Below are 109,580 nucleotides of genomic sequence, written 5' to 3'. Positions count from 1 at the left end.
AAGGAATATGCCGGCGCGGTGCTGATGATCACCCACGATCGCTACTTCCTCGATAACGTGGTGGAATGGATTCTCGAGCTCGATCGCGGCTCCTACTATCCCTACGAGGGCAATTACTCGACCTACCTCGAGAAGAAGGCCAAGCGCCTCGAGCAGGAGAGCCGCGAGGAATCGGGTCGCCAGAAATCATTGAGCCGCGAGCTCGAATGGATCCGGCAGACGCCCAGCGCGCGCCAGACCAAGTCGAAGGCGCGTATCCGCAAGTTCGAGGAACTGCAGGAAAGCCAGAAGGACAGGAAGCCCGGCAAGGCGCAGATCGTCATCCAGGTGCCCGAGCGGCTCGGCGGCAAGGTCATCGAGGCCAAGAACATCTCCAAGGCCTACGGCGACAAGCTCCTGTTCGAAAACCTTTCCTTCATGCTTCCGCCGGGCGGAATCGTCGGCGTGATCGGACCCAACGGCGCGGGCAAGTCCACGCTGTTCCGGATGATCACCGGGCAGGAAACGCCCGACAGCGGTACGATCGAGATCGGCGAGACAGTCCACCTCGGTTATGTCGACCAGAGCCGCGACGACCTGACGCCGACCAATAACGTCTGGGAAGAAATCTCCGACGGGCTCGACTACATGCAGGTCAACGGCCACGACACCAGCACGCGCGCCTACGTCGGTGCGTTCAACTTCAAGGGTGCCGACCAGCAGAAGAACGTCGGCAAGCTGTCGGGCGGTGAACGTAACCGCGTCCACATGGCCAAGATGCTCAAGACCGGCGGCAACGTGCTGCTGCTGGACGAGCCGACCAACGACCTCGACGTGGAAACGCTCGGCGCGCTCGAAGAGGCGATCGAGAATTTCGCTGGCTGCGCCGTGGTCATCTCGCACGACCGCTTCTTCCTCGACCGGCTGGCGACGCACATCCTAGCCTTCGAGGGCAACAGCCACGTCGAATGGTTCGAAGGCAATTTCGAAGCCTATGAAGAAGACAAGCGCCGCCGCCTCGGCGACGCGGCGGATCGTCCGACGCGCCTCGCCTACAAGAAACTGACGCGGTAACGATTTGAAAAGCGATGGTCTTTACAGGACCCTCGCATGATCAAGCTCGACAAAGGCGAACTGCTCGCATTGATGCGTGCAGAAGCGCTCGCTGCGGGCAAGACCCGCGGTGGTGGGGGCAGCGGGTTTCTGAGCGAAAGCGGCGCAGGAAAGGTAGTGCTCACCGGGCGCGACGAAATCACGGTTGCCGAAGCCCGTGAATTTGCTTCGCGTGTCATGCGCGTAGCGCCCGGACAGTTCGATCTCGCCGAGTTGTACTGATCCTTGCGATCAGGTGAGTGCGCTCCGACGACAAGACCGCCCTAACCCTTCGGCAGTCGACCCGGCTTTCCTTTGAACGGACCGCGTTTGCCGGGCTTGCCCGCCTTGTCGGACCTGCCGAAACCGCCTGTACCCTTGCCGCCCGGACCTTTGCCGCCCGGACCTTTGCCGTAAGGCTTGGCGCTGACGTTGGGACCGCCGCGCTTGCGATTCTCGCGGGCTTCCACGCGCGGGCCTTCGGGTGATTCCTCGATCAGGATCGCGTCCTGTTCGTCGTCGGTCGACGCCGTTCGGGCGACCGCATCCGCAACCTTGGGCGCAATCGGACGCGGAACCTGGAACCAGAGTTCGTTCTGACCGATGCGGATCGCGCCGATCTCGTTACGGGTGATGTGGCCGCGACGGCAGATCAGGGGCAGGATCCAACGCGGTTCGGCATTCTGGCGACGCCCGATTCCCATCTTGAACCACACGATGTCCTCGAAGCCGGGACGATGCCGGTCGCCCTTGCTCTTCTCCCGGGCTTCGGGCGTGTTGGCGAGCAGTTCTTCGGGCTGCGGCATCTTGGCCCGGTGCGCTTGCACCAGCGCGGCCGCGATGTCCTCCGGCGTCATGCGCGCCATCAGCTCGCTCGCGACTGCGCGATCGGCCTCGTCGTATTCCGTCGGCTCGGTCAGCTTTTCCATCAGGCGGACATGGTCCTGCTTGCGGATGGCTTCGGCGGAGGGCGCATCCATCCATTCTGCGGCAATCTTCGCGCCGCGCAACATGCTCTCGACCCGCTTGCGTCGGTTGTAGGGCACGATGATCGCGGCCGTGCCCTTCTTTCCGGCACGCCCGGTGCGACCCGAGCGGTGCTGGAGCGTTTCGGCATCGCGCGGGATCTCGACGTGGATCACCAGGCTGAGGCTGGGCAGGTCGAGGCCGCGGGCGGCCACGTCGGTCGCGACGCAGACCCGGGCCCGCCGGTCGCGCAGCGCCTGCAGCGCCTGGTTGCGTTCGCTTTGCGAATGTTCGCCCGACAGAGCGACAACGCCGAAACCGCGGTTCTGCAGGGTCGCGTGAAGCCGCCGGACGCTGTCTCGCGTGGCGCAGAAACAGATCGCGGTTTCCGCTTCGTGGAAGCGCAGCAGGTTGACCACCGCGTTTTCGATCTCGGAAGGCGCGACGGTGATCGCCTGATAGGCGATGTCGCCGTGGCCGCGGGTTTCGCCCGCAAGCGACAGGCGCAGGGCATTGCTCTGGTAGCGTTCGGCGAGCCGGACGATCTGCTGCGGCAACGTTGCGGAGAACAGCAGGGTTCGCCGGCGATCGGGCGTCGCGTCGAGGAGTTCCTCCAGGTCGTCGCGAAAGCCCATGTCGAGCATCTCGTCCGCTTCGTCGAGCACCACGCCGACGAGGCCCGACAGGTCGAGCGCGCCGCGTTCGAGGTGATCGCGCAGGCGGCCAGGCGTACCGACCACTATCGCGGGTCCGCTGCGCAGCGCGCGGCGTTCCTTGCTCGCGTCCATGCCGCCGACACAGGTGGCGATGGACAGGCCACCCTTGGCGTACAGCCAGCCGAGCTCGCGGCTGACCTGCAGCGCCAGCTCGCGCGTGGGAGCGATGACGAGTGCGAGCGGCTTTTCGACCAGCGACGTGCCGCGAATTTCACCCAGCAGTTCGTCGGCGAGCGCGAGGCCGAAAGCGACGGTCTTGCCCGAACCGGTCTGCGCCGAAACGATGAGGTCGCGCCCGTGGGCTTGCGGATCGATAACGGCGGCCTGGACCGGTGTCAGGTCGGAATAGCCGCGTTCGGCCAGCGCCTCGCCGAGGATCGGCGGCAGATTTTGAAAGGACATGCAAACTCACAAATGGGCAACACCCCGTCATGTCGACGGAGAGAAACAGGGGGGAATACGAGAATTTACGCTTACGGTGCGCAATTCGAGGCGATCAGGCGGATACTCCGACGATGCCGTTCGGCGGCCCTATAGCGGCAAAGGGCGGCATTGGCTTGTCTTATTTTCCCGACGGCGAATACCGTAGCAGTTTCAGCACCCAGCCGGTCAGGGGGTGAGCCACCGTCCATCGCCGAGCGGCCCGACGATCGCGCGCCGGTGACCGTCATGGGCGAGACGATACCAGTCGACCTCCTCGATCTCGATCAGCAGCACGGCGAAATTCGACCGGACGGGGGCGAGTTGCTCGTCGGTCGGCTTCTTTCCTTCGATCCATTCGGGAAGTCCCGAACTCGGGCCTTCGACCGTCTCGCCAGGGGCGGAACCGAGGTAGCATCGCCGTGCGTAATTGTCGGATGACGACCAAGCAGCGTCCGCCAGGGGGGTATCGCGTTCGATCCGGGCCCTGCCCCGGCAACGCAGCTGCATGCCTTCGGATTTGTCGTAGAACAGCACGGTGACCTGCGCTGCGTCGTCGATCGTCGATACCTTCGGTGCGCGGGCGTCGGTGTGGAACCGCAGCATCCAGCGCTCCGCGTCGAACTCGCGCAATACCATGATCCGCGCATCGGCGTCGGCGGTTGCAACGACCGGAGTATGCATCGGCGACGTGCGATCACGCGCGGCCGCGTGGAGTCGGGCGACGACATCCGTTCGCACTTGGGAAAGGGTCTGCATCATGCCATCAGACTGTGTGGCGTCGGAAAGTCAATCATTGCCGCGTTCATAAAAGAATGTCTCAATATGAACGGCAGGTCGACCAAGCGGTTCAGTTCCGCGTCAGGACGACTCGCTACAACCCGTTACATCTACAGCGCCGCACTGGTGGGAGCGGCATCAACACCAGGAGCCGCCTCATGTCCATGAAGGCCTATTTGAAGACTGGCGCGATGAGCGTCGTTGCCGGCGCGCTCGCGCTCACCGCCTTGCCCGCCGACGCCGCTGCCCAGGATCGGGGCGACGGTCGCTTCGCCCAGAAGGCGGAACGTCAGCAGGCGCGGCAGGACCGTCGCGAGGCACGCGTGCAGGAGCGCGGGCCGCGGATCGAGCGCCAGCGCGAACAGCGTGTGGAGCGCCAGCCACAGCAGCAGCAACGCGCCGAACGGCCGAGCCTGCGCAATGCAGAACGCCCCGATCGCAGTGCCATGGAGCAGGCGCGCCAGCGTGCGCAAATTGCCCAGCAGCGCTCCGGCCGCGAGTGGAATCAGTCCGAACGCCAGGGCCGCGAGTGGAACCGGTCGGACCGCCGATCGGAGACCGCGCAGGAGCGCAACGGTCGCGACTGGAACCAGTCGAACCGCGGCGAGCGTCAGGCCGAGGCACGCGTCAGGGACGTGCAGAACCCCTACGCCAACCGTGGGGGCGATCGTGACCGCGACGATCGCGCCGAGCGCAATCGCAGCTACACCGATTACGCGCGCAACCGCACGTATCGCGACGGTCGCGGCGACGGAATTCGCGAAGGCGATCGTTCCGCCGGGCATGATCGCGATGGAATCCGCTATCGCGACGGGCGCGACCGCTATCGGGACGGCAGCTATCGCCAGCACGAAGGCAGCCGCTACCGCGACGGCGATCGCTATCGCAGCTCGCGGCACGGCAACTGGGACCGGCGCTGGCGGGATCACAACCGCTACAACTGGAGCCGTTACCGCTATTCGAACCGGAACATTTTCCACGTCGGGCGCTACTACTCGCCCTATCGCAGCCATCGCTACAGCCGGCTCAGCATCGGGTTCTATCTCGACAACCTGTTCTTCGGCAGCCGGTACTGGATCAGCGATCCGTGGCGTTATCGCCTGCCGCCAGTCTATGGGGATTACCGCTGGGTGAGATATTACGACGACGTCCTGCTGGTCGACACCTGGACCGGCGAAGTGGTTGACGTGATCTACGACTTCTTCTGGTAGGACAGTCTCTCCGGACAAGCAGAACCCCCGCCAGCCACGAGGCCGGCGGGGGTTCTTTCTTGCACCAGTCTGGCGTCAGCCCTTCGGCTGGCCGAAAGGTAGCATCCGGTAGAGTTCGCCGTCGCGATCGATGAACTGGTGTTTCAGCGCACCGAGTACGTGAAGCACGACGAGAATCATCATGAACGTGCCGCCGCTGGCGTGCAGTTCGAGGATTTCGTGCCCGGTTTCCTCGCCGAACCCGACGGGAAGCGCCGGAATGGAAAACAGACCCCAGAAGCTGATCGCAGAGTCATATCCCGACAGGCCGATCCATGCACCGAGCGGCAGTCCTATCAGCAGGATGTAGAACAGGGTGTGGGTGGCCCGGGCGAGGAACCGCTCCCACCCCGCGTGACGATCGGACATGGGTGGGACCGGATGGGTCACTCGCCAGACGATCCGCAGCACCGTCAGGATGAGGATCGTAATGCCGATGGTGAAGTGCCACCCCATCAGTGCGCCGCGTTCAGCCTGGGGCAGGTCGTGCGCTTGCTCGGCGATCCACCAGTTCGCGATCACCGCGATGGCGATCAGCCAGTGGAACACCATGGCACCGGTAGAATAACGTCGTTGCGAAGCAGCACTCATCGTCAGATCCTCTCGATTTGATCGACGAAAGACTAGCATCGGACGTTGGACCGGCAAGCTCGGCGTTGCGATGTGTCCACGCTTTGCTATCGGTCTGGCATGGCATCGAAAACCATCATTCCCGACCAGGATGCTCTCAAGCGCGTCGGCGCCCAGGTCCGCGCCAGGCTGGAAGCCAATCCCGAGGCATACAAGATACCGACCGACAAGGCGGAAATCTTCGCCATCGGCGATTTCCTCGACGCCGACGAATGCAAGCGGCTGATCACCATGATCGACCAGGTTGCCCGGCCGAGCGAGCTGTTCGACGACGACGCTTACGCGACCGGGTTCAGGACGAGCTATTCGGGAGATTTCGACCCGGAAGACAGTTTCATCCGGAGCATTTCGAGAAGGATCGACGACCTGCTTGGCGTCAACCCGATCACGGGAGAGACGATCCAGGGCCAGCGATACCTGCCCGGCCAGCAGTTCAAGCCGCACAACGACTGGTTCTACACGAGCGAGACCTACTGGCAGCTCGAGCGAAAGCGCGGCGGGCAACGTTGCTGGACCACGATGGCGTTCCTCAACGAGGTCGAAGAAGGCGGCGAAACGCATTTCACGGAAGTCGGAATCAAGATCGACCCCAAGCCCGGCGTGTTGCTGGTTTGGAACAATGCGCTTCCCGACGGATCGCCCAACGAGGACACGATGCACGCCGGAACACCGGTGATCCGCGGCGTCAAATACGTCATCACCAAGTGGTATCGCACGCGCAAGTGGAACTAACCGCGCCGTGCGCGAGGTCTAGTCGACCGGAATACAGAGGTCCGCGCGCAGGCCTTCGGGACGGTAGTCGAAGTCGATCGTGCCCTTAAGGCTGCCCAGCACACCGGCGATGATGCGCGAGCCGCTGCCGCTTTTTCGATCGGATGGCGAAGCCTGTTTCTCTACGACGGTCGGCCCGCCCCGCTCGCTCCAGACGATCCGCAACAGGTTGTCCTCGGTGTGCCACGACACGTCGAGTTCGCCGCCCGCAACGCTGAGCGATCCGTACTTCAGCGCGTTTGTCGCAAGCTCGTGCAAGGCGAGGCCGATCGGCGTGATCGCCTTCGACGGCAGCAGGACGTCTTCGCGCGATATGGCAATACGCCTGGTGTTGTCGTTCGCGTAGGGCGCCAGGATTTCCCGGGCGAGCGTCCTCAGATCGCTTTCCTGGTCAGAGCGGGCTTCGCTGTCGATCGAAATCCGATGCGCAGTCCCCAAGGCGGCGATCCGCTGGGTCAGCTTCTCGGACAGGCTCGCGACGTCATCCGAACCCCGAGCGCTGAGGCGCACGATGGCGGATATGACCGCAAACAGGTTGTCCGTCCGGTGCCGCAACTCGCGCGCGATCCGGTCCTGCGGAAGCTGCGTCTCGCGATTGGCGACAACTTCGCTGATATGCCATTGAGAGCCGTAGAAATATTCGAGCTGGCCAGCATCGCCGAAGATCGGGCCGATGTGAACGGCGTTCCAGAAGCTGCTGCCGTCCTTGCGGTAGTTCAGGATGTCGACCACGCCATACTCGGCCCGTTCGATGAGCCCGCGCAATCGTGTTACCGCCTCCGGATCGGTTTCGGGACCTTGCAGGAAGCGACAATTGCGACCCACCGCATCGGGTACCGAATAGCCGGTCAGGTTCGCAAAGGACCGATTGGCATAGACGATCGGGAAATCGGGTGCGCGTGCATCGGACAGGCACATCGCCATGCGCGATTGCTCGCTGGTCTGGACGAACAGGCGTGCCGCATCGACGCGCAGTGCGTCCATCTCCACGTTCGCGGCGTCTCCCGGGGAGCGTATATCCGGGACCGAACCATCGTAGTCAGACTTCGACTTCATGCGACCCTCTCGATCCTACTCCCGGTCGAGCGCCTCCGCGATCAGCTTGCGCGTGTTGTCGATGCCGTACAGGCTGATGAAACTGCCCATTCGCGGCCCCTGCGCCGAACCGAGGAGCGTTTCGTATAAAGCCCGGAACCAATCGCGTAAATTATCGAAAGACAATGCCTCGTCTTTTCCGATTTCGTAGACGATCGTCTGAAGATCTTCCGCGCTCGTGTCCGGAGCCGCATCCGCCAGAGCGGCATCCAGTGCGCGCAAACCCGCCGCTTCATTGGCCGCAGGAGCCCGCTTGACCAGCGACGGAGCGACGAATTCCCGGTTGTAGGCCAGCGCATTGGTCACCAGCGCGTCGAGCTCGGGATGGGCGTCGGGATCGGCATCCTCGACATAGTTGCCGAGGTAGGACCAGACCTGTTCCCTGTTCGCTTCGGCGCCGAGCACGCCGATCAGGTTGAGCAGCAAGCCGAAGGTGACCGGCAGCGTATCGCCCGCGCCAGGCGCTTCCGCGCCCTGGAAGCCGCCGTTCACCCGTGCCAGGTGCCACACCGGGTTGCCCAGCTGCTTGTCGAGCGGCTGGTCGGCGAGATTGGCCCGGAACTGCCAGTAATCGTCGATCGCGCGCGGGATCACCCCGGCATGCAATTGCTTGGCGCTCTTGGGGTTGGGAAAGATGTAGAAGGCGAGGCTGTCGTCGCTGCCGTATTCGAGCCATTCCTCGATCGTCAGCCCGTTGCCCTTAGACTTCGAAATCTTCTCGCCCTTTTCGTCGAGGAACATCTCGTAGATCAGGCCTTCCGGCTTGCGCCCGCCGAGCACCTTGACGATCTTGCCCGACTGGATGCCGCTGTCGGTGAGATCCTTGCCGTACATCTCGTAATCGACGCCGAGCGCGTACCAGCGCATCGCCCAGTCGACCTTCCATTGCAGCTTGGCCTGTCCGCCGAGCGCGCTCTGCTCGACGACCGTGCCGTCCTCGTCGGTGAAGCGGATCAGGCCGGCATCGGCATCGACCACTTCCACCGGAACCTGCAGCACCCGGGCCGTGGCGGGCGAGATCGGAAGGATCGGCGAGTAGGTCTGCCGCCGCTCCTCGCGCAGCGTCGGCAGCATGATGTCGAGGATGTCCTGGTTGTGCCGCAGGACCTGGCGCAGCGCCTCGTCGAAGGCACCGGAATTGTAGCGGTCGGAGGACGCGACGAATTCGTAATCGAATCCGAAGCGGTCGAGAAATTCGCGCAGCATCGCGTTGTTGTGCGCGGCATAACTTTCGTGCTCGTCGCCGAAGGGGCTCGGAATGCGCGAAAGCGGCTTGTGCAGGTTTGCCTCGAGAACGGCCTTGTTGGCGATGTTGTCGGGCACCTTGCGCAGTCCGTCCATGTCGTCGGAGAAGGCGACCAGCCGCGTCTTGCCGTCTTCGGGCCTAGCGCCGATGATCGCCTCGTAGGCACGGCGCACCAGCGTCGTGCGCAAGACCTCCTGGAAGGTACCGATGTGCGGCAGGCCCGAGGGGCCGTAGCCCGTCTCGAACAGCACTGGTTCGCCACCCGGCTTGCCTTCGGGATAGCGTTTGACCAGCCGCATCGCCTCCTGGAACGGCCAGGCCTTGGAGTCTCGGGCGGCTTGCATCAGTTCGGTATCGCTCATGGTCGGCGGCTTTTGCCCAAGGGTGCAAATGTTGCAAGCGCGAAAGCCTCCGCCAGGCCTCGGCAAGGTTACTACCAACATAGGTGATTCCACCGATTGAGAGACCGCAGAGCCGGCAGCTAATGCGCGCTGGACGGAAGGGAAATCACGAATGGGACCGATGGAAACGTCGGCAGGCGAAGCCGCTTGCCGCGAGTGCGCACGCAATGCTGCGATCCTCGACGAGGAGGCGCTGCTGCGCGATCTCGAGAAACTGTACGAGACCCAGCGCGACGGCTTCATCGCACGGCTCGACGAAGCGTCGAGCGGCGGCGTGCCGATCGACTGGGAACGCATTGCCAGGGGTTCCCACGATCTTGCCGGCACGGCTCCGCTGTTCGGCGACGATCGGCTCGCGGAAACATCGCGCGGGATAGAACGCGCAATCCGTCGCTATGCCGACGAGGCCAGGCGGTTCGCTGCGATGCACGAGCAGTGGCAGCGGTACAGGACAGCCGCCTGACGGCACAGTCCACGGGCTGGTTCGAGGCTGGCGTTTACTTTTCGTTCCGCCCTTTCCATAGCGGCGGAGTGACCGCGCACAGCCAACCGCCTACGCTGCCCGCCCTCCATGCCAGCCATGCCGGCACCTGGCTGCGCGATGGCAGTGGCCAGACCAGGGGCTGCTCCAAGGGCGAGGCGATCATGGCGGCGGCGGATACACCGGTGCTGCTGCTCAATGCGCCGCTGGTTGCCAACCGGCTCGGCTATCCCGACCTGTCCGGCCTCGACCTGCTGGAACTGTTCGCCTTCGTTCACCCGGCGAAGTTTTGCGTGCCCACCGCGAAGGGGATGGCCCACGCGCTCGATATGCAAGAACCGGCTAGCGACGACGAGGTCCCTGCCCTGCTCCAGCAGGCAGCCTCCGCACTGCTGACCCGCTGCGAGCGCCGGGAATGGGACGAGCGCGAAGGGGCGTGGTCCACACTCCAGTCGCTCCTGCGGATGCGCTGGTCCTGGGCGCCGCTGCTGGTGCCCTTCGTCGAAAAACCGGCGAAGGCCGAGAAATGGCTATTCTCGCGCCTGCCCGAGTGGGAGGAAACGGCCGAGCGCCCGCAACCTGCCCAGGTCATGATCGACGAGGAAGAAGCCGCCGCGCAGCTCGCCCGTCTGACCGGCGAAGGTGCGGAACAGCGGCAGGGCCAGGTCGCCTATACGAAGTCGGCCGGATCGATATTCGCCCCCCGGGCCGAGCGCGGGCGTCCGCACATGCTGCTGGCGCAAGCAGGCACCGGCATCGGCAAGACGCTCGGCTACCTCGCCCCCGCATCGCTCTGGTCGGCAGCCTCCCAGGGGACCGTATGGGTTTCGACCTTTACCAAGAACCTGCAGCGGCAACTCAAGTCCGAAGCGAGGCGTGCGTGGCCCGACCGGCGGCCCGACGGCACGCGTCCGGTCGTCGTGCGCAAAGGCCGCGAGAATTACCTCTGCCTGCTCAATCTCGAAGACGCGCTGCAGGGCGGTTTCGGCGGTCGGGCCGCGATCCTGGCCCAGCTGGTCGCGCGCTGGGCTGCCTACAGCGCGGACGGCGACATGATCGGCGGCGACTTGCCCGGCTGGCTGGGTACGCTGTTCCGCAAGCGCGGTATCCAGGCGCTTACCGACCAGCGCGGCGAATGCGTCTACGCGGGCTGCCCGCATTACCGCAAATGCTTCATCGAACACGCCGCGCGCGCTTCCGCGCAGGCCGATCTCGTCATAGCCAACCACGCACTCGTCATGGTCAACGCGGCACGAGGGCGCGATCACGCCCAGCGCCCGACCCGGATCGTGTTCGACGAGGGCCATCATGTTTTCGACGCGGCGGATTCGACCTTTTCCGCAGCGCTCACCGGGCAGGAAACGATCGAACTGCGCCGCTGGATCATCGGGCCGGAGCGCAATTCTCGCGGGAGACGGCGCGGACTGGCGGCCCGGCTGGCCGATGTGGCGAGCTATGACGAGGCAGGCGGCGATGCCGTCGAGGCGGCGGTCACCGCTGCCGAAGCCCTTCCGTCGGAAGGCTGGCTCGCACGGCTGGGCGAGAATGCGCCATCCGGCCCGATCGAAGCGCTGCTCGGCGCGGTGCGCGCGCTGACCTACGCTCGCGACGAGAGCGGCGGGCAGGAGGCAGGTTACGGTATCGAGACCGAGGCCAGCGGGCTCGAGGGCAATTTCGTCGAACTGGCCGGCCAGGCCGAAAGCGCGCTCGCCGCCATCCGGCAGCCACTGGTCAAACTGGCCGTGCGGCTGGAGGCGATCGTCGCCGAACCGCCCGACTGGCTGGACGCACAAGGTCGTGCGCGGATCGACGGTGCGCGCCACTCACTCGCCTGGCGGATCGACCTGCTGGCCGCCTGGGAATCGCTGCTCGCACGGATGGGTGGCCCCGCCGACCCGGAGTTCGTCGACTGGCTTGCTGTCGATCGTTCGGAGGCGCGCGAGTTCGATATCGGCATTCATCGCCGCTGGCTCGACCCGATGAAGCCCTTCGCCAAGGTCGTGCTCGAACCTTCGCATGGCGTCATGCTGACCAGCGCAACCCTGTGCGATCGCGGCGAGGACGGCATCGAATGGGAGACCGCGATCGCGCGCAGTGGTGCACCGCACATCGAGCTCGCGCCGCGCTGTGCTGACGCGGCAAGCCCGTTCGACTATGCCAACCGCGCCGAAGTGCTGATCGTCACCGACATCCGCAAGGGCGATCTGCCCGCGCTCGCCGGCGCCTATGCAAAGCTGATAGAGGCATCGGACGGCGGCGTGCTGGGTCTGTTCACGGCCATCCGGCGCCTGCGCGCGGTCTATGGCCGCATTGCAGACCGGCTCGCGCGCGAGGGCCTGCCGCTTTATGCGCAGCACGTCGATCCGATCGATACCGGCACGCTGGTCGACATCTTCCGCGACGATCCGCGCGCTTCGTTGCTGGGCACCGATGCCTTGCGCGACGGGGTGGACGTACCGGGAGAATCGCTGCGCTGCGTGGTGATGGAACAGGTGCCTTGGCCAAGACCCGATATTCTCCATCGGGCGCGGCGCGCGGCGAACGGCGGCAGCGCCTATGACGACCGGCTGATCCGCGCACGCCTTGCCCAGGCATTCGGCCGGCTGATCCGCAGCAAGGACGACCGCGGCCACTTCGTCATGCTGTCGCCCGCCTTCCCCAGCCGCCTGTTGAGCGCTTTCCCGTCGGGGACCCCCGTCATCAGGTTGACGCTCGAGGAGGCTTTACAACGGGTCGGCAAAGGTGTTTCGCCTGTCGTCGAGAGCGAAGTCGGCCCCCCGGTCGACCAATCATGGGAACAGAGCGCCACGTGAAGATCCTCGGCCTCCTGCGCCACGCGAAGTCGGACTGGGACGACATGGGCAATCGCGATTACGATCGCGGGCTCAACGACCGCGGGCGGCGCGGCGCGGTCCTGATCGGTCAGCATATCGAGGATCACGGCATCAGCTGGGACCGGATCGTCGCCAGCCCGGCTGCACGCGTCAGGCAGACCATGGCCGATGCCTTCCCGCACGAGCAGCCCGAGTTCGACGAACGTCTCTATCTCGCGACCTCCGACACGATCGCCGAGGTCATCCGCGAACAGGGTGGCGATGCGAAAGCGCTGCTGCTCGCGGGCCACAATCCGGGGTTGCAGGAAATGCTTTTCGCGCTCGTCTCGCCATCGAACGAGAACGAATTGTTCGACGAAGCGGCGACCAAGTTTCCGACGGCGACCTTCGCCGTGTTCGAACTGGCGATCGACGACTGGGCCGACATCAAGGACGGCTGCGGCAAGCTCGTGCATTTCGCCCGGCCGCGCGACCTCGATCCGGAACTCGGTCCGGAACGCTGACCACCGGGCTCAGGCGAGCACGTTGCGCGGGCCGGGCCCTTCGGCTCCCTTCGCATCACCCGGATTGTAGAGCGTACACTTCCTGAGACTGAGGCAGCCGCAGCCGATGCAGCCGTCGAGATTGTCGCGCGTGCGTTGCAGTTCATCGATCCGCGTGTCGATCGTCTTGCGGATGGAGAGGCTGATCCGTCGCCAGTCTCGCGCCGTCGGGTTGCGGCCCATCGGCAGCTTCTTCAGTTCGGCTTCGATCTCGCCCAGCGCCAGCCCCAGCCGCTGCGCGATGAGCACGAAGCTGAGCCGGCGAATGTCCGATCGCAGGTAGCGCCGCTGGTTGCCCGCCGTGCGGAACGGCTCCACCAGACCCTTGTCCTCGTAGAAGCGGATCGCCGACACCGACAGCCCGGTGCGCTGCGCCAGGTCGCCGATCGTCAGCGCTTCGTTCGGTTTCATCGATCATCCTCATCGGAATCTGCAAGCTTGACCTCAACTTAGCTTGAGGTTGCACAAAGGCAAGCACACCGACTCGCCGAAGGTTCCTCGTCTCGACGGAGCCGGCAAGACAAGGAGTGCAACTATGCCCAAAGGCCAGATCGAACACGTCAATCTCACCGTCAGCGACAACCGGCGCAGTGCCGCGCTGTTCGCCGAAATGCTCGGCTGGCACGAGCGCTGGAGCGGCAAGGCGTCGGCTGGCGGAATGACCATCCATTTGGGCGAGGAAAAAACCTATCTGGCCCTCTACACCGACGACCACCCGGTCGGGCGATACGAGAAAGGCGAACCGCTGAACCACGTCGGCCTGCTGGTCGACGACCTCGACGCGGCGGAGGCAGTCGTGATCAGGCACGGGCTCGCGCCGTTCGGCCACGACGATTACGAGCCGGGCAAGCGGTTCTACTTCTTCGACTGGGACGGCATCGAATTCGAGGTCGTCAGTTACGCGGGAGATTCGTGATGTTCGACCCGATCGTCAGGGAGCCGCTGTTTCCGGCGCTAAAGCCGGCTCAGTCGCGCAAGTCCGCCAGTGCATCGATCCGCACGTCCTCGAACTTGCCGATCCAGCGATGGGCGATCTTCGCCAGCGGGACTGGATTGAGATAGTGCAACTTTTCGCGCCCGCGCGGAACCACGACGACCAGTTCCGCTTCCTCGAGAACGCGAATGTGCTTGGAGACGGCCTGCCGCGATATCGGCAGACCGTCGCACATCTTGCGCAGCGTCAGCCCGCCGCCGGCGTAGAGCCGATCGAGAAGCGATCGGCGAGTCGGGTCGGCAAGGGCATGGAACGGGTCGGCCATGCGCCAATCATGCAACTGGCGGGTTGCAGGTAAAGCGCCCGCGCCGGTTTGTTCACAGGAGTCGTGCCTGCGTTGCCCCGCCCGCCCAGGGTTCTTCTGTGCGATCGAGCACGAGATCGCCTTCCCAAGGCTTGCACAAGGCCAGGGCTTCTTGCGGCGAGCCGTCCGTCCAGGTCGTGTGATCCTCGCCCGCGAGCAACACCGGCATGCGCGTATGGCATTCCGCCGCGGCCCCGCAGGCATCGGTCATCACCATCGAATAGACCTCGCCCCATTCGTCCGATTGCCGCCAGACGCCCGCGACCGCGAACAGGTCCGCGTCCGGCCGGGTGAGCCAGGTGCGCGTCTTGCCGCCCTTCGGCCCTTCGGCCTCGGCCCATGCGGTGACAGGGATCAGGCAGCGCCGTTCTTCGAAGCTGTAACGCCAGAAGAAACTCTCGAGCTTGTCGGTACGCGCGTTGTTGACCGGCTTGGGCTTGAGTGGCTGACCCTGCTTGCCCTTCATCTGCAACGGGAAGCCCCAGGTCATCTGCTTGACGATCCCCTCGGCGACCACGGCACCGGGATAACCGGGATAGACCTCCGAGCCGAAATTGGCCCCGCCCAGCCCGTCGATCGCCTCGAACCACTTGGCGACTTCGGACGCGCTCTTGGTCATGCGGTAGAGATTGCACATCAGGCGTTGCCGACCACGAAGCAGGCGGCCGCGACCAGCGCGCCCGCCATGCGGTTGGATCGGAAGCGGGCGAGCGGATTGTCCGGGTCTTGCGGATCGAGCGTCGAGACCTGCCACAGCAGGTGAAGCGCGGCCGGAACCAGCGCCAGCAACGCGATCCAGTCCGCTCGATACAACCAGAAGGCAAGCGCCCATGATGCGACCGACAGTGTGTAGAAGATACCCACCCCGGCCTTGACGCGCGCGCCCATGCGCAGGGCCGAACTGCGAATGCCGACCAGCGCATCATCCTCGCGGTCCTGGAGCGCGTAGATGGTATCGTAGCCGATGACCCAGCACACCGCGCCCGCGTACATGGCGGCGAGCACGTCCCAATTGTCCCAGCGCAGCGCGGCCCAGCCGACCGGCAGCCCCCAGGTGAAGACCATGCCGAGCCAGGCCTGCGGCCACCAGGTGATCCGCTTCATGGAAGGATAGGCGGCGACCAGCGCGATACTCGCCAGGGCGACGAGCTGCGCCTCCCACCGCAGCTGGAGGAGGACGACCAGGCCCACCGCGCACAGCGCCAGCAACCAGATCCATGCCAGCTTTCCCGAGACGCGCCCGCTCGCGACCGGGCGGCTCGCCGTGCGCGCCACCTTGCGGTCGAGATCGGCGTCGACGATGTCGTTGTAGACGCAGCCCGCGCCGCGCATCGCGATGCTGCCGACGAGCAGCCACGCGACCAGCGGCCATTGCGCGCCGCCCCCTGCTAGCCAGACGCCCCAGGCGCAGGGCCAGAACAGCAACCACCAGCCGATCGGCCGGTCGAACCGCGCCAGCTGCGCAAGATCGCGCGGCAGCTGCGGCAGACGCGCGACCAGCCCGCGATGCTGGGTGTCGGGAACGATATCCTGGGCGGACATGGCTTGCCTCCTACCGTCCCGATGGCCAACAGGGAAGCCATGCCCGCAACGCCCGCCTGGCCCCCGAAAAGCGCGCCGCGCCTGTTCGTATCCGAGGAACTGGCCGAGGGAGGCATGGTGACGGTGGACGGGAACCAGGCGAGCTATCTCGCCCGCGTCATGCGGCTCGGCGAAGGTGACGCGGTCATCCTGTGCGACGACCTCACCGGCGAATGGGTGGCGAGAGCGCGCGAGGTCGGCAAGCGGCAGGTGACGCTCGAAGTCGGCGAGCGGCTGCGGGTGCGGGAGGCCGTGCCGGACTTCTGGCTGTGTCCGGCCCTGCTCAAGAAGGATCGCTTCGACCTCGTCCTCGAGAAGGGGACCGAACTCGGAGCCGCCCTGATCCAGCCGGTCGTGACGCGGCGGTGCGTAGCCGACAAGCTCAACCTCGACCGGGCCCGGACCATCGTGACCGAGGCGGCCGAACAATGCGCGCGGACTGCACTTCCCGAAATCGCCTCGCCGGCAAAGCTCGACGCGTTGCTGCGCGACTGGCCGGCAGACCGTGCGCTGTTTTTCGCCGACGAGACCGGCGGCGCCCCGGCGCTCGACCAGTTTGCGAGTCATCCACCCCCCGCTGCCCTGCTGATCGGACCCGAAGGCGGCTTCGACGACGCCGAGCGCGAGGCGATTCGGGCGCACCCCAATGCCCACCCCATCACCCTCGGTCCGCGCATCCTGCGCGGCGAGACCGCCGCGATCGCTGGGACCGCCGCCTGGATGGCCGCCAAGGGCGATTGGTCGAAATAGCTTTGCACGCCGCATTCGGTTTCCTAATGCCACCGGCATGAGCACAAGGGGCATCTCGGACGCTGACGATCCGGTTATCGAGTCGCGCGATCAACTCATCGCGCCGATGGCGAACGGGGAGAAGCCCAGGCAGGCCTGGCGCATCGGGACCGAGCACGAAAAGCTCGTCTACAAGGATTACGATCACCACGCGCCCGCCTATGACGAGCCATGCGGTATCCGCGACATCCTGCTGAACTTGCAGGACTTCGGCTGGCATCCGATCGAGGAAAACGGCAAGGTCATCGCCATGGGCGGCGACGACGGCACGGTCAGCCTCGAACCCGCCGGCCAGCTCGAACTGTCGGGCGCACCCCTCGAGAACCTCCATCAGACCTGCGCCGAAACCGGCCGCCACCTGACCCAGGTCAAGAAGATCGGGGAGCGCTGCGGCGTCGGTTTCCTCGGCCTCGGCATGTGGCCCGACAAGACGCGCGACGAGCTGCCGATCATGCCGAAAGGTCGATACGAGATCATGATGCGGCACATGCCGCGGGTCGGCACCCTCGGCCTCGACATGATGCTGCGTACCTGCACGATCCAGGTGAACCTCGATTACGGCAGCGAGGCGGACATGGTGAAGAAGTTCCGCACCAGCCTGGCCTTGCAACCGGTCGCCACCGCGCTGTTCGCAAATTCCCCCTTCACCGAAGGCAAGCCCAACGGTTTCCTCAGCTATCGCAGCCACATCTGGTCGGACACCGACCCGCACCGCACCGGCATGATCCCCTTCGTCTTCGACGAGGACTTCGGTTACGAGCGTTACGTCGATTACATGCTCGACGTGCCGATGTACTTCGTCTTCCGTGACGGGAAATACATCGATGCCGCGGGGTTGAGCTTCCGCGACTTCCTCGAGGGTAAGCTATCCGTCCTGCCGGGCGAGAAACCGACGCAGAGCGACTGGTGGGATCATCTTTCGACAGCCTTCCCTGAAGTTCGCCTCAAGAGCTTCCTCGAAATGCGTGGTGCCGATGGCGGCCCGTGGAGCCGCATCTGCGCCCTGCCCGCGCTGTGGGTCGGCCTGCTCTACGACGATGCCGCTCTCGATGCCGCCTGGGAACTGGTCAAGGACTGGTCGCTGGAAGAGCGCGAAGAGCTGCGCAATACCGTGCCGAGGCTTGCTCTCGATGCACCCATCCCCGGGGGCGGGCGGCTGCAGGACCTCGCACGGGACGTGCTCGCGATCGCGAGACAGGGACTGTCGGCCCGCGCGCGCCTGAACGAGAGCGGCGACAACGAAACCGGCTTCCTTGAAACGCTCGACGAGATCGTCGCCAGCGGCAAGGTCCCGGCGCAGCGCCTGCTCGACAAGTATCACGGTGAATGGAACGGCGACATAAGTCGCGTGTACAAATACAGTTTCTGAGGGAGAGAGAGACGATGATCCTGGTTGTGGGAACGGTGCGTGCGCCGGGCGGCAAACTTGCCGAACTGAAGGGCGCGATCGAGACGATGATCGCCGAAACGCTCAAGGAAGACGGCTGCATCCGTTACGCCTTTGCGCAGGATCTTCTCGATCCCGACGTGATGCACGTATCGGAAGCGTGGCGGGATCTCGATGCGCTGAAGGCGCATGGCAAGTCCGCTCACATGGCCGACTGGCGCACGGCAACCGCCGATGCAGGGATGACCGATCGCGATATCCGGATGTATACGACCGACGAGGGCATCGCGCTCTAGGGCGCGAAACCCGCCGTCAGCGCATTCAACGCCAGGCCGTGATCCGGCCGCTGTCGTCGAGGATGTAAAGCGTACCCTCGGCCACGATCGGCGCGAGCGAAACCGAATCCTTGATATCGGTAAACATCGCGGCGGAACCTTCGCCCGTGCTGATGCGGTAAATCTCGCCTTCGCTGCTCGCGACCCACAGCTGGTTTCCGGCAAGCACCGGACCGGTCCAGAAGATCGGGCCCTTCTTGTCTTCCTCGTCGCGGTAACGCGCGAGCTGGGTGATCCACCGCACCTTGCCGGTGGCCCGCGCGATCGCAAGCAGGCGGGCATCGTCGGTCAGCGTGAAGATCCACTCGCCGGCGATGGCCGGGGTCGAGATCCCGGCAAGATTCAGTTCCCAGATGCGCTGGCCGGTGGTGAGCTCGTAGGCGGCCATGCGTCCGCCCTGCCCGAGCGCATAGACGCGGCCGGCATCGATGATCGGATCGGCGTCGATGTCTGCAAGAGTTCCGACCTGGGTCGAGATCGAGGTGCGCGACAGGGCATCGGTCCACAGGACGCGACCGTTCTCGTAACGATAGGCGGCGAGCTCGCCCGAGGAGTAGCCGGCGATGACCGTACCTTGTCCGGCAGCGGGAGCGGCGACACCGAACACGCCGGCCTGCGAAGCGGACCCCGATTCCTGCCATTTGAGCTTGCCGTCGGCCGCATCGAGGGCGAAAATCTGGTTGTCCTGCGACGTCACGTAGACGGAGTTGAACGCGATCGTCGGCGCACCGCGCAACGGGCCGCCGGGCTTGACCTTCCACAATTCGGCACCGGTGTTCGCATCCATTGCCAGGACGTCGCCCGCGCCATTGGTGGCGAAGACGCGCCCGTCGGCATAGGAAACCCCGCCGCCGAAAGCGGTCGCCTTGAGCCCGCCGTCGAGCTCGGTGCGGTGGTTCCACAGGCTCGCTCCGCTCGAAGCATCGAATGCGTGGATGACGCCATCGGTGTCGACGGCATAAAGCTTGCCCGCGCCGACTACGGGCGATGCGGCCAGGCGGCGGCGCTCGCTCGAACCGGCGATCTGCGTGGACCACGCCCGCACCGGCATCTCGGCCAGCGCGAGATGGCCGGAGGCCTTGCCAGCGGTGCCACCCGCCTGCGCCCATTCGCTATTGCGCTGGGCCGCGGGCAGGACGACCGGAACGCCGACGAGATCGGGATCGACCTTCGCGCCGCTTTCGATCTTCGAGAGGACCGGAATACGATCGCCCAGAGTCGGCGTGCTCTTGGGATCCTTCTTGCCGAACAGCCCGCCGCCGCAGGCAGCGAGCGACAGGGCGAGACTGGTGGCAAGGGCGTAACGGAAATGGCGCATCGTCATGGTCTTCCTGAAATTATTGCGGCGGCAGCTGGGCGGGACCGCCCGCAGCACCGGCCTGCTCTTCGAGCACCGCGTCGACATCTTCGATCGCGTCGACGCCGAGGATGCCGGCCATCTGCCGGCTGCGCGACCGCAGTGAATTGGGAACATCGTCCGACTTGGCGATCTCGGCGAAGAGCGTACCGGCCTGTCGGCGGTCACCCTTTTCGAGATAGGCCATGGCAACGAGTTCGCCCGCACTGCCGAACCACGGGTTGCCCGGGACGGCCAGCGGCTTGAGGCGGGTAATCACCTCGTCGGCCCCGGCCTTGTCGAAAGTCAGCGACAATTCGCGGATCGTCGCCAGATTGCGCAATTGCTCGGGAGCGTCACCGTCCGCCGCAACTGCGGCGAACAGCTTTGCAGCTTCGTCGGGCTTGCCGCGATCGGCGGCAATCCCTGCCTGGAGCATCCGCGCGATGGTCGCCGGGCCGTCGAAATCCGAGTTCGCAACACCGTCGAGCGTGGTCGAGGCAGTATCGAAATTGCCAGCCTGCAACTGGTCGAGCGCCGCGACGATCTGTTCGGAATCCTTTTCCATCTCAGCGTCCTGACGGCTTTCCCAGAAGAGATAGCCGCCGAATGCCACGAGGCCGAGTACGACGGCGGCAACCAGCGGCTTGCCGTATCTCTGGGCGAATTCGCCGAACTGCCCCTGGCGATAGGCATCGTCGACTTCACGCAGCAGTGCCTCGCTCTCGGCTGCCTGCTGCTTGGCGCGCTTGTCGTTCGGGTTGGTCTGGGTGGTCGGTGTCAGGGCCACTTAGGGCAGGTCCCGCTTGCTGGAATTGGATGTCGCGCGTCTTTAGGCATGGTGCCGGATTAGGGCAATGGCTTCGCGAGTTTGCTCAACCGCCGTGTCTGCGAGCGTGGTGTCGCCAGCACCGTGAACCCGCCATGAAGCCCGCTCATCGCTGCCGCAGGCCGATGGCGCTCGTGTACAGCCTGCGGTGTGCGGCGATCATCGCCTTCAGGTCGTGCCGGTCGCGCGCCTGGACGCGATTGGCCTCGCCGCTTGCCTCACTCAGGGCGTGGTCGCCCGCCAGCGTACCGAGCGCAAAGCCTACCTCCTCGCGATCGGAGAAGCGGATCGCGAATTCGCGCGAGGGCTCCGGCAGCAGCGGCGCGGCATAGCTGTCGAGCCCCGCAAGGATCGGCAGCCCCGACGCCATCGCCCGGATCGCATCGACCGGTGCTGTTCCGGATGCATCCGGAAAGACGGCACAATCGAGCAACCCGATCGCTCTGCCGTCGGGCGCGAGCGGCCCCGGCACATGGACGCGGTGCGCGATGCCCGATTGCTGTGCCTTGTCACGGAAGGCGCGGCTGTTCGACACTTCTCCGAAGGCGACCAGGTGCCAGTTGTCGGTCAGCGATGCGAATGCCGCGAGCAGATTGTCGAGCAGAGGCCCGTGCGAGAAATCGGTGACGGTCCCGATCCACTTTTCGTCCGGCCGCTTGAGCAGGCGCGGCAGGAGATCGGCTGGCGCGGGCTTTCTCCACGGCACCAGGTCGATACCCAACGCGATGTCCTTCACCCGTCCGATGGGCTGCTGCCATGCATCGAGGGCAGCCTCCTCGATCCGCTCGTCCGGAACCACCAGTCCGGCTGTCCGGCCGAGCGCGATCCGCCGATACCAGTCGGCCCGCCCGGTGCGCACGGCGTCCTCGCTTTCGTGATGGATCAGCGGCGGCAGCGTGAACGCCGTGCCGAAAGCGGTATGGGCCATCACCGCGTTGAGCGCGCCGTAATCGTACGTGCAGACCAGATCGTAGCCGAGCGTGGCCTTGGCGAGCTTCTGCAGCCGCCCGAGCGTGGCGAGGCCAGTGACCTGCGGAAAGGAAGCCAGCTTCCGGAACGGTGATGGGGACGGGTCGTCGTCGCCGGCGATCGTGACGAGGTCGTGGACGAAATCGCCGCCCAGCCCGCGGACGACCGCGACGGACCTGTCGGCGGCGAGCCCGCAGGGAAAACGGCTGTGGATGTGCAGGATACGGCTTTTGCCGCCGGACGAGCTGCTCATGCGATCTTCGCAAGCAGCCGGTCGAGCGCGGCGACCGCATCGGGCTCGTCGAGCGTCGGCGCATGGCCGACTCGCGGCACGGTGACGACCTCCATTTCCGGATTGCGCCTTTGCATCGCGGCCACCGTCTGGGCCGAAAGCAATGTCGACAGCGCGCCGCGCACCAGGGTCAGCGGCCGCCCGGACAGCGCATCGAAAGCAGGCCACAGGTCTGGCGCCGGCGCGTCCGGATCGGCGGCATTCAAAGGCTCTGCGATGTCCATATCGTAGTCGAAAGAAATACGCCCGCTCTGGCCCAGCACCATCGTGCGCTTGGCGAGCGCCAGCCAGTCCTCCAGCTCGAAGTCGGGGAATGCCTCCTGCTGCACTTCCTGAAGCGCGCGGGCCGCATGAACCCAGGTCGGAAAGCTGCGCTGGTGACCGAGATACCCGCGGATATGGTCGATCCTGGCCTGTTCGATCACCGGTCCGACATCGTTGAGCAATGCGCCCGCGATCCGGTCCGGCGACGTCTGGGCCATCAGCATCGTCAGCAACCCGCCCATCGACGTTCCGACCGACACCACGCGCTCGACGCCTTCCTTCTCGAACAACAGGGCGAGGTCCGCAAGATAGACGGGCGCGGCGTAACTCATCGGGTCCTTCGCGTGTTCGCTCAGCCCGCGGCCGCGCATGTCCGGAACGATGATCCGCCAGTCGCCCGCATGGCGGCGGGCAAGGTTCGCGAAATCGCGCGAATTGCGCGACAGGCCGTGCAGGCACAGCAGAACCGGTCGATCCGACCTTCCGTCATAGTGACGATAGTGCAACGAAAGCCCGTCGGCGCTGTCCCAGTATCGGTTCTCGAAATTCTCTTCCATCGCGTCGAGCGATCCTCCGGCGCCATTGCTGACCGGTTGCCAAGGCCACCGTGCGTCCCCACTATCGCGGGATGAGCGCCGAACCGCAAGCCGCCGCATACCGGCCAGAGACGCCGATAGCAGAGCTTGCCGGATGGCTCGCCGATCCCGTCGCGCCCGCCGATTTCCCCGAAACCCGACTGCGTTTCCGCAACAGGCGCTGGGACGGGGCGGTCGGCCTCGATGCTCTTACCGATGAGCAATGGGTGAAGCATTTCGGGCGGTTCGACGCGCTTCCCGGGAACCTGCCCCAACCGCTCGCACTGCGTTACCACGGCCACCAGTTCCGCGTGTACAACCCCGAGCTCGGCGACGGACGCGGCTTCCTGTTCGCGCAGCTGCGCGATGGCGACGACCGGTTGCTCGATCTCGGCACCAAGGGGTCCGGGCAGACGCCCTACAGCCGCACTGCCGACGGCCGGCTGACTCTGAAGGGCGGCGTGCGCGAAATCCTCGCGACCGAGATGCTCGAAGCGCTCGGCGTATATACGTCCAAGACTTTCTCGATCGTCGAGACGGGCGAGGCGCTGGAACGCGGCGACGAGCCCTCGCCCACCCGCTCTGCAGTGATGACCCGGCTCAGCCATGGTCATATCCGCATCGGCACCTTCCAACGGCTGCTGGCGCTCGACGAGCGGGAACACATGGCCGCTCTGGTCGACTATTGCCTCGCCCAGTTTCCCGGCCCGCCGCCACCGGCGGATGCACCGGGTCGCGACGAGCCGGCGGTCGTGCTGATGCACCAGGTGGTCGAGCGGCTCGCCGACCTCGCGGCCAGCTGGATGGTCGCGGGCTTCGTCCACGGCGTTCTCAACACCGACAACATGAATGTTTCGGGCGAGAGTTTCGATTACGGTCCGTGGCGCTGGCTGCCGCAATGGGATGCCGGGTTCACCGCTGCCTATTTCGATCAGTACGGGCTCTACGCCTTCGGTCGCCAGCCCGAAGCCCTGCACTGGAATTGCGGACAGTTCGCGGTCGCCCTGCGCTTGCTGGTCGACGCGCCGCCGCTGATCGCGGCGATGGAGCGCTTCGGCCCGCTCTACATGGAGGCGTTGTCGCGGCGCTGGGTGTGGCGCATGGGCCTCGTCTCGCGTGGCGCCGAGGCAGACGCGATGCTCGTCGCCACCTGCGAAAAGGCACTGCGCGAAAGCGGAATGCAGCCCGATGCGTTCTTTCATCGCCACCGCTTCGGGCGCGATCCCGATGGACTGCTGGGCGATGCGGCGCAGGAATATCAACCGCTAGCCGGCGACCGGTCCTACTGGGACGAAGAGCCTGCCGAATCGATGCTGATCGACGAGGTCGAAACGATCTGGTCCGCCATCGACCAGGGCGACGACTGGCAACCACTGCACGACAAGGTGGAGCGCATCCGCCGCCTTGGGAACGCGCTTGGACCGGCACCCGCCCCCGCCGGTCACACGCAGGATGGATAAGCAATAACCCTTGGCGCCGCGGCTCTTCCACGGGCTGCGTCGCATATCATTGGCAAAGCCCCGCCCGCTATGGCAAGGGCCCTTCCCACGAGAGATACATGTCCGATACACAACCCGATACCATGTCTTCCGAACAGATCGTTTCGCTCGAACCGGCCACCGGCAACGAGGTCTTCCGCGGTGACGCGGGCGACGTCGACATGGCTGTCGGCACGGCGCGCGAAGCGTGGTTCTCCTGGTCAGCCGAACCGCTCGCGGTACGCATGGAACTGCTCCGCCGCTTCGCCAACGAAGTGCGCAAGCAAGCCGAGCCGTTCGCCGAACTGATCGCGCGCGAGACGGGCAAGCCCTTCTGGGAAGCCAAGACCGAAGTGGAAGCGGTCATCAACAAGGTCGAGATCTCGATCAGCGCCTATGCCGAGCGCACCGGGATGAAGAAGCTCGACAGCGCGTTGCAGGGCACCGCATCGGTGCGGCACAAGTCGCATGGCGTGCTGGCGGTGCTCGGCCCCTATAACTTCCCCGCGCACCTGCCCAACGGCCACATCGTGCCGGCACTGATCGCGGGCAACACGATCGTCTTCAAGCCGAGCGAGAAGACACCCGCATGCGGCGTGTTCCTAGTGTCATGCATGCATGCCGCCGGCATTCCCGAAGGTGCCGTCCAGGTCCTGATCGGCGGACCGGAAGAAGGCAAGGCGCTGGTCGGGCACGAGGATATCGATGGGGTGCTATTCACCGGCTCCGCGCGCGCCGGCATTGCGATCAACCGCAAGCTGGCGAGCAATCCCGGCAAGATCGTCGCGCTCGAAATGGGCGGCAACAACCCGATCGTCGTCATCAAGACGCCGCAGATCCAGGACACGGCCGTCACGATCGTGCAGTCGGCCTTCACCACCGCCGGCCAGCGCTGCACTGCCGCGCGTCGCCTGATCGTCACCGACGAGATGTACGAGCCGGTCGTCAACGCGGTGAAGGCGTTGGCGGACCGCATCATCGTCGGCGAGCCCTTCGCAGAGCCGCCGCCCTTCATGGGGCCGGTGATCGACAATGCGACGGCCGAACTACTGATGGAAAGTTTCCTCGCGCTGTTGTCGCGCGGCGGCAAGGCGATCCGCCACATGACGCGGCCGAACGACGACCTGCCGTTCCTCACGCCCGGCATCATCGACACGACCGACATCGCGGACCGACCCGACATCGAACTTTTTGGACCGCTCCTGCAGGTCATCCGCGTGCCCGACCTCGACGCCGCGATCGCCGAAGCGAACAACACGCGTTTCGGCCTTTCGTCCTCGCTCGTCGGCGGACAACCGGAAGATTTCGAGAAATACTTCGCCGCCGCGCGTGCCGGCATCGTCAATTGGAACCGCCCGACCAACGGCGCTTCCTCGGCCCAGCCGTTCGGCGGGATCGGGCTTTCCGGCAACCATCGCCCGGCCGCCTTCTACGCTGCCGATTACTGCGCCTACCCGGTCGCCAGCACCGAAATGAACACCCCGAGAGCCTCGCTCGGCGTCGGCTTCACCGAAGGCTGACCGGCCCACAAAGTTGAAGACGCCCCTCGTCCGGTAGACGAGGAGCGCCTTCCGCGGCCCGGTGGAAGCCGCGCTTGCGACCACGGGTGGGCGTGGCCGAAGCTTGTAGAACTCTAGGTCAGCGGCAGCGCGACCCGCCGCGATCGATCTCCCGGCCGAGCAGCGCACCGCCCGCCGCACCAAGGATCGCGCCGAGCGTGCGATCGCCGCGCCCGGCGATCTCGTGACCCGCCAGGCCGCCGACAGCAGCGCCGATCAGGAGCCCGGTCGTGCCGTTTTCCTTGCGGCAGTAATAGCGGCCGTCGTCGCCACGCCAGACACGGGTGCTGCGATAGACCGGCTCGTCGTAGCCGCGATAATCGCGGTAATCGCGCGAGCCATAACTCTGGTAATAGCGGTCGCGGTCGCCGCGGCCGCGCTTCCATTTCTTCTTTTTGTCATGGTCGAAGGTCATGGTCTGCATCGCGGAGTGGTCCTGCGCAGCGGCAGCCTGGTGCGCGGCGGGCGCAGCCGAAGCCGGCATGGCGAGGAGAAGTCCGGGAGCGGCCAGCGCGAGGGCGGTGGTCCTGAGCGAGAATTGCGACATGTTTCTATCCTTCGATCTGTGACGAACCACCGACTCGTTCGCTTCGATTTGTTCATAACTAAACGCGCTTTGCTGAACAGAATGCAACGCGAATGTCAGATTTCGGATTTGCGACGAGCCGACATTCATCCGTAGACGAACCGTTGTCATGCCGGCACTTGCGGCACGTCGACGCCGCGCCTACCGGCCATGAGTGACCGCGCCATCCCCCCGATCCGCCCCTCCCGGGCTTCCCGAAGCCTTCGGAGCGTATCTGATCTGGGGCTTCCTGCCGCTCTATCTGCTGTTCGTGAAAACGGTGCCGCCCGTGGAATTCGTCGCGTGGCGAATCGTCTGGACGCTGCCGCTGTGCCTGCTGATCGTTGCCGTGCGCAGGCAAGGCGCCGACCTGCGCGCCGCGCTGTCCGATGGCCGTGCCCTGCTGACGCTGGTGGCCAGCGCTACCCTGATCGCGGTCAACTGGCTGGTCTATGTGTGGGCGATCCAGAACGGCCAGGTCTTCGCGGCCAGCCTCGGCTATTACATCAACCCGCTGGTCAACGTCCTGCTCGGAACGCTCGTGCTGGGCGAGAAGCTCTCGCGCCTGCAATGGCTGGCGGTATGCGTCGCCGCCATCGGGGTCGGCATATTGCTGGCCGGCGCGATCACGACCCTGTGGATCAGCCTGGTGCTGGCGCTGTCATTCGGAACCTACGGCCTGTTGCGCAAGCAGGTCGCGGTCGGCTCGCTGCCGGGCCTGACGATCGAATCGGCTGTGCTTCTCCTGCCGGCGGCTGCAACCGCCCTTTGGTTCGCCCAGACGCCCGGCGGATCGTCCTTCGGCAACGACCTGTCGCTCAGCCTGCTGATCGTGCTCGGCGGCGTGCTCACCGCCGTCCCGCTGCTGCTGTTTGCGATCGCCGCGCGCAAGATGGACTATTCGACGCTCGGCATGATCCAGTTCCTCGCCCCGACGATCGTCTTCGTCCTGGGCCTGACCGTGTTCGGCCAGCCACTCAAGCCGGTGCAACTGGCAAGCTTCGTCCTGATCTGGATCGCGATCGCGATCTTCGTACGCGATCTCGTCGGCAGGCCGCGGCCAGCCGCCTAGTCCGCGATCGTCCAGGCGAGCGTCTCGCCTGCATGAAAGGGCACGATCTCGGTCCCGTTGGCGTCGAGCGCTGCCGAAACCGTCACCGGCTTCCGGTGCAAGGTGATCTCGTCCTCGTTGACCGGCAGGCCGTAAAAAGCCGGACCATTGAGCGAGGCGAAGGCCTCGAACCTGTCCAGCGCGCCCTCTTCCTCGAACACGGCGAGATAGCTTTCGAGCGCATGCGGCGCATTGAAAATGCCAGCGCAGCCGCAAGCCGATTCCTTGTCGCCCTTGGGATGAGGGGCGCTGTCGGTCCCGAGGAAGTATTTCGCCGAGCCCGAAGTCGCGGCGCGGCGCAGCGCCAGCCGGTGCTTCTCGCGCTTGGCGACCGGCAGGCAGTAGGCGTGCGGTCGCATCCCGCCGACGAGCATGGCGTTGCGGTTGATGTGCAGGTGCTGCGGCGTGATCGTCGCACCGACATTCGCAGGGGCAGCCTCGACGAAATCGACTGCCTGCTGCGTCGTGATGTGCTCGAAGACGATCTTGAGGTCCGGCAGGCGGCCGACCAGCGGGGCGAGCGTGCGGTCGATGAACACCGCTTCGCGGTCGAAGATGTCGACTTCGTGGTCGGTCACCTCTCCATGGATCAGCAGGGGCATGCCGATCTGTGCCATCCGCTCGAACACCGGCATCAGCTTCTCGATGTCGGTCACGCCGTGCGCGGAATTGGTCGTCGCATTGGCCGGGTAGAGCTTGGCCGCCGTCAGCACGCGCTCGGCAAACCCGCGCGCGAGATCGTCCGCGTCGGTATCGTCCGTCAGATACGCGGTCATCAGCGGCGTGAACGAGAGCCCGTCCGGGATCGCGGCGATTATCCGCTGGCGATAGGCGGCGGCGGCTTCGGTCGTGGTCACCGGCGGCGAGAGGTTGGGCATGACGATCGCGCGCGCGAACTGGCGCGCGGTGTAGTCGACGACTCCGGCCATGATCGCGCCATCGCGCAGGTGAACATGCCAGTCGTCGGGCCGGCGGATGGTCAGGGAATCGGGCGTGTCACTCATGGCTTGCCTATGGCGCGCCCCTGCCTATCTGTCACCCATGACCGCTTCGCCCGCCCATCGCCTGTTCGACCGCGCCGTGGTGCGGATTTCGCCCCGCGACGCGGACGAGGATGTCGCCGGTTTCCTGCAGGGGCTGGTAACCAATGACGTGACGGGCGTGCTGCCCGCCTATGCCGCCTTGTTGAGCGCGCAGGGCAAGACGATGTTCGACTTCCTCGTATGGCCGGGCGGCCGGGATCTGCTGATCGATTGCGAGAAGGCTGCCGCGGAAGATCTTGCAAAGCGGCTCTCGTTGTACCGCCTGCGCCGGGCGATCGACATTTCCGTCGATGAGGGTCTTGGCGTGTACTGGCAGAAAGAACCAGGTGACGGCGGTGCGAGCGACCCCCGGCTCGACGGTCTGGGCCAGCGGTGGATCGCGCCGGTTTCCCAAGACGACCGCGGAGCCGATGCCGAGTGGACGGCGCACCGGCTGGCGCTCGGCGTACCCGAAGGCCGGGCCGAGATGGCCGACATCCTGTGGCTGGAGACCAACGCGGTCGAACTGAACGGCGTGAGCTTCTCCAAGGGCTGCTACATAGGGCAGGAGAACACGGCGCGGATGAACTGGCGGCAGAAGGTCAACCGGAGGCTGGTCGTCGTTCCGCTGGGACAATCGGACGAGAAGCACCGCAGGCACGCGCATGGTTCGCTCGGCCTCGCAATCGATCACCTGCGGGTGGAAAAGCTGGACGCCGCCACGCTGCCGGCCTGGCAGCGATCGGCAATCACTTCTGCGGAACAGGCTGGCTGACGCTTTCGATCGAGCGCAGCAACATTCGCTCGGCCCGGTTGCGCGCCGCATCGAGCGGCAGGTCGAGCGACTTGGCCAGAGCCTGCCCCATCAACGCATTGCCGAGCGCCATCAGTACCAGCGCGAGCGTATCCTCATGGACCCGCATGATGCCTTCGTGATTCCCCGCTTCTTCGGGTGCGATTTCGTCGACCAGTGCGTGGATCGTCTCGACGATGGGAGTGATCGCGTCTTCGTTGCCGGTCAGCAGCATCCAGCTGGCGAGCGCGCCGGCCCCTTCCTTGTCGAATGCGTCGAAAGCCAGGTCGACCACCTCGCGCGGCTGCCCCAGGCCCGCCCTGCTGGCGCGCACCGCTTGGATGATCGTCTCGCACACCGTCTCGGTGAGATGACGGGCCAGTTCCTTCTGCAGTCCGGCCGCCGAGCCGAAGTGGTGGAGCAGGTTCGCATGGGTCCGCCCGATCCGCCCGGAAACGGCTTTCAGCGTGACTGCCTGGGGCCCGGATTCGATAAGCAGCGCCCGCGCCGCCTCGAGCGCCGCGGTCCGGGATTCGTGCGGGGAAAGTCGTTTTCTCGATGCCATCACGCTCTTCGCTATCCGATCTGGCGGTCAATGCAAGGCCGCGCTAGTCGTTATTGACATCAATGTCAGTAACGCTTATTTACACCCTTGTAAGTTATTTCAACGGAGCATTCCATGAACGCCCTCACCCCCGTCCCGGCCGCCGCTGCGCGCACCGCGCCGACCCCCGAGGACCTGACGATCACAATCCGTGACGAGCGCTTCAACCGCGACAGCACTCCGCGCAAGTGGTGGGCAGGCGAGCCCTTCGGCACCGCTTGGCACAACGCCCTTTCGGCCACTTTCCCGCGCGGAGAAGCGTTCTTCATCGAAGCGGTCAAAGCCCACCGCGAAGGCGCGGATCCCAAGCTCGAAGCCGAAATTCGTGCTTTCGTGAAGCAGGAGATCAACCACACGCGCGAACACATCGCTTTCAATCGTCTCGCCGAAGACCACGGCTACGACATCAAGGCGATCGACACGCGCGTTGCCGAACTGCTCGCGCTGACCAAGAACCGGCCCGCCATCGCCAACCTCGCCGTGACCATGGCGCTGGAGCACTACACCGCGATGATGGCTGCCGAATTCCTGGCCAACCCGGCGCATTTCAAGGATGCCGATCCGGAAGTGCGTGCGATGTGGCGCTGGCACTCCGCCGAGGAAATCGAGCACAAGGGCGTCGCATTCGACACCTGGAACCACGCGACCCGCGACTGGACCGCGTGGCGCCGGTGGAAGGTCCGCAGCCTGGTGATGCTGACCGTGACCACGCGCTTCTTCAAGAATCGTTGGAAGGATTCGCTGAACCTGCTCGAACAGGACGGCATTACCGGCTGGAAGGCCAAGTGCGGCCTGTTCAGCTATCTCGCTTGGAAGCCGGGCATCGTGCGCCGGATCTTCCCGGCATGGCTCGCCTACTTCAAGCCGAATTTCCACCCGTGGGATCACGACGATCGCGAGCTGATCGGCCTTTACGAAGGCGAGTTCGCCGACGCCCTCATGCCGGCCGAGTAAGGCCCACCCGAATATCAGGACGAGCGCGCGCCGCCCGATTGCCCACGGCAGTCAGGCGGCGCGCTTCAGTTCACACGGCGGTCGGCCCTCCGAAGCATCGAGTTCGAACTCGATCGAGGGCACCTCGCAGCCACGCGCTACGCTGAACCGCCTGGCGATCTCTCCGGTGGGAACGAAGCCTGCGTTGCGCAGGACCTTGCCCGAAGCCGGATTGTCGACGAAGTGTCCGGCCCTTATCCGCGCAATCCCGTGCGCTTTCGCCACGCCGATCACCGCCCGCGCCGCTTCGGTCGCATAGCCCTGGCCCCACCATTTGCGAGCGATCCAGTAGCCCAGTTCGGGCTCGTCATCCTCGTCGAAATGCAGTCCGCACATGCCAACGACCTCGCTGCCGTCGTCACCAGGTAGCGTCAGCAGGAACCGCGGCAAGGCGTCGGTTTGCGGCATGGAGAGAAACTCGACCGCGTTTTGGAGCGAATAGGGCCATGGCGCCCGCGCGAGATTTCGCACGATCGCTTCTTCGCCGATCCCGGCGGCCACCGCCGGGGCATCCTCGATCCACGCGGGGCGCAGGAACAGTCTTTCGCTGCGATGGAACATTGCTTCTCTCCTCATCGCCATGCGCCGTCCTCCTACAGCGGGCACATGGCATCTGCATGACGCCGGAATCACCGGATTCCGACAGCGGTTTGTCAGAGGGAGAAACGACAAGAGGGAGACGGGTCGGCCCCATCTCCCTCTTCGTCTGCCGGTCGTTAACCTGGCTGGGACCGATCCGTCTGGACGGTCCCGTTATCGGATCGTCCGTTTATTCCGCGGCTTCCGCCATCATGTCTACGGAGACATACTTACGGCCGAGCTTACCCGAGTGGAATCGGACGACACCGTCGGCGAGCGCGAACAGCGTGTGGTCCTTGCCCATGCCGACATTGGTCGCTGGGTAGAACTTGGTGCCGCGTTGGCGCACGATGATGTTGCCGGCGACGACGTTTTCGCTGCCGAACTTCTTCACACCGAGACGACGACCGGCCGAATCACGACCGTTACGCGACGAACCGCCTGCTTTTTTATGTGCCATGGTCCGGAGTCCTTACTTCTTGTCTTCGGTCTTCTTGGCAGCCGCCTTCTTGGCGGGAGCCTTTTTCTCGGCGGCCTTCTTCGGCGCTGCATCCTTCTTGGGAGCGGCCTTCTTCGCAGCGGGCTTCACTTCCGAGGAAACCTTCTTCGGCGCAGCCTTCTTGGTTTCGACCTTGGGAGCGGTGTCCGCCTTGGCTTCTTCCTTCTTCGGCGCGGCCTTCTTCTCGGCCTTGCTGTCGCCGACGGCGGTGATGCGCAGCAGCGTCATCTGCTGGCGATGGCCGTTCTTGCGCCGGTAGTTGTGGCGGCGGCGCTTCTTGAACACGATGACCTTTTCGCTCTTTGCCTGAGCGATGATCTCGGCCGAAACGGTGACCTTGGCGGCATCGGCGATATTATCGCCCTCGCCAGCCATCAGGACATCGCCCAGCGTAATCGTGTCGCCGGCATCGCCAGCGAGCTTTTCAACCGCAATCTTGTCTCCGGCGGCAACCCGGTACTGCTTGCCGCCCGTACGCACTACAGCGAACATGGTGCTATTCTCTCAATCAGTTTGCTTGTCCGGCTCCTCGTGAAACCGGCGCGCCCGAGGCCCCGCGAAGTTCGCGGGCTCTCGAAAGAAGCGTGCCGTTAAGGGAAGCCGCCTCCCAAGTCAACAATCGTGGGGCGGATTTTCTGCCACTGGCAGCGCTGCCCATTGCTGCTAAGGACATGCGCATGAGCCTGCGCAATCTCAAGTCGTTCTCCACGATCGGCCTGTTGGCCATGCTGGCCGGCTGTGCCAATTCGGCCGGCAGCTATCCCTCGCTGGAAATGCGCCCGGGCGAACGGGTGAGCGGCACTTTCGAGCCGCCCGCTCCCGAGGCGCCGCCTCCGCCGCCCGCGGTCGCAAGCGCGGAGCTCGTAGCACGTCTTGCCGAATTGCGCGCAGAGGCTTCGGCAGCCCATGGTGATTTCCTCGAGGCAGCGCCCGGAGCCCGCAGGCGGGCCAGCGCCGCCGCCGGTTCGGCCATCGGAAGCGATAGCTGGGCCAGCGCACAGGTCGCCCTTGCCGATCTCGATTCGGCGCGCAGCCGCGCCGCCGTCCCGCTGGGCACGCTCGACATTCTCTACGTCGATGCCAGCATCGCCAACGAGGCGCGCAGCGAAATCGACAGCGTCCGCAACGCGGTGATCGCGATGCTGGAGGAAGAGGATGCGGTGCTTGCGCAGTTGCGCGCGAACGTCCGATGATCGCTGGATGAGCGCGCGATGAGCCTCGCCTGCGAGACATGCCCGGTACGCGATCGCGCAGCCTGTGCAGTCCTGGACGAGGAGGAGCGCGAGGCTCTGGCATCGATCGGCCGGACGCGCACGATCCGGCGCGGGGAGATGCTGTTTGCCGCCGGCGACGAGGAGGCGGCGTGCGCCACTCTGGTCAGCGGCGCGCTCAAGGTTTGCTCCACCGGCGAGGAAGGCGACGAGCGGATCCTGGCGCTGATCCATCCAGCGGGGTTCGCCGGCGAGCTGTTCCAGCCGTTCGCGCATTACGACGTCGTCGCGCTCTCCGACAGCAAACTGTGCACTTTCTCGCGCAAGGACATGGAGAGTGCGATCGAGCGCTATCCGGCGCTCGGCCTCGCCCTGCTTCGCCGGTCGCAGGAAGATCTCCACGCGGCGCGAGGCCTGCTGGACCTGACCGGACGCCGCGATGCGAAAGCCAGGGTGGCGGCGCTGATCCTGGGCATGGCCCGTGCAGCGAGCGATTCGCCGTGCCATCCGGCCGGGCGATTCGAGCTGCCGCTGACCCGCGGCGAAATGGCCAATCTGGCAGGTCTGACGATCGAAACCGTCAGCCGACGCCTGACCGAACTGGAAAGCGACGGCATCATCACGCGCAAAGGGGCGCGCGGGATCGTCCTTGCGGACCCCGCGCGCCTGGCGGCTATTGCCGGGACGGCCTGACCCTCTCCATCAGACCAGTGCGGCGATCACCACCACTACCAGGCCCCAGCACACGATCAGGACCGGCAGGACGAGAACCTGGGCCATCGCCTCGCCTGCACTCAACCGGCCGGTCAGCGTCGCGATTCCCTCGTTCGCGAACTTGCCCCAAGTGAGCGGCTTGCTGCGGTTCTCCGGCTGCATTTTCGTCCAGATCATCGGCAAGCCGAAGCCGGCGACGATGAACAGGGCGAAGATCGCCATCGGGATCGCGAGGCCGGGATTGCCGAAGCCTGCGAACATCACTGCCAGGAAGCCGAGGTACAGTCCGACAGTCGCCTTGTAGGCAATCGGCGGCAATTCGAACGTGCGGTCGGTTTCGCGGGTGGGCTTGCCGGCGGCCTGCAGGGATTCGTGAACGATGGCCTGGTCGGCGACGAGCTGACGGTCGAAATGCTTGGACATGGCGTGTGCTCCTTTGTGTCGGGAGCCTTTTTGCAGGCACTGGCCCGCAAGGGTTTGACGCCGATCAAACCGCGATGATTATTTCTGCCACCTCGCCAGGTCGGCATGATCGGTCGCGCGCGGTTCGATCCAGTGCCATCCATCCGCCCGGCGTTCCCGCTTCCAGAACCACGCGGCGCTTTTCAGATGATCCATGACGAAATCCGCGGCCTCGAAGGCATCGCGGCGATGGCGTGCCGCGGCCGCGACCAGCACGATGGCCTCGCCGGGAGTCATCACGCCGACCCGGTGCCAGGCGAGCATCCCGTGCAGCGACCATCGCTCCAGCGCCGCTTCGGCAATCTCGCGCATGCCGGCCAGCGTCAGCGGCGCGTAATGCGTGAGTTCCAGGGCCTTTACCGCTTCGTCGGGGCGCACCTTGCCGGTAAAGCTGACCACTCCCCCCGCCTCCGGGTGGGCGGCGTTGAAGCCCGCCAGTGCCTCGCCGACCGAGAGCCCGCTCTCGAGCACGCGAATGTCGAGCGGGATTTCTATGCCGAGCCTAGCCACCGCTGACCGGCGGCAGCAGCGCCACCTCGTCTCCGTCCCGCGCGTCGAGCGCGGTCTTGTCGGACAGGACCTTGCCTCGACAGGCAACATTGACCCGTGCCTCGCGCAATTGGTCGGCCACGTCCGGACCCACGGCGGCGAGCAGTCCCTGCCAGTCGAGCGGGGCCGGTACTTCCATCTCCGCCTGCGCCGCCATGTCGCGCAACGGACCGAGGAAGACCACCGTCACGCTCATCCGCCGGTCACGGACATGTGACGCGGCTGAGCGGGCGCAGCGCCGCGTTGGGAAATGTCGAAGTGATGCCGCTCGGGCTTGATTCGCATTGCCTGGTCGAGCGCAGCAGAGAGGTTGCCGTCGGGGTCGTCCGAACGGAGCGCGGCGCGCAGGTCCACTCGCTCGCCTCCTCCGAGGCACGGATAAAGCTGGCCGGTCGCGGTCACGCGGATGCGGTTGCACCCGGCGCAGAAATTGTTCGTCAGCGGCGAGATCAGCCCGAGTCGTCCGCCGGTCTCGGCAATATCGAAATAGCGCGCCGGCCCCCCGGTAGCGTGGTCGGAAGGGGTGAGAGTCAAGCGTCGTTCGAGTTCATCCGTCACTGCTGTCAGCGGCAGGAAATGATCGACCCGGTCGCCTTCGACCTCGCCCAGCGGCATGACCTCGATCAGCGTGATGTCGTGGCCCTGTCCATGCGCCCATTCGATCAGCCGCGGCAATTCATGCTCGTTGACGCCCCTGAGCGCGACGGTGTTGATCTTGATCGCAATCCCGGCTGCCTTTGCCGCCGCGATCCCGTCGAGCACCTGCGGCAACTGGTCGCGCCGAGTCAGCGCCGCGAACCCGTCGCGATCGAGCGTGTCGAGCGAGACATTGATCCGTCGGATGCCGGCATTCGCGAGATCGGCTGCCAACTGCGCAAGCTGCGTGCCGTTGGTGGTCAGCGTCAGTTCGTCGAGCCCGTTGCCGACATGCCGGCCGAGCGCACGAACAAGTTCGATCACGTCACGCCGGACAAGTGGCTCGCCACCGGTCAGCCGCATCTTGTTGATCCCGCGTGCCATGAAGCCGAGCGCCATGCGGTAAATTTCCTCAAGCGTGAGGACTTCCGCTTTGGGCAGGAACTGCATGCGTTCGGGCATGCAGTACTGGCAGCGCAGGTCGCAGCGATCGGTGACCGACAGGCGCAGGTAACTGATCCTGCGATCGAATGCATCGACGAGAGGTGCCAGGCTTGCCATGCCCTCACTCTGCCGGATCGGAACGCTCTTGGCCATCGGTCTCGAGATACTGCCCGGTCACGCCCGGCGCACCTGCCAGATAGGCTAGCGTCGCCGCGACCCGTGCGGAGTCGCTCCCGCCGACCACGTTGACCCTCTTCGGCGCGTGGGCCCGGGCCATGTCGCGGGCAAGTGCGCGCCGCCAGTCGCGGTGATCGTAGCTCGCGGCGGGCAATACGATGGCGAGCGCTTCGACCTGCCCGAGTTCTGCCTCGGCGCGCTCGATCCAGTCGGCATGGAAAGCCCGCGCTGCGGCCAGCGCCTCGCCCGGCAGATCGTCGACCCGAAGCTCGCCCTGCATGGCGTTCAGCGCCGTTCGCGCCGCAGGGTGATGCCGATCTTCTCGCCCGCCTCTGCAATGGCCAGCTTCACGATCTTCACCGTCACCGCGAGCACTCGGTCATCCTGGAGGAACAGCGTCTCGCAGACGTGATCGGCGACTGCCTCGATCAGCTTGAAGTGAACCCCTTCGGGCAGCGCGTCGCTCGCCGCGAATTTCAAGTCCATGTAGTTCTTGCTCGCGTCGAGCGGCGTGTCGGGGGTGTAGCGATCGGCGACCTTCATTTCCGCCTGGATGGTAAAGCGCAGCGGCTGGGGCTTGCCCGTCTCTTCGGAATAGATGCCTGTCAGGACATCCTGTTCGAAATCTGCAACTTCCAGGATCAGCGAATCGGCCATCGGCGCCTCTTAGCGGGGATTGGACCAGCGCGCGAAGATCGCGGTCGGCAGGATGCGGCCATCCTCGCCGGTTTCACGCACGGCCAGGTCGCCATGCTCGATCTTCCCCGGCAACGCCGCAAGCGCCTCGCTCAGAAGGCCGGCAATCGAAAGGCTGCTCATGCGCACCGCGTAGACGGTGAGAAAGAGGAAGCTGCTACCCTCGTCGAGCAGTTGGCGGCAATCGCGGATCAGGTCCGGCAGGCCCTCCTCCAGTCGCCAGGTTTCGTTTTTCGGGCCGCGCCCGAATTTCGGCGGGTCGAGGATTATCCCGTCGTAGCGATTGCCCCGCCGGACCTCGCGCGCGGCGAACTTGCCCGCATCGTCGACCAGCCAGCGGATCGGCTTGTCTTCCATACCGGAGAGCACGGCGTTCTCGCGCGCCTGCGCGACCGATTTCTTGCTGGCATCGACATGCGTCACCTTGCCGTGGCGGCTGAGAGCAAGCGAACCGACGCCGGTGTAGCCGAACAGGTTGAGCGTCTCGGCATCCTCGCGTTCGGACAGCCGATCGCGCATCCATTCCCAGACCGGGGCCATATCGGGAAAAAACTGGAGGTGGCGAAAGGGGGTCGGCTGGGCCGTGAAACGGGTTTCGTTCCACGATAGGGGCCAGCCGTCTTCGGGCAGCCGAGTCGCGAATTCCCAGCGCCCGCCGCCATCCTCGTCAGCGCCGGGAAGGAATTCGCCATCCGCCTGCCAATCGCCCTGGCGCGGTTGCCACATGGCCTGGGGTTCGGGCCGGATGAAGCGATAGGCACCGAAGCTTTCGAGTTTGCGCCCGTTTCCACTATCGAGCAGGCGATAGCCGTCCCAGCCTTCGCCGACCATCAGCAGCGGTTGTTCGACCAGCTCCGCCATCAGGCGACCGGCGTCGCCCGCTCGGCCACGAACGCGGCGACCGCATCGTAATCGCCGGAAAGCTCGGTGAAGGCTTCTTCGCGCGAGAAGAGGTCGCCGATCCGGCTCGGCAGCGAAGGCCGCATTCCGGTCGCCCGCTCGACCGCGTCGGGAAATTTCGCGGGATGCGCGGTCGCCAGCGTGACCACCGGGATTGCCGCGTCGACGCCGGCTTCGCGCGCAGCGTGGAGGCCGATCGCGGTGTGCGGATCGACGATTTCGCCGCCTGCATCGCAGGCCCACCGCATCGCGCGCGCCATTTCGTTCGCATCCGTTCGGCAGCTCGAGAAAAGCGCGCCTGCGCCGTCGCGCTGGGCATTGGTCAGCCGCATCGCCTTCGATGCTTCGAACCCCGCCATCTGCTCGGCCATGGCAAGGCCGTCGCGCCCGCCGACATCGAACAGCAGCCGCTCGAAATTGGAGCTGACCTGGATATCCATGCTGGGCGCGGCAGTCGGGGTGACGGTGCCTTGCGAATAATCGCCGTCCGATAAAGCGCGGTGCAGGATGTCGTTGACGTTTGTCGCGACGATCAGCCGCTCGATCGGCAAACCCATCCGAGCAGCGACATGGCCTGCGAACACGTCGCCGAAATTCCCGGTCGGCACGCTGAACGCGACCTTGCGTTCGGGAGCGCCCAGCTGCAGCGCGGCCGCGAAGTAATAGACGACCTGTGCGACCAGTCGCGCCCAGTTGATCGAATTGACCGCGCCGATGTGGAAGCGCCCGGTGAGCGCCTCGTCGCGGAACATGCGCTTCACCATCGCCTGCGCATCGTCGAAGCTGCCCTCGATCGCGATGTTGTGGACGTTGGGCGCGCGCACCGTGGTCATCTGGCGGCGCTGGACGTCGCTCACCCGCCCCTTCGGGTGAAGCATGAAGATGTCGATCTTCTCGCGCCCAGCCACCGCGTCGATCGCCGCGGATCCGGTGTCCCCGCTGGTCGCGCCGACGATCGTCAGATGATCCTCGCGCCGGGTCAGGAAGGTCTCGAACAAGAGGCCGAGCAACTGCAGCGCGACGTCCTTGAATGCGAGCGTGGGGCCGTGGAACAGTTCGAGCAACCATTGCTGTTCGTCGAGCTGTTTCAACGGCGTGACCGCCGCATGGGCGAATCGGCCGTAAGCCTCCGCGCACAGTGCGCGCAACTCGTCGTCGGTCAGGCTGTCGCCGACGAAGGGGGCGATGATCCGGGTGGCGAGCTCGGCATAGGGCAGGCCGCGCATGGCCGCGATGTCCGCGTGCGAGAACTGCGGCCATTCGGCCGGCACGAACAGGCCGCCGTCGCTGGCGAGACCGGCGAGTGTCGCGCCTTCGAAATCGAGCGCCGGGGCGCTGCCGCGGGTGGAGACATACTGCATATCGGCTGCGCGACTAGCCGCGCATCGGGCGCTCGGCAAGCAAGCGCCTCTTTACGCCTCGCTAGCGCGCCACCGCCGCCGCAGTGCAAGGACATAGATCACCAGCGCGGTCAGCGCGAAGAAGAACCACTGTCCCGCATAGGCAAGATGGTTGTTGGGAAGATCCGAAGGATCGGGCCTGGCGAGCGGCTGAAGCCCCGCCGGTGGATTGATCACTACGAGCCGCGGCCCCGGGGCGACGATGCCAGCGACTGGCCCCCCGTCCCACTCGACCGGTTGCGGATCGAGCGTCCAGCCCAGGTCCACCAAGACCACTTTAACGCTGCGGGCGTCGGTACAGCTTGCCCGCTGAGCCCAGCCCGCCCGGCCATCTGCATTCCGTCCTGCAACGGGCTCCACCGACTGGACCACGGCACAGTCGATTGCGCTGCGCCGGAAAAGCAGGTCCTGGCCGTCGCCGCTCGTCGGGAAAGCGACCTCTCGCGCCTGGGTGCCGGCCTGCGAATAGCGTGCGATCAGTGCTTCCTTTTCCGCCAGCCTGCCGAGCTGCCAGAAGCCGAGCCCGATCATCGTCGCCACCGCCAGCAGGACGATCACCGTCGACAGAAGGGGTACCCGGCGAGCCATCAGTTCGGTGTCCCTGCGTTACCCGCCTTGTGACGGTATTCCGATTGCAGCAGCCAAGCCTTGGCGACGCGCAGGCCGCCCACAGTCAGCGCGACCGACACGGTGAGCCACAGGATCGCATGGACCCACCACGGCGGCGCGACGGCGAGCTGGAGCCAGACGGCCAGCCCGACGACGATCGCACCCACGATCAGGATCAGGAAGGCCGCGGGACCGTCGCCGACGTTGAACCGGGAAAAGTCGAGCCCGCAAACCCGGCAGCGCGGGGCGAACCTCGCAACCCCGTCGAACAGGGTGCGCGCATGGCACGATGGGCACAAACCGAAAAGGGCAGCCTCGGCGTGACCGGGCTGCCCCTTCTCGGTGTCGGACCTGTCCGGCTCCATCAGTGCGTGACAGCGCCCCAGCCGCCCCAGACGTAAACCGCGACGAACAGGAACAGCCACACCACGTCGACGAAGTGCCAGTACCAGGCAGCCGCTTCGAAACCGAAGTGCTGCTTCGGCGTGAAGTGGCCCCTGTAGGTGCGGAACAGGCAGACGATCAGGAAGATCGTGCCGATCAGCACGTGGAAGCCGTGGAAGCCGGTCGCCATGTAGAACGCCGAGCTGTAGGTGTTGCCGCCGAAAGCGAACGGCGCGTGTGCGTACTCGTAGATCTGGATGCTGGTGAACAATGCGCCCAGCAGGATCGTCAGCCAGAGACCCTTCTTGAGACCTTCGCGATCGCCATGGATCAGCGAGTGGTGCGCCCAGGTGACCGTGGTGCCGGAACACAGCAGGATCAGTGTATTGAGCAGCGGCAGGCTGAACGGGTCGATCACCGCCTCGATCGCCTTGGGAGGGAATTGCCCGCCGATGACTTCCGAGATCTCGCTCGGGAAGAGCGCGAAATCGAAGAAGCTCCAGAACCAGCCGACGAAGAACATGACTTCCGACGCGATGAACAGGATCATGCCGTAGCGCATGTGCAGCTGAACGACCGGCGTGTGGTCGCCGCGCTGCGCTTCCTTCACGATGTTCGAGAACCACGCGAAGAAAGTGGCGATCAGCGCCATGATTCCGAGACCGAGCACGATCGGCCAGCTCGGCATGTCGTGCATGAACAGCACCATGCCGCTGGTGAAGGTCAGCGCCGCGAAGGCACCGACGATCGGCCAGATATCGGGTTCGAGAATGTGATATTCGTGATTGACGTTGCCAGCCATTTTATCTCGCGTCCTGTGTCTCGCTTTGCGTCGCCCTTAATGACGACGAGGGCCGAGGTCCAGAGGGTTACTCGGCCCGGTCTCCGGGTTGATCGATCGATCGGTGGAAAGTGTAGCTCAGGGTTATCTGCTCGAGATCCTTGGCATTCTCGTCATCGAGGATCGCGGGATCAACGTAGAACAGCACCGGCATGCGGACCTGCTGGCCCGGCTGGAGCGTCTGTTCGGTGAAGCAGAAACACTGGATCTTGTTGAAATAGCGCCCGGCGTATTCCGGTTCGACATTGAACGTTGCGCTGCCCGTGATCGGTACGCTGTCGTTGTTGCGCGCGGTGTAGAACGCCATGTCGCGCACGCCGATCTGGACGGTTTCGGTAACCTGCGCGGGCGCGAACGACCAGTTGAGGTCGCGCGCGGTCGAAGCATCGAAGCGGATCGAGATCTCGCGCGTACCGGCACTGCGAGCGAACTGCGCGGCAAGGTTCGCCTCGCTCTCGCTCGCCTTCTGGGTCGTCCCGCCGAAGCCGGTGACCTGGCAGAACAACTGGTAGAGCGGCACGGCGGCGTAGCCGAGGCCGAGCATGGCCAGCGCACCGAGAAAAGCCAGAGTCGCGACCCGCGAGTTGCGCCTGTCGAGAGTGGCAGTCGTCATGTTCAGTCACCCATCCTGACGATCGTGATCGCGTAGAACAACGCGACAAAGAAGAGCAGCACGCCGCCCACCACGAGGTTGCGGCTCCTCTGGCGGCGGCGGTATTCGGTTTCTTCTTCGGGTGTCATGCAAGCATTCCCTGGCCGGCGAGCAGCCGGTCCACAACGAGGATGGCGAAGAGGGCGAAAAGATAGAGGATCGAGAAGGCGAACAACCGCTTCTCGGGCTTCATCTTGTCGCCTTCGACGGCGCGGCGGGTCGCCACCGGGATCGACAGCGCGATGAAGGCAAGCGACAGGGCGAGCGCGCCGATACCGTAGACGGCGCCCGTCCCGCCGATCAGCCACGGGGCGATCGCGACCGGAGCGAGCAGCACGGAATAAACGAGGATCTGGCGGCGGGTCGACACCTCGCCCTTCACCACGGGCATCATGGGGATGCCGACCTTGGCGTAGTCCGACTGCACAAACAGCGCGAGCGCCCAGAAATGTGGTGGGGTCCACATGAAGATGATCGCGAACAGCAGCACCGGCATCGGCGTGATCGTACCGGTGACGGCGACCCAGCCGATCAGCGGCGGGAAAGCGCCTGCGCCGCCGCCGATGACGATGTTCTGCGGCGTACGGGGCTTGAGCCAGATGGTGTAGACTACCGCGTAATAGACGATCGAAAATGCAAGGATGGCGGCGGACAGCCAGTTGACCGCGAGCCCCATCGTCGCGACCGATACGGCGGACAGCAGCACGCCGAAATCGCGGGCATCGGTTTTCTGCAACCGCCCGGCCGGCAGCGGGCGGCCCTGGGTCCGCTTCATGCCCGCATCGAGATCGGCTTCCCACCACTGGTTGAGCGCCGCCGCCCCGCCCGCGCCCAGCGCAATGCACAGGATGGCGGTGAACCCGATCACGGGGTGGATATCGCCGGGCGCGGCGAGCAGCCCGCACAGGCCCGTGAAAATCACGAGGCTCATCACGCGCGGCTTGGTGAGCGCGTAAAAATCGCGCCAGTCCGCGGGGAGCTTGATGGTGGCTGCCTGATCCATGGAATCGTCGTGAACGCTATAGGCGCTCACAGCCGGTTTAGCCAGTCGATCAGCAAGGCATTGACCTCGTCCGGTCGCTCCTGCTGGGTCCAGTGACCGCACCCTTCGAGCATGTGCCCTTCGACGTTCGGCGCGAACATGCGCATCAGGGCAACCGGATCCTCGATCGCGCCGAAGCCGGTCGACGCCGGATCGCTGGTCCCGCCGATGAACAATGCCGGCTGGTCGAGCGTGCGGCCCTTGAACTGCTGGAAATACTCGAAGTCGCGCTCGTGATTGCGATAGCGGTTCAGCGGCCCGCGAAACCCCGAAGCGGCGAACTGTTCGCCATAATAGTCGCGGTCCTGCTCGGTCAGCCAGTCGAGCGGTGCCGGATCGGGCATCCCGTCGAGAAGGTTCGCGCCGACGGGCTTTGCCCAGAAATCGCTGTGAGGGACGTCGCCGCTGATCGCGTACATGAAGCGCGCGACGGAATCGCGTGGATCGGATTCCAACTCTGCTTCCGCCACGCCCGGCTCCTGGAAATATTCCTGGTAGAACCATCGACCCTGCGAGGTAAAATGCTCGCGGAAAACCTCGGTGAACGGACGCATCGGCACGCCGGTAAAGGGCACCGAAAGGCCGGCGACCGCGCTGAAATGGTCCGGATGGGTGAAGGCCGAATTCCACACGATCGGCGCGCCCCAGTCATGGCCGATCAGCACCGCCGGGCGATCGGGAGAGAGCGCCTGCTTCACGCCGACCACGTCGCCGATCAGCCGCTCCATGGCGTAGGCTTCGACGGGGTGCGGCTTGTCCGAGCCGCCGTAGCCGCGCACGTCGATCGCGCAGGCGGTGTATCCGGCAGCGGCGATGGGCGCGAGCTGGTGGCGCCAACTATACCAGCTTTCCGGAAAGCCGTGGACGAGAAGGGCGAGCGGCGCGGTGCCGGGCTCCGGCCCTTCGATCGCGGCGCGCAAGGTCACTTCGCCTGCGTCGATCTGGCGGAACTCGCTCATGGGGTGCCTCTCAAAAGCAAACGGCCAGCCCCTGTTCGGGACCGGCCGCTGGCATTGTCTTGGATCCGGCCGGTCAGTGAGCCGCAGCGGTGCTGCCCGGCAGGTGGTTGTGATAGTCGTGATGCTCCTCGATCACCGGAAGCGTCTCGAACTGGTGATAAGGCGGCGGGCTCGGAAGCGTCCATTCCAGCGTCGTCGCGCCTTCGCCCCAGTAGTTCGCTGCCGCCTTCTTGCCGACGGTGAAGGCATAGACGAGGTTAGCGAAGAACAGCAGCATCGAGGCGGCCATGATCATGTAGCCAAGCGTGCTGATCTCGTTCCAGTAGGCGTAGGCTTCCGCATAGTCGGGATAACGACGCGGCATCCCCTGCATGCCCAGGAAGTGCTGCGGGAAGAAGATCACGTTCACGCCGACGAAGAATCCCCAGAAGTGCAGGTGCGCGAGCAGTTCGGAATGCATACGGCCGCTCATCTTCGGGAACCAGTAGTAGAAGCCCGCGAAGAGCGAGAACACCGCGCCCATCGACAGCACGTAGTGGAAGTGCGCCACGACGTAATAGGTGTCGTGCAGTGCATCGTCGACGCCGCCATTGGCAAGCACGACGCCGGTCACGCCGCCCACGGTGAAGAGGAAGATGAAGCCCATGGCCCAGACCATCGGCGACTTGAACTCGATCGAGCCGCCCCACATCGTGGCCACCCAGCTGAAGATCTTCACGCCGGTGGGGACCGCGATGACCATGGTCGCCGCGGTGAAGTACATCTTCGTGTTCACGTCGAGGCCGACGGTGTACATGTGGTGCGCCCACACGATGAAGCCGACGACACCGATCGCGACCATGGCGTAGGCCATGCCGAGATAGCCGAACACAGGCTTGCGGCTGAAGGTCGCCACGATCTGGCTGATCATGCCGAAGCCCGGCAGGATCATGATGTAGACTTCGGGGTGGCCGAAGAACCAGAACAGGTGCTGGTAGAGGACCGGGTCGCCGCCGCCTGCTGCATCGAAGAAGGTCGTGCCGAAGTTGCGGTCGGTCAGCAGCATGGTGATCGCGGCCGCGAGCACCGGCAGCGCCAGCAGCAGCAGGAACGCGGTGACGAGCACCGACCACACGAACAGCGGCATCTTGTGGAGCGTCATGCCCGGTGCGCGCATGTTGAAGATGGTGGTGATGAAGTTGGTCGCGCCCAGAATCGAGCCCGCACCTGCAAGGTGCAGCGAGAAGATCGCGAAGTCGACCGCCGGGCCGGCCGAACCGCTGGTCGACAGCGGTGCATAGACCGTCCAGCCGGTGCCTGCGCCCATGCCCGTGCCGCCCGGAACGAACAGCGAGAACAGCAGCGAGAAGAAACCGGCAACCGTCAGCCAGAAGCTGATGTTGTTCATGCGCGGGAAGGCCATGTCCGGCGCGCCGATCATCAGCGGAACGAACCAGTTGCCGAAGCCCCCGATCATCGCAGGCATGACCATGAAGAAGACCATGATCAGGCCGTGCGCGGTGATCAGCACGTTCCAGTGGTGCAGCGCTTCGTCGAAGTTGCCGGGGCCGACGCCGACGAAGGGAATGACTGAGTCGAGGATCTGGATGCCGGGTTCGGCGAGTTCGGCCCGCATGACGCCCGAGATCGCGCCGCCCACGATACCCGCGATGATTGCGAAGATCAGGTACAGCGTGCCGATGTCCTTGTGGTTGGTGGACATGAACCAGCGCGCGAAGAAGCCGGGCTTGTGATCGGCGTGGCTGTCATGCGCGTGGTCATCGCTGTGAGCCTGGAAGGTATCGGCGGTGGTGGCCATGGCTGGTTTCTCTGCTTGCGTTAGATCTTGTCGGTTCAGGCGGTCGTGGCGGCGGTTCCGACCGGCGGAGCGCCGGCTCCCGGCGCGCCTTCGATGGCGCTTTCCGGCTGCTGCAGCGGCGCTGCGTCGACTTCCTCGTCACTGTCCGCCTCGTCGCCGAAGCTGCCGCCCTGGGCAAGGACCCATGCACGGTACTGGGCCATCGGAAGCGCTTCGACGGTGATCGGCATGTAGGCGTGGCGTGCGCCGCACAGCTCGGAACACTGGCCGTAATACACGCCAGGTTCGTCGATCACGAGCAGACGCTCGTTCACGCGGCCGGGAACGGCATCGATCTTGAACCAAAGCGAGGGCACGGCGAAGGAATGGATCACGTCGGCGCCGGTGGTCTGGATCCGCAGCGGAACGCCAGCGGGCACGACCATGCGATTGTCGACCGCGAGCTGGTGGGGCTCGCCCCGGGCAGCGGCTTCTTCCTCGGTCAGCATGTTCGAGATGACCTCGAACCCTCCGTTGTCGGGATAGGTGTAGCCCCAATACCACTGGTAACCCGTCACCTTGATCGTCACCGCATCCTTCGGCGGGACTTCGTACTGGCGGGCGAGCAGCGTGATCGAGGGGATCGCGATCGCGACCAGGATCAGCACCGGCACGAGCGTCCAGACAACTTCGATCAGCGTGTTGTGGGTGGTCTTGGACGGGGTCGGATTGGCTCCGCGACGGAACTTCATGACGACCCACAGCAGCAGGCCGAGAACGAACAGGCTAATCGCGGTGATGAGCGGCAGCAGGATCGAATCATGCATCCACAGGGCGAATTCGCCGTCTTCGGAATACTGGTCCTGGAAACCGATGCCCCCGGCCACCGGCATCCCCTTGCCCGGGGTCGGCTTCATCGGGGTATAGGCGCCTGCCCCCGGCGCGGCTTCCTCGGTCGAACCGTCGGCAGCTTCCGCCGGATCGAGCGTCGCCTCGCTGGTGGTCGCTTCGGTCGTCGCCGCATCGGTGGTGGCGGCATCCTGCGCGAACGCGAAGCGCGGCATGAAGGCTGCCGTCACGGCGAGCATGAGTGCAATAACCAGCACCGCCAGCCCCTGGCGCTTGATGCTGTGAGTAAGACCGAAATTCATCAGATCGACGCTTTCCGCTTCCTGGTGTCGTGGCCCCACGTCGTCCGTTTTTCGGTTGGCGCACAAGGGGCCGGAAATCCCCGCAAGGGGCCGGTTTGGGCTGCCCTATAGGCGCGCTTGCCCCATGCCTCAAGCGCTTCTAGGGATAAAAATGTGCAAGCGACATTCGCCGCTACGCAACAGTCGAAAAAGGTATCCAGCCCACAATCATGACCGACGAAGACGTTCTCTCCGAGTTTCGGGCCAGCGGCGCGCTGCTCGAAGGCCATTTCAAGCTCTCCTCCGGTCGCCACAGCGCTCATTATCTGCAGTGCGCGCGCGTACTGATGAATGCCGAGCGTGCCGGGCGCATCGCCCGCGCGATCTGCCAGAAGATCCCGCGCGACCTTCGGGGGGAGATCGACGTGGTCGTATCGCCGGCGATGGGTGGCATCATCATCGGTCACGAGATGGGCAGAACGCTGGAAAAGGACGCGATCTTCCTCGAACGCCCGACCGGTTCTTTCGAGTTGCGCCGCGGCTTCGCTATCGACGAGGGTGCGAAGGTGCTGCTGGTCGAGGACGTCGTCACGACTGGACTGTCGAGTCGCGAGGCGATGCAGGCGGTTGCCGATGCCGGTGGCGAGGTGATCGCGATGGCCAGCGTGGTCGACCGCTCCGGTGGAGACCACGGTTTCGAAGTACCGTTCTTCCCGCTGATCGAGATTACCTTCCCGACCTATGCCGAGGACGAACTGCCGGAACAACTCGCCGCCGTGCCGATCACCAAGCCGGGGAGCCGCGCAGCTTGAGCGGCAAGCTGCGCCTCGGGGTCAACATCGACCATGTCGCGACCATCCGCAATGCACGCGGCGGCGATCACCCTGATCCGGTGCGCGCGGCACAAATCGTCGCGGCAGTCGGCGGTGACGGGATCACGGCTCACCTGCGCGAGGACCGGCGGCACATCCGCGACGATGACCTGAAGCGGATCCAGGATGCGACAGACCTGCCGCTCAACCTCGAGATGGCGGCGACCGAGGAGATGCTTGCCATCGCGCTGCGGCACCAACCGCATGCCGCCTGCATTGTGCCGGAAAAGCGCGAGGAACGCACGACCGAAGGCGGGCTCGACGCGGCCGGGCTCCACAACACGCTCGCGCCCATCGTCTGGAAGCTGCGCGACAACGGGATCCGGGTGTCGCTCTTCATCGAGGCGAGCGAGCGCCAGCTCGACGCCGCGCTTCGGCTGGGTGTGCCGGTGGTCGAATTCCACACCGGCGAATATTCCCACGCCCATCTCGACGGCGACAGCGAAAAGCTCGCAACCGAACTCAAGCGCATCGCCGACATGGCTGCGCTTGCGGCCAAGAACGGCATCGAACCACACGCCGGCCACGGCCTCACTTACGAGAATGTCCAGCCGATCGCCGCGATTCCGCAGCTCGCCGAACTGAACATCGGCCATTATCTCGTCGGCGAGGCTGTATTCGTCGGGCTTGAGGCCGCGGTGCGCCGGATGCGCGACCTGATGGACGAGGCGCGGTGAGGCTGGCGCGATGATCATCGGAATGGGCAACGACCTGACCAACATGGACCGGATCGCCAACTCGCTCGAGCGGTGGGGCGAGAAATTCGAGAAGCGCTGCTTCACCGACATCGAGCGGGCCAAGGCGGACAAGCGGCCCTTCACCCGCGTCGGCACCTTCGCCAAGCGCTGGGCGGCGAAGGAAGCCTTCGCCAAGGCGATCGGCACCGGTTTTTCGCGCGGCGTGTTCCACAAGGATATCGGCGTGGTGAACAAGCCGTCCGGCGCGCCGACGCTGTACCTGACCGGAGGTGCTGCGGACCGGCTTGCGGAAATGGTGCCGGAAGGCCATGAGGCCGCCATTCATCTCACCCTAACCGACGACCACCCATGGGCACAGGCCTTCGTTATCATCGAAGCATTGCCCAAAGGATCCCGATGACCGGCCAGACCCTGGTGACCAAGCAAACCGACAGCGATGGCGACGAAAAGATCAACTGGCTCGCGGAGATCCGCGGGCTGGCGCTCATGCTGCTCGCGGTGCTTGCCTTCCACAGCTTCATCGCCAAGCCCTTCTACATCCCGAGCCAATCGATGATGCCCAACCTGCTCGTCGGCGACCGGCTGGTGGTGAGCAAGTATCCCTATGGCTGGAGCTGGGTATCGGCGAGTTTCCACATCCTGCCCCGCAGCGACTGGCGCATCTGGCCCGCAACGCCCGAATACGGCGACATCGTCATCCCCGTTCCGCCCAACAAGGACGAGGATTACATCAAGCGGGTCGTCGCTCTTCCCGGTGACCGGATCGCGGTGAAGAACGGGCAGATCATCCTGAATGGCGTTCCCGTGCCTCAGGAAGTCGAGCCGGCGGTCGAGATCCCGGTCGATGCCAATACCTCCTGCGCCGCATTCGGCGACCCGTCGCTGATGGTTACCAAGCCTTCGGGCGAACGCGTCTGCGAATTGCCCACATTGCGCGAAACGCTGCCCAACGGCGCGACCTATCTGGTTATCGACCACATGCAGCAGGGGCTTGACAACTATCCCGAGATCACCGTTCCCGACGACAGCGTCTTCGTGATGGGCGACAACCGCGATCACTCGGCCGACAGCCGGGCAGAAGCCTGGGAACAGGGGCTCGGCGGTTCGATCCCGATGGCCAATGTCGGCGGAAGGGCAGAGTTCATCACCTTCTCGCTCGACGGGACGACCGGCCTCAATCCCCTGACATGGTTCACGTCCTTGCGCCCCGACCGCGCTTGGACCACACTCCGGCCGGCGGTCGTGAAGAAGGGGACGCGCGATGAGCAACGATCAGAATGAAGTCGGCGCGAAGGTCGGGACCAGCCCGACCCGCATAGAAAGCCCCAAGCTCCGCTACGAGGCTTCAAAGGCGCTGGTGTGGGGGCTGGTGATCGGGCTCATAGTCCTGACGGTCCACCTGTCCCAGACACTGCTGGTAATCTTCGGTGCGCTCGTCTTCGCCGCGATCATCGACGGGGGATCGCGCCTGATCGCCAAATACCTCCCGATCGGCCGCAATTGGCGGATCGGCATCGTCCTCCTGCTGGCCGTGGCCTTCCTGATCTGGCTCGGATACTTCGCCGGCTCGCAGATTTCGCAGCAGGCTGCCGAATTCCCGGCGATCATCAACGATCAGATCGGGCGCCTGTTCGCATTTCTCCAGAGCCAGGGTTTCGCCATCGGCACCGATGATGTGAAGAACATCGTCGGCAGCGCGGTCACCGGCGTCGGCACGGTGACCAAGGCCATCGGCGGCATCTTCGGCGGCCTGACGACGCTGCTGCTCATCGGAATCATCGGCATCTATTTGGCGATCGATCCCAATCTCTACGAGCGCGGGGTCGCCTGGATGGTGCCCGAGCGCCGGCGCGACGGGTTCTACGAAACGGTCAACCAGATGGCCTACACCATGCGGCGGCTGATGGCGGGGCGCATCCTCGGCATGATCGTCGAAGGGATCTTCACCTGGGCGCTGCTTGCCTACGGCGGAATGCTGATCGGGATCGGGGCGGTCCCGATGGCTGCGCTTCTCGGCTTGCTGACCGGACTGCTCGCCTTCATCCCCAACATCGGCGCGATCATCTCGGGCGTTCTGATGGTGCTCGTCGGGTTCTCCGGCGGGGTCGACATGGGCCTCTACACCGTGTTCGTCTATTTCCTCGTTCAGACCGTCGATGGCTACGTGCTCATTCCGCTGGTCGCCAAGAAGACCGTCGATCTTGCCCCCGCCCTGGTGCTCGGTGCGCAGCTCGTTTTCGGAGTGCTGTTCGGCATTCTCGGCCTGGCGCTTGCCGATCCGATGCTGGCGATGATCAAGGTTGCGCTCGAGCAACGTGCGAAACGGCTCGAGGAAGGCGATCGCGAACATTCCGACGACGAGATGGCTGCGGACCCTGCCTGATGGTCCGCAAGTTCCTCTACCTGATCGCCTTTGCGACCGTGCTGGTCATCGGCGCGGCAATCGTCTTCAGTATCTGGTCGAGGGACCTCACCCGGCTAGCGATGGTCCCGTCGGCGGACTTCGTCGAGCAGGATCCGCTCGCGGCGAACGCCTACCAGGATCCGGACATGTGGTATTCGCGGCCCGGTATCGGGACGGAGGATCCAGCGCGCTGGCAACCGCCTCTGCGTAACGATCGCGGTGGAGCCGACCGGCTGCTGCCCGATCCGGCCGAACCCGCACCGCCGCAGTTCGCGGTCTTCTTCGTGCATCCGACGAGCTACTACAACCGGGCGACCTGGAATGCGCCGTGGAACGACGCCGATGCGGAAACCACCGCGCGGTTGTTCCTGCGCGGCCTCGCCAGCCCGTTCAACCAGGCAAGCGAGATCTGGGCTCCAAAGTATCGCCAGGCGACCATGGGCGCGTTCCTGACCGACGACGCGCGTGCGGGCCAGGCGCTCGACGCGGCCTATGGCGATGTCTCGCAGGCCTTTGCCTTCTTCGTGTCCAGCATCGACGAGAACACGCCCATCGTGATCGCCGGCCACAGCCAGGGCGCGCTGCATGTCATGCGGTTGCTCAAGGACGAGGTCGCGGGCAAGCCGATCGCCCGCAAGGTCGCCGCAGCCTACGTGGTCGGCTGGCCGATCTCGCTCGAACACGACCTGCCCGCGCTTGGCCTACCTGCTTGTGCGACTGCGAACCAGGCCGGTTGCATCATGAGCTGGTCCAGCTTCGCCGAGCCGGCCGATCCCTCGGACGTGCTCGATACCTATGCCGCCTCGACCGGCTATGACGGTCAGAAGCGCGGCCAGAGCAATATCCTGTGCACCAATCCGCTCAGCGGGAGCATCGGCGGCGAAGTCGCGGCAGACGCGAACCCGGGGACGCTGGTGCCCGACGGGGATTTGAGGAACGGCGAAATCGTACCCGGTTATGTCGGCGCGCGCTGCAACGAACGCGGCCTGCTGCTGATCGGCGACCCGCCGGAGATGGGCAATGCCGTGCTGCCGGGCAACAATTACCACGTCTACGACATTCCCCTGTTCTGGAGCGCGCTCAGGAACGACGTGCTGGCGAGAGTGACCGCGTGGGCCGCGAAGCCGTCGTAATCGAAAGCGCTGCCGAACTGCGCGCGCTGCTGCCCGACGGCGGCGCCCTCCTCGCGCTCGACCTCGGAACCAAGACGATCGGCGTTGCGACCTGCGATGCCGGCTGGCGGTTCGCAACCGCGGGCAAGACCATCAAGCGGAGCAAGTTCGGCAAGGATTCCGAACTGCTGCGCGCCGTGATCGCGGAACGCGGCAGCAAGGCCATCGTGCTCGGGCTGCCGCGCAACATGGACGGAAGCGAAGGGCCGCGTGTCCAGAGCGCCCGGGCCTATGCCCGCAATCTGGTCGAGGCCTTCGATCTGCCGGTCCTCCTGTGGGACGAGCGCTGGTCCACGAGCAGCGCCGAGGCGGCGATGATCGGGCAGGACATGAGCCGGGCGAAGCGCGCCGAGAAGATCGACAGCCACGCGGCGGCCATCATCCTGCAGGGCGCGATCGACGCCTTGTCCGGCAACGCTTTCTAGGCGATTTCGAGAGCGCGGCGCTGGCGATCCGCCACCCGGGCGACCAGCAGGCTGCCGGAATTGCGCTCCGCCTCGGCCCAGACCGCCTCCCTCGTGGCCACGTCGCCGCACAGGTGCGCCCGCGCCGCGAAACTCGCCAGCCGGATCCGCTCGCTGGGATGCGTCCGCCCGAACCGATCGGCCAGGTCGATCGCTTCCGCCCCGCCCAGCCCCACGGCGACCTGGAGGAAAGTTTCGGTTGCGTTGGGATTGATTGTGCCGGTGATCGCACCGCTTTCCAGATCGAAACCGTACTGATCGAGCCAGCACGACGCCTCGTCGACTTCGATCACGTTGAGCGAGACCGACATGCTTTCCGGCGGGATCTGGTCGTGAATGTCGATGTGCGCGCGGTAGAGCTGCATCTTGCCCTCCTCCAGCGCGCTCTCCTCGATGAAGCGCAGGCCGGGCTTCTCGCCCTCGCAGCCGATCGTGTCGGCATACTCGTATTCGTAATAGGCGCTGCGATAGCCCGGCCCGAAATAGCCGACGGTCAGGAAGCTGAAATTGTGATCGTGGGGCACCCCGTAGACGAAGGTTTCCGCTCCGCTCGAAGCGAACACGGAATCGCGCGGCGAAGGCCAGATGTTGGCGCGCAGGAAATAACCGTTCCTGGCTTGCGACAGGATGATCGACTGCGGCCCGTAACCGTTTGCGGTTTCGGCTTCGGAGGGTCTGGTCGCCGAGAGCCGGTCGACCAGCATGTCGCCGAAAAATTCGCGATTGTTGGAAAGGCGGCGGAGCGCGAGGCTGGCCCCTGCCAGGCTCTCTTCGTCGCGGCTTGCGAAACCGCCGGCGTCGAGTGCGTCGAGCGCTTCTTCGAGCGTGGCGGTGCCGGGGTCCTGGCAGTCGATCAGGCGGGGCATGTCTGCGTCTCCAGCTCCAGCAATTGCGGGTGGTGTTCGATCAGCTGGGCGCGCAACGCCCAGGCAGGGGCGCACAGCGGATCGTCGGCCGAGGCCGCAATCCCGGCGAGCACCTGGAAGCCCTGGCGCACGTCGAGGGCGAGGCAATTGCGTACGGCCTCCCAGCGAAGATGATCGCTACCTCTTTCCGCGAGCGCCATCATGGCCGGCACCGCATCGCGTCTCCTCATTCGTGCCAGCAACGCCATAGCGATCTCGCTCCGGCTGTCGCTCATGTCGCCGCTCGACTGGTGCAGCAGCGCACCATCCGACACGCGGATGTCGCGCGTGGGCGACGGGTCGGTGCAGTTTCGCGAGAGCCTGAGCACGGCGAAGCCCGGACTGCACGACAGCACGCTCTTCGCCATCGTATCGGCAGCGAATTCCAGGCGGTCTTCGGCGGCAAAGCTGCGCCGTTCGATCTCCAGACGATCGCGCTCCAACCTCCCCACCAGAATTTCAGCCGATCCCGACAGGCAGATCTCGTGGCGCTCGACCGAAGCGAACTGCAACGCAAGCGACTGCTGGTCGCAATCCTCGTCCTTCGCGCAGCTGACGATGAGGTCGAGCCGTGACCGCCCGGAGCTGGCAAGGGTGACCGAGGAAACGCCGCCGCCCGAGCGCGATTCGAATTCGTGCCTCGCGAGCGGATGTTCCTCGAGCAGGGCGACGACCTGCGCGATCCACTCCTCGACGAAAGACCGCGCGATGTCCTGGACCGATACCAGTTCGGCCAGATCTTCGCAGGCCTCGATCGCTGCGCCGCGGGCATATTTTGCCAGCGCGGCGGTTAGCACTTGCACCCGGGGGCGCGCGGCCCATGCATTTCGCATGGACATTGCTGCGGATTTCACAGCTTCCTGCCTGGCGGGGTCGTCACGCAAGGCGACGAGCTGATCCGACATGCGCATGGGTCCGCGCTCCCTTTCCGGTTACAATCGGGTCAGCCGCCCGTGCTGTTGTAGATGTAGACCATGACGGCGATGACACGGTCGTCGCTACGGCCGCCGCTCATCTGGCTGCCGTATAGGCCGGTCTTGGTCGGCAGGCCCGGAATTTCATCAAGCTCGATTTCGGGAAGTTTCATTGTATGGGTCTCCGTTCCGGACGTCGCTTCATGCGCCGCCCCGGTGGTGGAGAATGGCCTGCCCGACCCGATTAAAAGAAGTTAAAATCCATTAATAATAATGACTTAGATGGTTAACCTAAATGAATGATATTCCCGCACATTTTGATCCGGAACGCATGGGATCGATGATTTTCGAACGTGCTCATCCCGGCTGGCTGGACCTGGAGTTCCATGAAAAGGGCGCGAACTGGGTCGAGCTGAAGCTGCCCTGGCGCGAAGACCTGGTCGGCGACCCCGACTTTCCCGTGCTCGCTTCGGGCCCCATCGTCAGCCTGCTCGACATGGCTGGCGGCATGTGCATCTGGACGACCAACCGGGTCTTCAAGCCGGTCGCGACGCTGGATCTGCGGGTCGATTACCAGCGGCCCGCGCGCGACCATGCAGCGGTGTACGGCCGCACGGAATGCTACCGGCTGACGCGCTCCGCCGCCTTCGTGCGGGGCTTTGCGCATGACGGCGACCCGGAGGACACGGTCGCAACGATGGTGGGGGTTTTCATGACCATCAATCCGGGGCGCGCCAATGGCTAGCAGCGCCGACCTCAAACTGCTTTCCGCCTACGCCCACTCGCTCGGCATGCGGATCGAAGACCACGACGAGGCCGGGATGCCGGTCGTCGCGATCGATTTCTCGGAGGACCTGGAAGGGCGCCCGGGCGCCTTGCATGGCGGCGCCACCAGCGGGATTCTCGAAACCGCTGGCTATGCGGCGCTGCGCACGGAACTGAGCAGGCAAGGCCGCAACGCCCGGCTCAAGCCTATCAACGTCACCGTGCAATTCCTGCGGGCCGGTCTGCGCAAGCGCACGCTGGCTGCAGGACGGATCAAGCGCCTGGGTCGCCGCAACGCCAACATCGTGGTCGAAGCCTGGCAGGACGATCGGGAAAAGCCGATCGCCACCGCAGTCATGAACGTGATGGTCGTCGAAGCGGACTAAGGAACTACTGCTCGTCCTGCGCCGCGCGTTCGCGTTCGCGCAGGGCAACGCCATCCTGGTTCAGCGTGATGTCGAGCGGCACGCCCTCGACATCGGTGCTCAGCGTCACCTCGCCTTCGCGCACGCGGAGCCGCGAATTGCCGTCGCCGATCGGAATGTCGCCGATATCGGGCACGTCGAGCGGCTGGACGGGCCCGCCCGGATCGCTCGTCTCGACCGGTCGTGGCGCGGGCTGCGGAATCGATCCGGTACCGAGGGCACGAACCATGAAGTCTCGCCATATCCGTGCGGGCAGCCCGCCGCCCGATACCCCTGCGAGCGGCGAGTTGTCGTCGTTGCCGATCCATACGCCGACCACCAGGCCGCCGGCATAGCCGACGAACAGGGCATCGCGATTGTCCTGGGTCGTGCCGGTCTTGCCGTAGTTCGGCACCGGCAGCATCGCCGCCCTGCCCGTCCCGGCGTTGATCGCGCGGCGCAGCAAGCGTTCCATGTCGGCGTGGGTCCGGCCCGACAGGCTCGATCGGCCATTCGTCAGCCATTCGAACCACCCCTCCTCTTCGGCAGGAAAGGCGCGCGGCTCGACCGGGAAGCCGTTGGCCGCGACCCCGGCATAGGCGGCGGTCAGTTCGAGCAGCGACATCGTCGATGTCCCGAGCGCCAAGGTCGCATCGTCTGCCGGGAGCTTGGACGTCACGCCCAGATCGCGGGCCGTGCGGATGACCTTGTCGTCTCCCACGTCCTGCAGCAACCGCACCGCCGCCACGTTGCTCGACCGGGCGAAGGCATCCTCGAGCGACAGGGTCGGCGAATACCGTCCATCGGAGTTCTTCGGGCGATAGCTGCCCGTCTCGATCGGCGTATTCGCGATCGTGTCGTCGGGCCGCCACCCGTCGCGCAGCGCCGCGAGGTAGACGAAGAGCTTGAAGGTCGAGCCGGTCTGGCGCTTGGCCTGCGTCACCCGGTTGAAGGGCGAACTGCCGTAATCCCTGCCCCCGACCATGGCGACCACTTCGCCGTTGGGCCGCATCGCGACGAGCGCGACCTGCGCCTTCCCCAGCGGGGCCCGCGCGACCACCTGGCTGGCAATTCTCTGCAGACGCGAATCGAGCGTGGTCGCCAGCGTGTGTTGGGAATAGCCGGTGCCGACCAGCTTGCGCGCGTCGCCGAGCGCCCAGTCGGCAAAGTATGTGCCGGTCGGCAGATCGCCCGCCGGCCGGATGTCGAGCCGCGGGCTGCGTACCGCTGCACGCTCCGCTTCGGTCAGGGAACCGGCCGCCACCATCGCGTTGAGGACCATCTGCATGCGGGCTTCGGCGCGTTCGTAATGCTTGGCCGGATTGAGCCGCGAAGGCGCCTGGACAAGCCCGGCGAGCATCGCGGCCTGCGGCATGGTGAGGTTCTCAGGCTTGCGATAGAAATAGTGCAGGCTCGCCGCGCGCAGCCCGTAGACGTTGTCGCCGAAATACGCGTTCGACAGATACCGCTCGAGAATTTCGTCCTTGGTAAGCCAGCTTTCCAGCCAGAAGGCGATGAGCATTTCGCGCGCCTTGCGGGTCAGCGTCCGTTCCGGAGTGAGGAAGGTGAACTTGGCAAGCTGCTGGGTGATGGTGCTGCCGCCACCCGTGCCGGTCAGCGCGCGGGCGATGCCGACCGGATCGACACCCCAGTGAGAATAGAACCGCCGGTCCTCGATCGCGAGGAAGGCCTCGACGACATGCGGCGGCAGCGTATCGACATCGACCGGCTCTGCCGTGACCGCGCCGTTGCGGGCAATCGGCGTACCGTCGGCTGCAAGCAGCGTGATCTGCGGCGGCGCGATCGGCTCGAGCGATTTGGACAGCGGCGCCGTTATCGCCAGCCACCCGACCGTCAGGATCAGGAGCAGCAGGATCGCCGCAACGACGCGTGCGATCCACCACAGCTTGCCGCGGCCGCGATAATGGGAAGGCTGCCACCAGCGCGTGCGGGGCCGAGGCGGGGCGTAACGGCGATCGACCTCGTCGAGCTTGCGGTCCCAGCTGTCGAAATCGGGCCGGTCGTAATCGCGCCGCTCGTAGTCGGGATCGTCGTAGTCCGGCCCGTCGCCGTGCGCGTCGTGCAACGCAAAATAGCCCGAGTGCGACTGCCAGTCGCCTTCCAGTCCGCTATCGCGGTGCTTTCCTGATCGATCGAAAAGGCCCATCGTTCATCACTGTATTATCGTAACAATACAGGTCCGACAATAGCCTGCGCGAGATTAACTGCGGCCGAGCACGCTCTCGGGCAGTTCCTCGCCGAACACGCGCTGATAGTATTCCGCCACCAGCATCCGTTCTTCCTCGTCGCACTTGTTGAGGAACGAGAGCCGGAACGAGAAGCCCGGATTGTTGAAGATCGCGTTGTTTTGCGCCCAGGTAATGACGGTGCGCGGGCTCATGACAGTCGAGATATCGCCGTTCATGAAACCCTGGCGCGTCAGGTCGGCGACCTTGATCATGTTCGCGATCAATTGCTCGTCGACTTCCGGATTGTGCATCTTCACGATGTCCTGCTCGACCTTGGCGGGCAGGTAGTTGAGCGAGACGACGATGTTCCAACGGTCCATCTGCGCCTGGTTGATCTGCTGCGTACCGTGATAAAGGCCGGTCGTATCGCCGAGCCCGACCGTGTTCGAGGTCGCGAACAGGCGGAAGTGGGGATCGGGCGTGATCACCTTGTTCTGGTCGAGCAGGGTCAGCTTGCCGCGCTGTTCGAGAACGCGCTGGATGACGAACATCACGTCGGGGCGGCCGGCATCGTACTCGTCGAAAATCAGGGCCACAGGATGCTGCAGCGACCACGGCAGCAGGCCTTCGCGAAACTCGGTCACCTGCAGACCGTCGCGCAGGATGATTGTGTCGCGTCCGATCAAGTCCATCCGGCTGATGTGGGCATCGAGGTTGATGCGCACGGTCGGCCACTTGAGCCGCGCGGCGACCTGCTCGATATGCGTCGACTTGCCGGTCCCGTGATAACCCTGGATCATCACCCGGCGATCCTGCGCGAAACCGGCGACGATCGCCATCGTCGTCTCGGGATCGAAGACATAGCCTTCGTCGACTTCGGGCACGCGGTCGTCCCGTTGCGAGAAGGCGGGCACCTTCCAGTCGACATCGATGCCGAAGGTTTCGCGCACATCGACAGTGGTGTCGGGTTCTTCGATCAGCACTTCGCTCAGGGCGGTGCCGGCCATGGCTTTGAGGAATTGGCTCATTTCGTCGTCACGCCTAGCGAGGGACGGAACCGCCCGCAAGCGCGAGGATACTTCGCCGCCCACAATTGCTAGTTTGCAGCCGGGACAATGGCTCTGCCCAAAGGTCGGGAAAATTCTTACCGGCGTATCTTGAGGACTTGGCTCCGCGGCGAACAGCAGTTTCCGGCGCAAGCGCGCGTTAACCATCGTCCCTACCTCGAGAACGGTTTGCGCGACGGCTTGCAAAAGAAAGCCCGACCTACTAGAAGGTAGGCGGAGGCGCCGATGAGCGATACCTACGCAAACCTGCTGGATCTGGCGGAAAGCGAGAGCTGCGCGCGCGGCTTCACTGCAGTGAGTTACGGCGACCTCGCAACGCTCGCGGGCATCCGCAAGGCGAGCATCCATCACCACTTTCCTGCCAAGGCCAGCCTGGGCTTGGCACTTGTCGATCGTTACGCTGATCGGCTGGCAGGCGAACTGGCGGAGTTATCGGAGCGATCCCGCAGCGGCGGCGATGCTCTGCGCGCTTATCTCGCCAGGTGCCGCAACGATTTGCGCGACGGCACCGCAGTGAGCCTTCTTGCAGCCATGATCGCCGACGCGGCGAACCTGCCTGAAGAGATGCGCGGACAGGTCACGCGATTGCGCGAGCTTGTCGTGCGTTGGCTCGGCGACGTCCTGCAGCGCGGACGCCAGGACCGCAGCATCTCGGTTTCCGGAGGGCCGCGCGAAGAGGGGCTGGCGGTATTCGTCCAGCTGCTCGGCGCGCAGCTGGCAGCGCGCGCTGCGCGCGACCCATCGCTGTTCGATGCGGCCAGCGCGACGATTTCGGCGCGCATCTTCCGTTCGTGATCGCGGCACGCTAGCTTCGCGGCCATGCCAGCACGCTCTCCGGCCGACCAGCTTCGCGAAGCAATCGTCGCACGGGTTCGCTCGACCTTCAACGACGTCGAAAGCGGGCAGCAGCCCGTCCCGCCGAGCGACGAGGCGCTGTTCGAACGCGATACGCCCATTCGGATGGTCCACGCCGACGTCGTCGGCATGATGGTCGGCGGCATTCGCAGCCTGCTGCTGCAGATGCTGCACCCCCATGCGCTGCAGGGCGTGCTCGACCATTCGAACTTCCGCGCGGACATGCATGGCCGCCTGCGCCGCACCGCACGTTTCATCGCCGTCACGACCTTCGGCCACCGCGACGACGCACTGCAGGCGATAGAGCGGGTCAACCGCATCCACTCGGAGGTGACGGGCACACTACCCGACGGCACCGCCTACAGCGCGACCAATCCCAGGACGCTGGCCTGGGTCCACGTCGCCGAAGCGACCAGCTTTCTCGCGGCTTACAAGCGCTTCGTGCGGCCCGAGATGCCCTATGCCGAGCAGGACGAGTATTATCGGCAGTTCGCGGTCATCGCGCGCGGTCTTGGCGCGGACCCGGTCCCCGAAACGGTCAACGAGGCGGAGGCGCTGTTCCGCGAGTTGCGTGGCGACCTGCGAGCCTCGCCCGAAGCGAGCGAAATCGCGCGGCTGGTACTTTCGCAGAAACCGGAAGGCGCCCCGCCCGCCGTCCAGCAGATGCTCGGCACGAGTGCGGTCGACATGCTGCCGCCGTTCGCGCGCTCGATGTTGGGCCTGAAGAAACCCGGTTTCGATGGCCTCGCCGCGCGCGCTGCAACCTTTGGTGCGGGCAAGACCCTGCGCTGGGCGTTTCGCCAATCGTAGCGGGCACGCCCGCTGATGCGTCCCGAACCGGGCAAGGAAGGAGAATGAAATGACCTATGTCAGTGGATTCGTGGCGGCAGTGCCGGAAGGCAACAAGCAGGCCTATATCGACCTGGCGCACCGGTTCTGGGAGTTGGCCGAAGAGTTCGGTGCGCTCTCGCAGGTGGAATGCTGGGAGGACGACGTTCCCGACGGCAAGACCACCGACATGCGCCGCGCCGTCCGGCTCGAGGACGGAGAGAAAGTGGTTTTCAGCTGGGTCACGTGGCCGGACAAGCCGACTTATGAAGCGGCGCAGCAGAAGATGATGGAAGATCCGCGCATGCAGAACATGGGCGAGATGCCGTTCGACGGCTCGCGCATGATATCTGGCGGCTTCGCGCCGATCGTCGAGCTGGGAGCCTGACGCATGGCGGATTTCACGTTCTTCACCCAGCCGATGAGCCGCGGCCAGATCGTGCGCTGGGCATTGCAGGAAGCGGGCGCGGACTACGAAACCGAGCTGGTCGACCTGTCGAACAAGCCGCGGGGCCTGCTCGACGTCAATCCGATGGCGAAGGTCCCCGTGCTGGTCCATCACGACGGAGACCACGTCCACGTCGTCACCGAATGCGCGGCGATCTGCCATTATCTTGCCGAGACGCATCCCGAGAGCGGGCTGCTGCCCGAAAGGCACGAGAAAGCCGATTACTTCCGTTGGCTGTTCTTCGCCGCCGGGCCGCTGGAGCAGGCAGTCGTCGCCGGTGCGATGGGCTGGGAAGTGCCGGAAGAACGGCGCGGGATGGCAGGCTTCGGCTCGCTCGACCTGACGCTCGACACGCTCGACCAGTGGCTGTCCTCTCACGACCATGCCTGCGGCGCGCGTTTCACCATGGCCGACGTCTATCTCGGCAGCCAGTTCATCTGGGGACTGCGGTTCGGCACGATCGGCGAGCGAGCCTCCTTCCGTGCCTATGTCGACCGGCTCACCGCGCGCGAGCGCTACCGGGAAGCGACACAGATCGACCAGAAGCTGATCGCTGCGGCACAGGCCGGCTGATCAGGCGAAGACGCGCGATTTCCTGAGCGTCTGGTAGGCTTCGACCACCCGGTTGAGGCGGGCCTCGTACTTGCGATCCCCGCCGTTGCGATCCGGGTGATAGCGCCGGACGAGTTCGGAGTAGCGCCGCCGCAGCCGTTGACGATCGACGTCGAGCCCCAGACCCATGACCTCGAGCGCCTGCGCCTCTTCGCGGCTGAAACGCCCGGCCATCGCCATCTCCGCCTCGCGCCGGGCGCGGCTCTTGATGCCGGCGGCACGGGCGGAGATCGCGTCGAGCGGGTCGTCGAAATCGGCCCATCGCGGCATGCCGTCCACTCCGGCCGTGGGGCGATAGGCGGGCTGTTCGGTCCGCCAGCCCGCGCCGGGCGCCTGCGCGGCATAGATTTCCTCTGCGCTCATGCCCTCGAACCAGTCATATCCGGCGTTGAATTCGCGCACGTGGTCGAGGCAGAACCACCGCCATTCGCCCGGCCCGTCGAAGCCGTGCCTGCGGTCACCGGGCGCGCGGAACTCCCCCGCTTCCTGGCAGGTGGGGTGCTCGCACACCTTGTCGGTATTCTCGTATCGTCCATGGAACTTGGTCGGGCGCATTCGTGCTAGAATGGGGAGTGGGGTGCGCTATGGAAAGCCCCAGCAGGAGATTCGACGCATGGCCGGACCGGTCCAGCAGGAAATGGAAGAATTGCTGCGCGAGGCCTTCGCGCCGACGCGGCTCGAAGTAATCAACGACAGTGCCATGCACCACGGACATTCGGGTGACGACGGCTCGGGCGAATCGCATTTCACCGTAGTGATCGAGGCACCACAATTCGCCGGGATGAACCGGCTGGCCCGACAGCGCGCGGTGATCGCCGCGCTCGGCGATATCGTCGGCGAGCGTGTTCACGCGGTAGCGATCAAGGCCGATGCACCAGCTTAACGCGGCTCTTCGCCTGCGCCGATCGGCACGGATCATCCTCGTCGACGCCGACATGCGCACCCTGATGTTCCGGTACGATGTCCCCGGTCGCCCGCCCTTCTGGGTCACGGCCGGAGGGGAGTGCGAGGCCGGCGAACGCTTCGAGGATGCGGCACGGCGCGAGCTTCTCGAGGAAACGGGCATCGGCGCAGAGCCGGGTCCGCAAATCGCCAGACTGACGCCCGAATACGTGACCGTTGAGGGTGAGCCCGTGCAGGGCGACGAGCGCTTCTACCTGGTCCGCGTCGAGAAACCGGTGATCGACACCGCGCTCCATACCGAGCAGGAAAGACGGCTGATGACGCAGCATCGCTGGTTCACGCTGAACGAACTTGCCGACTGGCACGAAGCACTCTTTCCGGACAACCTTGCCGACCTTGTCCGAGAGGAAATCGCCGCATGATCGAACAGACCATCACCCCCGTCACGCACGATCTCGGCCAGTTCCAGGTTCGCCGCGCGATTCCTTCCAAAGCGAGGACCATGGTCGGCCCCTTCATCTTCGTCGACCAGTTCGGGCCGGCACAACTCGACATCGGATCGGGCATGGACGTACGCCCCCATCCGCATATCAATCTCGCGACGGTGACCTGGCTGTTCGAGGGCGCGATTGACCACCGCGACAGCATCGGCAGTTTCTCGACGATCCGGCCGGGGCAGGTAAACCTGATGACCGCCGGGCGCGGGATCGTGCATTCCGAACGCTCGCCCGGAGCGGACCGGGCCAGCGGCCCCAGGCTCTACGGAATGCAGACCTGGCTCGCCCTGCCCGACGGGCGCGAGGAGATCGACCCGGCTTTCGAGGCGATTTCGGACTTGCCGGTCGTCGAGGACACTTGCGCCAAAGCTATCGTCATCATGGGCGAATTGTGGGGCAAGCGCGCGCCCACCACCACGCATGCCGACACCATCTATGCCGAGATCGTGCTGGGCAGTGGCGGCGCGCTGCCGATCGAGATCAGCGCCGACGAGCGTGCGGTCATGCTGGTCGGCGGCGAGGCAAGTATCGATGGCGAAGCGCTCGGCCTCTACGAGCTGACCGTGCTCGCGCCCGGACGCAACATGACGTTGTCGAGCGAGCGCGGTGGCCGGGTCATGCTGCTCGGCGGCGAAGCCTTCGCAACCAAGCGCCACGTGTGGTGGAACTTCGTCAGTTCCGACCGCGACCGCATCCGCCAGGCGCGCGAGGACTGGGAGGCACAGCGCTTCCCGACCGTGCCGGGCGACAGCGACGAACGTATCCCGCTGCCCGAGGGGCAGCCAAAAACGGTGAGCTATCCATGAGTTTCGAGAACAAGACCGTCTGGATCACGGGCGCATCCTCCGGCATCGGCGCCGCGCTGGCGCGCGAATTCGCATCGCGCGGCGCGCACCTGGTACTGTCTGGCCGTGACGAGGCGCGGCTGGCCGAAGTCGCGACGGATTGCGGCGAGACGCTGCTTCTGCCGTTCGACGTGCGCAACGACGATGCTCTGGCCGAAGCCACCGCCAAAGCCGCCGCGTGGAAAGGCGGCGTCGATGTCGCCATCGCCAATGCCGGCGTCTCGCAGCGCAGCCGTGCGCTCAAGACCGACATGCAGGTCTATCGCGACATCATCGACATCGACCTGACCGCGCAGATCGCCTTCGCACAAGGCCTGATCGGCCATATGACAGAGCGTGGCAGCGGCCATCTTGCCTTCATCAGCTCCATCGCCGGCAAGGTCGGCGTACCGATGCGCACCGCCTACTCCGCCGCCAAGTTCGGCCTTGCGGGCTATGGCGACGCGTTGCGCGCCGAGCTTTCGCAGACCGGCGTCCAGGTCCACGTGATCTATCCCGGCTCGATCGCGACCGACGTCAGCCGCAACGCGCTGACCGCGGGCGGAGAGAAGCGTGGCCGCAGCGACGAGGTCATCGACAACGGTATCGCGCCATCCGATGCTGCCCGGACCATGGTCGATGCCATGGCCGCGGGAACGCGCGAGATCATCGTCGCCGAAGGAGGCGAACTGGCGATGGGCGAAGCGCGCCGGACGCCCGATGCACTGTTCGACCAGGTCGCCGCGATGGTCGAGCGCGGGTACATGGACAAGATGGAAGCCGAGTGACCGGTTTTGCGCAGACGCGGGTCGCCCTCGGCAACGGGATCGAGCTCGATTGCGTCGACGAAGGACCGCGCGACGCGCCGGTACTCATCTTCCTGCACGGCTTTCCCGAAAGCCATCGCACTTGGCGGCATCAGGTCGCGCATCTTCGCGATCGCTATCGCTGCATCGCGCCCGACCAGCGTGGCTATCGCGGATCGTCGAAGCCGGAAGGCGCGGAACACTATACGCCCGACAAGCTGATCGGCGACGTGTTCCTGCTCGCCGATGCGCTGGGAATCGAGCGCTTCTCGATCGTCGGCCACGACTGGGGTGGCGCGCTTGCCTGGGGCGTGGCGATGAGGGGGCAAGGCGAGCGGGTCGACCGGGCGATCCTGGCGAACGCCGCCCATCCGGTGCTCTATTCGAAGCTGCTGTGGACCGACGCGCATCAGCGCGCGATGGGCCAGTACATGCGCCTGTATCGCGACACCTCGCGCGATGCGGAAATTCGCGAGAAGGGCCTGAGCGTGCTGCTCGACGGGAGCGGCAACGGCGCATTGCCCGACGATCCGGACGAGCGCGCGGCCGTCCTTTCCGACTGGTCCGATGGCGAGGCCGCGATCGCCATGCTCAACTGGTATCGCGCGACACCGCTGTCCGTCCCGCCGCCCGACGCGCCGCTGGAGATTCCGCCTGATGCAAAGATCCCGCGCGTTCCGAAACTGACCATCCCGACGCTGGTGGTCTGGGCGATGGACGACCATGCGCTCAGCCCCAAGCTGATCGAAGGGCTCGACGAGCATGTCGCCGACCTGACGCTCGTGAAGATACCCGGCTGCGGCCATTTCCTGACCTGGCAGGCGCCGGATCGGGTCAATTCGGCGATCGACGATTTCCTCGCGCGGACGGACTGACTAGCCCGCGATCCACTCGATTTCCGCGCCATGCGGATGCGACCAGGCAAGCTGCGTCTCTTCCTCGCCGCCGGGCCAGTACCGGACCTTGAGCATGTGGCGGTGGACCGTCCTGTCGGCCTCGACCTTGACCCATGCCAGCGGCTTCTCCGCCGTCGCCTTCGCCCCGCCGGCCTCCATAGCGGCAGTGATCCGCTGCTGCTGGTCCTCCGGGACGTATTGCCAAACGATCGAGTGCATCAGCAACCGCGTGACGCCTTCGTCCTGCGGTTGCTGCAATTCCTGCTCGACGAAATCGGCCGCGTTCATCTTCACCAGGTCGGGCGCACGGTCCTTTGCCGCCCGGATCGCTGCCTCCATCCGGTCGAACCGCACGGTGTGCTCGGGCCAGATATACGCCTTGAGCCGCAGCGCCTCGCGGGCGTCGGTCAGGTCGACCGGCGCGATATCGCAACCCCTGGTCGAGACGATTTCGATCGCTTGCGAAGGAGGCGGCGGCCCCTTCCACTCCGGATCGAAGCGCATGACCGGTACCGGGAGACCGACGTTCACTCCGCCCAGGCTGTAGCCATAGCGATCGAGCATCAGGTTGATCCCGGCGCTAGACCCGATCTCGAGGCATTCGAACTTCGCTGGCAGCCCCTCTGCGGCCAGCCACAGCATCGCCGCGATGAAATTGGAAGAGCGCCCCGCCTCGTTGGTTTGCGGCGGCCCGTCTAGCCACGGCATGAGCTGCGCTTCGTGAGCGATCATCAGCTCGGTCAGGATCGCCTGATCGTCGGCTGGAATGCCGCGATAGATGGGCATGAGTTCCGGCGCCTCGCCGGACAGGTGCAGCGAATGGATGCCGCCCGTTATCCGGAGCGGCAGCGCGTCTGCCGACGGGGCGCCCTGCCACTGGCGGATACGTTCGAGCAGGGCGTTGCTGGTGTCGCTTTCGAGGACGCTCAGTATCGCCTCGACGACTCTGGCGGTCGTCTCCGCACCGGCATGCTGGCAATAGGCCACCTGGTTGAGAAAGGCCTTGCGAACCATGCCCTCACCCTTCTGGTGCATGTCCATCAGTACGTATCCTGGCCGGTCACCCATTAGCGTTGCCCTTTCCGCCCTCAGCACCTAGATGCGCGGCGCAATGAGCGCAAAGCAATTGACCTTCGCCGTTCCCAAGGGCCGCATTCTGGACGAGGCGCTGCCGGTGATGGCGCGCGCCGGTATCGAACCCGAAGCCGGTTTCCACGACAAGTCCAACCGCGCCCTCTCCTTCGGCACGAACCGCGCCGACATGCGGATTATCCGGGTGCGGGCATTCGACGTCGCCACTTTCGTCGCGCACGGCGCGGCCCAGATCGGCATCGTCGGTTCCGACGTAGTCGAGGAATTCGACTATTCGGACCTCTACGCCCCGGTCGATCTCGACATCGGTCATTGCCGCCTGTCGGTCGCCGAGCCGGCGCAGGGCGCGGATGCGATCGACGGCGCGAGCCACCTGCGCGTCGCGACCAAATATCCCAACCTGACCCGCCGCCATTTCGAGGAACGCGGCATCCAGGCCGAATGCGTCAAGCTGAACGGCGCGATGGAGCTGGCTCCCAGCCTCGGGCTGTCGGGCCGGATCGTCGACCTCGTCTCGACCGGACAGACCCTCAGGGACAACGGCCTGGTCGAAACGTCGCGCATTCTCGACATCTCCGCGCGCCTGATCGTCAATCGCGCGGCGCTCAAGACCGATCCGCGCGTCGGCGAACTGGTCGAGGCATTCCGTGCCGACGCAGCCAGGCGGCAGGCCGCCTGATGCAGATCCTGCGCGCCAAAGACGAGGGCTTCGAAGCCAAGTTCAGGAAGCTCGTCAACTCGCGTCGCGACAGCGATCCGGGCGTCGCCCGCGATGTCGCGGGGATCATTGCCGAGGTCCGCGCACGCGGCGACAAGGCACTGGTCGACTATTCGATGCGCTTCGACGACCACCGCCTCGCGCCCGATGGCGGCGACGGCTGGTCGATTTCGCTCGATGAATGCAAGGCCGCCTACGACGCGCTGGAGACCGACCTGCGCGACGCGCTGGAACTCGCGGCCAGCCGCATCCGCGCCTATCACGAAGCGCAGCTGCCGACGGATCGCGACTATCGCGACGATGCCGGAATTCGGCTTGGCGCGCGGTGGAACGCGGTCGAAGCTGCCGGCCTCTACGTGCCCGGCGGGCGCGCCGCCTATCCCTCTTCCCTGCTGATGAACGCCATCCCCGCCAAGGTTGCGGGGGTCGAGCGGATTGCGGTCGTCACGCCGACCCGCAAGGGCGAAAGCAATCCGCTGGTGCTGGCCGCGGCTCATATCGCCGGGGTCGACGAGATCTGGCGCATCGGCGGTGCGCACGCCGTGGCCGCGCTCGCCTACGGCACGAACACGATCCGGCCGGTCGACGTCGTCACCGGTCCCGGCAATGCCTGGGTCGCAGAAGCCAAGCGTCAGCTTTACGGCGTGGTCGGCATCGACATGGTCGCCGGGCCAAGCGAGATCCTGGTGATCGCCGACGGGCAGAACGATCCCGACTGGATCGCCGCCGACCTGCTCAGCCAGGCGGAGCACGACCCGTCCTCGCAATCGATCCTCATTACGGACGACGAGGAATTCGCGATGCAGGTCGGTGACTGCATCGACCTGCAATGCGCGCAGCTTTCCACCGCGAAGACCGCCCGGGCAAGCATCGACGCCCATGGCGCAATGATCATCGTCGATGACCTGAACGATGCGGTGCCGCTCGCCAACCGGCTCGCCGCCGAGCATGTCGAGCTGGCTGTCGCGGATCCCGAGCCGCTGTTCGGGCGCATCAAGCATGCCGGCAGCGTTTTCCTCGGCCGGATGACGCCGGAGGCCGTGGGAGACTACGTCGCCGGGCCCAATCACGTGCTACCCACCGGGCGGCGCGCTCGCTTCAGCAGCGGGCTGTCGGTGCTCGATTTCATGAAGCGCACGAGTTTCATCGAGGTCGGCGATGCCGGTCTCGGCGCGATCGGCCCGGCTGCGGCCGCGCTCGCCCATGCCGAAGGGCTTCCGGCCCACGCCCGCTCGATCGAGGAACGCCTCAAGTGACCAGACCTTCGCCTTCCCCGCGCGCCCAGGCCCGCTCCGCTGCCCGGCTCGCCGCCGTCCAGGCGCTGTACCAGCAGTCGATGGAGAAGACCGCGCTGGCGCGCCTGCTCAACGAGTTTCACCAGCACCGGCTTGGTCAGGTGATCGAGGACGAGCATTACGCCGATGCCGAGATCGATTTCTTCGACGACGTGGTCGGCGGTGTCGATGCCCGGCGCGACGAGCTTGACGAGATCATTTCCGGCAAGCTCGCCGACGGATGGAAGATCTCGCGGCTCGACAAGACGATGCTGCAGGTCCTGCGGGCCGGAACCTACGAACTGGTCGCCCGCCCCGACGTCCCGATCGGCACGGTGATCAGCGAGTACGTCGACGTCGCCAAGGCCTTCTTCGACGACCGCGAGGCCAAGTTCGTCAATGGCGTGCTCGACGCGGTGTCGAAACAGGTGCGCTGATCGACGAAGGCGCATTCATCGCGGCGCTGCGCACCCTGCCGCTCCACGCGGGCGCGCGCGGACTTCGTGACGATGCCGCGATCCTGGAAATCGGCGACGAGACGCTGATCCTGACGCATGATGCCATGATCGAAGGGCGGCACTGGCTGCCCGGGCAGGACATGGCGGACATCGCGTGGAAGCTCGTGGCGGTCAACCTGTCCGACCTTGCGGCGAAGGGTGCCGAGCCCGTCGGCATATTGCTGGGGCATACGCTCGGTGACGGGGACGATCGCTTCCTCGAAGGCTTGCACGAGGTGCTGACCCATTACGGTGTGAAACTGCTAGGCGGGGATACGGTGGCAGGCGACGGCGCGCGGACGCTCGGCTGCACCGCCATCGGTCGTGCGACCCACAGGCCGGTCCCGGCCCGCAGGGGTGCCCGTAGCGGTGACGCGATCTACGTCACAGGTCCGGTCGGTGCGGCCATGTTGGGATTCGAAGCCCTGCGCGATGGCAATGCGAAGGACAGCACGGCCTACCGCCGACCCGCGCCGCTCCTCGCCGAAGGCAGGGCGCTGGCGCCGCACGTCACGGCGATGATGGACATATCCGACGGGCTGTTGCTCGATTGCTGGCGGATGGCGAGCGCGGGCGATGGCATCGCTTTCGAGATCGACAGCGCGCGCGTATCGGTGGCCGATCCCTCGCGCAGGGGAGAATGCATGCGCTGGGGCGACGATTACCAGTTGCTGTTCACAGCCGATCCGCGGACCCGGCTGCCTGTTCCGGCGACGCGCATAGGCATGGTGAGCAATGCCGATCTCTCCCCGCTGCGCTTGGACGGGAAAATCCTCACGCCCTTGGACAGCATCGGCTATCAGCACGGATAGCCGCCGGAGCCTGCGGAAAACCGCCGACATCCGCGATTTGCTCTCACTTTACCCCCTTGCCTCGCCTGCCGTGGCACGATAGCCCCCTGCCCCAACGGCCCGGCATTCGACACGGGCTTGAATATCCACATCAGGAGGGGAGTCTTTCGTGGACCTTGTTCTCATATCCATCGTGCTGGGATTGCTAGCCGTCGTGTACGGCTTCGTGACTAGCCGCCAGGTTCTCGGCGCAGGCGCCGGGAACGAGAAAATGCAGGAAATCGCCGCGGCCATCCAGGAAGGCGCGCAAGCCTACCTCAGCCGCCAGTACACCACCATCGGCATCGTCGGCGTCGTCGTCGCGGCGCTGGTGTTCGTGTTTCTCGGCATCATCCCGACTATCGGATTCCTGATCGGCGCAGTCCTGTCGGGCGTTGCCGGCTTCATCGGCATGAACATCTCGGTCCGCTCCAATGTGCGCACCGCGGCTGCCGCGCAAAGCGGGTTGCAGCAGGGGCTGACGATCGCCTTTCGTGCAGGCGCCATCACCGGCATGCTGGTGGCCGGCCTTGCCCTGCTCGCGATCGCAGTGTTCTTCTGGTACCTGACCGGCCCCGCGGGCTACGCCCCGAACGATCGCCACGTCATCGACGGTCTTGTCGGCCTCGCCTTCGGCGCTTCGCTGATCTCGATCTTCGCGCGTCTCGGCGGCGGCATCTTCACCAAGGCGGCCGACGTCGGCGCCGACCTCGTCGGCAAGGTCGAGGCGGGCATCCCCGAAGACGATCCGCGCAACCCCGCCGTGATCGCCGACAACGTGGGCGATAACGTGGGCGACTGCGCCGGCATGGCTGCCGACCTGTTCGAAACCTACGTCGTCACCGTCGGTGCAACGATGGTGCTGACCGCACTGCTGTTCGGGGAACGTCTCGGCGAACTGCTGATGCCGATGATGGCATTGCCGTTGCTGATCGGCGGCGCGTGCATCGTCACCTCGATCATCGGTACCTATGCGGTGAAGCTCGGCAAGGGCAGCACCAATGTCATGGGCGCGATGTACAAGGGCTTCATCCTGACGGCGCTGCTCTCGATCCCGCTGATCTGGTTCGTGACCGATTATGCCATCGGTATCGACACCGTCATCGGCGGGGCACCGGCTGGCGTCGATCCGGGCGCCCCGCTGTCCGAAGAAGGCATGACCGAACAGGTCATGAGCTTCAACGGCTGGGACCTGTTCTGGTGCTCCGTGCTCGGCCTTGCGATCACCTTCCTGATCATCCTGATCACCGAGTACTACACCGGCACGAAGTATCGTCCGGTGCGTTCGATCGCGAAGGCTTCGGAAACCGGTCACGGCACCAACGTCATCCAGGGTCTGGCGATCTCGCTCGAGGCAACCGCCCTGCCCACGCTGGTCATCGTTGGCGGCATCATCATCGCCTTCCAGTTCGCAGGTCTCATCGGGATCGCTTATGCCGCGACCTCGATGCTCGCGCTGGCCGGCGTGGTCGTGGCGCTCGACGCCTACGGCCCGGTGACCGACAATGCGGGCGGCATCGCGGAGATGGCGGGTCTCGACGAGAGCGTTCGCGAGAAGACCGACCTTCTCGACGCCGTCGGCAACACGACCAAGGCGGTTACCAAGGGTTATGCGATCGGATCGGCGGGCCTTGCCGCGCTGGTCCTGTTCGCCGCCTACACCACCGACCTTGCCGAGTTCTTCCCGAACGCGGACGTCGATTTCAGCCTCGAGAACCCATACGTCATTGTCGGGCTGCTGCTCGGCGCGCTGCTCCCGTACCTGTTCGGTGCGATGGGCATGACGGCGGTGGGACGCGCGGCTGGCGACGTGGTCAAGGACGTGCGAGCGCAGTTCAAGGAAAAGCCGGGCATCATGGATTATTCCGAGAAGCCCGACTACGCGCGCACGGTCGACCTGGTCACCAAGGCGGCGATCAAGGAAATGATCGTTCCGTCGCTGCTGCCGGTGCTGGCCCCGATCGTGGTCTACTTCGTCATCACGCTGATCGCGGGCCAGGAAAACGGCTTCGCGGCGCTCGGCGCACTGCTGCTCGGCGTCATCGTCGGCGGTCTCTTCGTGGCGCTTTCCATGACCGCCGGCGGCGGCGCATGGGACAATGCGAAGAAGTACATCGAGGATGGCAATCACGGCGGCAAGGGCTCGGACGCCCACCACGCCGCGGTGACGGGCGACACGGTCGGCGATCCGTACAAGGACACCGCCGGTCCGGCCGTCAACCCGATGATCAAGATCACCAACATCGTGGCGCTGCTGCTGCTCGCGGCGCTTGCCGCGGGCTGAAGCTGCCCTCATCGAAAGGGAAACCCCGTCCGGAGTGATCCGGGCGGGGTTTTCTTTTCCTTTCCCGCACAACACGTGCTCTTGATTGACGTTTGCGTAAGGGTGACGCATGGCCGTGCGCCATGAGCGACAGCATCCCTCCCGAAAAACTGGTCGACCATCTCGTCGATCTCCTGACCGTAGAACGCACGGACGAGGCCAAGTTCGTCGGCAAGCCCCAGAAGGACGGGATCGGCAGGGTTTTTGGCGGACAGGTCATCGCCCAGGCCTTGCAGGCGGCGCAGGTCAGCGTCGGTGACAGCAAGACGGCGCACTCGCTCCACGCCTATTTCCTGCGCGGCGGCGAAGAAGGGCCGGAGATCACCTACGACGTCGCGACCGATTTCGACGGTCGCAGCTTCGCCAACCGTCGGGTCGTCGCCAGCCAGCTCGATGCCGATGGCAGCAAGCGGCCGATCCTCAACCTGACCGCCAGCTTCCAGACCCCCGAACCTGGCCTTGAACACGACGAGTACGAGATGCCCGACGTGCCCGGGCCCGACGCGCTGGAATCGGATGCTCAGGTGCGCCAGAAGATCGTCGAACGTGCAGGTGACCGGATGGGCGCAGCGCAGAAGGCGACGGTCACGCGCCCTCGCCCGATCGAGATCCGCACTGCCGGACGGTTGCACTGGATGAACAGCGAACCGAGCGAGCCGGAAGCCTACAGCTGGTTTCGCGCGGTCGCCCCCCTGCCCGACGATCCGGCATTGCACCGCGCGGTCATCGCCTACGCCAGCGACTTCACCCTGCTCGGGACCAGTGCCCTGCCGCACGGCCTCTCGTGGATGCGCGGCGAACTGGTCGGCGCCAGTCTCGACCACGCCCTCTGGTTCCATCGCGAAGCGCGGGCCGACGAGTGGCTGCTGTATGCCACGGACAGCCCGTGGAGCGGCGGCGGCCGCGGCTTCAATCGCGGCCGGATCTTCAACCAGCAGGGCGAACTCGTCGCCAGCGTCGCCCAGGAAGGCATGATGCGCAAGCGGGTGAAGAAGCCGAAAAACTGACGCGCGGAACCGCCTGCCCTTGTCCGATGTTTCAAGGACATGGCAGACGAACGCAGCATCAGCATCACCGAAGACGGCCCCTATGTCGTCACCGGCTCCATCCCGCTTCGCGAGCAGAGCATCGCGGTCAACGAGACCGGCGAAAGCATCGAGTGGCAGCCGACCAAGACCTATCCCGCGAAGAAGAAATACGCGCTGTGCCGCTGTGGGCAGTCGGCAAACAAGCCTTACTGCGACAACAGCCACGCCGACGAGGGGTTCGAAGGGCTCGAAACGGCCAGCATGAAGCCCTATGCCGAGCAGGCCAAGGTGCTCGACGGGCCCCGTTTCAAGCTGATGGACCAGGAAGACCTGTGCGCCCTCGCCCGCTTCTGCGACACACACCAGACGGTCTGGGACGAAGTCGAGAAGACCGACGATCCCGAAGTCGCGGCGATCTTTCTCGACCAGATCAAGGACTGCGTCTCAGGGCGCCTCGTGGCGATCGACACTGCCACGGGCGAGCCGATCGAAGCGCCGCGCGAACAGCAGATCAGCACCACGCAGGACCCGGCCGAACAATGTTCCGGCCCGCTCTACGTCGAGGGGGGCATTCGCCTCATCTCCGCCGACGGGAAGGAGTACGAACGGCGCAGCCGCATGGCGCTCTGCCGGTGCGGGGCAAGCGGCAACAAGCCGTTCTGCGACGGCACGCATGTAAAGATCGGCTTTTCCGACAAGGAGTGAGCAGCCAGCAGGCTTGCGTCCGCCATCTCTCGCGCTACCCTCTCCCATCGAGAGGGAACGCCGATGCAGATCACCCGCCAGCCGCCGCTGCGCCACACGCTCGAACCGTCCAACCACCCCTATCTTTCGGGTGCCTGGACACCTTGCCACGAGGAAGTGGACGTCGATGAGCTCGAGGTGATCGCGGGGGAGATCCCGCGCGATATCGACGGCGTATACCTCCGCAACACGGAGAACCAGGTTCACCAGCCGCTCGGGCGCCACCATCCTTTCGATGGCGATGCCATGATCCATCAGGTCAGCATCTCGGGCGGCAAGGCGAGCTATCGCAATCGCTACGTGCGGACCTATTGCTTCGAGGCCGAACAGATCGCGGGCGGTTCGCTGTGGGGCGGATTGATGGACCCGGCGGGCACATCGAAGCGACCCGGTTTCGGCGCTCACGGCGGCCTCAAGGACACCGGGAGCACCGACATCATCGTCCACGCCGGCGTAGCCTACGCGACCTTCTACCAGTGCGGCGAAGCGTGGATGGTCGATCCTGAAACGCTGGAGAATCTCGGCAAGGCGCCGTGGGGGCCGCTGGACGGCGTGTCGGCCCATCCCAAGGTCGACGAAGAGACCGGCGAGCTGATGTTCTTCAACTATTCGAAGCACGCGCCTTTCATGCATTACGGCGTCGTCGACCGCGCCGGAAAGCTGGCCCATTACATTCCCGTCGCGCTCCCCGGTCCGCGCCTGCCGCACGACATGGCGATCACGAAGAACTGGTCGATCCTCAACGACATGCCGCTATTCTGGGACGAGAAGCTGCTCGGGCGCGACATCCACGCCGCGCGGCTGCACGAAGGCCTTCCGACGCGTTTTGCGCTGATCCCGCGCCATGGGCAGCCGGAGGACATCCGCTGGTTCGAGGCCGAGCCGACTTTCGTTCTCCACTGGACGAATGCGTGGGAGGAGGACGGGGAAATCGTGCTCGAGGGATATCACCAGACGAACCCGATGCCGGAGCCGCTCGAGGAGTTCGGCCAGTATGCGCACATGATGGCCTATGTGGACGAGCACAGCTTCGGCTGCCGGCTTCACCGCTGGCGCTTCGACCTCGCCAGCGGCAAAACGAGGGAAGAGCGTCTCTCGGACCGCATCGTGGAATTCGGCACGATCAATCCGGACTACGCGATGAAGCCATCGCGCTATGTCTGGTCGACCACAACGAAACCCGGCTGGTTCCTGTTCAACGGCTACGTCCGGCACGACACGCAGACCGGCGAGGAACAGGTCTACACGCTGCCCGACGGCGTGTATGCCAGCGAAACCCCGGTCATTCCGAAGAAGGGCGCGACGCAGGAGGATGCAGCCTATCTCGTCACCTTCCTGATCGACGAGAACCGCAACGCCAGCGAATGCGCGATCCTGGATGCCGGTGACATCGCGAAGGGCCCGGTCTGCCGCCTCGCGCTGCCGCACAAGATCTGTTCGGGCACCCACGCGACCTGGGTCGAGCGCGCGATGCTGCGGCAAACCGGCTGACACCGCTGCTATTGCCTGTTGCAGAGCGGGGTTCCGGCAGCGTAGCAGACTGCCCGAAACAGGAGACTTCCCGCATGATCCTCGCCCGCACCGCAGCGCTGCTGCTCGTCTCGACCTCGCTCGGCGCGTGCGCGCACGCACAGGCAGAAACTCCGGTCCAGTCCGCGCCGATCGCCGCTCAGGCTGCAGCCGCTACGGATTACGACGCCGCCCTCGCCCGTACGAGCGAAGCCTTCGATACGACCGGCTTCGTCGCCGCGGTCTCAAGGGACGGCGCGATCGTCTACCAGGGGGCGACCGGCCTGGCCGAGGAAGGGACCACCCGCCCGGTCACGCAGGACATGCTGTTCCCGATCGCGAGCATTTCCAAGGCCTTCACCACCACCGCGCTCGCCATGCTGGTCGACCAGGGCAAGGTCGACTGGGACGCGCCGGTGCAGACCTACATTCCCGAATTCCGCATGTGGGACCCGTGGGTGAGCGAGCATTTCACCGTGCGCGACGCGTTGACGCACCGGTCGGGCCTGCCGCTCGGCGCCGGCGACCTGCTGATCTGGCCGGACGGCGATGCCGAACCCGAAGACGTCATCAAGGCGCTGCCCTATCTGCGGCCGACCAGCGGCTTCCGCGCCGAATACGCCTACGACAACCTGCTCTACATCGTCGCGGGCGAGATCGTGGAGCGCGTTTCCGGCAAGAGCTGGGCGGATTTCGTAACCGACGAGATCCTGGTTCCGGTCGGGATGCAGCCCTGCGCCGCGGACAAGAGCAGGATTGCCGCAGGCGTTCCTTATGTCACGGGACACGAGCGCGCGGCAGGAGCCGACGCCGGCGTGCCGGTGGGCGAGGAGCTTGCCTTCTCGACGACTTGGAACGCGGCCGGCGGCATCTGGTGCAACACCGACGGGATGATGAAATGGGGCCAGTTCTGGCTCGACGGCGGCGTGACGGCGGACGGCAAGCGGCTGCTCAGTGAAAAGCAGGTGGCCGAAGTCTGGAAGGGCGTCACCCCGACCAGCGTCAGCGGCGGGCTGAAGCGGGCGGGCGCATCGCATATCTCGGCCTATGCGCTGGGCTGGAGCACGCAGGACTTCCTCGGCAAGCTGCTGGTCAGCCACGGCGGCGGGGCACCGGGTGTTGTCAGCAACTTCATGATCTTGCCGGAGGAAAAGCTGGTGCTTTTCAGCGCGACCAACGACTATCGCGGGGCACCGTCGACCTTCAATTTCCATGTCGCCAGCGCCATGCTCGGCCACCCGGAGAACGATTTCATCGGCGACTGGGGCGGAGCTTTCGCCAAGGCCGAGGCCGAAGGTACCAAGCTGCTTGCCGACAGCGCCGCTCCGCAGCCCGAAGGCCGGGCCGCGCCCAGCCTGCCACTATCGGCCTATGTCGGGACCTATCGCGATCCTTGGTACGGCGATGTGCGCATTCGCATGAACGATGCAGGCGGCCTGTTCATCGACATGGGGCGCAGCCAGATCCTCGACGGCGACCTGACGCATTACCAGGGCGATCGCTTCGCTGCCTTCTGGCCGGACAGTTCGCTGAAGGCCGATGCATTCGTCGACTTCGTGGTGCAGGACGGCAAGGTCACGGGCATGACGATGAAGGCGATCTCGGAACTGACGGACTTCAGCTACGACTTCCACGACCTCAAACTGGAGCGGGTGAAGTAGGCAGCGTGCAGGCGGCAAGTGCGATCAGGTTCGAATGTCTGCAATTGGGTGGTTTTGTGACGGTCGGCTTTTAGTCAAGGAAGCCTCAAAAAGCAGTCGCCTTATCATACCGCCCAAGTGGAGAGACAGCCTTGTCGGACCCACTTGCTCTCTATTCTCGAAAAATAGCATACCCCGCCGCCACCGAGCAACTCGCCACCGAGCCAGCCTCCGGACATAGCTGCTTGTCTCCCGTCCGACGAAATCCAGAATTCGTCGAAAGGAATGCCATTGGAGTGATGAAGCGTGACCCGCCCTCTTGGGCAACGGATTTGGGCTGGCAGCGCCTTAAACTCGTCATCGCCGACAATGGCGTTTAGACCAGCCGTTCTTTCGGGATTTTCTTCCCAAGAGACGGTCCCGAACGGCTGCCATTCAGCCTCGGCGGTCATTTCACAGATCGCTTCCATTTCTATCGGTGATAGAGCCAGAGACGACGGAACTGTGACGCATCCCGGTAATAGCCCGATGCTGGCAAAACGAGCAAACGTAAGATCACAGTCCTAATCTATGTTGTTTTGCGAATCATGGAAACGTCCGAAATGGGTCGTTAGCGGACGTTGGCTGATTTCTGCGCCGGAAAGTCCGCTATTGGGTGACACGCGGATCTTTGCCGCTCCTGCAAGCACTGCCGATCGCAGAGGTTTGCAGGCCAAACGGTGCCACAGCGGTTCCGCTCAGGACCGACGCGAATGCTCCGCCAAGGCGTCTTCCAGCCTGCTATAGCAATAAGGGCCCACGCGGTAGCGAACCACCGTCTCTGCCGTGATCCCTTCCGGAAGCGGGTCCGCAGCGCGTGGTCTGAGCGATCCGCCCTCGCTTTCCCACTCACCGACCGCCGGCTTACCGGGTTTCCCCGCGATTGAAGAAGTGCTCATTTCACTGTTCCTCGGATGGTGTTCGTTCGTCGGTTGGCCAGCCCCGGTCGGACAGGCCGTTCGCCTTCCGCCACTCGGCGAGTTGCTTCGCACGTCCGCCCACCATATCCGCAGCCGCTACGCGCTCTTCGGCCGAACCGGAGCGGTCCGCTTTCATGGCGGCAAGCTGGTGGTCGAACAGGAACTTGTTCATCGGCATGATCGTAATCCCGGCTAGGTGGTGCGCGCGTGGGCCGGAAGCTCTCGCCCCCGGCCCAGCGATCGATCAAAGATCAGCCCTGCTGCTTGGCGGCCTGCTCGTTCTGCTTTTCGCCGTCGCCCTGCTGGTGCTGCAGATTCACGGCGTGCTTCTTGCCGCCATCGACTTCGCTGGTTTCATAGCTGAAACGCTGGTCGACCTTCGGCATCTGGCCTTCCTGCTGCAGGTCCGCCTTCTTGAAACGCAGAGCATCGCCGCCCTTTTCGGGAGTGATCGCGCCGGTACCGGCGCTGCTGTCATAGCTCTTGATCTTGCCAAAATGTGTCATTTGTCATTCCTTCGAACATGTGTGCAGCGCGCCAGAATTGACCTAGCTGCGACTAAGAAGCGGAACTGAAGGAAAAGACTTCCAATTGGGGAAGCGGTGACCGTCTATCGCGACTGGTAGCTGACTATAAGATGGCGACGAGGGGCCGCGAATACAACGGGAGAGCGAGAATACTTTCTGAACTTTTACAAACGTCCGTTATCAAATATTTCGCGGACGTTCGCGCGTTCACCCGCCAGCGTGGTAGAAATCGTAGATCTGCTGCGCCACGCCTTCGCTGATGCCGGGCGCGCGCTTCAGGTCGTCCAGTGCGGCGGCGCGGACCTTGCTCGCCGTTCCGAAATGCAGCAGCAGCGCGCGCTTGCGGCTCGGCCCGATGCCCGGGATTTCGTCCAGCGGCGAGGCGGTGATCGCACGGCTGCGCTTCGCCCGGTGTGCGCCGATGGCATAGCGGTGGACCTCGTCGCGTAGCGTCTGGAGGTAGAAGAGCAGCGGCGAATTGACCGGCAGCGTCTTCTCGCGACCGTCGGGGAAGTGGAAGACCTCGCGCCCTTCCCGCCCGTGATGCGGCCCCTTGGCGATGGCGATCAGAGGCACGTTCTCGATGCCCATTTCGGCGAGCGTATCGCGCACGCTCGACATCTGTCCCTTGCCGCCATCGATAAGGACGAGGTCGGGCCAGACCGTTTCGTGGCTGTTCGCCCGGCCCTGCTCGCCGTCGGGATCTTCGGCGAGGTTGCGGAACCGGCGCGCCATGACCTCGCGCATCATGCCGAAGTCGTCGTTGGTCTTCGCGCTCTTGATGTTGAACTTGCGATACTGGCCCTTCTCGAACCCTTCCGGGCTGGCGACCACCATCGCGCCCACTGCCTTCGCTCCCTGGATATGGCTGTTGTCGTAAACCTCGATCCGCTGCGGCACTTCGTCCAGCTCGAGGAATTCGGCCAGTTCGCGCAGGGTCTTGGCCTTCGTGCCGCTTTCCGCCAGCCGCCGTTCCAGCGATTCCACGGCGTTGCGCTGCGCCTGCTGCATGAGCTTGCGCCTGGTGCCGCGCTGCGGGATCGAGATGGCGACGACATGGCCGGCCTTTTCGGCAAGCGCTTCCGCGATCAGCTCCTGTTCCGGCAATTCGCGATCGACGAGGATGGTGCGCGGCGGCGGCACTTCCTCGTAGAATTGCAGAAGCACGTCGGCGAGCACCTCGTCTTCGGCCAGGTCGTTGGTGTTCTTCGGGAAGAATGCCCGGTGGCCCCAGTTCTGCCCGCCGCGGATGAAGAATGCCTGCACGCCCATCTGCCCGCCCTTGGCGGACAGCGCGAAGACGTCCGCATCGCCGACGCCGCTCGCGTTGATCGCCTGGCTCCCCTGGATGAAGGTCGCCGCGCGCAGGCGATCGCGCAGGATCGCCGCCGTCTCGAAATCGAGATCTGCCGCCGCCTTCGCCATCTGTTTCTCGATTTGCGCCTGCACCGCGGAGGACTTGCCGCCGAGGAAGTCTTTCGCCTCGCGCACTAGGCTCTCGTACCCCGCCTTGTCGATCCGCCCGGTACAGGGCGCCGAGCACCGCTTGATCTGGTAGAGCAGGCAGGGCCGGTCGCGATTGTTGAAGAAGCTGTCGGTGCAGCTTCTCAGGAGAAACAGCTTCTGCAGCGCATTCAGCGTCTTGTTGACGCTCCCCGCGCTGGCGAAGGGACCGTAGTAGTTGCCCTTCGCCCGCCGCGCGCCGCGATGTTTCTGGATGCGCGGAAACTTGTGGTCCGCCCGCAGCAGGATGAACGGAAAGCTCTTGTCGTCCCGCAGCAGCACGTTGAACGGCGGGCGGTAGCGCTTGATCAGCTGCGCTTCGAGCAGCAGCGCCTCGGCTTCCGAATTGGTGACCACGATCTCCATCCGGCGGCACTGGCTGACCATCCGCTGGAGCCGGTTCGAGAGGCTTTTCACCTGCGTGTAGTTCGCCACCCGCGCCTTGAGGCTGCGCGCCTTGCCGACGTAGAGCACGTCGCCGCGCGCATCGAGCATCCGGTAGACGCCCGGCCGCGGCTTCAGCGTCTTCACCGTGTCGCGGATCGCGGCGATGCCGGTTTCCAGATCGGGCTGCGCGCTGGCGACGGTATAGGTCGCCCGCTCCTCGTTGAAGCGTTCCTTTCCTCGCGGATCGTGGGGAGAGCCAGCTTTCGTGCGCGACATGGCTGGTGAGATAGGAGCAGTCCGCAGCTTAGGCAAAGGGGCGCTTGTGCAAATCTGCGTTTGTCGTCATCACCCGGCGATGGACGCGGAATACAAGGCGCCGCCACGCACGGTCGGCTTCATCGGCAGCACGCTGTTCCCGATCAACGGGATGGTCGGCGCAGGCATCTTCGCCCTCCCGGCGGTCCTCGCGGCATCGGTCGGCAGCTTTGCGCCGTGGATGATGCTGGTCGGCGGACTGCTCTTCATGCCGCTGGCGCTGGTCTATGCCTGGCTGGCGGGCCGGTTCGAGCACAGCGGCGGCCCGGTGCTTTACGGGGAAGCTGCTTTCGGGCGGTTCGTCGGCTTCCAGGCTGGCTGGGGACGCTATGCAAGCAACATCGTGACCGCAGCGGCCAACACGCATGTCATGGTGACGTATCTCGCGGCATTGTTCCCGTGGCTCGCCGATATCCAGGGGCTGGCGGTCGCAGTGCTGATCATGGCCTTCGTCTTCGTCAACCTCGTCGGCATGCGCAGCGCGGTCGGCACGCTCGGCGTCATGACCGCGATCAAGCTCGTTCCGCTGCTGCTGCTGGTCGTCGCCGCGCTGTTCGCGGGCGATCCGGCGATCGGTTTCGCCCTGCCCCAATTCAGCGAGGTCGAGAGCGTGATCCTGCTGACCTTTTACGCCTTTATGGGTTTCGAGAACCTGACCGAGACCGCGGGCGAGGTAAAGGACGCCAAGCGCAACGTGCCGCGCGCACTCGTCAGCATGGTGGCGGCGGTGTCCGTCCTCTACGTGCTCGTGATCTGGGCTTATCTCGCGATCGCGCCGGCCGGCGCGGCAGAGGACAATGCACTTGCCGGCGCTGCCCGCGCGGTGATGGGCGATGCGGGCGCGGTGATGATCGTGATCGCCGCCGCCTTCAGCATCGGGGCCAACAATCTGGGCAGCGGGACGAGCTTGCCGCGCCTGACATATGGCATGGCCGAGCGGGGAATGCTCCCGCGCTGGTTCATGAAGGTGGACGACAAGCACGGCACGCCACGCAACTCGATCCTGTTCTACGGCGGTTTCGCCATCCTTTTCGGCCTGTGGGAAGGCTTCGAGGTGCTGGCAGTCGCCGGGACGATGGTGCGGCTGGTCACCTATCTCATCTGCTGTGCCGCACTGCCGGTGCTGGAGAAGCGCGAAGGTGCGCTCAACCCGCTCCATCTTGCCGCAAGCGCAATCGCGATCGTCAGCTCGCTGTGGGTCGCGACCCATGCCGACGCGCAGGCGATCGTGATCTTCACCGCGATCATCGCGGGCGGGACGCTGCTCTATTTCATCGCTGCGCGCGAGCGTCCGGTCACCCCCATTACCGAGGCCTGAGTGTCGGATGATTACGATGCCATCGTGCTCGGCGCAGGTGCCGCCGGGCTGATGTGCGCCGCACGCGCGGGCCAGCGTGGCTTGCGGGTGCTGGTGCTGGAGAAGGCCGACAAGCCGGGCAGGAAGATCCTGATCTCGGGCGGTGGACGCTGCAATTTCACCAATATCGGCGCGGGACCGGCGAATTACCTCAGCGCCAATCCGCATTTCGCCAAGTCGGCGCTCGCACGGTACACGCCGCGCGATTTCCTCGCGCTCGTCGAAAGCTACGGCATCGCATGGCACGAAAAGACGCTCGGCCAGCTGTTCTGCGACGGGTCTGCCCAGCATATCGTCGACCTGCTGCTGGCCGAATGCGCCAAGGGCGACGTGACGATCCGCTGCGCCCAGGAGGTAGACCAGGTCACTCGCACCGATGGCTTCTGCGTCGCGACCCGTATCGGCCGCTATACTGCGCCGAGGCTGGTGATCGCTACCGGGGGCCCCTCGATACCCAAGATGGGGGCGACCGGCTTTGCCTACGACCTCGCGCGGCAGTTCGGGCTGAAGGTGGTCGAGCCGCGCCCGGCGCTGGTCCCGCTGACGCTGGGCGGCGAGGATGTCCTGTTCCGCGAGTTGTCGGGAGTGGCCGCTCCGGTGGAGGCGCATGCGGGCAAGACCAGTTTCGCAGAGGCCGCGCTGTTCACGCATCGCGGGCTTTCGGGTCCGGCGATCCTGCAGGTGTCGAGCTACTGGAAGCATGGCGAGCCGGTGGCGATCGATTTCCTGCCGCAGCATTCGCAGGACTGGCTGCTCGAGGCCAAGCGCGGCAATCCGCGCAGCAGCTTGCGTGGCTTGCTGCGCGACCAGCTTCCCCAGCGGTTGGCCGATACCCTCGCCGACCGGATCGGGCTGAACGGGGATCTCGGCAATGCATCGGACAAGGCGCTGCGCGCCGCGCAAGACCGGCTGCGCAGGTGGCTGTTCCACCCCAATGGCAGCGAGGGGTTTGCCAAGGCCGAAGTCACGGCGGGCGGCATCTCGACGGCGGAACTGTCCTCGCAGACGATGGAGGCGAAGAAGGTGCCGGGCCTCTACGCGATCGGGGAAGCGGTCGACGTGACCGGCTGGCTCGGCGGCTACAACTTCCAGTGGGCGTGGGCGAGCGGTGTCGCCTGCGCGGAAGCGCTGGATCGCGTTCCGTAGGGTAAGTGCCTGCCGCGCGCGGCAAGTTGTGCGCCGCGGCCGGGTTCTGCTAGCTAGCGTGGCACGGGACCCGAAGACGGGCCGATACGCAGGAGAGAGATTTGCAGCAGCTCCAGGGCATGGACGCCAGTTTCGTAGCACTCGAAACGCGCAACTCGCCGATGCACATCGGCTCGATCCTGGTCTACAATCCGGAGACTGCGCCCGGCGGTTTCGTCCGCTTCAAGGACATCCTGCAATTCCTCGACGACCGGCTGAAGATGTCGAAGACCATGCGCCAGCGGCTGGTGCGCGTGCCCTTCGACCTCGACTACCCCTACTGGGTCGAGGACCCCGACTTCGACCTCGAGTACCATGTCCGGCACGTTGCCCTGCCCAAGCCGGGCGACTGGCGGCAGCTGTGCATCCAGGCCGCGCGCATCTTCGCCCGCCCGCTCGATCTCGAGCGCCCGCCGTGGGAATTCACCGTGGTCGAGGGGCTCGACAACGTGGAGGGCCTGCCGAAGGGCAGCTATGCCTACATCACGAAGGTCCATCACGCCGCGATCGACGGCATGAGCGGCATCGACCTGATGGAAGTCACCCACACGCTCGCGCCGGACGAGCCCCCGCCTCCGGGCGAGGATACCTGGCAGCCGGAAAAGGTGCCGAACCCGGTCGAATTGCTCGGTCGCAGCTATATCAACGCCATCGCCAATCCGATGAAGCAGCTGGAAGTTGCCGCCAAGGCCGCTCCGGGCCTCGCCAAGGCGATCAAGGGGCTGGCGAAGAAGGAATTCGACCTCTCGCGCGAGATGGTCGCGCCCAAGACGCGGTTCAATCGCAAGATCAGTCCACACCGCGTGGTCGAGGGCGTGAGCGTTCCTCTCGCCGACATCAAGACGATCCGCACGCTGCACGACGGGGCCAAGGTCAACGACGTCTTCCTCGCCATCATCGGCGGGGCGCTGCGCCGCTATCTTTCGGCCAAGGACGATCTGCCCAAGCAGACGCTCACCGCGATGGCGCCGATTTCGGTGCGCGGAAAGGACGAGAAGGGCGACATGGGCAACCAGGTCGCGGCGATGATCGCCCCGCTCGGCACGCACATCGACGACCCGGCCGAGCGGCTGGCCTACGTGAACGACCGGACGACCAACTCCAAGGCGATGACCGACGCGATCGGCGCGCGCAACATGACCGAAGTGAGCAAGGTCAGCCCGGCGCTCTACATGGCGCTGGGGGCCCAGCTCTACACCCGGCTCAGCCTTGCCAATCGCGGGGTTGGACCGATCTTCACCACCGTGGTCACCAATGTCCCCGGCCCGCCGGTGCCGATCTATTCGGCCGGAGCCAGGCTCGAAAGCATGATGGGCCTGATCTGCCTGACTGACGGGATGGGCCTTGCCCACGTCGTCCAGAGCTATACCGACGAGGCGACGATCAGCTTCACCGCCTGCCGCGAGCTGCTGCCGGACCCGGAATTCTACGTCGAATGCATCCGCGAAAGCTTCGAGGAATATCGCGATCTCGCTTCCGGCGAACCGAAAAAGCCGGCAAGAAACCCGCGCAAACCCGCGACAGCGCCGAAGAAGCGGGCTAGCAAAGCCAAAACGGCGGCAGCAAAGACCGCCGGAACACCGAAAACCGTCGCAAGGAAGGCGTCGAGCCAAAAGGCCAGGGCAGGCACGAAACGGCCAGCCGCGCGTTCCAAGGCGTCCGCAGGGAAGGAAAAATCCACATGACAGCTGCCGCTGCACGCGCCTCTACAACCCGCCAGGCATCGCCCGCCGCTCGTCCGCCGAGCCGCCTGCTTGCGCTCGCCGAGCCGAGCCGCGCGATGGGCGAACTGGCGAGCTTCTACGCCCTGCGCCCGTTTCTCCGGTTGCTGCCGAAGGGCGACGGCCACGGCGTGCTTGTTCTGCCGGGCTTCATGGCATCGGACAGCTCGACCGTCCCGCTGCGCTCGCTCCTGTCCGATCTGGGCTACGAGGCTGCCGGCTGGCGGCTGGGTCGCAACATCACCGTCGACAATGCGCGGATCGAGGCGATGGCGGGCTGCGTCAACGACCTCGCCGCGAAAACCGGCGGCAAGATCTCGATCGTCGGCTGGAGCCTTGGCGGCGTGTTCGCCCGAGAACTGGCCAAGATGATGCCCGACCAGGTGCGCCAGGTCATCAGCCTCGGCTCGCCCATCAGCGACGATCGCAATCACACCAATGCCCGTCGCTTGTTCGAGTATCTCAACGGTCGCGAGCCCGAGCCCATGCGTCGGGGCAATTTCCGCGAGCTCGCCATCGCGCCCCCGGTCCCGACGACCTCGATCTACACCCGAACCGATGGCGTCGTGCACTGGCGCGGCTCGATCCAGGAAGACGATCACGGCCAGTGCGAGAACATCGAAGTGCTCGCGAGCCATTGCGGCCTCGGCGTGAACCCGTCGGCAGTCTATGCGATCGCGGACCGGCTCGCGCAGCCGTTAGGCGAGTGGACGCCGTTTCGCGCGCGCGGGCTGGCGGCACTCGTCTTCCCGCGCCGCCGCCTGCACTGATCCCGGTCGCAGCGCGTCAGAACATCTTGCGGATGTCTATCCCGAGATAGCGCCCGGTCGGGTCGATCAGGAATGGCTGATAGCTGAGTGGCGTATCGCCGTTGACGTCGGTGACCTTGCGTCGCCCGTCGAAGAGGTTGTCGACCTTCAGCGACAGCCGGAGATCGTCCAGCACGCCGTCTTCCTTCTCGAACAACTGGCCGAGATCGGCGAAGACCCGCAGGTCGAGCGTTGCCAGCGAACCGAAGCGCAGCCGGTTTTGATCGGTGCCGACATCGCTCGGTCCGGTGTAACGACCCGAGATCCGCAGGCCCTTGCCTTCGCGGAAGAAGCCTGCCTCCAGCGTCGAGGTGTTGCGCGACAGGCCGTAACCCGAGGTCGCACCGCCATCGAGCAGGTCGAGCCGGGGCAGTCCCGGCGCGATCAGCACGCTGTTCTCGAGTTCGATCGTGTGGTTGAGATTGACAAAATAGCGACCCTTGCCGTCTCCGCCGCGGCCCATCATCATCGGAGGCCCGCCGCCTCCGCGCCGCCCCGCGCCCTCTTCCTGGACTTTCGCTTTTCCGAAGCTGCCGCTCTTGGTCAGTCCGATCACCAGCCGCTCGGCGGCCGTCTCGGCAAAGGTCACCGGACGCTGGTCGATCGCGAGCAGCGTGCCGTCAGCATCCCGCGATACCCGGTCGGGGAACGCCGCTTCGATCGCGGGAGTGAGCAACGGGAAGCTGCTGGTCACATCGCGCGAGCGGTTGCGGATGTATTCGAGCGACAGGCGCGCATCCTCGATCTCCGGCAGTTCCCAGTTGGCACTGAATTTCCAGTCGCGCTGGGTTTCGGCAAGCAAATCGGGATTACCGCCAGAGACGATGGTCGCAAGGACACTCTCACCGGTCGCGAAATCGAAGACCGGCACGTTGAAATTGTCGACCCGCGGCGAGCCGAGCTGGCTGAGGCTGGGCGCAGCTTCGGAACCGATGTGGGTCGCGGCAAGGGTGAGTTTGCGGGTCACGCCCCACGTCAGGCCGACGCTGTAATCACCGATCGTGCCGAAGTCGGAAAGGTTCTCGACCCCTGCCCTCAGGCCCAGGCTCAGATCGCCGATCTTGCCCCAGGCACCGTCGCGCTCGGCGATCGGGACCGTGACATTGGTGCCAGTGGAAAGTCGCCGCCGCACCAGTCCGAAATCGACGTCGCTGCGCGTGTCGGCGCTGTCGATGCGCTTCCAGTCGAAGCCGGCGGCAAAGCTCGCCGAAACGTCGCCCGCCGGCAGGCTGAGCACGCGACCCTGCAGGTTCGCCTTGCTGACGAAGGCCTTGGTCTCGACTTCCGCAAGATCGAAGCCGCTGGCTCCGCGCCGATCGATCTGCGTCTCGCCGAAGGAAAGCGTGCCGTCACCCGTCAGCGACAGGCGGAAATTGCCCAGCGGGCGATTGTAGCTGGCCCCGCTCGAGACCGTGTCGGACCGGTTCTCGCGCGTCAGGACGCGGTAATCCTGGAGCGGATCGAGCCCCGATAGCGAAAGACTTTCGCTGCGCTCGTAAGTGCCGTTGAGCGACAGGGAGGACCCGCTGTCGAGGAAGGCCTTGCTCCAGTTGGCGGTGACCTCCGCGTTCCAGGTGTCGGCGACCAGCGACCGGAAGAAGGCCTGATCGGGTGCGCCGGGTTCGGGCTCGCTCGCCTGGATGACGCCGCGCTCGCCCTCGGTCAGGCCACTCGAATCCTCGATCTCGAGATTGACGTTGAGCCGTCCGCCATCGGCGATCCGCAGCAAAGTCGCTTCCTGCTCGTTGCGCCAGTAGCCGCCGCGGTCCGGTGCCTCGAACTCGGCCTCGATTTCGCGGCTCGAGAAATTGTCCTTGAGGATGAAATTCATGACCCTGCGATCGGGCGGATAACCGAATTTCTGCGCCACTTCCTCGGGCAGGACCTCGACCTTGCGGATCGCTTCGGGCGGATAGGACCGGAACTCTCGGAAGCTCGAGACTTCCATGCCGTTGACCAGGAACACGGGGCGTCCGCCGCCCCGGCCACGTGAACTGCCTGTCTGGCTGCTGACCGCGTCGACCAGGTCGGCGATCGACCCGGCACCGTAAGCGGCGATGTCTTCCTCGTTCAGTTCGAGTATCGGGGCCTGGTCGGTATCGACCTGCGCGCGCAGGCGGGCGCCGGTGACGACGATCACGCTTCCGCCGTCCTCGATGACTGGCTCCGAACTATCGACCTCCTGCGCCGATGCGGGCAGGTGACAGCCGAGGCCGAGCGCCGTGGCGCAAAGGAGAATTGTTCGTGTTTTCATAGGTCGCGCTGATAGTGTCTCGGGATGAACGGCAGCAATGCGGTTTCGTGTAACGGCCTGTCACAGATCGTGTTCCGGGCGTATCAGTCATCGCGGCTATGGCGTGACAAATCCGCCGCGCTTTCGGCAACCAAGGCGAGGCTTTCCTTTTCCCTCGCCCGACCCTATATGCCGCGCCCAACGACCAACGATCGAAAACGGAACAGATACTGCATGGCCAAAGAAGAACTCCTCGAAATGCGCGGCAAGGTGGTGGAACTGCTGCCCAACGCGATGTTCCGGGTGGAGCTCGAAAACGGTCACGAAGTGCTGGGCCATACTGCCGGCAAGATGCGCAAGAACCGCATCCGCGTGCTGGTCGGCGACGAGGTGCTGTGCGAACTGACGCCTTACGATCTGACCAAGGCGCGCATCACCTATCGCTTCATGCCCGGTCGCGGCGGCCCGGGCCAGAATGCGTCCCAGGGCCCCGGCCCCAGCTAATTCGCGGTGGCGACACCGACCCTCGTCCTTGCATCGTCCAGCCCGCGTCGGCGCGAATTGCTCGCGCAGATCGGCGTCGAACCGGCACGTGTGCAGTCTCCCGACATCGACGAAACCCCGCATGATGGCGAATTGCCGCGGGTATACGCGGCTCGCTTAGCCCGCGAAAAGGCGCTCGCCGTGCCGCGCGGCACCGGCGAGATCGTGCTGGCCGGCGACACTACGGTCGCGCTCGGTCGCCGCATCCTGAACCAGGCGGCCGACGGCGACGACGTCCGGCGCTTCCTGGCCCTGCTGTCCGGGCGGCGGCACAGGGTGTGCTCGGGCGTCGCGGTGGTCGACGGCGATGGCAAAGTCCGCGAGAAACTGTCGGAGAGCATCGTGCGCTTCAAGCGGTTGTCCGGCGAGGAGATCGACGCCTATGTCGCGAGCGGCGAAGGCATCGGCAAGGCGGGCGGCTATGCGATCCAGGGCCGCGCGGGTGCCCTGATCGACTTCGTTTCGGGCAGCTACACGGGCGTCGTGGGCCTGCCGCTCTACGAAACGCGCATTCTCCTGAAATCGGCGGCCTATCCGCTTGGCTGACTGGCTGGTCGAACACGGCATCGGCGAGGAACGCTGGCTGCTTGTCCATAACGAGCAGCCGATCGCCGCACGGCTTTTCTGGCCGGGTGACTTGCGGGCAGGAGAACTCGTCGAAGCGCGACTGACTTCGCGCCGCAAGGGGTCGAGCAGGGGCGTGGCGACAACCGAGAGCGGGTTGGAAATTCTCGTTGATCGACTGCCACCATCGGCCAGCGAAGGCGCAACGGTTGCGGTCGAGATAACCCGCGCAGCGGTCGCCGAACGCGGACGGCTGAAACTGGCCCAGGCGCGGATCGCCGACGCCGCCAAGGCGCAAGACGGCGCGCCGCCATACGACGTCGTACATCGCTTCCCGGCCGGTTTGTGGGAAGAGATATGGGACGCGGCGTGGGGCGGTTCGATCGCATTTTCCGGCGGATCGCTGCTGTTCGACGTGACCCCGGCCATGTGCGTGGTCGATATCGACGGCGACTTGCCGCCGCGTGAGCTGGCGCTGGCGGCAATTCCGGCGATCGTCCGGGCCTTGCGCTGGTTCGATCTCGGCGGGTCGATCGCGATCGACTTCCCGACCATTCCCGACAAGGCCGGGCGCAAGGCGGTTGACGCCGCCCTCGAAGACGGTCTCGCGGGCTGGCCGCACGAGCGAACGGCGATGAACGGCTTCGGCCTCGTCCAGATCGTCGCGCGGCTCGAAGGCCCCTCGTTGCTGCACCGGATGGCGAACGCGCGCATCGGCGCGGCTGCGCGGATGGTCTTGCGCAAGGCGGAGTTGCTGGATGGCGCGGGTGCGATCCAGCTGACCGTGCATCCCGCGGTCAAGACGAAGCTGAAGCCCGAATGGCTCCACGAGCTGGCCCGCCGGACCGGGCGCGACATCCGCGTCGAGGCCGATCCGGCTATTGCGATCGGCGCGGAGCATGCCCAGATGGTCGAGCGATGACCAACACTGCCCGCCCCTGCCCGATCTGCAAGAAGCCGCGCTCGGCCGAACACACACCGTTCTGCTCGCAGCGCTGCCGCGACCGCGACCTCGCGCAATGGTTCGGCGATGGCTATGCCGTGCCCGGCCGCCCGGCGCTGCCGGACGAGATCGAGCAGGAAGTCGCACGCGGCGATCCCCTCGAGCGCGACTGATTCAGCCCTTGCCAAGCGCGCGGGGCTTCGCCATAGGGCGGCGCTCCAACCGCATGGCGATCGACATCGAACGCCGCGCGAAGGTGCAAGCCTCGGTAGCTCAGTTGGTAGAGCACGCGACTGAAAATCGCGGTGTCGGTGGTTCGAATCCGCCCCGAGGCACCACTTTCCCTTCTTACAGACCTTCGATCAACCGGCAGACTTCGTCGAGCCGTGCGAAGTCGCGCGGGCGCACCAGCCGGTAAACGGGTGTCGCGGCGACGATCCGGGATACCATCGTCGCCTGCTCGGCGGTCCGACCCATCAAGTCGAGCATTTCCGGTCGATAGCAACTCGCCTGAAGGACTTCGCGCACCGCTTCACCGCCAGCCAGCCGATCAAGGTTACGGCCTTCGCCCCACCCGAGCAGGACGATGGCATCGAGCGGCAGGGGTTCTTCGGCAACCGGTGCGTCCATGGCGAGATGATACTTCTGTGTCCGGAAATGGTCGCGCTGGACTACGCGCCCGCGCCATCCGAGGTGATCGATCGCCTCGTCCCAGAGTTTCATGCGGCTCGAGGAAGGCCATATGTGCGCCGATCCGCCATCGGCAGCGGGCGGGTCGACGCGCGAGAGATCGTCCGCCACCAGCAGGCCGTCGCGCTCGACCAGCGCCGCCGCGATCGTCGACTTGCCCGCTTCCTGCGCGCCGCAGAACAGCAACGTCTTTCCCCCGGTGCGCACCGAGCTTCCGTGAAGCATCGCCAGCCCGCGCTGGTAGCCGGCCGCGCCCCATGCGCTCCCGAGGGTGAACAGCCGCAACTCCGCTTCGGGCGCCCCGACGATCGGTTCGATCACAATGCTCTCGCCTCGAGCGATCGACCACCGCCCCACGTCGGCGACCGAGAAATGGATGCCCTTCCGGTCGCCCGACGGCAGTTGTTCGGGCGTCCGCGCGAGCGCGTCGCCAAAAGCGATCACGATATCGGGATCCTGAGCGGGATCCGCTTGTGCAAAGGCTTCCCATTCCGGCAATTTGATGGCCGACCGCACCAGCAATCCGGAGTGTCTGTAGTAGTAGGTGGGATCGGCCGAATTGCTCACGAGTGTCGGTCTGGCGGAGCGATGGACCTTTGCCAAGTCGGCGGCGGTCGCTATCGCACGCGCCATGCATGAAACCATCTCCACCGGTCCCGATCCCTTCGACCTTGCCGCGATCCTTGTCGTGGCGGCCGCCCTGCTCGGCTACATCAACCATCATTTCATCAAGCTGCCGCATGTCATCGGACTGACGGTGATGGGCGCGCTCGCGGCGATCGGACTGATGGTCGCGAACTTCCTCGTCCCGGGCGTCACTCTGGACAACGAGGTCGCCAGCCTGCTCGAGCAGATGAACTTCACCGAGACCCTCCTGCAGGGGATGCTCAGTTTCCTCCTGTTTGCAGGAGCGCTGCATGTCGATCTGGAGCGGCTGAAGGCGAGCTGGCTGCCGGTCCTGCTGCTCTCGACCATCGGGGTGATCGTGTCGACGGTGCTGGTCGGGCTGATGGCATGGGGCGTGGGTTCGCTGCTCGGCGCCAGCATTGCACCCATCTGGTATTTCGTCTTCGGCGCGCTGATCGCCCCGACCGATCCGGTTTCGGTGCTCGGTGTGCTCAAGGAAGAGAACGTCCCGCTGTCGCTGCAGAGCGCGGTGGCAGGCGAGAGCCTGTTCAACGACGGCGTTGGCATCGTCGTCTTCACCATCCTGCTGGGAGCCGCGGTCACCGGCGCGGACTTCTCCCTGTCGGAGGGCGCGCGGCTGTTCGCGCTGGAAGCTGGCGGCGGCATCGCGGTCGGCCTCGTGATCGGCTGGCTCGGCTATCGCGCCCTTGCGAGCATGGACGAATACACGCTCGAGGTGCTGATCACGCTGGCGGTTGTGATGGGCGGCTATGCCCTGTGTTCGGAGCTGCACATCTCCGGCCCGCTGGCGATGGCGGTCGCCGGGCTGCTGATCGGCAACCACGGGGTTACCTATGCGATGAGCGACGTCACCCGCGACTACGTCATCAAGTTCTGGGAACTGGTGGACGAGGTGCTGAACTCGGTTCTCTTCCTGCTCATCGGGCTCGAGATGATCGCGCTCGTCCCGGGCGTGGACGAGACCCTGTTCGCGCTCGCTGCCATCCCGATCACCCTCCTGGCCCGAGCCATTGCGATCGGCGTCAGCACCAAAACCATTCCTGCTGCCCGCCTTCAGGAAGCGGGCGCCAGCCGCGTGCTGTGGTGGGGTGGCCTGCGCGGCGGAATCTCGGTCGCGCTCGCGCTCTCGCTCCCGCCGGGCGAGACACGCGACATGATCCTTGCCGCCACTTTCGGCGCGGTGCTGTTCAGCGTGCTCGTCCAGCGTTCGACCCTCGGCAAGCTGATCGAGAGCTTGCAGGAAAAGGACGTGGAATGCGTCAGCCCCGTCGCTGGCAAGAGCGAAACGGTGCATTGATTGCGCCCGCAGGCCCGCTGCTGTAAGGGCGGGCGGAATCTCCCGGCCCGGCCGTGACGCAATGGCCGAACCGCCGATACTGACCCAAGGAAAACCGCATGTCCCGTCGCCGCCAGATATACGAAGGCAAGGCCAAGATTCTCTACGAGGGCCCCGAGCCGGGTACGATCATCCAGTATTTCAAGGACGATGCGACCGCCTTCAACGCCCAGAAGAAGGGCACGATCAACGGCAAGGGCGTGATCAACAACCGCGTCAGCGAGTATATTTTCACGCGGCTCGGCCACATCGGCATCCCGACGCATTTCATCCGCCGGCTGAACATGCGCGAACAGCTTGTCCGCCAGGTCGAGATCGTCCCGCTCGAAGTCATCGTGCGCAACGTGGCTGCCGGCTCGATCAGCAAGCGGCTCGGCCTGCCCGAAGGCGAGCAGCTTCCGCACACTTTGATCGAATATTGCTACAAGGATGACAGCCTGGGCGATCCGCTGGTCGCCGAGGAACACATCGCCTGCTTCGGCTGGGCCAATAACGAGGAAATGCAGGATATCGCCGCCATGGCGATCCGCATCAACGATTTCCTGTGCGGCATGTTCGCCGCGATCGATATCCGGCTGGTCGATTTCAAGCTTGAATTCGGACGGCTGTGGGATGGCGACTATGCGCGGATCATCCTGGCCGACGAAATCTCCCCCGACGGATGCCGCCTGTGGGATATGAACACCGGCGAGAAGCTCGACAAGGATCGCTTCCGCAGGGATCTCGGCGGCGAAGAGGAGGCATACCAGGAAGTCGCCCGCCGGCTCGGCCTGCTGCAGAACGAGGATGGCGGTCCGGGCGAAGTGTTCGACCTGTCGACTGCGCGCAACAAGCTGCGCGGAAGCAAGACCAAGCACTGACGCCGAACCCCGGGTCCGGACGTTGACAAATCCCTGATATTGCCGAGGGTCGCGCGCATGAGATTTCTTCACGCGGCGGGCTTCGCCTGTCTTCTCGCCCTTGGTGTTTCGCCGATCGCCGTCGCCGCGCAGGAGCCGGGCGACGCGGTAGAGTGGGCCTACGAGGCAAGCGACATCCCGGTCGACCCGGTCTATCGGTTCGGCACGCTCGACAACGGCCTGCGATACGTCATCGCACAGAACGACCGGCCCGAAGGCACCGCGCTCGTCCGGCTATGGATCGATTCTGGCTCGCTCGCCGAGCGTGACAACCAGCGCGGCCTCGCCCATTTTCTCGAACACATGGCGTTCAACGGATCGGCCAAGGTGCCGGAAGGCGAGATGGTCAAGCTGCTCGAGCGCGAAGGCCTGCGTTTCGGCGCGGATAACAACGCCTCGACCGGGCTGGAGACCACCCTCTACAAGCTCGATCTCCCCCGCAACGACCCGGCGCTTCTCGATACGGCGCTGATGCTCATGCGCGAGACGGCGAGCGAACTGACGATCGACCCGGAAGCGGTCGATCGGGAGCGCGGCGTGATCCTGTCCGAACGACGCGTGCGGCGCACATATGCGTTCAAGAATGCCGAGGACGCGATCGAGTTCTTCACGCCCGATGCGCGCTACGGCGAGCGGCTGCCCGTCGGGCTGCCGGAAATCATCGAAGGCGGCACGGCGCAGGACATCCGCGATTATTACGAGCGGGAATACGTGCCGGGCAATGCGGCGATCCTCGTGGTCGGTGATTTCGACCCGGACGCGGTCGAGGCGGCCATCCGCCGGCATTTCGCTTCCTGGAAGGCCGGCTCGCTGCCCGAGGAATTCGGCGGCGGCCCGATCGACCCGTCACGCGCCGGCCTGACCGACATCTATCTCGACGAGGCATTGTCCGAGCAGGTGACGATCTCGCGCCTGCGCGCAGCGATCAAGACGCCGGATACGGCGGCAGAGCGCCGCCAGAACCTGCTGCGCACGATCGGTTACGCGATCGTCAATCGGCGGCTCGAGGCACTCGCCCGCGGCGAGGACGCGCCGTTCAAGTCGGCGGGTTACGGAACGGGGGACTTTTTCGACATTGCCAAGTCCACCAACCTCGTAATCGACAGCGCCGATGGCGAATGGCAGGGCGGACTGGAAACGGCGGTCACCGTGCTGCGCCAGGCACTGACCTACGGGTTCGGCGAGGCCGAGGTCGCCGAGCAGGTCGCGAAGATCCGTTCTTCGCAAATCAATGCGGCGGAGGCGCAGGATACGCGCAGCAACGCCGCGCTGCTGGGTGCGGCACTGGCCATGCTGGAGGAGGGGCAGATCCCGTCGACACCTGCAAGCTCGCTTGCCCGGCTCGAGGCGTTCGCCCCCTACATCACCCCCGCGGCGGTGCTGGCCGCGCTCAAGTCTGATGCCGCAGCACTCGACAATCCGCTGATCCGTTTCGAAGGGCGCAAGGCGCCTGAAGGCGGCGCTCAGGGCTTGCGCGCCGCGTTCGATGCCGCATGGTCGGCGCCGGTCGCGAAGCCGGTGCTGCGCGACAGCGTCGACTTCGGCTACAGCGATTTCGGCACTCCCGGTGCCGTCGTGTCCGACACCACGGACGAGCGCTTCGGACTGCGATTGCTGCGCTTCGACAATGGCGTGATGCTGACGCTCAAGAAGACCGACATCGAGAAGGACCGTATTCGCTACCGCCTTTCGCTCGATGGCGGCACGCTCCTCAATACCCGCGAAGATCCGCTGGCGACGGCCATGGTCGCGACCCTGCCGATCGGCGGGCTCGGCCTGCATTCGCAGGACGAGCTGGAAACGATCCTCGCGGGGCGGACCGTGCAGTTCTCGCTCAGCGCGGCGACCGACGCTTTCGTGATGGGCGGCACGACCACTCCGCGCGATCTTGACCTGCAGCTCGATTTGCTGGCGGCGGCGATCACCGATCCCGGCTATCGCCCCGAAGGCGAGCAGCGCTATGCCAAGTCCGTTGCCGAGTTCTTCGCCAATCTCGACGGCACGCCTGGCCGGGCGCTGTCGGTCAAGCAGGGTGGCCTGCTGTCGGACTTCGATCCGCGCTTCACGCTGCAGGACGCCAAGGCCTACGAAGCTCTCAGTTTCGAACGGCTGCGCGCAGTCATCTCGGACCGCCTGGCCAGCGGCGCGATCGAACTGGCCCTGGTCGGCGACTTCGACGAACAGCGCGCGATCGATCTGGTCGCCCGCACTCTGGGTGCCCTGCCCGACCGCGAGACAGAGTTCCAGCCGCGCGAAGAAGCCCGAGTGCGCAGTTTCACCGGCAATCGCACACGCCACGTCATTACCCATTCCGGAGAGCCCGATCAGGCGCTCGTGCAGCTGGTGTGGCCGACGACCGACGACAGCGACCTGACAACCGCGGCGCAGCTCAGGATGCTCGACCGGGCCGTGGAAATCGTCGTGCAGGAGGAGCTTCGCGAGAACCTCGGCAAGACCTATTCGCCCAGCGTCGGTGCCTCTTCCTCGTCGGAATATCCGGATTACGGCCTGTTCTACGTCACCGCCGAAGTCGACATGGGCGACATCGACGAGACGGTCGCGGCAATAGAGAAGGCGATAACGAAGCTGGCCGAGGAACCCATCGATCCCGACCTCATCGACCGCGCGCGTCGCCCGCTGCTCGAAGCCTTCGACAACCGCCTGAAGTCTCTCGCAAGCTGGATGGCCGTCGCCGACCGCGCGCAGACCGAGCCGGAGCGACTGGAGCGGTTCGATGCATGGCCCGGCGCCGTCTCCGCCGTTACCGCGCCGCAAGTGTCCGCTGCCGCGCGCAAGTGGCTGGTCGACAGCCGCCCGGTAGAGATCGTGGTCGTGCCCGCAGGTTCGCCGCTCGCCCGCTGATCTCATCGGTGGATCGGCGACAGAATCGGCCCGACGCACGTTGGCTTCGCGGGAGGGTGTCGCTATAGGCTCCGCTTCGATCCCGACTGCAACCCAGCTCAGCGAGTAATGCCATGAAAGTCCAGGTCCACGTCCGTTTGAAGCCCGGTGTGCTCGATCCCCAGGGCCGCGCGATCCATCACGCGCTCGAAGGGCTGGGTTTCGAAGGGGTCGAGGACGTGCGCGCCGGCCGGCTGATCGAACTGGAAGTGGCGCAGAGCGTCACCGACGATCAGATCGAGCAGATGTGCCGCCAGTTGCTCGCCAACATGGTGATCGAGGATTACCGGATCCATCGGGTGGCGGAGAAGGAGACCGCCTGATGGCTTTCCGTTCGGCCGTCATCACGTTTCCCGGCTCCAATTGCGACCGCGACATGGCGGTGGCGCTCGAGCAGGTGTCCGGCGTTGCTCCCATCCGGGTATGGCATGGTCATGCCGAACTGCCCGAAGATCTCGACTTCATCGCGCTGCCCGGCGGGTTCTCCTATGGCGATTACCTGCGTTCGGGCGCCATGGCGGCGACCAGTCCGATCATGCGCTCGGTCGTGAAGGCAGCGGAGCGCGGGGTCCCGGTGCTCGGCGTCTGCAACGGTTTCCAGGTCCTGACCGAGAGCGGGCTGCTGCCAGGCGCGCTGCTGAGGAACGCCAACCAGACCTTCATCTGCCGGACCGTGGAATTGACCGTCGAGAACGCGCAATCGCTTTTTACCAGCAGCTACGCGGCCGGGGAAACTATCCGTATTCCCGTCGCGCATCATGATGGAAACTACTTCGCCGACGAGCAGACGCTCGACCGGATCGAGGGTGATGGACGCGTGGCCTTCCGCTATCGCGACACGGTCAACGGCTCGCAGCGCGACATCGCCGGCGTGCTCAACGAAGCAGGCAACGTCCTCGGCATGATGCCGCACCCGGAGCGCGCGATCGAGGAAGCGCATGGCGGATCGGACGGTCGGCGGCTGTTCGAAGGCGCCATCGCGGCGCTCGTCAAGGCGTAGGCCTCAGGCGCGCACCGTCTGGCTTCGGCCGACCACCCGGCAGGCATCTTCGGCGGACATCGGCCGGCCGAAATAATATCCCTGGATCTTGGTGCAGCCGAGTTCGCGCACCAGGCTGACCTCATCCGCGGTCTCCACCCCCTCGGCGGTCGTGGTCATGCCGAGACTGTCCGCCATCGCGACGACGGCGCGAATGATTGCCAGGCTTTCCGCGCTGTCCTGCGCTGCGCCCTGGACGAAGGAACGGTCGACCTTGATGGTGGAGAACTGGAGTTTGCGCAGATAGCCGAGCGACGAATAACCGGTCCCGAAATCGTCCAGCGCCACGCTGCAGCCGAGCGCCATGACCTGTTCGAGCGCGTTTCGGGCGACACTCGCATCGCGCAGGAAAATGCTTTCGGTGACTTCGATCTCCAGGCGTTGCGGCGCAAGCCCGCTGGTCGAAAGAGCGCGAACCACGCTGGCCGAGAAGTCCGGCTCGAGCAGCTGTTCGGGCGACACGTTGACCGCCATGCGAACATGGCTCGGCCATTGCGCCGCCTGCATGCAGGCCTGCTGCAGCACCCATTGACCGATGGGCACGATCAGGCGCGTATCCTCGGCGATCGGTACGAATTTCGCCGGACTGACCAGCCCGTGCTCCTCGCTGTGCCAGCGTAGGAGCGCTTCGAAGCTGACCAGTTGTTCGCTCCTGGCATCGACCACGGGCTGGAAATTGAGCAGAAACTCGTTGCGCTCCAGGGCGTGGCGCAGCGAAACTTCGAGCTGTCGCCGTTCTTCGGCGACCGCGTGCAGCGACGGCATGTAGGCGCAATGGCTGCCACCGCCCAGGTCCTTGGCACGGTACAGCGCGAGGTCCGCATTGCGCAGGATCTCTTCGACGGTGCGGCCGTCGCGGGGTCCAATCGCCGATCCGACGCTGGCGCCCACGTAGAGGATCTGGTTGTTGACCCTGTAGGGTTCGGAAAGCCGCTCGATGATCTGCGCGGCCCTCAGTTCTATCTGCCCTGTGTCCTCGACATCGCGCAACACCACGCCGAATTCATCTCCGCCTAAGCGTCCGCACACTTCGTCTTCACGGACGATCGACAGCAGCCGGTCGGCGACCTGGGCCAGCATCTGGTCGCCCACCAGATGTCCCAGCGAATCGTTGATCGCCTTGAAACGGTCGAGGTCCACCATCAAGAATGCGCAGCGACTGCGCCATTTCATCGCATTTTCGAGCGCGCCGCCGAGCGCCTCGTTCAACATCAGCCGGTTCGGCAGCGAGGTCAGCGTATCGTAGCGCGCGAGATAGGCGATCTTTTCGGACGATTCGCGTTGTTCGGTCACGTCCGACCCGACCCCGCGGTAGCCAGCATAGCCGCCGCGCTCGTCGTGAACCGGCGTGCCGGACAATTCCCACCAACGCCATTTGTCGCTGATCGAGACCTTGACGATCAGGTTGGAGAAGCTTTCCCGGCGCTTGATGATTTCGGAGAGCTCGCGCAGGCTGGGCGAGAAATCGCCGGACTCCCACTGCGGGCCCGATACTAGCTCGAGCAGCGGCTTGCCGACGATGTCGGTCGGATCGCGCCCCAGCGCGAAGGCGAACCGCGGCGACACCGATCGCAGGCGCCGCGACTTGTCGATCTCCCACAGCCAGTCGGCCTCGTTCTCCTCGTATTCGCGCAGGAGCAGCGAGACGACTTCGGATTTTTCAACGACCCGCGCTTCGGCAACCCTTGCGGTCAGGAACATCCGCGCCCCTTCGAGGATGCGGTTCAGCGCGACGATCCACATGGCCACGACCACGGCGCCGAGAACGTATTCGCCCGCGAGGACGAAGCCGATTATTCCCGCAGCGCAGACGATACTGGCGAAGACGATCGTGCCGAGCGGTGCAGATGCGCGACCGAGCATCGCGCCCATCACCAGCATCCCTGCCGCCATCCAGATCACGAAGTGGTCGGCCTCCGCGCCCCTCATCGGGAAGAAAATCAGCGCGATCGCCCAGGCGAGCCCGCAAGCCGCATTGGCGAGCGTCTGCTTGTAGATGTCTGCCGGACGGACGCGCAGCTTCGCGTCGCGCAGGCGGTTCTCGATCCGTGCCGTGTAGACCAGCGATGCCGTGAGCAAGAGCACCCAGGAGCACAGCAGCAGCGGATTGATCGCTCCGATGAAGCGGTTGAGCACCATCAGCACGCCCAGCGAATTGCCGACTAGCCAGATGATCGTTCGTCGCGACGACTCGACATACTGGAGACCGCGCAAGCCGGCCCACTCCCCGCTGTCCGGACTGCGCAAGCCCAGGATAACGGCGACTGGCAGGCCATTCGCCGTCGCGGGGATTTCCGGTTTCTTGTCGCTCACAACTGTGCGCGTAGGCGACAAAGGTTATGAGCCGGTAAAAACCCGTAAAGCCCGACAGGAAATTTCAGTCACGAAATCAGGGGTAACCTGCGTTAACAGCACCCCTGCCCGACCGGCTCGGCAGATCACTCGACCGTTACGGATTTCGCCAGGTTTCGCGGCTGGTCGACGTCCGTGCCCTTGGCCACCGCGACGTGGTAGGCCAGCAATTGCACCGGCACCGCATAAACCAGCGGAGCGATCAGCGGGTGGACCTGCGGCATGAGGATCGTCGCCATGCAATCCTCGCCTGCCTGCTCGATCCCGGGACCATCGGAGATCAGCACGATCTTGCCGCCGCGCGCGGCCACCTCCTGCATGTTGCTGACGGTCTTTTCGAACAGCGGCCCGGACGGGGCGATGACGATCACCGGCACGTTCTCGTCTATCAGCGCGATCGGCCCGTGCTTCATCTCGCCCGCAGCGTATCCCTCGGCGTGGATGTAGCTGATTTCCTTTAGCTTCAGGGCGCCTTCCAGGGCCAGCGGATAGTCCTGCCCGCGGCCCAGGTAGAGCACGTCGCGCGCCGGGGCGATCAGATGCGCCATCGCCGCGATATCCTCGTCGTGGTCGAGCGCGGCATTGAGGCTGGCGGGCGCTTCGAGCAGGTGCTCGACAATCTCCTCCTCCTGCTTGCGGCTCAACCGCCCGCGCTTGACCGCCATGTGCGCCGCGAGCGCGGCAAGCACCGCGAGCTGGCAGGTGAAGGCCTTGGTCGAGGCGACCCCGATTTCGGGGCCGGCATGGGTCGGCAAAAGGACATCGGCCTCGCGCGCCATGGTGCTGGTCGGTACGTTCACCACCGCGCCGATCGTCTGGCCGTTTTCCTTGCAGTGGCGCAGCGCGGCCAGCGTGTCGGCGGTTTCCCCGCTCTGGGAGATGAACAGCGCCAGCCCGCCCGGCTCGAGCACCGGCTCGCGATAGCGAAATTCGCTCGCCACATCGATGTCGACCGGCAGCCGCGCGAACTGCTCGAACCAGTATTTCGCGACCAGCCCTGCATAATAGGACGTTCCGCAGGCGACGATCGTCACGCGGTTGATCTCGCCCAGATCGACGTCGAGCTGCGGCAGCGCGACCGAGCGATCCGCCTGCCGCACATAGGAGGCGAGTGTCTGCGCGACCACGGTCGGCTGCTCGAAGATCTCCTTCTGCATGAAATGGCGGTAATTGCCCTTTTCTACCGCCGCCGCCGAGGCGCCCGAATGGGTGATCGGCCGCTCGACCAGTTCGTTCGTCTCGTCGTAGATCTGCGCGCCTTCGCGCGTGACGACGACCCAGTCGCCTTCTTCCAGGTAGGAGATTCTCTGCGTCAGCGGCGCAAGCGCGAGCGCGTCGGACCCGAGATAGGTCTCGCCTTCGCCGTAACCGACTACCAGCGGCGACCCAAGCCGCGCGCCGACCACCATGTCGGGATGGTCGCGAAACACGATGGCGAGAGCAAAGGCACCGCGAAGCCGGGGCAAGACATTCCTGATCGCGTCCTCGAAACTCTCGCCGGACTCGATCCGGCGCGAGATCAGATGCGTGACCACCTCGCTGTCGGTCTCGCTTTCGAGCTTGCGCCCGTCGTCGAGAAGTTCCTGCCGCAGTTCCTTGTAGTTCTCGATGATACCGTTGTGGACCAGCGCCACATGCTCCGTCGCGTGCGGGTGAGCGTTGCGGGCGGTCGGCGCGCCATGCGTTGCCCAACGGGTATGGGCGATGCCGACATCACCCGCGGCGGGATGTTCGCGCAGCTCCTCGACCAGGTTGGCGAGCTTGCCCTCCGCGCGCCTGCGGATCAGTTCACCGCCGTCGATCGTGCAGATCCCCGCGCTATCGTAGCCGCGATATTCCATCCGCTTGAGCCCGTCGACGAGCCGGTCTGCGACGGCCTGCTTGCCGACAATTCCGATGATTCCGCACATGTTGGAAAGGGTATCCTTGGTTCAGAGGGTGTAAGGGATGCGCACGCCGGGCATTGCGCCGGAAAAGGCCGCCGTATTGCGGGTGATGTAGATCCGGCCGGTGACCTGCGCGGCGGCGAGACCGATCGCATCGCCAAGCGCCATTTGCGGGCGCTGGCGACGCAGCGAGGCCGAGCGGCGGGCGATGTCCTCGCCGATCTCGATCACCTTGAAATGATCGAGATACTCTTCGACCTGCTGCTCGTCGCCCTTCGCTCCGGCCAGCACCTCGGTCCAGCCGAGCCGGGTGATCCAGCGATCGGAATGCTTCACGATCTCGGTCCGGGCATCGTCGAGCCCGACGAGTGCATCGACCAGGATCGCGCTATCGAACAGCACGCCGGTCAAGTCGGATCGCCATTGCGGATGCGGCGCTGGAACGATTGCCCCTCGCCCACGTCGGAGCGATCCCGCCACATGCCGAAATAGCCGTCCACGCCGCGGCGCGACGTCCCGCTGCGCATCTGCGCGACCGCTTCCCGAACCAGCGCGGTCCGCGACACTCCGCGCTCGTCGGCCTGGCGGTCGAGCCAGCGAATGTCGTCATCGGGAATCTCGACCAGCGTCCGCATTAGGTGGGCTGATATCACTCGATGATATCATGTCAAGCCGCGCTCTTGCGCGTCCGCCACCAGAGGAACAGGCCCGAGCCGACTATCACGGCGACGCCGGTCCATGTGAGCACGTCGGGAATGTTTCCGAAAATCGCCCAGCCGAGGATCGAGGCGACGATGATCTGCACGTAGCTCATCGGCGCGACGCTCGAAGCCCCCGCGCGCGCCGTCCCGAGATAGATCAGGTAATGCGCCGTGCTCGCGGTCACGGCGACGATCGCGCAACGTGCCGCTACCGACCAGTCCGGCACGATTGGCGCTATCGGCGCGAGGCCGGTCGCATCGCCCATGATTGCCGCGACAAGCAGCAGCGGCGCGGCGACGACGCTCATGAAGACCTGCATCGACAGTGCGCTGCCGTGCCCGGCGCTGGCTCGATTGGCGATCACCATGCAGCTGAAGAACAGCGCGGATCCGAGTGGGAACAGCGCGACGAGACCCAGTTCGGCGAGGTTCGGCCGCAGCACGATGAACACGCCGACGAGGGCCATGGCACAGGCCACGAAAACCACGGGGCGAACCTTCTCCTTGAGGATCGGGCCGCTCAGCAGCGCGGTGAAAATCGGCGCGAGGAAGGTCAGCGCCATCGCCTCTGCGAGCGGCATCACGTAAATCGCGCTGAAGAACAGCAGCGAGGCACCGGCGAGGCACAACCCGCGAAACGCCTGAAGCCAGGGATGCCTGGGCCAGAATGCCTGCGGCCCCTCTTTCCAGAGCAACAGGGACGTCAGCATCACGGCACCGATGGAAAACCGCAAGGTCGCAACGGCGACCGGGGGCCATTCCCCGGCCATCGTCTTGATGATGGCATCCCCGCACGACAGCGTCGCAAATCCCGCCAGGGCGAGCCATTGCCCCCTTCGCTCGCCGTGCTCCACGTCCATCCCCTGCCCTGCAATCGTCTCCGCCCCTAGAGCGATGCGATGTTTGCGGGAAGCGCAGCTTTAGGAAAAAAATAAGGTTTCCAAATTATTCACCGCGTCTCGGAAGGCTCTCTTCGCCAAGTCAGGCGATCCAGAGGGCCGGTTTGATTGACTACCTTTCGGGGGGACGAGGGAATGAGCGCATTCGGACGGAAGAACGGGCCTGCCGGCATGAAACCCGGCGCGCGTCCCTCCTTCGGTGTGGCGCGTCCGATGACGGGCGGCAGCGGTCGCCCCGCGCCGGTCGAGGATGACCTGCCGAAAGGGGGGGACCAATTCCCGCCGCTGCCCGCGGGCGAAGGCGCGGATCCGGCCTCGTCCGCCGGCCCGAACGCCGAAGCACTCTCGCGTCTCGCAGACCGCGCCAACGCCATTCACGAGCAGCAGGAAGTCGGCGGATTCGAAGCCAGCGTCCACAAGATCAAGGAACAGGTGCTGCCGCGCCTGCTCGAACGAGTCGATCCCGAAGCGGCAGCCACGCTGAGCAAGGAAGAGCTGTCGGAGGAATTCCGGCCGATCATCATGGAAGTGCTGGCCGAGCTGAAGGTCACGCTGAACAGGCGTGAACAGTTCGCGCTCGAAAAGGTCCTGATCGACGAACTGCTCGGTTTCGGTCCGCTCGAGGAACTGCTCAACGATCCGGACGTGTCGGACATCATGGTCAACGGGCCGCAGCAGACCTACATCGAAAAGGGCGGCAAGCTGATCATGGCGCCGATCCAGTTCCGCGACGAACAGCATCTGTTCCAGATCGCGCAGCGGATCGTGAACCAGGTCGGCCGCCGTGTCGACCAGACCACCCCGCTCGCCGACGCCCGCCTCAAGGACGGCAGCCGTGTGAACGTCATCGTTCCGCCGCTCTCGCTGCGCGGCACCGCGATCTCGATTCGTAAATTCTCCGAAAAGCCGATCACGCTCGACATGCTGCGCGACTTCGGCTCGATGAGCGACAAGATGTGCACCGCGCTCAAGATCGCCGGTGCCTGCCGGATGAACGTGGTCATTTCGGGCGGTACCGGTTCGGGCAAGACCACAATGCTCAATGCTTTGTCGAAGATGATCGACCCGGGCGAGCGCGTGCTGACGATCGAGGATGCGGCCGAACTCCGCCTGCAGCAGCCGCACTGGCTGCCGCTGGAAACCCGTCCCCCGAACCTGGAAGGCCAGGGTGCCATCACGATCGGCGATCTCGTCAAGAACGCCCTGCGTATGCGTCCCGACCGGATCATCCTGGGCGAAATCCGTGGTGCGGAGTGTTTCGACCTTCTCGCCGCCATGAACACCGGCCACGACGGCTCGATGTGTACGCTTCACGCCAACAGCCCGCGCGAATGCCTGGGCCGTATGGAGAACATGATCCTGATGGGCGACATCAAGATCCCCAAGGAAGCCATCAGCCGCCAGATCGCCGAATCGGTCGACCTGATCGTGCAGGTCAAGCGTCTGCGCGACGGCTCGCGCCGCACGACCAACATCACCGAGGTCATCGGGATGGAAGGCGACGTCATCGTGACGCAGGAACTGTTCAAGTTCGAATACCTGGACGAGAGCGAGGACGGCAAGATCCTCGGCGAGTTCCGCTCGTCGGGCCTGCGCCCCTATACGCTGGAGAAAGCCCGCCAGTTCGGCTTCGACCAGGCGTATCTGGAAGCCTGCCTCTAGCCGGCGATTACCTGCGGTAGCGAGAATACCAGCAGCCCGCCGCCGATGACCAGGCAGAACAGGAAGATCGGCACCCACGGCACCCAGCCGAGCCGGTCGATCCGCGCGCGCTTCATTCGACGTCGCTCCATATAGTTGGCCAGCAGGCCCAGCGCGACGAAGGCTGCGCCCCACAGCGCCATGATCTCGGCATCGCTGGCAAAGGTGAGGAAGGCGTGGAGCTGCAGCATCGCGCGCGCATATGGGAAACCTTTATCGCGGGCACAATGATGGCTTTCTTGCCAGCGGTCGCGCTCGGGCGCAGAGCCAGCGCGTGACCGCATCCGTCCACAACCGTCCGATCATGGCCCTGCTGCTCCGCCTGCTCGCCGCGATCGTGCTTTCGGTGATGCTGGCGATAGTCAAGCTGGCGGGCGAGAGCGGCATTCACCTCGCGGAGATCGTCTTTTGGCGGCAGGTCCCGACGATCTTCGCCATTCTCGGCTGGCTTCTGCTGCGAGGCGAAGTGGCCCGGCTCAAGACCACGCGGGTCGGCGCGCACGCCCGCCGGGCGCTGATCGGTCTTGCCAGCATGGCGCTCAACTTCACCGCGGTGATGATGCTGCCTCTCGCCGAGGCGACCACTATCGTCTTTACCGCGGCCATCTGGGCAGTGATCCTGGCCGCCGTGCTGCTCAAGGAAAAGGTCGGTCGATACCGCTGGGGCGCGGTGGCGCTGGGCTTCACCGGCGTGCTGGTCATCACCCAGCCGGGCGGCTCGGACCTGCCTCTACTGGGCGCGGCGATTGGACTTGCCGCCGCCATGCTCATCGCCCTGATCTCGGTGCTGATCCGCGACCTTGGCCGGACCGAGGAACCGATCACGGTGGTGTTCTATTTCTCGCTCTTCAGCCTGCCGATCATGGGGGCGATGCTGCCCTTCGTATACACTGCGCACACGGCGGAACAGTGGTCCATGCTGGCGAGCCTCGCGGGCCTGGGGCTCGTGGCGCAGCTCCTGCTGACCGCCTCCCTGCGCTACGGGATGGTCGCGAGCGTGATGGTGATGGACTACACCTCTCTGCTTTGGGCAACGCTGCTGGGTTGGGGGCTGTTCGACCGGTTGCCATCCGCGACCACCTGGCTCGGCGCGCCGCTCGTCATCGCCGCGGGCGTGATCGTGGCCTGGCGCGAGCACCGGCTCGCCAGGCAGGATCTTGCCGCCCTCGCCCGCGAGGAAGGCACGAACATCTGACTGCTCAGCGCTTGCGGTAGACCAGCGTCAGATTGTTCGCCGGCATTTCGTGGCGCGCGGTCCGCGCGAGGCCGTGACGCGCCGCAAGCGCATCGACATCCTCGATGTTGCGGAGTCCAAAACGCGGATCGCGATCCTTCAGCCAGAGCTCGAACTGCTCGTTCGACAGCGCGGTTTCGACGCCGGCCTCGCGGTAAGGCCCGTACAGGACCAGCGGCGCCCCGCTGTCCAGCAGACGACCCGCTCCCCGCATCAGACCCTCGGTCGCCTCCCACGGGCTGATGTGGATCATGTTGATGCAGACGATGGCATCGGCACCGATGACGGGCCAGTCGTGCGCCGATGCATCGAGGACGACCGGCTCTGCGATATTGCCGACCCCCGCGTCCTCGGTCCACGCAGCGATCGAGGCGAGCTCGCTCGCCTCCCGATCGGTCGGCAGCCAGGTGATCTGCGGGAATTCTCGCGCGAAAAAGACCGCGTGTTCGCCCGTGCCGCTCGCTATCTCCAGCACCAGCCCTTCGTCCGGCAGTTCGCGCCGCAGAACATCGGCGATCGGCGCACTGTTGCGGCCGGTTGCGGGGGCATGGCGCTTCATCGTGGTCAGCCGGTCAGTTGACCTGGCGTTCCTGCCCTTCCCAGTAGGGTGCACGCAGCTCGCGCCGGAGGATCTTGCCGGACGGGTTGCGCGGCAAGGCCTCGATCACGTCGATCGTCTTGGGAACCTTGTACGGTGCGAGATGCTCGCGGGCATAGGCGATAATTTCGCCTGCATCGATCGAGTGGCCCGGCTTGGGCACGCAGACCGCCTTGACCGCCTCGCCCCATTTCTGGTCGGGCACGCCGATCACCGCCACTTCGGCAACGTCCGGGTGGCCGTAGATGCCGCTCTCGACCTCCGCCGGATAGACGTTCTCGCCGCCGGAGATGATCATGTCCTTGATGCGATCCTGGATATAGGCGTAGCCGTCCTCGTCCATGTAGGCCGCATCCCCGGTATGCATCCAGCCGTCCTTGAGCGCCCCGCTGGTCGCCTCGTCGAGGTTCCAGTAGCCGAGCATGTTGGACGGCGACTTGACGCACAACTCGCCCACTTCGCCCACGGGCAGCGTGTTGCCGTCCTCGTCGACGACCTTCATTTCCGTGCCCGGAACGGCCTTGCCTGCGCTGCGCATGCGCTGGTTGCCTTCGAGCGTATGGTCTTCGGGCGGCAGAATGGCGATCGTGCCGGTCGTCTCGGTCATGCCGTAGCATTGCAGGAAGCCGGCGTTCGAGATCGTCTGCACCGCTTCCCTCAGCAGTTCGAGCGGGATCGGCGCGGCGCCGTACATGACGTAGCGTACGCGCGAGAAATCGGTCTCCTTTGCGCGCGGATGCTGGATCACCATCTGCAGTGCGGCAGGGACGATGAACAGGCGGGTGATCCCCGCATCGAACCCGTCATGTACGCCTTCGGGGCTGAATTCCTTCTGCACGATTGCCCGCACGCCGCCGGCGATCGCCATGATCCCGAGGCCGGTGCCGCCGATGTGGGCGCAGGGCATGCATACCAGGATCGCCTCGTCCTCTTCCCACGTCGACCACGGCTGGTCGTCGGCACCGTTGGCGAGGCGCAGCGAAAAGAGATTGCGGTTCGACAGTACCGCACCCTTGGGATTGCCGGTCGTGCCGGAGGTATAGAGTTGCAACACCGCGTCGTCGGGCCCGGCAGGAGCGAAATCGTCGGCGGGCGTATCGGCGACCTGTCGTTCGAAATCCTGCGAGGTGACGATTTGCGGCGGGCTGTCCAGGCGTTCGCCGGCCTTGTGCGCGGTGTCGAGGAACTCCTCGCCGCACACCAGCAGCTTCGCACCGGTGTCGCCGAGGATGTAGGCGATCTCGGGCGCGGTCAGCCGCCAGCCGATCGGGACGGTGACGATGCCCAGCCGCGCGGCGGCGTAGAACATCAGGAAATAGGTCAGCTCGTTCTTGCCGAGCCACGATATCCGGTCGCCCTTCGCCAGGCCCTGCGCCTGCAGCCAGGTCACGATCCGGCGGCCGTGTTCCTCGAGATCGGCGAATGTGAGAACGCGTTCTTCCTGCTCCATCGCCACGTTGTCCGGACGCTCCTGCGCCCACTGGCGGATGAACTGGTCGAAGGTGATAGCCTTGCTGGTGTCGGTCATGTGCTCTCCATCGGTCCGCTGACGGGACTCCTTGAAAAGCATGATGCCACCGCGGCGGCGCGAGTCCAGAACTAGTTGCGAATCAGGACCATCGTCCGCCTGCGCGGGCGCGGCGCTCGCGGATCACGAGCCAGATCAGCAGGCCGAGCGGCCCCGCCATGAAGGTCGCGACCAGCACGGGAGCCTGAAGGAAGCGCGAAAAGCCCTTCGCATCGGCATCGCGCGCGATCCAGATCCCGACGAACAGGTCGAAGGCCAGGTAATGCGTCCAGCCGATCGTGACTCCGCCGTCGCTGGCAAAAATGCCGCGGACGCCCTCGATCGTCGAAAAGCTCGCTTCGCTGCCTCCCGCGCCGCCCGGATCGAAGGTGCCGGTGACGATTCCGACCAGTCCGACGGCGTAGACCAGACATAGCAGGCCGACGCCGGCATAGAGGCACGCGGCCAGCAGAGCGGGCCAGCGCGGCAGCAGGATCAGCGCGATCCAGGCGACCAGCGCGATCATGTTGACGATGCCAAACAGGGCGGCCCAGCTCATCGGATCAATCCGCGCCGATCGCAGGCAGGCTGTTCGCCGCCTTCACGATCGCCTCGTACTCGTGCCGGAAGCGCCCGCGCGCCTTGCGCATGGCAAGCGCGAGGCAGGCTTTCGCCACCGTGTCCGCAGGGATCGAGCGATAGCGCTTGAGACCGCCGTGCATGGCGAGATTCGCGACCGGTCCGAGCATCTGGCCGACCTGCTCTGCCGGACGCAGGTCCATCCCGCGAAATCCGCGCAGCAGGCCGGGCCGCAGGATGTCGAGCCGGTCGAACTTCATGTGCATCAGCTCGCGGTCGGTTTCGCCCTTGGTCTTCAGGTAGAAGTTCTTCGACAGGGCGTCGGCACCGACCGAGCTGATAGCGACGAAGCGCTTGACGTCGGCATTGATGGCAGCGCGCGCGATCTTCAGCACGAGATCGTGATCGACCGCACGAAAGGCCGCCTCCTCCTTGCCAGACTTGCGCCAGGTCGTTCCCAGCGCGCAGATCACCGAAACCGGGCGGATCGCCTCGAACACCTCGCCCCACTTGGCGGGATCGGCGACGAAAAGCTCCATCTTCGCACCCTCGGGCAGCTTGACCTCGCGCCGGGCGAGCGCCGTCAGGCGCAGATCCTCGCGCCCGACGCTGATGTCGATCACCTTGCGACCGATGAGGCCGGTCGCGCCGACCAACGCGATCCGCTCGACGTCAAACATTGCTCAATCCCTCCGGCACCTTGCCGTAGATGCGCGCGAACTGGTCCATCGCATAGCGGTCG

At 65.2% G+C, this 109,580-nt stretch carries 119 protein-coding genes and 1 tRNA gene (2 of these 120 cut by a window edge); 61 read left to right on the top strand and 59 right to left on the bottom strand.

Translation table 11 applies throughout. From position 1 onward, the window contains the following. Both ettA and GRI48_RS11455 read left to right on the top strand, forming a co-directional pair. A protein-coding gene (gene ettA, locus GRI48_RS11460) for an energy-dependent translational throttle protein EttA (RefSeq protein ID WP_160676139.1) crosses the window boundary here: on the top strand, window positions 1-1,053 show its 3' portion. The gene continues 627 nt to the left of window position 1, outside the view; the window shows 1,053 of its 1,680 coding nt (coding positions 628-1,680); its start codon lies off the left edge, out of view; the stop codon is at window positions 1,051-1,053. 36 nt (window positions 1,054-1,089) lie between these two features. Then, the gene (locus GRI48_RS11455) at window positions 1,090-1,314 is read left to right on the top strand and encodes a hypothetical protein (RefSeq protein WP_160676136.1); all 225 of its coding nucleotides are present in this window, start codon (window positions 1,090-1,092) and stop codon (window positions 1,312-1,314) included. Between the two features lie 41 nt (window positions 1,315-1,355). Here GRI48_RS11455 and GRI48_RS11450 read toward each other — a convergent pair whose 3' ends face one another. Both GRI48_RS11450 and GRI48_RS11445 read right to left on the bottom strand, forming a co-directional pair. Next, on the bottom strand, window positions 1,356-3,155 hold the full coding sequence (locus tag GRI48_RS11450) for a DEAD/DEAH box helicase (protein WP_160676134.1): 1,800 nt from the start codon (window positions 3,153-3,155) through the stop codon (window positions 1,356-1,358). Window positions 3,156-3,362: 207 nt separating this feature from the next. Further along, window positions 3,363-3,935 (bottom strand): PNPOx family protein, encoded by a 573-nt coding sequence (locus tag GRI48_RS11445; protein WP_237451916.1) that lies wholly within the window; start codon window positions 3,933-3,935, stop codon window positions 3,363-3,365. A gap of 176 nt (window positions 3,936-4,111) precedes the next feature. On the opposite strand from GRI48_RS11445, the gene GRI48_RS11440 reads away from it, so the two are divergent. After that, a complete protein-coding gene (locus tag GRI48_RS11440) occupies window positions 4,112-5,164 on the top strand; it encodes an RcnB family protein (RefSeq protein WP_237451915.1) in 1,053 nt (350 codons plus the stop codon). Between the two features lie 75 nt (window positions 5,165-5,239). Here GRI48_RS11440 and GRI48_RS11435 read toward each other — a convergent pair whose 3' ends face one another. Next, the gene (locus tag GRI48_RS11435; RefSeq protein ID WP_160676131.1) at window positions 5,240-5,794 is read right to left on the bottom strand and encodes a cytochrome b; all 555 of its coding nucleotides are present in this window, start codon (window positions 5,792-5,794) and stop codon (window positions 5,240-5,242) included. A gap of 99 nt (window positions 5,795-5,893) precedes the next feature. Here GRI48_RS11435 and GRI48_RS11430 point away from each other — a divergent pair, with 99 nt between their 5' ends. Next, window positions 5,894-6,565 (top strand): prolyl hydroxylase family protein, encoded by a 672-nt coding sequence (locus GRI48_RS11430; protein ID WP_160676128.1) that lies wholly within the window; start codon window positions 5,894-5,896, stop codon window positions 6,563-6,565. An 18-nt stretch (window positions 6,566-6,583) separates the two neighbouring features. Here the strand turns inward: GRI48_RS11430 and GRI48_RS11425 are convergent, their stop codons facing one another. Next, entirely contained in the window at window positions 6,584-7,660 is a 1,077-nt protein-coding gene (locus tag GRI48_RS11425; RefSeq protein ID WP_160676125.1) for a PAS domain-containing protein, read from the bottom strand. 15 nt (window positions 7,661-7,675) lie between these two features. Then, window positions 7,676-9,307 (bottom strand): lysine--tRNA ligase, encoded by a 1,632-nt coding sequence (locus tag GRI48_RS11420; RefSeq protein ID WP_160676122.1) that lies wholly within the window; start codon window positions 9,305-9,307, stop codon window positions 7,676-7,678. 151 nt (window positions 9,308-9,458) lie between these two features. Between GRI48_RS11420 and GRI48_RS11415 the strand changes: the two genes are divergently transcribed. The 3 genes from GRI48_RS11415 to GRI48_RS11405 all read left to right on the top strand — a co-directional run bounded on the left by GRI48_RS11415 (window position 9,459) and on the right by GRI48_RS11405 (window position 13,164). Continuing rightward, complete coding sequence (locus GRI48_RS11415) at window positions 9,459-9,809, top strand: hypothetical protein (protein WP_160676119.1); 351 nt, start codon at window positions 9,459-9,461, stop codon at window positions 9,807-9,809. 95 nt (window positions 9,810-9,904) lie between these two features. After that, window positions 9,905-12,640 (top strand): ATP-dependent DNA helicase, encoded by a 2,736-nt coding sequence (locus GRI48_RS11410; protein ID WP_160676414.1) that lies wholly within the window; start codon window positions 9,905-9,907, stop codon window positions 12,638-12,640. Further along, the gene (locus GRI48_RS11405) at window positions 12,637-13,164 is read left to right on the top strand and encodes a histidine phosphatase family protein (RefSeq protein WP_160676411.1); all 528 of its coding nucleotides are present in this window, start codon (window positions 12,637-12,639) and stop codon (window positions 13,162-13,164) included. The genes GRI48_RS11410 and GRI48_RS11405 overlap by 4 nt, the downstream gene beginning before the upstream one ends. 9 nt (window positions 13,165-13,173) lie before the next feature. Here GRI48_RS11405 and soxR read toward each other — a convergent pair whose 3' ends face one another. Continuing rightward, on the bottom strand, window positions 13,174-13,614 hold the full coding sequence (soxR, locus tag GRI48_RS11400; protein ID WP_160676116.1) for a redox-sensitive transcriptional activator SoxR: 441 nt from the start codon (window positions 13,612-13,614) through the stop codon (window positions 13,174-13,176). Window positions 13,615-13,738: 124 nt separating this feature from the next. On the opposite strand from soxR, the gene GRI48_RS11395 reads away from it, so the two are divergent. Next, a complete protein-coding gene (locus tag GRI48_RS11395; protein WP_160676113.1) occupies window positions 13,739-14,119 on the top strand; it encodes a VOC family protein in 381 nt (126 codons plus the stop codon). 49 nt (window positions 14,120-14,168) lie between these two features. Here the strand turns inward: GRI48_RS11395 and GRI48_RS11390 are convergent, their stop codons facing one another. The 3 genes from GRI48_RS11390 to ubiA are packed head-to-tail and all read right to left on the bottom strand — an operon-like array spanning window position 14,169 to window position 16,043. Beyond that, on the bottom strand, window positions 14,169-14,462 hold the full coding sequence (locus GRI48_RS11390; RefSeq protein WP_160676110.1) for an ArsR/SmtB family transcription factor: 294 nt from the start codon (window positions 14,460-14,462) through the stop codon (window positions 14,169-14,171). Window positions 14,463-14,514: 52 nt separating this feature from the next. Beyond that, window positions 14,515-15,138 (bottom strand): SOS response-associated peptidase, encoded by a 624-nt coding sequence (locus GRI48_RS11385; RefSeq protein WP_160676107.1) that lies wholly within the window; start codon window positions 15,136-15,138, stop codon window positions 14,515-14,517. Beyond that, window positions 15,138-16,043, bottom strand: coding sequence for a 4-hydroxybenzoate octaprenyltransferase (ubiA, locus tag GRI48_RS11380; protein WP_160676104.1), 906 nt, complete (start codon window positions 16,041-16,043; stop codon window positions 15,138-15,140). Before ubiA ends, GRI48_RS11385 begins: the two co-directional genes overlap by 1 nt. A gap of 39 nt (window positions 16,044-16,082) precedes the next feature. On the opposite strand from ubiA, the gene GRI48_RS11375 reads away from it, so the two are divergent. Genes GRI48_RS11375 through GRI48_RS11365 form a run of 3 tightly spaced genes read left to right on the top strand, consistent with a single transcriptional unit; the run spans window position 16,083 to window position 18,554 of the window. Next, window positions 16,083-16,832, top strand: coding sequence for a 16S rRNA (uracil(1498)-N(3))-methyltransferase (locus GRI48_RS11375; RefSeq protein WP_160676101.1), 750 nt, complete (start codon window positions 16,083-16,085; stop codon window positions 16,830-16,832). Window positions 16,833-16,869: 37 nt separating this feature from the next. After that, the gene (locus GRI48_RS11370) at window positions 16,870-18,240 is read left to right on the top strand and encodes a glutamate--cysteine ligase (RefSeq protein WP_160676098.1); all 1,371 of its coding nucleotides are present in this window, start codon (window positions 16,870-16,872) and stop codon (window positions 18,238-18,240) included. A gap of 14 nt (window positions 18,241-18,254) precedes the next feature. Next, window positions 18,255-18,554 carry a putative quinol monooxygenase gene (locus tag GRI48_RS11365; protein ID WP_160676095.1) on the top strand — a complete coding sequence of 100 codons (300 nt, stop codon included), beginning with the start codon at window positions 18,255-18,257 and terminating at the stop codon, window positions 18,552-18,554. 25 nt (window positions 18,555-18,579) lie between these two features. Here the strand turns inward: GRI48_RS11365 and GRI48_RS11360 are convergent, their stop codons facing one another. The 4 genes from GRI48_RS11360 to GRI48_RS11345 all read right to left on the bottom strand — a co-directional run bounded on the left by GRI48_RS11360 (window position 18,580) and on the right by GRI48_RS11345 (window position 22,840). Further along, a complete protein-coding gene (locus GRI48_RS11360) occupies window positions 18,580-19,917 on the bottom strand; it encodes an outer membrane protein assembly factor BamB family protein (RefSeq protein ID WP_160676092.1) in 1,338 nt (445 codons plus the stop codon). Between the two features lie 13 nt (window positions 19,918-19,930). Beyond that, window positions 19,931-20,719 carry a tetratricopeptide repeat protein gene (locus tag GRI48_RS11355; RefSeq protein ID WP_160676089.1) on the bottom strand — a complete coding sequence of 263 codons (789 nt, stop codon included), beginning with the start codon at window positions 20,717-20,719 and terminating at the stop codon, window positions 19,931-19,933. Between the two features lie 145 nt (window positions 20,720-20,864). Continuing rightward, window positions 20,865-21,980 carry a glycosyltransferase gene (locus GRI48_RS11350; RefSeq protein ID WP_160676086.1) on the bottom strand — a complete coding sequence of 372 codons (1,116 nt, stop codon included), beginning with the start codon at window positions 21,978-21,980 and terminating at the stop codon, window positions 20,865-20,867. Continuing rightward, window positions 21,977-22,840 carry an alpha/beta fold hydrolase gene (locus GRI48_RS11345; protein ID WP_160676084.1) on the bottom strand — a complete coding sequence of 288 codons (864 nt, stop codon included), beginning with the start codon at window positions 22,838-22,840 and terminating at the stop codon, window positions 21,977-21,979. The genes GRI48_RS11350 and GRI48_RS11345 overlap by 4 nt, the downstream gene beginning before the upstream one ends. Before the next feature lie 71 nt (window positions 22,841-22,911). Between GRI48_RS11345 and GRI48_RS11340 the strand changes: the two genes are divergently transcribed. Then, window positions 22,912-24,318 carry a protein adenylyltransferase SelO family protein gene (locus tag GRI48_RS11340; RefSeq protein WP_160676081.1) on the top strand — a complete coding sequence of 469 codons (1,407 nt, stop codon included), beginning with the start codon at window positions 22,912-22,914 and terminating at the stop codon, window positions 24,316-24,318. 122 nt (window positions 24,319-24,440) lie between these two features. Beyond that, a complete protein-coding gene (astD, locus tag GRI48_RS11335; RefSeq protein ID WP_160676408.1) occupies window positions 24,441-25,856 on the top strand; it encodes a succinylglutamate-semialdehyde dehydrogenase in 1,416 nt (471 codons plus the stop codon). A gap of 118 nt (window positions 25,857-25,974) precedes the next feature. On the opposite strand, the gene GRI48_RS11330 is transcribed toward astD, so the two are convergent. Next, complete coding sequence (locus GRI48_RS11330; RefSeq protein ID WP_202389322.1) at window positions 25,975-26,442, bottom strand: glycine zipper 2TM domain-containing protein; 468 nt, start codon at window positions 26,440-26,442, stop codon at window positions 25,975-25,977. Between the two features lie 193 nt (window positions 26,443-26,635). Here GRI48_RS11330 and rarD point away from each other — a divergent pair, with 193 nt between their 5' ends. After that, window positions 26,636-27,532, top strand: a complete 897-nt coding sequence (gene rarD, locus GRI48_RS11325) for an EamA family transporter RarD (RefSeq protein WP_160676078.1) — start codon at window positions 26,636-26,638, stop codon at window positions 27,530-27,532. Here rarD and pyrC read toward each other — a convergent pair. Beyond that, window positions 27,529-28,575, bottom strand: coding sequence for a dihydroorotase (pyrC, locus tag GRI48_RS11320; protein WP_160676075.1), 1,047 nt, complete (start codon window positions 28,573-28,575; stop codon window positions 27,529-27,531). The two genes, rarD and pyrC, sit on opposite strands and share 4 nt — an antisense overlap. A 37-nt stretch (window positions 28,576-28,612) precedes the next feature. Between pyrC and ygfZ the strand changes: the two genes are divergently transcribed. Continuing rightward, window positions 28,613-29,368, top strand: coding sequence for a CAF17-like 4Fe-4S cluster assembly/insertion protein YgfZ (gene ygfZ / locus GRI48_RS11315; protein ID WP_160676071.1), 756 nt, complete (start codon window positions 28,613-28,615; stop codon window positions 29,366-29,368). On the opposite strand, the gene GRI48_RS11310 is transcribed toward ygfZ, so the two are convergent. Next, entirely contained in the window at window positions 29,343-29,951 is a 609-nt protein-coding gene (locus GRI48_RS11310; RefSeq protein ID WP_160676068.1) for a TetR/AcrR family transcriptional regulator, read from the bottom strand. The two genes, ygfZ and GRI48_RS11310, sit on opposite strands and share 26 nt — an antisense overlap. A 114-nt stretch (window positions 29,952-30,065) precedes the next feature. Here GRI48_RS11310 and GRI48_RS11305 point away from each other — a divergent pair, with 114 nt between their 5' ends. Then, window positions 30,066-30,944 (top strand): metal-dependent hydrolase, encoded by an 879-nt coding sequence (locus tag GRI48_RS11305; protein ID WP_160676065.1) that lies wholly within the window; start codon window positions 30,066-30,068, stop codon window positions 30,942-30,944. Window positions 30,945-30,995: 51 nt separating this feature from the next. Here the strand turns inward: GRI48_RS11305 and GRI48_RS11300 are convergent, their stop codons facing one another. From GRI48_RS11300 to rplU, 3 genes are all read right to left on the bottom strand, one after another. Continuing rightward, on the bottom strand, window positions 30,996-31,559 hold the full coding sequence (locus tag GRI48_RS11300) for a GNAT family N-acetyltransferase (RefSeq protein ID WP_237451914.1): 564 nt from the start codon (window positions 31,557-31,559) through the stop codon (window positions 30,996-30,998). Between the two features lie 193 nt (window positions 31,560-31,752). Next, window positions 31,753-32,022 (bottom strand): 50S ribosomal protein L27, encoded by a 270-nt coding sequence (rpmA, locus tag GRI48_RS11295; protein ID WP_160676063.1) that lies wholly within the window; start codon window positions 32,020-32,022, stop codon window positions 31,753-31,755. 12 nt (window positions 32,023-32,034) lie between these two features. Beyond that, window positions 32,035-32,553 carry a 50S ribosomal protein L21 gene (rplU, locus tag GRI48_RS11290; RefSeq protein ID WP_160676061.1) on the bottom strand — a complete coding sequence of 173 codons (519 nt, stop codon included), beginning with the start codon at window positions 32,551-32,553 and terminating at the stop codon, window positions 32,035-32,037. 185 nt (window positions 32,554-32,738) lie between these two features. On the opposite strand from rplU, the gene GRI48_RS11285 reads away from it, so the two are divergent. Then, on the top strand, window positions 32,739-33,254 hold the full coding sequence (locus tag GRI48_RS11285) for a hypothetical protein (RefSeq protein ID WP_160676059.1): 516 nt from the start codon (window positions 32,739-32,741) through the stop codon (window positions 33,252-33,254). A gap of 18 nt (window positions 33,255-33,272) precedes the next feature. Continuing rightward, a complete protein-coding gene (locus GRI48_RS11280) occupies window positions 33,273-33,965 on the top strand; it encodes a Crp/Fnr family transcriptional regulator (protein ID WP_160676057.1) in 693 nt (230 codons plus the stop codon). Window positions 33,966-33,974: 9 nt separating this feature from the next. Here the strand turns inward: GRI48_RS11280 and GRI48_RS11275 are convergent, their stop codons facing one another. From GRI48_RS11275 to coxB, 17 genes are all read right to left on the bottom strand, one after another. Continuing rightward, complete coding sequence (locus tag GRI48_RS11275; protein WP_160676055.1) at window positions 33,975-34,409, bottom strand: hypothetical protein; 435 nt, start codon at window positions 34,407-34,409, stop codon at window positions 33,975-33,977. Between the two features lie 78 nt (window positions 34,410-34,487). Beyond that, a complete protein-coding gene (locus GRI48_RS11270) occupies window positions 34,488-34,958 on the bottom strand; it encodes a molybdenum cofactor biosynthesis protein MoaE (RefSeq protein ID WP_337190821.1) in 471 nt (156 codons plus the stop codon). Further along, entirely contained in the window at window positions 34,951-35,193 is a 243-nt protein-coding gene (locus GRI48_RS11265; protein WP_160676051.1) for a MoaD/ThiS family protein, read from the bottom strand. Before GRI48_RS11265 ends, GRI48_RS11270 begins: the two co-directional genes overlap by 8 nt. Next, entirely contained in the window at window positions 35,190-36,194 is a 1,005-nt protein-coding gene (gene moaA, locus GRI48_RS11260; protein WP_160676049.1) for a GTP 3',8-cyclase MoaA, read from the bottom strand. Before moaA ends, GRI48_RS11265 begins: the two co-directional genes overlap by 4 nt. A 4-nt stretch (window positions 36,195-36,198) precedes the next feature. After that, window positions 36,199-36,534 carry a Rossmann fold domain-containing protein gene (locus tag GRI48_RS11255; RefSeq protein WP_160676047.1) on the bottom strand — a complete coding sequence of 112 codons (336 nt, stop codon included), beginning with the start codon at window positions 36,532-36,534 and terminating at the stop codon, window positions 36,199-36,201. Window positions 36,535-36,539: 5 nt separating this feature from the next. After that, window positions 36,540-36,911 (bottom strand): dihydroneopterin aldolase, encoded by a 372-nt coding sequence (locus GRI48_RS11250; RefSeq protein ID WP_160676045.1) that lies wholly within the window; start codon window positions 36,909-36,911, stop codon window positions 36,540-36,542. Between the two features lie 9 nt (window positions 36,912-36,920). Then, on the bottom strand, window positions 36,921-37,811 hold the full coding sequence (locus GRI48_RS11245; protein WP_160676043.1) for an RsmD family RNA methyltransferase: 891 nt from the start codon (window positions 37,809-37,811) through the stop codon (window positions 36,921-36,923). Then, complete coding sequence (thrC, locus tag GRI48_RS11240) at window positions 37,811-39,211, bottom strand: threonine synthase (protein WP_160676041.1); 1,401 nt, start codon at window positions 39,209-39,211, stop codon at window positions 37,811-37,813. The genes GRI48_RS11245 and thrC overlap by 1 nt, the downstream gene beginning before the upstream one ends. A gap of 51 nt (window positions 39,212-39,262) precedes the next feature. After that, complete coding sequence (locus GRI48_RS11235; RefSeq protein ID WP_160676039.1) at window positions 39,263-39,838, bottom strand: SURF1 family cytochrome oxidase biogenesis protein; 576 nt, start codon at window positions 39,836-39,838, stop codon at window positions 39,263-39,265. After that, a complete protein-coding gene (locus GRI48_RS11230) occupies window positions 39,838-40,224 on the bottom strand; it encodes a DUF983 domain-containing protein (RefSeq protein WP_202389321.1) in 387 nt (128 codons plus the stop codon). The genes GRI48_RS11235 and GRI48_RS11230 overlap by 1 nt, the downstream gene beginning before the upstream one ends. Continuing rightward, window positions 40,224-41,045, bottom strand: a complete 822-nt coding sequence (locus GRI48_RS11225; protein WP_160676037.1) for a cytochrome c oxidase subunit 3 — start codon at window positions 41,043-41,045, stop codon at window positions 40,224-40,226. The genes GRI48_RS11230 and GRI48_RS11225 overlap by 1 nt, the downstream gene beginning before the upstream one ends. A gap of 67 nt (window positions 41,046-41,112) precedes the next feature. Next, on the bottom strand, window positions 41,113-41,697 hold the full coding sequence (locus GRI48_RS11220) for a cytochrome c oxidase assembly protein (protein ID WP_160676035.1): 585 nt from the start codon (window positions 41,695-41,697) through the stop codon (window positions 41,113-41,115). Window positions 41,698-41,699: 2 nt separating this feature from the next. Next, window positions 41,700-41,825, bottom strand: coding sequence for a hypothetical protein (locus GRI48_RS14445; RefSeq protein WP_272916758.1), 126 nt, complete (start codon window positions 41,823-41,825; stop codon window positions 41,700-41,702). Next, window positions 41,822-42,739, bottom strand: a complete 918-nt coding sequence (locus GRI48_RS11215) for a heme o synthase (protein WP_160676033.1) — start codon at window positions 42,737-42,739, stop codon at window positions 41,822-41,824. The genes GRI48_RS14445 and GRI48_RS11215 overlap by 4 nt, the downstream gene beginning before the upstream one ends. Window positions 42,740-42,765: 26 nt before the next feature. Continuing rightward, entirely contained in the window at window positions 42,766-43,737 is a 972-nt protein-coding gene (locus tag GRI48_RS11210; RefSeq protein ID WP_160676031.1) for an alpha/beta fold hydrolase, read from the bottom strand. Between the two features lie 73 nt (window positions 43,738-43,810). Continuing rightward, window positions 43,811-45,535 (bottom strand): cytochrome c oxidase subunit I, encoded by a 1,725-nt coding sequence (ctaD, locus tag GRI48_RS11205; RefSeq protein ID WP_160676029.1) that lies wholly within the window; start codon window positions 45,533-45,535, stop codon window positions 43,811-43,813. 35 nt (window positions 45,536-45,570) lie between these two features. Then, window positions 45,571-46,578 (bottom strand): cytochrome c oxidase subunit II, encoded by a 1,008-nt coding sequence (coxB, locus tag GRI48_RS11200; RefSeq protein WP_419956964.1) that lies wholly within the window; start codon window positions 46,576-46,578, stop codon window positions 45,571-45,573. Window positions 46,579-46,874: 296 nt separating this feature from the next. Here coxB and pyrE point away from each other — a divergent pair, with 296 nt between their 5' ends. Genes pyrE through ruvX form a run of 7 tightly spaced genes read left to right on the top strand, consistent with a single transcriptional unit; the run spans window position 46,875 to window position 52,215 of the window. Beyond that, a complete protein-coding gene (gene pyrE, locus GRI48_RS11195; RefSeq protein ID WP_160676027.1) occupies window positions 46,875-47,456 on the top strand; it encodes an orotate phosphoribosyltransferase in 582 nt (193 codons plus the stop codon). Continuing rightward, window positions 47,453-48,193 carry a pyridoxine 5'-phosphate synthase gene (locus GRI48_RS11190; protein WP_160676025.1) on the top strand — a complete coding sequence of 247 codons (741 nt, stop codon included), beginning with the start codon at window positions 47,453-47,455 and terminating at the stop codon, window positions 48,191-48,193. Before pyrE ends, GRI48_RS11190 begins: the two co-directional genes overlap by 4 nt. A 10-nt stretch (window positions 48,194-48,203) precedes the next feature. Then, window positions 48,204-48,614 carry a holo-ACP synthase gene (acpS, locus tag GRI48_RS11185; protein WP_160676022.1) on the top strand — a complete coding sequence of 137 codons (411 nt, stop codon included), beginning with the start codon at window positions 48,204-48,206 and terminating at the stop codon, window positions 48,612-48,614. Continuing rightward, on the top strand, window positions 48,611-49,495 hold the full coding sequence (gene lepB / locus GRI48_RS11180) for a signal peptidase I (RefSeq protein WP_160676019.1): 885 nt from the start codon (window positions 48,611-48,613) through the stop codon (window positions 49,493-49,495). The genes acpS and lepB overlap by 4 nt, the downstream gene beginning before the upstream one ends. Further along, a complete protein-coding gene (locus GRI48_RS11175) occupies window positions 49,476-50,597 on the top strand; it encodes an AI-2E family transporter (RefSeq protein ID WP_160676016.1) in 1,122 nt (373 codons plus the stop codon). The genes lepB and GRI48_RS11175 overlap by 20 nt, the downstream gene beginning before the upstream one ends. Then, a complete protein-coding gene (locus GRI48_RS11170) occupies window positions 50,597-51,751 on the top strand; it encodes a DUF3089 domain-containing protein (protein WP_160676013.1) in 1,155 nt (384 codons plus the stop codon). The genes GRI48_RS11175 and GRI48_RS11170 overlap by 1 nt, the downstream gene beginning before the upstream one ends. Then, entirely contained in the window at window positions 51,730-52,215 is a 486-nt protein-coding gene (gene ruvX, locus GRI48_RS11165; protein WP_160676010.1) for a Holliday junction resolvase RuvX, read from the top strand. The genes GRI48_RS11170 and ruvX overlap by 22 nt, the downstream gene beginning before the upstream one ends. Here ruvX and GRI48_RS11160 read toward each other — a convergent pair. The 3 genes from GRI48_RS11160 to GRI48_RS11150 are packed head-to-tail and all read right to left on the bottom strand — an operon-like array spanning window position 52,212 to window position 54,246. After that, window positions 52,212-53,120 carry a transposase gene (locus GRI48_RS11160; protein WP_160676007.1) on the bottom strand — a complete coding sequence of 303 codons (909 nt, stop codon included), beginning with the start codon at window positions 53,118-53,120 and terminating at the stop codon, window positions 52,212-52,214. The two genes, ruvX and GRI48_RS11160, sit on opposite strands and share 4 nt — an antisense overlap. Continuing rightward, on the bottom strand, window positions 53,108-54,070 hold the full coding sequence (locus tag GRI48_RS11155) for a hypothetical protein (RefSeq protein ID WP_160676004.1): 963 nt from the start codon (window positions 54,068-54,070) through the stop codon (window positions 53,108-53,110). Before GRI48_RS11155 ends, GRI48_RS11160 begins: the two co-directional genes overlap by 13 nt. Before the next feature lie 32 nt (window positions 54,071-54,102). Continuing rightward, a complete protein-coding gene (locus GRI48_RS11150; RefSeq protein ID WP_160676001.1) occupies window positions 54,103-54,246 on the bottom strand; it encodes a hypothetical protein in 144 nt (47 codons plus the stop codon). A gap of 122 nt (window positions 54,247-54,368) precedes the next feature. Here GRI48_RS11150 and GRI48_RS11145 point away from each other — a divergent pair, with 122 nt between their 5' ends. Together GRI48_RS11145 and GRI48_RS11140 are read left to right on the top strand one after the other, a co-directional pair. Next, window positions 54,369-54,818: a PaaI family thioesterase gene (locus GRI48_RS11145; protein WP_160675998.1), complete on the top strand. Its 450-nt coding sequence runs from the start codon at window positions 54,369-54,371 to the stop codon at window positions 54,816-54,818. Continuing rightward, window positions 54,811-55,224 carry a PaaI family thioesterase gene (locus GRI48_RS11140; protein WP_160675995.1) on the top strand — a complete coding sequence of 138 codons (414 nt, stop codon included), beginning with the start codon at window positions 54,811-54,813 and terminating at the stop codon, window positions 55,222-55,224. The genes GRI48_RS11145 and GRI48_RS11140 overlap by 8 nt, the downstream gene beginning before the upstream one ends. A 4-nt stretch (window positions 55,225-55,228) precedes the next feature. Here the strand turns inward: GRI48_RS11140 and GRI48_RS11135 are convergent, their stop codons facing one another. Both GRI48_RS11135 and GRI48_RS11130 read right to left on the bottom strand, forming a co-directional pair. Next, complete coding sequence (locus GRI48_RS11135) at window positions 55,229-57,409, bottom strand: transglycosylase domain-containing protein (RefSeq protein WP_160675992.1); 2,181 nt, start codon at window positions 57,407-57,409, stop codon at window positions 55,229-55,231. A 54-nt stretch (window positions 57,410-57,463) separates the two neighbouring features. Further along, the gene (locus GRI48_RS11130; protein ID WP_419956962.1) at window positions 57,464-58,459 is read right to left on the bottom strand and encodes an AAA family ATPase; all 996 of its coding nucleotides are present in this window, start codon (window positions 58,457-58,459) and stop codon (window positions 57,464-57,466) included. A 264-nt stretch (window positions 58,460-58,723) separates the two neighbouring features. On the opposite strand from GRI48_RS11130, the gene GRI48_RS11125 reads away from it, so the two are divergent. The 4 genes from GRI48_RS11125 to GRI48_RS11110 are packed head-to-tail and all read left to right on the top strand — an operon-like array spanning window position 58,724 to window position 61,202. Beyond that, window positions 58,724-59,293: a TetR/AcrR family transcriptional regulator gene (locus GRI48_RS11125; RefSeq protein WP_160675989.1), complete on the top strand. Its 570-nt coding sequence runs from the start codon at window positions 58,724-58,726 to the stop codon at window positions 59,291-59,293. A gap of 24 nt (window positions 59,294-59,317) precedes the next feature. Next, window positions 59,318-60,163, top strand: a complete 846-nt coding sequence (locus tag GRI48_RS11120; RefSeq protein ID WP_160675986.1) for an oxygenase MpaB family protein — start codon at window positions 59,318-59,320, stop codon at window positions 60,161-60,163. A gap of 49 nt (window positions 60,164-60,212) precedes the next feature. Then, window positions 60,213-60,569, top strand: coding sequence for a DUF1428 domain-containing protein (locus tag GRI48_RS11115; protein ID WP_160675983.1), 357 nt, complete (start codon window positions 60,213-60,215; stop codon window positions 60,567-60,569). A 3-nt stretch (window positions 60,570-60,572) separates the two neighbouring features. Next, window positions 60,573-61,202, top strand: a complete 630-nt coding sequence (locus GRI48_RS11110; protein WP_160675980.1) for a glutathione S-transferase family protein — start codon at window positions 60,573-60,575, stop codon at window positions 61,200-61,202. Here GRI48_RS11110 and GRI48_RS11105 read toward each other — a convergent pair whose 3' ends face one another. Continuing rightward, complete coding sequence (locus GRI48_RS11105) at window positions 61,203-61,796, bottom strand: J domain-containing protein (protein WP_160675977.1); 594 nt, start codon at window positions 61,794-61,796, stop codon at window positions 61,203-61,205. It abuts the gene before it with no gap. 58 nt (window positions 61,797-61,854) lie between these two features. Between GRI48_RS11105 and GRI48_RS11100 the strand changes: the two genes are divergently transcribed. The 5 genes from GRI48_RS11100 to GRI48_RS11080 are packed head-to-tail and all read left to right on the top strand — an operon-like array spanning window position 61,855 to window position 65,146. After that, a complete protein-coding gene (locus GRI48_RS11100) occupies window positions 61,855-62,124 on the top strand; it encodes a BolA family protein (RefSeq protein WP_160675974.1) in 270 nt (89 codons plus the stop codon). Continuing rightward, a complete protein-coding gene (locus GRI48_RS11095; protein ID WP_160675971.1) occupies window positions 62,111-62,566 on the top strand; it encodes an NUDIX hydrolase in 456 nt (151 codons plus the stop codon). The genes GRI48_RS11100 and GRI48_RS11095 overlap by 14 nt, the downstream gene beginning before the upstream one ends. Continuing rightward, on the top strand, window positions 62,563-63,447 hold the full coding sequence (locus GRI48_RS11090) for a pirin family protein (protein ID WP_160675968.1): 885 nt from the start codon (window positions 62,563-62,565) through the stop codon (window positions 63,445-63,447). Before GRI48_RS11095 ends, GRI48_RS11090 begins: the two co-directional genes overlap by 4 nt. Next, entirely contained in the window at window positions 63,444-64,253 is an 810-nt protein-coding gene (locus tag GRI48_RS11085) for an SDR family NAD(P)-dependent oxidoreductase (RefSeq protein ID WP_160675965.1), read from the top strand. Before GRI48_RS11090 ends, GRI48_RS11085 begins: the two co-directional genes overlap by 4 nt. After that, window positions 64,250-65,146, top strand: coding sequence for an alpha/beta fold hydrolase (locus GRI48_RS11080; RefSeq protein WP_160675962.1), 897 nt, complete (start codon window positions 64,250-64,252; stop codon window positions 65,144-65,146). The genes GRI48_RS11085 and GRI48_RS11080 overlap by 4 nt, the downstream gene beginning before the upstream one ends. Here the strand turns inward: GRI48_RS11080 and GRI48_RS11075 are convergent, their stop codons facing one another. Further along, the gene (locus GRI48_RS11075; protein ID WP_237451913.1) at window positions 65,147-66,208 is read right to left on the bottom strand and encodes a DUF2332 domain-containing protein; all 1,062 of its coding nucleotides are present in this window, start codon (window positions 66,206-66,208) and stop codon (window positions 65,147-65,149) included. Window positions 66,209-66,278: 70 nt separating this feature from the next. On the opposite strand from GRI48_RS11075, the gene hisG reads away from it, so the two are divergent. The 9 genes from hisG (at window position 66,279) to GRI48_RS11030 (ending at window position 76,843) form a co-directional block, all read left to right on the top strand. Continuing rightward, window positions 66,279-66,938 carry an ATP phosphoribosyltransferase gene (hisG, locus tag GRI48_RS11070; protein WP_160675956.1) on the top strand — a complete coding sequence of 220 codons (660 nt, stop codon included), beginning with the start codon at window positions 66,279-66,281 and terminating at the stop codon, window positions 66,936-66,938. After that, window positions 66,938-68,233, top strand: coding sequence for a histidinol dehydrogenase (gene hisD, locus GRI48_RS11065; RefSeq protein WP_160675954.1), 1,296 nt, complete (start codon window positions 66,938-66,940; stop codon window positions 68,231-68,233). Before hisG ends, hisD begins: the two co-directional genes overlap by 1 nt. Next, complete coding sequence (nusB, locus tag GRI48_RS11060; RefSeq protein ID WP_160675951.1) at window positions 68,230-68,688, top strand: transcription antitermination factor NusB; 459 nt, start codon at window positions 68,230-68,232, stop codon at window positions 68,686-68,688. Before hisD ends, nusB begins: the two co-directional genes overlap by 4 nt. Next, window positions 68,685-69,560, top strand: coding sequence for a thiamine-phosphate kinase (gene thiL / locus GRI48_RS11055; RefSeq protein WP_160676390.1), 876 nt, complete (start codon window positions 68,685-68,687; stop codon window positions 69,558-69,560). Before nusB ends, thiL begins: the two co-directional genes overlap by 4 nt. A gap of 148 nt (window positions 69,561-69,708) precedes the next feature. After that, window positions 69,709-71,862 carry a sodium-translocating pyrophosphatase gene (locus GRI48_RS11050; protein WP_160675948.1) on the top strand — a complete coding sequence of 718 codons (2,154 nt, stop codon included), beginning with the start codon at window positions 69,709-69,711 and terminating at the stop codon, window positions 71,860-71,862. Window positions 71,863-71,984: 122 nt separating this feature from the next. After that, the gene (locus tag GRI48_RS11045; RefSeq protein WP_160675945.1) at window positions 71,985-72,908 is read left to right on the top strand and encodes an acyl-CoA thioesterase; all 924 of its coding nucleotides are present in this window, start codon (window positions 71,985-71,987) and stop codon (window positions 72,906-72,908) included. A 39-nt stretch (window positions 72,909-72,947) separates the two neighbouring features. Then, a complete protein-coding gene (locus GRI48_RS11040) occupies window positions 72,948-73,634 on the top strand; it encodes a CDGSH iron-sulfur domain-containing protein (RefSeq protein ID WP_202389320.1) in 687 nt (228 codons plus the stop codon). Between the two features lie 63 nt (window positions 73,635-73,697). Continuing rightward, the gene (locus GRI48_RS11035; protein ID WP_160675942.1) at window positions 73,698-75,164 is read left to right on the top strand and encodes a carotenoid oxygenase family protein; all 1,467 of its coding nucleotides are present in this window, start codon (window positions 73,698-73,700) and stop codon (window positions 75,162-75,164) included. Window positions 75,165-75,238: 74 nt separating this feature from the next. After that, a complete protein-coding gene (locus GRI48_RS11030; protein WP_160675939.1) occupies window positions 75,239-76,843 on the top strand; it encodes a serine hydrolase in 1,605 nt (534 codons plus the stop codon). Between the two features lie 918 nt (window positions 76,844-77,761). Here the strand turns inward: GRI48_RS11030 and GRI48_RS11025 are convergent. The 3 genes from GRI48_RS11025 to uvrC form a co-directional block, all read right to left on the bottom strand. Next, a complete protein-coding gene (locus GRI48_RS11025) occupies window positions 77,762-77,959 on the bottom strand; it encodes a hypothetical protein (protein ID WP_237451912.1) in 198 nt (65 codons plus the stop codon). 73 nt (window positions 77,960-78,032) lie between these two features. Then, window positions 78,033-78,287 (bottom strand): cold-shock protein, encoded by a 255-nt coding sequence (locus GRI48_RS11020; RefSeq protein ID WP_160675936.1) that lies wholly within the window; start codon window positions 78,285-78,287, stop codon window positions 78,033-78,035. A 228-nt stretch (window positions 78,288-78,515) separates the two neighbouring features. Further along, complete coding sequence (gene uvrC / locus GRI48_RS11015) at window positions 78,516-80,474, bottom strand: excinuclease ABC subunit UvrC (protein ID WP_160675933.1); 1,959 nt, start codon at window positions 80,472-80,474, stop codon at window positions 78,516-78,518. A 79-nt stretch (window positions 80,475-80,553) separates the two neighbouring features. Between uvrC and GRI48_RS11010 the strand changes: the two genes are divergently transcribed. From GRI48_RS11010 to GRI48_RS10995, 4 genes are all read left to right on the top strand, one after another. Continuing rightward, window positions 80,554-81,831, top strand: coding sequence for an APC family permease (locus GRI48_RS11010; RefSeq protein ID WP_160675930.1), 1,278 nt, complete (start codon window positions 80,554-80,556; stop codon window positions 81,829-81,831). Between the two features lie 51 nt (window positions 81,832-81,882). Next, a complete protein-coding gene (locus GRI48_RS11005; protein ID WP_202389329.1) occupies window positions 81,883-83,016 on the top strand; it encodes a BaiN/RdsA family NAD(P)/FAD-dependent oxidoreductase in 1,134 nt (377 codons plus the stop codon). A gap of 101 nt (window positions 83,017-83,117) precedes the next feature. Next, the gene (locus GRI48_RS11000) at window positions 83,118-84,740 is read left to right on the top strand and encodes a WS/DGAT/MGAT family O-acyltransferase (protein ID WP_237451911.1); all 1,623 of its coding nucleotides are present in this window, start codon (window positions 83,118-83,120) and stop codon (window positions 84,738-84,740) included. Then, window positions 84,737-85,546 (top strand): esterase/lipase family protein, encoded by an 810-nt coding sequence (locus tag GRI48_RS10995; RefSeq protein WP_160675924.1) that lies wholly within the window; start codon window positions 84,737-84,739, stop codon window positions 85,544-85,546. The genes GRI48_RS11000 and GRI48_RS10995 overlap by 4 nt, the downstream gene beginning before the upstream one ends. Before the next feature lie 16 nt (window positions 85,547-85,562). On the opposite strand, the gene GRI48_RS10990 is transcribed toward GRI48_RS10995, so the two are convergent. Next, window positions 85,563-87,839 (bottom strand): TonB-dependent receptor, encoded by a 2,277-nt coding sequence (locus tag GRI48_RS10990; protein WP_160675921.1) that lies wholly within the window; start codon window positions 87,837-87,839, stop codon window positions 85,563-85,565. A 213-nt stretch (window positions 87,840-88,052) separates the two neighbouring features. Between GRI48_RS10990 and infA the strand changes: the two genes are divergently transcribed. From infA to GRI48_RS10965, 5 genes are all read left to right on the top strand, one after another. Further along, window positions 88,053-88,322: a translation initiation factor IF-1 gene (infA, locus tag GRI48_RS10985; protein ID WP_160675918.1), complete on the top strand. Its 270-nt coding sequence runs from the start codon at window positions 88,053-88,055 to the stop codon at window positions 88,320-88,322. Window positions 88,323-88,328: 6 nt separating this feature from the next. Further along, entirely contained in the window at window positions 88,329-88,907 is a 579-nt protein-coding gene (locus GRI48_RS10980; protein WP_160675915.1) for a Maf family nucleotide pyrophosphatase, read from the top strand. Beyond that, window positions 88,900-89,847 carry a ribonuclease E/G gene (locus tag GRI48_RS10975; protein WP_160675912.1) on the top strand — a complete coding sequence of 316 codons (948 nt, stop codon included), beginning with the start codon at window positions 88,900-88,902 and terminating at the stop codon, window positions 89,845-89,847. Before GRI48_RS10980 ends, GRI48_RS10975 begins: the two co-directional genes overlap by 8 nt. Continuing rightward, window positions 89,844-90,041 carry a DNA gyrase inhibitor YacG gene (locus tag GRI48_RS10970; RefSeq protein ID WP_160675909.1) on the top strand — a complete coding sequence of 66 codons (198 nt, stop codon included), beginning with the start codon at window positions 89,844-89,846 and terminating at the stop codon, window positions 90,039-90,041. Before GRI48_RS10975 ends, GRI48_RS10970 begins: the two co-directional genes overlap by 4 nt. An 89-nt stretch (window positions 90,042-90,130) precedes the next feature. Further along, window positions 90,131-90,206 (top strand) — tRNA-Phe (locus GRI48_RS10965). Between the two features lie 10 nt (window positions 90,207-90,216). On the opposite strand, the gene GRI48_RS10960 is transcribed toward GRI48_RS10965, so the two are convergent. Continuing rightward, window positions 90,217-91,125, bottom strand: a complete 909-nt coding sequence (locus tag GRI48_RS10960; RefSeq protein ID WP_160675906.1) for a phosphoenolpyruvate carboxykinase (ATP) — start codon at window positions 91,123-91,125, stop codon at window positions 90,217-90,219. 64 nt (window positions 91,126-91,189) lie between these two features. On the opposite strand from GRI48_RS10960, the gene GRI48_RS10955 reads away from it, so the two are divergent. The 5 genes from GRI48_RS10955 to purQ all read left to right on the top strand — a co-directional run bounded on the left by GRI48_RS10955 (window position 91,190) and on the right by purQ (window position 97,342). Further along, entirely contained in the window at window positions 91,190-92,503 is a 1,314-nt protein-coding gene (locus GRI48_RS10955) for a cation:proton antiporter (protein ID WP_160675903.1), read from the top strand. Window positions 92,504-92,601: 98 nt separating this feature from the next. Then, window positions 92,602-93,402: a phosphoribosylaminoimidazolesuccinocarboxamide synthase gene (purC, locus tag GRI48_RS10950; RefSeq protein ID WP_160675900.1), complete on the top strand. Its 801-nt coding sequence runs from the start codon at window positions 92,602-92,604 to the stop codon at window positions 93,400-93,402. A 57-nt stretch (window positions 93,403-93,459) separates the two neighbouring features. Then, complete coding sequence (locus GRI48_RS10945) at window positions 93,460-96,303, top strand: M16 family metallopeptidase (protein WP_160675897.1); 2,844 nt, start codon at window positions 93,460-93,462, stop codon at window positions 96,301-96,303. A 113-nt stretch (window positions 96,304-96,416) separates the two neighbouring features. After that, on the top strand, window positions 96,417-96,665 hold the full coding sequence (purS, locus tag GRI48_RS10940) for a phosphoribosylformylglycinamidine synthase subunit PurS (RefSeq protein ID WP_160675894.1): 249 nt from the start codon (window positions 96,417-96,419) through the stop codon (window positions 96,663-96,665). Next, window positions 96,665-97,342, top strand: a complete 678-nt coding sequence (gene purQ / locus GRI48_RS10935) for a phosphoribosylformylglycinamidine synthase subunit PurQ (protein ID WP_160675891.1) — start codon at window positions 96,665-96,667, stop codon at window positions 97,340-97,342. Before purS ends, purQ begins: the two co-directional genes overlap by 1 nt. A gap of 3 nt (window positions 97,343-97,345) precedes the next feature. On the opposite strand, the gene GRI48_RS10930 is transcribed toward purQ, so the two are convergent. The 5 genes from GRI48_RS10930 to GRI48_RS10910 form a co-directional block, all read right to left on the bottom strand. After that, window positions 97,346-99,694: a putative bifunctional diguanylate cyclase/phosphodiesterase gene (locus GRI48_RS10930; protein ID WP_337190819.1), complete on the bottom strand. Its 2,349-nt coding sequence runs from the start codon at window positions 99,692-99,694 to the stop codon at window positions 97,346-97,348. Between the two features lie 125 nt (window positions 99,695-99,819). After that, window positions 99,820-101,643: a glutamine--fructose-6-phosphate transaminase (isomerizing) gene (glmS, locus tag GRI48_RS10925; RefSeq protein ID WP_160675888.1), complete on the bottom strand. Its 1,824-nt coding sequence runs from the start codon at window positions 101,641-101,643 to the stop codon at window positions 99,820-99,822. A 21-nt stretch (window positions 101,644-101,664) separates the two neighbouring features. Continuing rightward, window positions 101,665-102,021 carry a PIN domain-containing protein gene (locus GRI48_RS10920; RefSeq protein WP_337190826.1) on the bottom strand — a complete coding sequence of 119 codons (357 nt, stop codon included), beginning with the start codon at window positions 102,019-102,021 and terminating at the stop codon, window positions 101,665-101,667. 5 nt (window positions 102,022-102,026) lie between these two features. After that, complete coding sequence (locus GRI48_RS10915; RefSeq protein ID WP_160675882.1) at window positions 102,027-102,254, bottom strand: ribbon-helix-helix domain-containing protein; 228 nt, start codon at window positions 102,252-102,254, stop codon at window positions 102,027-102,029. Between the two features lie 32 nt (window positions 102,255-102,286). Further along, window positions 102,287-103,180 carry a DMT family transporter gene (locus tag GRI48_RS10910; protein WP_160675879.1) on the bottom strand — a complete coding sequence of 298 codons (894 nt, stop codon included), beginning with the start codon at window positions 103,178-103,180 and terminating at the stop codon, window positions 102,287-102,289. Between the two features lie 174 nt (window positions 103,181-103,354). On the opposite strand from GRI48_RS10910, the gene GRI48_RS10905 reads away from it, so the two are divergent. After that, complete coding sequence (locus GRI48_RS10905) at window positions 103,355-104,881, top strand: TadA family conjugal transfer-associated ATPase (RefSeq protein ID WP_160675876.1); 1,527 nt, start codon at window positions 103,355-103,357, stop codon at window positions 104,879-104,881. Here the strand turns inward: GRI48_RS10905 and GRI48_RS10900 are convergent. Beyond that, window positions 104,878-105,111 (bottom strand): hypothetical protein, encoded by a 234-nt coding sequence (locus tag GRI48_RS10900; protein ID WP_160675873.1) that lies wholly within the window; start codon window positions 105,109-105,111, stop codon window positions 104,878-104,880. The two genes, GRI48_RS10905 and GRI48_RS10900, sit on opposite strands and share 4 nt — an antisense overlap. Window positions 105,112-105,194: 83 nt before the next feature. Between GRI48_RS10900 and GRI48_RS10895 the strand changes: the two genes are divergently transcribed. Further along, complete coding sequence (locus GRI48_RS10895; protein ID WP_337190818.1) at window positions 105,195-106,115, top strand: DMT family transporter; 921 nt, start codon at window positions 105,195-105,197, stop codon at window positions 106,113-106,115. Between the two features lie 4 nt (window positions 106,116-106,119). On the opposite strand, the gene GRI48_RS10890 is transcribed toward GRI48_RS10895, so the two are convergent. The 5 genes from GRI48_RS10890 to GRI48_RS10870 form a co-directional block, all read right to left on the bottom strand. After that, window positions 106,120-106,713, bottom strand: coding sequence for a DUF938 domain-containing protein (locus GRI48_RS10890; RefSeq protein WP_160675867.1), 594 nt, complete (start codon window positions 106,711-106,713; stop codon window positions 106,120-106,122). Between the two features lie 13 nt (window positions 106,714-106,726). Next, window positions 106,727-108,280 (bottom strand): fatty acid--CoA ligase, encoded by a 1,554-nt coding sequence (locus GRI48_RS10885; RefSeq protein ID WP_160675864.1) that lies wholly within the window; start codon window positions 108,278-108,280, stop codon window positions 106,727-106,729. Window positions 108,281-108,362: 82 nt separating this feature from the next. Beyond that, a complete protein-coding gene (locus tag GRI48_RS10880; protein ID WP_160675861.1) occupies window positions 108,363-108,818 on the bottom strand; it encodes an ABA4-like family protein in 456 nt (151 codons plus the stop codon). A 4-nt stretch (window positions 108,819-108,822) separates the two neighbouring features. Further along, a complete protein-coding gene (locus tag GRI48_RS10875; protein WP_160675858.1) occupies window positions 108,823-109,518 on the bottom strand; it encodes an NAD(P)H-binding protein in 696 nt (231 codons plus the stop codon). Further along, window positions 109,511-109,580, bottom strand: partial view of a deoxyguanosinetriphosphate triphosphohydrolase gene (locus GRI48_RS10870; protein ID WP_160675853.1) — the 3' end only. It continues 1,091 nt past the right edge of the window; only the last 70 of its 1,161 coding nucleotides appear in the window; the start codon falls outside the window, past its right edge — the gene reads right to left on this strand; its stop codon occupies window positions 109,511-109,513. Before GRI48_RS10870 ends, GRI48_RS10875 begins: the two co-directional genes overlap by 8 nt.

This window comes from Qipengyuania oceanensis (assembly GCF_009827535.1).
Taxonomy (GTDB): domain Bacteria; phylum Pseudomonadota; class Alphaproteobacteria; order Sphingomonadales; family Sphingomonadaceae; genus Qipengyuania_C; species Qipengyuania_C oceanensis.
Note: the sequence above shows the minus strand (reverse complement) of the source record. Positions and strands in the feature narration are given on the sequence as shown.

Excerpts from the sequence above, each read along its gene's own strand:
- GRI48_RS11455 (WP_160676136.1), top strand. The coding sequence starts at position 1,090 with ATGATCAAGCTCGACAAAGGCGAACTGCTCGCATTGATGCGTGCAGAA.
- GRI48_RS11450 (WP_160676134.1), bottom strand. The coding sequence starts at position 3,155 with ATGTCCTTTCAAAATCTGCCGCCGATCCTCGGCGAGGCGCTGGCCGAA.
- GRI48_RS11445 (WP_237451916.1), bottom strand. The coding sequence starts at position 3,935 with ATGATGCAGACCCTTTCCCAAGTGCGAACGGATGTCGTCGCCCGACTC.
- GRI48_RS11440 (WP_237451915.1), top strand. The coding sequence starts at position 4,112 with ATGTCCATGAAGGCCTATTTGAAGACTGGCGCGATGAGCGTCGTTGCC.
- GRI48_RS11435 (WP_160676131.1), bottom strand. The coding sequence starts at position 5,794 with ATGAGTGCTGCTTCGCAACGACGTTATTCTACCGGTGCCATGGTGTTC.
- GRI48_RS11430 (WP_160676128.1), top strand. The coding sequence starts at position 5,894 with ATGGCATCGAAAACCATCATTCCCGACCAGGATGCTCTCAAGCGCGTC.
- GRI48_RS11425 (WP_160676125.1), bottom strand. The coding sequence starts at position 7,660 with ATGAAGTCGAAGTCTGACTACGATGGTTCGGTCCCGGATATACGCTCC.
- GRI48_RS11420 (WP_160676122.1), bottom strand. The coding sequence starts at position 9,307 with ATGAGCGATACCGAACTGATGCAAGCCGCCCGAGACTCCAAGGCCTGG.
- GRI48_RS11415 (WP_160676119.1), top strand. The coding sequence starts at position 9,459 with ATGGGACCGATGGAAACGTCGGCAGGCGAAGCCGCTTGCCGCGAGTGC.
- soxR (WP_160676116.1), bottom strand. The coding sequence starts at position 13,614 with ATGAAACCGAACGAAGCGCTGACGATCGGCGACCTGGCGCAGCGCACC.
- GRI48_RS11395 (WP_160676113.1), top strand. The coding sequence starts at position 13,739 with ATGCCCAAAGGCCAGATCGAACACGTCAATCTCACCGTCAGCGACAAC.
- GRI48_RS11390 (WP_160676110.1), bottom strand. The coding sequence starts at position 14,462 with ATGGCCGACCCGTTCCATGCCCTTGCCGACCCGACTCGCCGATCGCTT.
- GRI48_RS11385 (WP_160676107.1), bottom strand. The coding sequence starts at position 15,138 with ATGTGCAATCTCTACCGCATGACCAAGAGCGCGTCCGAAGTCGCCAAG.
- ubiA (WP_160676104.1), bottom strand. The coding sequence starts at position 16,043 with ATGTCCGCCCAGGATATCGTTCCCGACACCCAGCATCGCGGGCTGGTC.
- GRI48_RS11375 (WP_160676101.1), top strand. The coding sequence starts at position 16,083 with ATGCCCGCAACGCCCGCCTGGCCCCCGAAAAGCGCGCCGCGCCTGTTC.
- GRI48_RS11370 (WP_160676098.1), top strand. The coding sequence starts at position 16,870 with ATGAGCACAAGGGGCATCTCGGACGCTGACGATCCGGTTATCGAGTCG.
- GRI48_RS11365 (WP_160676095.1), top strand. The coding sequence starts at position 18,255 with ATGATCCTGGTTGTGGGAACGGTGCGTGCGCCGGGCGGCAAACTTGCC.
- GRI48_RS11360 (WP_160676092.1), bottom strand. The coding sequence starts at position 19,917 with ATGACGATGCGCCATTTCCGTTACGCCCTTGCCACCAGTCTCGCCCTG.
- GRI48_RS11350 (WP_160676086.1), bottom strand. The coding sequence starts at position 21,980 with ATGAGCAGCTCGTCCGGCGGCAAAAGCCGTATCCTGCACATCCACAGC.
- GRI48_RS11345 (WP_160676084.1), bottom strand. The coding sequence starts at position 22,840 with ATGGAAGAGAATTTCGAGAACCGATACTGGGACAGCGCCGACGGGCTT.
- GRI48_RS11340 (WP_160676081.1), top strand. The coding sequence starts at position 22,912 with ATGAGCGCCGAACCGCAAGCCGCCGCATACCGGCCAGAGACGCCGATA.
- astD (WP_160676408.1), top strand. The coding sequence starts at position 24,441 with ATGTCTTCCGAACAGATCGTTTCGCTCGAACCGGCCACCGGCAACGAG.
- GRI48_RS11330 (WP_202389322.1), bottom strand. The coding sequence starts at position 26,442 with ATGTCGCAATTCTCGCTCAGGACCACCGCCCTCGCGCTGGCCGCTCCC.
- pyrC (WP_160676075.1), bottom strand. The coding sequence starts at position 28,575 with ATGAGTGACACGCCCGATTCCCTGACCATCCGCCGGCCCGACGACTGG.
- ygfZ (WP_160676071.1), top strand. The coding sequence starts at position 28,613 with ATGACCGCTTCGCCCGCCCATCGCCTGTTCGACCGCGCCGTGGTGCGG.
- GRI48_RS11310 (WP_160676068.1), bottom strand. The coding sequence starts at position 29,951 with ATGGCATCGAGAAAACGACTTTCCCCGCACGAATCCCGGACCGCGGCG.
- GRI48_RS11305 (WP_160676065.1), top strand. The coding sequence starts at position 30,066 with ATGAACGCCCTCACCCCCGTCCCGGCCGCCGCTGCGCGCACCGCGCCG.
- GRI48_RS11300 (WP_237451914.1), bottom strand. The coding sequence starts at position 31,559 with ATGAGGAGAGAAGCAATGTTCCATCGCAGCGAAAGACTGTTCCTGCGC.
- rpmA (WP_160676063.1), bottom strand. The coding sequence starts at position 32,022 with ATGGCACATAAAAAAGCAGGCGGTTCGTCGCGTAACGGTCGTGATTCG.
- rplU (WP_160676061.1), bottom strand. The coding sequence starts at position 32,553 with ATGTTCGCTGTAGTGCGTACGGGCGGCAAGCAGTACCGGGTTGCCGCC.
- GRI48_RS11285 (WP_160676059.1), top strand. The coding sequence starts at position 32,739 with ATGAGCCTGCGCAATCTCAAGTCGTTCTCCACGATCGGCCTGTTGGCC.
- GRI48_RS11280 (WP_160676057.1), top strand. The coding sequence starts at position 33,273 with ATGAGCCTCGCCTGCGAGACATGCCCGGTACGCGATCGCGCAGCCTGT.
- GRI48_RS11275 (WP_160676055.1), bottom strand. The coding sequence starts at position 34,409 with ATGTCCAAGCATTTCGACCGTCAGCTCGTCGCCGACCAGGCCATCGTT.
- GRI48_RS11265 (WP_160676051.1), bottom strand. The coding sequence starts at position 35,193 with ATGAGCGTGACGGTGGTCTTCCTCGGTCCGTTGCGCGACATGGCGGCG.
- moaA (WP_160676049.1), bottom strand. The coding sequence starts at position 36,194 with ATGGCAAGCCTGGCACCTCTCGTCGATGCATTCGATCGCAGGATCAGT.
- GRI48_RS11255 (WP_160676047.1), bottom strand. The coding sequence starts at position 36,534 with ATGCAGGGCGAGCTTCGGGTCGACGATCTGCCGGGCGAGGCGCTGGCC.
- GRI48_RS11250 (WP_160676045.1), bottom strand. The coding sequence starts at position 36,911 with ATGGCCGATTCGCTGATCCTGGAAGTTGCAGATTTCGAACAGGATGTC.
- GRI48_RS11245 (WP_160676043.1), bottom strand. The coding sequence starts at position 37,811 with ATGGCGGAGCTGGTCGAACAACCGCTGCTGATGGTCGGCGAAGGCTGG.
- thrC (WP_160676041.1), bottom strand. The coding sequence starts at position 39,211 with ATGCAGTATGTCTCCACCCGCGGCAGCGCCCCGGCGCTCGATTTCGAA.
- GRI48_RS11235 (WP_160676039.1), bottom strand. The coding sequence starts at position 39,838 with ATGGCTCGCCGGGTACCCCTTCTGTCGACGGTGATCGTCCTGCTGGCG.
- GRI48_RS11230 (WP_202389321.1), bottom strand. The coding sequence starts at position 40,224 with ATGGAGCCGGACAGGTCCGACACCGAGAAGGGGCAGCCCGGTCACGCC.
- GRI48_RS11225 (WP_160676037.1), bottom strand. The coding sequence starts at position 41,045 with ATGGCTGGCAACGTCAATCACGAATATCACATTCTCGAACCCGATATC.
- GRI48_RS11220 (WP_160676035.1), bottom strand. The coding sequence starts at position 41,697 with ATGACGACTGCCACTCTCGACAGGCGCAACTCGCGGGTCGCGACTCTG.
- GRI48_RS14445 (WP_272916758.1), bottom strand. The coding sequence starts at position 41,825 with ATGACACCCGAAGAAGAAACCGAATACCGCCGCCGCCAGAGGAGCCGC.
- GRI48_RS11215 (WP_160676033.1), bottom strand. The coding sequence starts at position 42,739 with ATGGATCAGGCAGCCACCATCAAGCTCCCCGCGGACTGGCGCGATTTT.
- GRI48_RS11210 (WP_160676031.1), bottom strand. The coding sequence starts at position 43,737 with ATGAGCGAGTTCCGCCAGATCGACGCAGGCGAAGTGACCTTGCGCGCC.
- ctaD (WP_160676029.1), bottom strand. The coding sequence starts at position 45,535 with ATGGCCACCACCGCCGATACCTTCCAGGCTCACAGCGATGACCACGCG.
- coxB (WP_419956964.1), bottom strand. The coding sequence starts at position 46,578 with ATGCCGCGCTTCGCGTTCGCGCAGGATGCCGCCACCACCGATGCGGCG.
- pyrE (WP_160676027.1), top strand. The coding sequence starts at position 46,875 with ATGACCGACGAAGACGTTCTCTCCGAGTTTCGGGCCAGCGGCGCGCTG.
- acpS (WP_160676022.1), top strand. The coding sequence starts at position 48,204 with ATGATCATCGGAATGGGCAACGACCTGACCAACATGGACCGGATCGCC.
- lepB (WP_160676019.1), top strand. The coding sequence starts at position 48,611 with ATGACCGGCCAGACCCTGGTGACCAAGCAAACCGACAGCGATGGCGAC.
- GRI48_RS11175 (WP_160676016.1), top strand. The coding sequence starts at position 49,476 with ATGAGCAACGATCAGAATGAAGTCGGCGCGAAGGTCGGGACCAGCCCG.
- GRI48_RS11170 (WP_160676013.1), top strand. The coding sequence starts at position 50,597 with ATGGTCCGCAAGTTCCTCTACCTGATCGCCTTTGCGACCGTGCTGGTC.
- GRI48_RS11160 (WP_160676007.1), bottom strand. The coding sequence starts at position 53,120 with ATGCCCCGCCTGATCGACTGCCAGGACCCCGGCACCGCCACGCTCGAA.
- GRI48_RS11155 (WP_160676004.1), bottom strand. The coding sequence starts at position 54,070 with ATGCGCATGTCGGATCAGCTCGTCGCCTTGCGTGACGACCCCGCCAGG.
- GRI48_RS11150 (WP_160676001.1), bottom strand. The coding sequence starts at position 54,246 with ATGAAACTTCCCGAAATCGAGCTTGATGAAATTCCGGGCCTGCCGACC.
- GRI48_RS11145 (WP_160675998.1), top strand. The coding sequence starts at position 54,369 with ATGAATGATATTCCCGCACATTTTGATCCGGAACGCATGGGATCGATG.
- GRI48_RS11140 (WP_160675995.1), top strand. The coding sequence starts at position 54,811 with ATGGCTAGCAGCGCCGACCTCAAACTGCTTTCCGCCTACGCCCACTCG.
- GRI48_RS11135 (WP_160675992.1), bottom strand. The coding sequence starts at position 57,409 with ATGGGCCTTTTCGATCGATCAGGAAAGCACCGCGATAGCGGACTGGAA.
- GRI48_RS11130 (WP_419956962.1), bottom strand. The coding sequence starts at position 58,459 with ATGAGCCAATTCCTCAAAGCCATGGCCGGCACCGCCCTGAGCGAAGTG.
- GRI48_RS11125 (WP_160675989.1), top strand. The coding sequence starts at position 58,724 with ATGAGCGATACCTACGCAAACCTGCTGGATCTGGCGGAAAGCGAGAGC.
- GRI48_RS11120 (WP_160675986.1), top strand. The coding sequence starts at position 59,318 with ATGCCAGCACGCTCTCCGGCCGACCAGCTTCGCGAAGCAATCGTCGCA.
- GRI48_RS11115 (WP_160675983.1), top strand. The coding sequence starts at position 60,213 with ATGACCTATGTCAGTGGATTCGTGGCGGCAGTGCCGGAAGGCAACAAG.
- GRI48_RS11110 (WP_160675980.1), top strand. The coding sequence starts at position 60,573 with ATGGCGGATTTCACGTTCTTCACCCAGCCGATGAGCCGCGGCCAGATC.
- GRI48_RS11105 (WP_160675977.1), bottom strand. The coding sequence starts at position 61,796 with ATGCGCCCGACCAAGTTCCATGGACGATACGAGAATACCGACAAGGTG.
- GRI48_RS11100 (WP_160675974.1), top strand. The coding sequence starts at position 61,855 with ATGGCCGGACCGGTCCAGCAGGAAATGGAAGAATTGCTGCGCGAGGCC.
- GRI48_RS11095 (WP_160675971.1), top strand. The coding sequence starts at position 62,111 with ATGCACCAGCTTAACGCGGCTCTTCGCCTGCGCCGATCGGCACGGATC.
- GRI48_RS11090 (WP_160675968.1), top strand. The coding sequence starts at position 62,563 with ATGATCGAACAGACCATCACCCCCGTCACGCACGATCTCGGCCAGTTC.
- GRI48_RS11085 (WP_160675965.1), top strand. The coding sequence starts at position 63,444 with ATGAGTTTCGAGAACAAGACCGTCTGGATCACGGGCGCATCCTCCGGC.
- GRI48_RS11075 (WP_237451913.1), bottom strand. The coding sequence starts at position 66,208 with ATGGACATGCACCAGAAGGGTGAGGGCATGGTTCGCAAGGCCTTTCTC.
- hisG (WP_160675956.1), top strand. The coding sequence starts at position 66,279 with ATGAGCGCAAAGCAATTGACCTTCGCCGTTCCCAAGGGCCGCATTCTG.
- hisD (WP_160675954.1), top strand. The coding sequence starts at position 66,938 with ATGCAGATCCTGCGCGCCAAAGACGAGGGCTTCGAAGCCAAGTTCAGG.
- GRI48_RS11045 (WP_160675945.1), top strand. The coding sequence starts at position 71,985 with ATGAGCGACAGCATCCCTCCCGAAAAACTGGTCGACCATCTCGTCGAT.
- GRI48_RS11040 (WP_202389320.1), top strand. The coding sequence starts at position 72,948 with ATGGCAGACGAACGCAGCATCAGCATCACCGAAGACGGCCCCTATGTC.
- GRI48_RS11035 (WP_160675942.1), top strand. The coding sequence starts at position 73,698 with ATGCAGATCACCCGCCAGCCGCCGCTGCGCCACACGCTCGAACCGTCC.
- GRI48_RS11030 (WP_160675939.1), top strand. The coding sequence starts at position 75,239 with ATGATCCTCGCCCGCACCGCAGCGCTGCTGCTCGTCTCGACCTCGCTC.
- GRI48_RS11025 (WP_237451912.1), bottom strand. The coding sequence starts at position 77,959 with ATGCCGATGAACAAGTTCCTGTTCGACCACCAGCTTGCCGCCATGAAA.
- GRI48_RS11020 (WP_160675936.1), bottom strand. The coding sequence starts at position 78,287 with ATGACACATTTTGGCAAGATCAAGAGCTATGACAGCAGCGCCGGTACC.
- uvrC (WP_160675933.1), bottom strand. The coding sequence starts at position 80,474 with ATGTCGCGCACGAAAGCTGGCTCTCCCCACGATCCGCGAGGAAAGGAA.
- GRI48_RS11010 (WP_160675930.1), top strand. The coding sequence starts at position 80,554 with ATGGACGCGGAATACAAGGCGCCGCCACGCACGGTCGGCTTCATCGGC.
- GRI48_RS11005 (WP_202389329.1), top strand. The coding sequence starts at position 81,883 with ATGTGCGCCGCACGCGCGGGCCAGCGTGGCTTGCGGGTGCTGGTGCTG.
- GRI48_RS10995 (WP_160675924.1), top strand. The coding sequence starts at position 84,737 with ATGACAGCTGCCGCTGCACGCGCCTCTACAACCCGCCAGGCATCGCCC.
- GRI48_RS10990 (WP_160675921.1), bottom strand. The coding sequence starts at position 87,839 with ATGAAAACACGAACAATTCTCCTTTGCGCCACGGCGCTCGGCCTCGGC.
- infA (WP_160675918.1), top strand. The coding sequence starts at position 88,053 with ATGGCCAAAGAAGAACTCCTCGAAATGCGCGGCAAGGTGGTGGAACTG.
- GRI48_RS10970 (WP_160675909.1), top strand. The coding sequence starts at position 89,844 with ATGACCAACACTGCCCGCCCCTGCCCGATCTGCAAGAAGCCGCGCTCG.
- GRI48_RS10955 (WP_160675903.1), top strand. The coding sequence starts at position 91,190 with ATGCATGAAACCATCTCCACCGGTCCCGATCCCTTCGACCTTGCCGCG.
- purC (WP_160675900.1), top strand. The coding sequence starts at position 92,602 with ATGTCCCGTCGCCGCCAGATATACGAAGGCAAGGCCAAGATTCTCTAC.
- GRI48_RS10945 (WP_160675897.1), top strand. The coding sequence starts at position 93,460 with ATGAGATTTCTTCACGCGGCGGGCTTCGCCTGTCTTCTCGCCCTTGGT.
- purS (WP_160675894.1), top strand. The coding sequence starts at position 96,417 with ATGAAAGTCCAGGTCCACGTCCGTTTGAAGCCCGGTGTGCTCGATCCC.
- purQ (WP_160675891.1), top strand. The coding sequence starts at position 96,665 with ATGGCTTTCCGTTCGGCCGTCATCACGTTTCCCGGCTCCAATTGCGAC.
- glmS (WP_160675888.1), bottom strand. The coding sequence starts at position 101,643 with ATGTGCGGAATCATCGGAATTGTCGGCAAGCAGGCCGTCGCAGACCGG.
- GRI48_RS10915 (WP_160675882.1), bottom strand. The coding sequence starts at position 102,254 with ATGCGGACGCTGGTCGAGATTCCCGATGACGACATTCGCTGGCTCGAC.
- GRI48_RS10910 (WP_160675879.1), bottom strand. The coding sequence starts at position 103,180 with ATGGACGTGGAGCACGGCGAGCGAAGGGGGCAATGGCTCGCCCTGGCG.
- GRI48_RS10905 (WP_160675876.1), top strand. The coding sequence starts at position 103,355 with ATGAGCGCATTCGGACGGAAGAACGGGCCTGCCGGCATGAAACCCGGC.
- GRI48_RS10900 (WP_160675873.1), bottom strand. The coding sequence starts at position 105,111 with ATGCTGCAGCTCCACGCCTTCCTCACCTTTGCCAGCGATGCCGAGATC.
- GRI48_RS10890 (WP_160675867.1), bottom strand. The coding sequence starts at position 106,713 with ATGAAGCGCCATGCCCCCGCAACCGGCCGCAACAGTGCGCCGATCGCC.
- GRI48_RS10885 (WP_160675864.1), bottom strand. The coding sequence starts at position 108,280 with ATGACCGACACCAGCAAGGCTATCACCTTCGACCAGTTCATCCGCCAG.
- GRI48_RS10880 (WP_160675861.1), bottom strand. The coding sequence starts at position 108,818 with ATGAGCTGGGCCGCCCTGTTTGGCATCGTCAACATGATCGCGCTGGTC.
- GRI48_RS10875 (WP_160675858.1), bottom strand. The coding sequence starts at position 109,518 with ATGTTTGACGTCGAGCGGATCGCGTTGGTCGGCGCGACCGGCCTCATC.